Source organism: Micromonospora sp. NPDC049171, from assembly GCF_040648275.1.
Taxonomy (GTDB): Bacteria; Actinomycetota; Actinomycetes; order Mycobacteriales; family Micromonosporaceae; genus Micromonospora.
In genome coordinates, this window is the sequence record NZ_JBEZDJ010000025.1 from 1 (window position 1) to 115,343 (window position 115,343).

Consider the following 115,343-nt stretch of genomic DNA (forward strand, 5'->3'; position numbering starts at 1 on the left):
AACATCGTCGCGGCCTGGACCCGGACCTTCTCACGCCGGACCCGGGCTGCCGCGTTCATGCCACCACCAGCCGGATACCTCATCACCCCGACCTAGCCAAACCATCGACGCAGATCACGCACACACGTCGAGAGACGCCAGCCTTTCAATCTCTGTAAGACGGCAGTGAGAAGTCGCTGCGCCTTGGCCACGGCGTTGGATAACCACGGTGCCTTCATCGGTACGGGGTTGAATCAGATTCGTCCGCCGGTGCAGGTTCTCCTCGGAAAGCCTGCACCGGCGGAGAACACCTGGGTGTCACCGTCGGCGTCGCCAGTTCGCGCAGTAGCCGACGCCACTGTGGTCACTCAGGGCCCGGTGCGCCACGCGCGGGGACTGTAGGCCGGCGGTAGGGAGAGAATCCGTGGCCTACCCATCTCCCGCCAGCGTTACAGTTCGTCACGATCAGTTGGGCAGCGAGTTGACTCGCACCACGGGCGTCATGTGCGGTCCGGGCAGCGTCGTGTTGTCCCATCCGGCCAGGGCGCCCGCACTCACGTCGTTCGCAGTGCCGTGGACGGGGAGAGGCGGGCGGCCCGCAGAGCCGGATAGACCCCCGCCAGCCCTCCGATAAGAAGGGCAGCGGCCAGACCCGTGCCGATCGCGGCAGCCGGCACGAGCGTCTGCCAGCCGCGGACGATGGCCATCACGTACGTGATCGTGGCGCCCAGTATGACCCCCGCCGCGCCGCCGCCCGCGCCCAGCAGCAGCGACTCGACCAGGAATTGCGCCGCGATGTGCCGGCGGGTGGCACCCAGCGCCCGGCGCAGCCCGATCTCGCCGCGCCGTTCCAGGACCGAGATCACCAGCACGTTGGCGATGCCGATGCCGCCGACCAGCAGAGCCACCACGCCGAGGCCCAGCAGCAGTACGGTGGCTCCGCCGGTGACCGCGAGCCGGGCGGTGAGCGCTTCCGAGGGCCGGCTCACGGCGACCTCCTCGGGGTGGGCCGGGTTGGCCGCCCGTCCGAGCAGGCCGGCCACCTCGTCGGTGCGTTCGGTCTGTGCCCGCACGAAGATCCGGGTCGGTTTGCCGTCGTACCCGAATTGGTCGGCCGCCACCGGCGCGCCAATCAGCGCCGAAGCGTCCAGTTCTGGCGCCAGCTCGACCGGCGCCATGATGCCCACCACCGTGTACCAGCGGTGGCCGAGGTAGACCTGCGGGTTCCCGGTGACGCGGCGGATGCCCAGCGACGTGGCGGCGTAGTGGCCGAGCACCACCGCCGGATAACGGGCCGTCGCCACATCCAGGAAGCGTCCGTCTACCAGGGTGCCGTCCAGGGTGGCGAGCAGTGCCGGGTCGGCGGCCCGCACCGACAGTCCGCCGGTCCGCCCGGCGGGCATCCGGTCGTTGCGGTAGATCCGCACGTCGAGCATTGCGGTCGCCGCCGAGGTGAGCACCCCGTCGGTACGCGCCACCGCCGTGCCCGCGGTCACCGGCAACTGGGCCTCCTCCCCGCGGATGGTCTTGCCGCTGCCCACGGTGAGCAGGTTGGTGCCGACCCGATCGATGCGGGCGATCACGTCGGACTGGCTGGACCGGGTGACGCCGAGCACGGCGACCATGGCCGCGATCCCGATCGCCACCCCGAGGATGGACAGCGCCGCCCGGCCGGGCCGCGACCGCAGGCCCACGGTGCTCACCGGCAGCAGATCGGCGGCGCGCAGGCGGGACCTCACGACGCAGCCCCGGTGTCTGCGACCACCAGTCCGTCCCGCAACTGGATGCGGCGCCGCATCGCCGCGGCGACCCGCTCGTCGTGCGTGATCACCACGATGGTGACACCGTCGTCGTTGAGTTCGCGTAGCAGTTCGACGATCTCGTCGCCGGTGACGGAGTCGAGATTGCCGGTAGGTTCGTCGGCGAGCACCACGGCAGGGCGGCCGACCAGCGCGCGGGCGATCGCTACCCGCTGCCGCTCGCCGCCGGACAGATGTGCGGCAGGGAAATCGGCGCGGTGGGCCAGCCCGACCCGCTCGCAGGCGGTGCGGGCGGCCCGCCGGCGTTCGGCGGCCGGCACACCGCGGTAGAGCAGGCCCGTTGCCACGTTCTCTGCCGCAGTCAGCCGCTCCAACAGGAAGAACTGTTGAAAGACAATCCCGAGGAGGTGCGCACGCACGCCGGAGAGCTGCGCGTCGCGCAGCTTTTCGACCGGGTGGCCGGCGATGCGTACCGAGCCGCCGGACGGGCGGTCCAGGCCGGCGGCCAGGTTGAGCAGCGTGGTCTTGCCGGAGCCGGACGGGCCGGCAACGGCGACCAGCTCGCCGCTGTGCACGGTGAGGGTGGCGCCGCGCAGCGATTCGACCGGCGGTGTGCCGGGGTAGACCTTGCGCGCGTTGATCAACTCCAGGACGGCGGTCATGGCTGTGCCTCCTTCTGCCACGCCTGGTCCCCGCTGGTGAGGTGGTTGCGCACGGCGGATGGGTGCCGCTCGGTGTCGTCGGTCATGACGAGGGCACCTCCACGGTCTGGTCGGCGGTGAGGCCGTGGACGATTTCCACCTGGCCGGTGCTCTCGTCGAAGCTGCCCGGTTCCACCTGTGTTGCGGTGCCGCCGGCCAGATGCACTTGGTAGCCGCCGCCCGGTCGCGCGAGCAGTGCGGCGATCGGGACCAGCAGGACATTGGGGCGGGTGCCGGTGACGATGTCGACGGTCACCGGTGCCTGCTCCAGGTTGTTGCCGCGGGGCAGGCGGACCGCGATGGTGAGGGAGACCGTCGCCGTGTCCGGGTTCGCCGGCTGCTGTGGGCCGTTGCCGGAGTCTCCGGGGGGCGCCGTCGCGATCTCGCCGACGCCGGTGACCCGCCCGGGAATCGGTTCGGCGTCCGGTAGGCCGACCTCGACAGGGTCGCCGGTGTGTACTGTGCTGCGCTGCGCGGTGTCCAGCTGTGCCGTCACCGCCCGGTCCGTCGACGTCCCGGTGAGCACCGTCGTCCCGGGCCCGACGGTGCCGCCGACCCGGATCTGTAGCTGGGTGACGCGCAGCGGGGCGGGCAGGAAGACGATCTGGGCCTGGGTGAGCCGTCCGGTGCGCTGGTGGGCCGGCCGCCCCCAGGACGCCTCCCAGCGCCGGATAGCCGTGGCCGTGGCGGCGCTGAAGTGCCGGTCCACCGTGATCCGGTGGTCAGGGTCGAAGCCCATGTCGACGAGGTTGCGCTCCAGTTGGCGCACGTCGGGGCCGTCGCTCATCCCGTACCGGAAGTCGCGGTACGCAGGAACGCTGCCCAGCAGGAGGCGGACCGGTGTGTCGGCGACCCGATAGAGGACGGCGCCGCGGCCGAACGTGGCGCCCGATTCGGGCCCTGCGGTCAGCACACCTGGCATGCCCCGATGGTCGACGGTGTAGGAGCCCAGGTAACCGAGGACACCGCCGACCTGGATGCGTTCGGTGAGCGTGCCTTGGGTGACCTTGGCGGTTCCGATGGCCACCGTGGCGGCGGGTGGGTCGGGGGCGTCCCCACGGGGGCGGGCGGCGTAGGCCACGCCGGCGGCGAGCGGCGCGGCCACCGCGACCGCGAGCACCGTTGCGGTCCGGCGCCGGCGGCTCACTTCTTGCCTCCGGTCGCGCCGCCGCCGTTGTCGTGGATGCGGACCTCACCGTTCCAGATCTGCCTGCACGCCTGTGCTGCTGCGTTCATCTGTTGGGGCGGGAGTCCGTTGGCCAGCGGGGTCCCGGTGAGGTCGAATTCGCCGGCCGCGTTCGGGTCGGGGAACTCGGGGACGCCGTGTTCGCGGATGCACCTGGCGTACTCGCCGAGCTTGCGCACGTCCGCGGCGGAGAGTTGTGCCTTGGGGCGGAACGCCGTCGGGGGATACCGGTCCTCGATCGACTTGCACGCCTCGATGGCCGCTGGATGGTTGCGCAGGTCGCTCTTCCAGTCGTACCCGCCCTGGGGTGGGAACTCGAGGTATCCCTCCGAGCCGAGGTCGGCGTCCGGCATTCGGGGCAGACCGTGATCGCGCATGCACTTGACCCACTCCTGGCCGAGGGCGAGCAGTTGCTGGCGGCTCACCGAGGCAGACGCCGACGGAGTTGGCGCCCCGGAGGCAGAATCGCCGCGGTCGCATCCGACAACCCCGGCCCCGACGGCGAGCAGGGCGGCTAGAAAAACTCTGGACGTTGTTCTGGTCATGGCTTCACGGTGCCTGCCGTGGTGATTCACCTCGTCGGACCGGAGTCGGTCCTTTGGCCGCCGCCGGTACCGCGGACGTAGCACCTGAGTCGGACGCTGCCGCCGCCCTGCGTCCCTACCATGGGAGGGTGCTCCGGTTCGTGCCGCGCCACTTCCTGACCGACGCCGCGCTGGCGCTGGTGCTGATCGTGCTGACCTTGGGGCCCGGGCTCGTGTCCAGGACGATCGCGGATGCCGCCGGGGAGTACGTGAAGAAGAACGCTCTCCCCGCGGACCACCTGTGGTGGATGTTCGCCGGGCTGATCGTTCTCGGCCTGCTGATCAGGCAACAACATCCTCCGGTGGCACTGGTCCTCACCGGGGCCGGGGTGTTCGGCCATCTGTTCAGCGACGCCAAGTTCCAGCTGCTCGATCTGGCACTTCCGCTGGTCCTGTACACCGTGGCCGCGATGGGCCGAAACCGGCGGATCTCGCTCGCCGTGCTGGCCATCACCATGCTGCTGACCTACGCGGCGATGCTGAGCGGCCGCATCCATGCCGAACAGCAGGAGTTCGCGAGGGTCCAGCAGGTTACCCAGGAGCAGGTCGCGCAGAGGCAGGTCGAGGGGGCGTTGGCCAACGACGGGGTCAAGCGAGTGCTGGCACCGCCGTCGGTGTTCTCGGTCGACAGACTGGTCAATGTCGGCCAGTCGGTCACGGAGCTGTGGCTGCTGCTGGTCGCCGCGTTCGCCGTTGGTGACGCGATGCGCAGCCGGCGCGCGCACCTGGCCGCGGTCGAGCAGCGTACTGCCGACCTGGCCCGGGAGGAGCGGCAGCGGGCGGCGCTGGCGGTCGCGGCTGAGCGCGCCCGGATCACCCGGGAGCTGCACGACGTGGTGGCGCACGGGATTTCGGTGATGGTGGTGCAGGCGCAGGGTGCGTCCGCCGCGCTCAATCGGCATCCGGACCGCGCCGCCACCGCGCTGCAGCACGTGATCACAACAGGACGGGCCTCCCTGGCTGAGATGCGCCGACTGCTCGCCGCCGGGCGCACCGATTCGGCCGGCGACGCGCGGCTGACTCCGCTGCCGGGCCTCGGCGCGCTGCCCGAGCTGATCGATCAGCTGCGGTCCACCGGGATGCGGATCGACATGTACGTCGACGGAGTGCCCGCCGCGGTGCCCCCAGCGGTCGACCTGTCCGCCTACCGGATCACGCAGGAGGCCTTGACGAACACGCTGAAGCACGCGGGCCCGGGCGCCGGCGCGGTGCTGCGGCTGGCATTCGAGCCCGGTCACCTCCGGATGGAGGTGACCGACGACGGCACGGGCTTGACGGACGGGGCGGACGGACGCGGCAACGGGTTGCGCGGCATCGCCGAGCGCGTCGCCATGCTGGGGGGCGAACTGGAAACCGGCGCGGCCGGGGGCGGCGGATTCCGGCTCCGCGCGACGCTGCCGCTGCAAGCCCGCACGATCACATCGGTGCAGCGATGAGCATACGAGTCGTGCTGGTCGACGATCAGACACTGGTGCGCACCGGGTTCCGGCTGGTGCTTGAGGAGACCGGCGACATCGAGGTGGTCGGGGAGGCCGCCGATGGGTCGCAGGCGTTGACCGTGGTGGCCCGCAGCCGGCCCGACGTAGTCCTGATGGACGTACGGATGCCCGGCCTGAACGGCATCGAGGCGACCCGCCGCATCCGCCTCGGTGGGCACCCGGCCCGTGTGATCATCCTGACCACCTTCGACCTGGACGAGTACGTGCTCGCCGGGCTCCGCGCCGGAGCCAGCGGCTTCCTGCTCAAGGACGCGCTCGCCGCCGACCTGATCTCCGCCGTACGAGTGGTGGCCGCCGGCGAGGCGGTGGCCGCGCCCACCGTCACCCGCCGCCTCTTCGCGCACTACCTCGGCAGGACCCCGCCCCGGCCCGACACGAACGCGCGGCTGGCGGCGCTGACCGAGCGCGAGCGCGAGGTGCTGACCCTGGTCGCGCGAGGGCTTTCGAACGCGGAAATCGCGGCGGCGCTCTTCGTCTCCGAGAGCACGATCAAGACCCACCTCGGCCGGATCCTGGCGAAGCTGGGGCTGCGGGATCGGGTGCAGGCGGTCATTCTCGGCTACGAGTGCGGCCTGGTGGTAGTCGACAACGATCGGTAGGCGAAACGGTATTGGTGTCCAGTCCTTAGGAGAACCGGGTGGGCGCCTCAGGGGTGTCCAGCCGGGCGCGCGCCCGCGGCACGAGTGAACCGAGGGCGGTGCCGCTCAGCGCCGAGCCGCGGAACGCGGAGGCACTGAGCTAATTCGATACGTCGATAGTTCGTTATTCCGCGACTGCTCCGCGTGTCAGACTGGCGCCGCCCGATGCCGAGGTCGCAGCCGGCCTCCGGTCGTCCTCGGGGAGGCATACCTGGCGTTGGCGCTTCCCGGTCACGGATGGTCGTCGTACGCTCCGAAGGCGTGGGCGGTCGGCGTCGTTCGCGCGCTGCTGCGCGGTGCGGGCATGCCCACCGCGCAGGCGGCTCGGGTCCGGGCTGGCGCGCTCACGGTGCTCGCCGAGGTGGCGGACGGCTGGGCGCGTGTGGCCGCCGCGGTGCTCCTGCCGGCCCTATGTGACGACCCGGCGCTCGCCACCGCCGCCGGCGGGGCGGTGCTCGCGAAGATCATCGACCTTCCGGATGTGGACGTCGAGCTTCTGGCACGGATCGAACCCTTCCTGCCTCCCCGACGTCACGTCGACTTCGACAACGTGGCACGCGAGGTGGTGGCCCGCCTCGCGGCTGACCGCCTCGCGGCTGACCGCCTCGTCCGAAACCCCGACCCGGCTGAGCGGACCCGCCTGCACATCGCTTACGGGTGCCGGTTGGCCAATGCCGGGGACCGCGAAGCGGCATTGGAGCAGACCGACCTTGCCGTCGCGGCCGGCGAGGCCGCGGTGACTACCGCCGCCTCGCCGGAATCGTTCGCGCTGCTCGCCCTGGCCCCGCATCTGCGGGCTCACCGACTCGCCGCCGTGAACCGTTACCCTGCGGCGCTGGCCAGTGCGGAGCGGGCCGTGGAGCTGCTCACTCCGCTCGCACAGGCCTGGGGCGACGGTGCCGGGTCGTTCCGGTGGGCACTCGCGGAGGCGCTGGACAATCTCGCTCTCCGATTGTCGAACGTTGGGTCCCACGAGAAAGCCGAGGTGGCGGGTCGACGGGCGGTCGAGTTGTTCACCGGTGGTTCCCGGTCGGCCCGGGGTGAGCGGGGCCTGGCCGGGGCGCTCACCAACCTGGCGGTGATCGAGGCGCACCGGGGCCGCAGCGCGGAGGCGCTGGCGACGGTCCGTCACGCGGAGCGGATCTGGCGCCAGCTCAGCCACGACGAGCCGTCGGTGTACCGGCCCGAACTGGCGCTCACCCTGAACACGGTCAGCCTGCGCCACGCCGAGTTGGGGCAGCTGAGTGCCGCAGTGACGGCTGCCGAGGAGTCGGTAGGGATCTTCCGTAACCTCGTCCGGGCCAACATGGTCGCGTTCGAACTCGACCTGGCCGCCGTACTGGCGAATCTCAGCGGATACCTCTGGCAGTTGGACCGTCGCACTGAGGCGTTCCAGTACAACGCCGAGGCCGAGGAGGTCTTCGACCGTTGGGGCGGGGCGAACCCACAGGCATTCTCCCTGCATCTGCGTTACCTCCGGGAGAACATCGCGGCGATGCGGGCCAAGCAGTCTCCGGTCGACCTGCGCCGCTGGGAGCTGGGCGCCATGTCGTTCGAGAGCTGATGGCGTACCGCGCGTGCCCGGAAAAGGCCGTCGGCGAGGCTGCGTGGAGTCGACCCGGTTCGTGCCCGCATGCCAGCCGCCCGCAGTTCAAAGCTTCGTGGCTGCCTCCTCGCCCCTTCACAAATGCGCCCTTCGATGGCAACGATCGTCAGAGACGGCTGCCGTCCGCCCAGTGCCGAGGAGGCCCTTATGCGGGTAACCCGAATCTCCGCCCGTCTTCCACGCATCACGCGCCACGCTGCCGCAGTCGTCCTCGCCGCCGTCGCCGCGCTGGTCGGCGACCGAGCCGTTCGACTAGTGGCTCGACGGCGACCTGCACTAGAACGGTGCCCAGGTCTAGGGCAGGTGTTGTAGTCCGTCATAGCTATTCGTCGATGGCCGCGAGTTGGATGGTGGCTTGGTAGCGGGCGGCCAGCTTGTCGGCACGTCATGGAGGGAGGCCCCGTCACTGCATAGCGGTGGCCGGGGGATGATCGATTGATTCGGGGCAGCGGAAGGTGTACAGCGAGTAGCCGCGCCCGATCTGCACGCCGACGGTGTCTGGGGACGCGGTCGGGTTCTCCTCGGATGGGCGCCAGCTGCAATGCATGCCGTTCCAGTCGCTTGAGCCGACCGTGAGAATCAAGGTCATCGTGGTGCCGCAGGCAGCACAGTCCATCGGGTACGGATCGGTCAGTGACCAGTTCGCGTACCCGCCGACCTTCCATCCCGGCGCGAGCGACAAGTCGCTCTGATAGTGGGGACGGCTCTGGTCTTCGTCGTCATCCCACTCGTCGAGCCGCTCGCGTAGGTCGTCGGGGAGCAGGGCGGCGTATTGGTACTCGCGGACCTGCTCGGGGTGCACCACGCACGGAAGCGGCAGGTACGTGTCGCTGATCACCGGCGGTTCGGGAGGTGCTTCGAGTAGCGGGCCAATGGCGGAACTGTCGCGCCAGTAGAGGAAGACGCGAGGGCTGTAGTGCCGGTCCGAGTGGTCCACCGGGCACCACAGCACCTGGAGCAGGTCGGTGCCGTCAGGACCGGCGTAGTCCGGGATATCTCGTCGGTACAACTGCGCGACTGGAACCAACGGGATGGGATCCTCGATCAGGTCGTCCAGGTCCAGAGCGTCGGCCGCATCGAGCTCGGCCCGCTCCTCCGCAGTCAAGAAGTCTCCGCCCGGCAGCGGCTCCCGAGCTTCTGCGGTCGCGAGGATCTCCCGCCTGCGGTGCAGGGCGGCCGGGGTCGTCAGGTTCCATGGCTCGTGCGCCCCGGCGTCGTCGCAGACCGGCCATTCCTCGCCGGCCGGCCAGAGCAGCGGTCCGCCGACCGAACTGGCCGTAACCGTGGGAGCGCCGGGTCGGGGATGCAGGCGGGTAGCGGTGATGGAATGTTCCCGCAGTTCAGGGAAGAGTGCCGCGATGTCCAGAGGACGCGGAGGTGTGGTGCGGACCATAGACGTGGATCTTATGGCCCACGTACAGGTCCTAAGCTCCGGGATGGCTGGCACAGGCCGGCGTCTCGAGTTGCCTAACGCCACCCTGCCGAATTGCTGTCGATTGATGTAGGGCGTTGCAGGTGAGCGGGCGGAAGTGTGCTGCGGGTCCGCCGTCTGAGACGCCGATCCCACGAGCGATGTCATGAGGGCCTTTCAGGCTGGTCCACTCTTCGGCTCCGTCGAAGAGTGGACCAGCACAGCTAGACGTGCGCGAGCTTCAGAGTGGCGCTGAGTGTCATCGGCGGTGGGGCAATGGTCGATCCGGCTCGGACCGTGTCATGCTGCACAGACCCGAACGGAGGACGACGATGGCTGCTGGCGATGCGGTACAGGTGCGGCCGGCGCGAGGGTCGCTGCGACCGCTGGTGTCCGGGGCGACGCTGGTCGCGCTCCTGGCGTTGCTGTTCGGGCTGCCGTGGTGGACGTTGACGGTGGCGGCGCGGTGGCCGGCGCCGGTGGTGGCTGCCGGCACGAGCGTGTTCGTCGTCGCGCTGGTCGCGTTCCCCGTTCTGATGTATCTCGGGCACGGCCGCCGGCGGCTGGACGCGGCGGCCCGCGCGGGGGACACCCTGCTTGGCCTGGTCTGGATCCTGTTCGTCTGGGCGCTGCTCGGCAACGTGGCCCGGCTCCCGCTGGCCGCCGCGGGGGTCGCCGATCCGGTGCGGTCGCGGGCTGTGGCGGTCGGTGCGGCGGTCGTCTCGGTCGTCCTGGCCGTCTGGGGGTACGCCGAGGCGATGCGAGTGCCCCGGGTCCGGCGGGTGGACGTCACCGTGGATCGGCTGGGTGCGGGTCTCGACGGGGTCCGGGTGGTGCTGTTGACGGATACCCACTACGGACCGATCGACCGTGCCCGCTGGTCGGCGCGGAGCACCGAGGTGGTCAACGGGTTGGCTGCCGACATCGTCTGCCACACCGGCGACATCGCCGACGGTACGGTCGACCAGCGCCGGGCGCAGGCCGCGCCGCTGGGCGCCGTCCGGGCCGGGCTGGCCCGGGTGTACGTGACGGGCAACCACGAGTACTACGGGGAGGCGGAGGGCTGGGTCGAGCACATGCGGACCCTCGGCTGGGAGCCGCTGCACAACCGGCACCTTGTGGTGGAGCGGGGCGGCGCCCGGCTCGTCGTCGCCGGGGTGGACGACGTGACCGCCGCCTCGTCCGGCGTCGCCGGTCACCGCGCCGACCACGCCGCGGCGCTGGCCGGCACCGACCCGCGGCTGCCCGTGCTGCTGCTGGCGCACCAGCCCAAGCAGATCGACGACGCGGTCGCGGCCGGCGTGGATCTGCAACTGTCCGGGCACACCCACGGCGGCCAGATGTGGCCGTTCCACTACCTGGTCCGGCTCGACCAGCCGGTCGTGCAGGGCCTCAGCCGGCATGGCCAGACCCAGCTCTACACGAGCCGGGGGACCGGTTTCTGGGGTCCGCCATTCCGGATCTTCGCGCCGAGCGAGATCACCCTGCTCACCCTCCGAGCGAGGTAGCCCCGACCGGGCCAACACCTACCGCCTCATCTGAACGTGACCGGGATTCCCCGGTCAACTCCGCTGGCTACCCGGGCTTAGGGATCCACCCGCATGCACCCATGAGGTCGACGAACAGTTCTTGCCGGAGACGATGGGGTGGATCCATCGCGAGCGGCGCAGCGGCGGGATGGCACTCACCGACAGAGTCTCCGTCGTGAGGCGTTGGTCGCGAGGGCGATCCCGTCCTGTTCCGCCGGTTGGGTGCCGACCCGGGACGTGAACTGGGAAACGACGTCAATTGAAGGGTGTCAGGGCAGGTTGTCAGCGGCCGGCGTTGGTAGCCGACGCCGGATCGCGGCGTGGTGGACGGGAAGCGCGACGGCGGCCACGTCGTGGACGACGGAGTCCAGTAGGCGCTGGACGCGGGGCTGCTGGCGGGAGACGAGTCGACTGTCGTCGATGATCGTCGCCAGGATGGTGTCGTACGAGATGCTTCTCATCCGAGCGCGGACAGTGCCGTCGTCGTCGCGGACGATGTGGGTCGGGTCGGGCGGGTGGCGAGCCGGCGCAGGAGGTCGTGTGCCTCCTGCACGGCGCGTGCGGCGGTGGTGACGTCGTTGATGTCGGGGGACAGCGCGCGTTCGGCGATGTCGGCGAGCTGGCGGAAGCCGAAACCGAGGTCCTGGCCCGGGGTGCGTTCCACGCCGATGGTCACGCCCTGTTCGGCCGCCTCGACTGGCACCGGGCGAGGCGTGGCGTCGGCGGCCCGGGGGATGTGCAGCAGCGGTGCTCCCGCGACGACGAAGTCACCCGGTGTGGGCACGACGGTGATGGCGCAGTCGTGCTCGCGGGCCAGCCGCGCGAGCAGGGGGAGACCGACGTTGCTGACCATGCCGGGTTCTGAGGCCGGCACGGTCTGTATCACCGCACCGAGGACAACGACCTGGGGGTCGTCGGGCGAAGGAAGGCCGGCTATCGATCGTCGGGTCTGCGCGCCGATGGAGCCGATGATGTGCGACACCCGCATCGCCGTGGTGATGTGGTGCAGGTAGTAGATGAAGGTGGCGCTGCTGACCAGGACGAGCGCTATCGCCACCGCCAGGGACAGCTCGGGGCAGCCCCTGGTTCGCCTGGTCCGGTAGCGCGGCCAGCACCACCATGGCGAACATGAACGTCGCGAACCCTGTTGAGCTGCTGTGCGAGCAGATCGCGGGCGCGTCGCCTGATGTGTTGCAGGCGATGATCAAAACGTTCGCGCAGGAGGTAAGTCCGCCGAGGCCGACGCGATGTGCGGCGCGCACGCTGCGTCGTCGGACCGGCTTATTGTCGTACCTTCTCGACGAGGCGCTCCCGACGTCGCCGTGCCGCCTCCCAGTAGGCGGCCAGTTCGCCCGAGATCAGCACCTCATCGGCGGCGCTCCAGAAATAGTGCGGGTCATCGCCTAACAGTCCGAAGTCGAGATCGCCGTCAGCCAGGCGAGCCTCGGCCGCTTGAGTGTCTGCCCCGTACCTCAGCAGTTTGTCCGCAGCCCGCAGGTAGGTCGCCAGCGCTCCCGGAGGGTTGCAATGCAGCCCGTCCGGAAGCGACAGCTGGTCGAGACCACCAGACTCAGGCTGACGGTGAACCATCTCCCTGCCACGGACCTTGACGCGAGTGCACTCCGGGTCGGCGTGCCACACCTGCCCCGTCTTCGTCGTCCACATCTGAACGGACACGCCCGCCCAAGGACCCAACGGCAGATCGGCCAGGGTGACCTCACCACCATTCCGATGATCATCGCGTACCAGGTGCATAGCGACCACTCGCCTACCACATCGCGGCCACACCCGGCCGATCATGGGTGAAGGACCTGAGGTCGTCGATCCAGCTCGCGGGTGCCGAAGCCGTCGCGGAAGGCCCGGACGAAGGGCAGGTCTTGACCGGCGGGGTCCGAGATGTTCCCGTCGATGTAAGCGCTTGCCGGTGTGACCTGGGCAGGCGTCTCCTTGATCAGCGGCCGACGACTTCAGCGAGGGACCCTCCGGGCTGACTGGCACCTCCGTACAACCCGTCCGAATCGTCCTTGTCGCGGGGACGCGGAGTCGATCGGTGATGGGCCGGAGAGTCGTGGGGAATATGGGACGCCGCGGCGCGGGTGTGTCCGACGGTGCCGACACAAGTCGATTTGTGTCGCCACACTTGTTGGAACGTCGGTAGACGCCGGGGTGTCAGCCACCTCGCCGATCGGACCCACTGCGGACAAGGTCACATGCGTGGCGAGGTCGTGGGGACCTGTTGGTCGGTCACCATGCGCGGGTCGGCGCCGGTTTCGCCGATGGCGCCCGTCTTCTACGGTGCCGGTCAGCGGTCCCTCATCGTTGCCCCTTTACCGATCAGCTGACCACGCCAGATCTCGCCCGCGTCGGCCGGGCCGTCCAGGCGAAGGTCGGCGAGCTGCTCATCGAGGATCGCGCCGTGCACCTCGACCCCGCCGGAAATGTCATAGCCTGTAGTTGCCGGCCACCTAGCGAAGATCCGCGAGTAGATGGACATTTGTCCCTCGCCCTCACTCCCTCGCGGCATGTTCGTTGCCGCGTTGGTAGTCCCGCTTCGGGCCCGCTCGACAGGGCCGGAGGTCCCCGGTGAGCGGACTCTGACGGGAAGACCGTGGAGGCGTAGCCCATCGGGAAGAGGAGAGACGCCATGAAGGGACTTGTGTACGGCGGCCCCGGTTCGCGGTCGTGGACCGTGATCCCGGACCCGACGATCCAGGAACCCCGGGACGCGATCATCAGGGTCGACGCGGTCACCATCTGCGGCACCGACCTGCACATCCTCGGCGGCGACGTGCCGGAGGTCGCCGTCGGTCGAGTGCTCGGCCACGAGGCGGTCGGCACGGTTGTCGAGACCGGCAGCGGTATCAGCGGACTGGCCAAGGGCGACCGAGTGCTCGCGTCCTGCATTTCCGCGTGCGGGATCTGCCGTTACTGTCGGCAGGGCACCTACGGTCAGTGCCTGGGTGGTGGCGGCTGGATCCTTGGTCATCTGGTAGACGGGGTGCAAGCCGAGTATGCCCGGATCCCGTTCGCGGACCTGTCCACGTACAAGCTGCCGGAGCAGGTGACCGACGAAACGGCGGTGCTGCTCGCCGACATCCTGCCCACGTCGTACGAGGTCGGCGTGCTCAACGGCGACGTTCGTCCCGGCGACACCGTCGTGGTGGTGGGCGCGGGCCCGATCGGGCTCGCCGCCGTGCTGACGGCGAGGCTCTACTCGCCGGCGCGCATCGTGATGATCGACAAGGCCGAGAGCCGTTTGCAGGCGGCCAAGACAATCGGCGCGGACGACACCATCCTGGTCGGCACCGACGACCCGCTCGGCATCGTCCAGGCTCTGACCGGAGGCCTCGGCGCGGACGTCGTCATCGAGGCGGTCGGCACCCCGCAAACCTTCGAGCTTTGCACCACGCTCGTCCGGCCCGGCGGCCACATCGCCAACGTCGGTGTGCACGGCAAGCCAGCGACTCTGCACCTGGAAGACCTGTGGAGCCGCGACGTCACGATCACCACGGGCCTGGTGGACACGTACTCCACGCCGCAGCTGCTCGACATGCTCGTCGCCGGCCAACTCGATGTCGGCCACCTGGTCACCCACCGGTTCGAGCTGGGCGATGTCGCCGAGGCGTACGACGTCTTCGCCGACCCGGCGCGCACCGGCGCGCTCAAGGTGGTGCTCTCGCGATGAGGATGTCGCTGCCAGCCGGCGCTGACGGGCAACCTTCTTGCCTGCACACCGCCAGCCAGCCAGATCCCAGTGTCAGTGGTGATCACCACGCGCTGCACCGGTTGGCCCGTCGGGAGGGGTCGATCGGCCCTGACCAGGGCATCCCGGCACTCGTAGCGTCGGTGGTGAGGAGAGAGGGAGGGCTGTGATGAAGGCCTGGAAAGTGGACGATGTGATGACCGAGGCGGTCGTGTCAGTGCAACAGACCACCTCCTATCGAAGCCTGGTCGATCTGCTGGTCGGCTGCCGGTTCAGCGCGGTGCCCGTCGTGGACGACTTCCAGCGGGTAACCGGGGTCGTGTCCGAGGCGGACCTGCTGCGAAAGATCGAGTACGCGGGCGTGGAAACCCCCCGGCTGTTCGACGGCCGACGCCGGCGCGGGGCGCGAGCGAAGGCACGGGCCGGAACCGCCGCCGAGCTGATGAGCAGCCCGCCGGTCGTTGCCCTCGTCGGCACACCGCTCGCCGCCGCAGCGCGGCTGATGGACGCCGAGCAGGTCAAGCGCCTCCCGGTCGTCAACGACCTGGGCCGGCTTGTCGGCATCGTCTCCCGCGGTGACCTACTCAAGGTGTATCTGCGGCCGGACGACGAGATCCAACAGGACGTGCACACCGGTGTCCTCACCCCGTTGCTGGCCGAAGCGGCCAACAACGTAACGGTTGCGGTGGCCCAGGGTGCCGTGACGCTGACCGGACGTGTCGAGCGTTGGACGACGGCCGACACGGCTGTCCGGCTGACGCACCAGGTCGCTGGAGTCGTCGAGGTGTTCGACGAAGTCGAATTCGACGTCGACGACCGCTACACGGTTGCCCCCGGGCTCGTCTATGGCGTGGCCTGAGGCAACGAGGCAAGACCTTGCACGACGCTCGCTGACCTGCCCGTGGACTGGCCGCACCGACGGCCCGACGCGAGCCGGCCTGTTGACGCACCTGGCGGCTGATCATCGCGGTGCCTCCTGCGAGTCGCGGAGTTGGTCATCAGCCACGCCAGGACCTGGTGCGAGCTCTCTTTCGCGCCGTGGCTGGGGCCAGGCCGAATTGGCAGAGCCGAACGTCCCGAACGGCCGGGCCCGAGCTCCTGTCCGATCGCGGGTAACGGGACCTTCGACCCTGTCTCGGCCGGTGCCGCACCAGGTAGACAGGGGAGATGATCCGTGTTTTCCTCCTCGACGACCACGAGGTCGTCCGACGTGGCCTGGCCGACCTGCTACACGCCGCTGGTGACATCGAAGTGGTGGGCGAGTCAGGGTTGGCCCGGGAGGCCACGGCGCGCATACCAGCATTGCGGCCGGACGTGGCGATCCTCGACGCACGGCTGCCCGACGGCAGTGGAATCGACGTGTGTCGGGACGTCCGTGCCGTCGACTCGTCGATCCGGGGTTTGATTCTCACCTCCTACGAAGACGACGAGGCGCTGTTCGCGGCGATCATGGCGGGCGCAGACGGGTACGTGCTCAAGCAGATTCGCGGCACCGACCTCGTCGACGCGGTCCGCCGCGTGGCGGCGGGACAGTCGCTGCTCGACCCAGCGGTGACCCAGCGGGTGCTGGAACGCATCCGCAACGGCGTCGAGCAGCCGCGCGAGCTGGAGACGTTGACCGAGCAGGAGCGCCGGATCCTGGAGTACGTCGCGGAAGGGCTGACCAACCGTGAAATCGCCGGGAGGATGTCTCTCGCCGAGAAGACGGTCAAGAACTACATGTCGAGCCTGCTGGCGAAGCTTGGGCTGGAACGGCGTACCCAGGCCGCCGTACTGGCCACCCGGTTGCTCGGCCAGCGCTCCTGAACCTCAGTCACCCAGCGGATTGCTCCCAGCGCAGCCGCATGCCGCGCGGATCGGCTGGTTCCACAGCGCCTTCGCTACTCAGCCTCAAGGCGCGCTCACGCAGGTTCACCAGGCCGCCAATGGCCGCGTCGGGCCCGTGCCAATCCCAATGTCGTCAACGGTGGGCAACCTGGCAGCGGTGTCTACGGCGTCGCTGATCTCGGTCCACAGGTCCGCAGCCATCGGGGTCCGCAGTTCGAAGATGGCACGCCGGATGTCCCTGATCGTGGAATCGAGTTCGTCGACTGCGGCGATGATCCGAGAGCCGACCTCCGGGTCGGGCGATCAGCGGCGGGCTGCTCTGCACCTGCAGCCCGGTGGCGAACAGCCTCTGAATCACGACGAGGGCCACGATCTTTTGGCGATCGCGACACCAGCTTGCGCCGATAAGAGTGAAGCGATGCAGGGACTGCTGGTGCTTTGGGCACGACAATGCCCGACCGGTGCACCGGCCGGGCATTGTCGATCGCTTCGGTCAGATCAGCCAGCGGTTCTTCTGCACGAAGGGCAGCTTGGCCCACTGCCGGCCCAGGCCCCAGGTGTGCCCGGCGTAGGTCAGAGCGAGCACGATGGCGCCGATCGCGTAGACGACGTGGTAGTCGGTGACCGGGTTGGTGGAACCGCTCGGCTTGCCCGCGCTGGTGTGCTGGGCGAGCGGCCATTCGGCTGCCCACATCATGGCCATCATGACGCCGGCCGCCGCCGCGGCCAGGCGCATACCGATGCCGAGGATGAGCGCGAGGCCGATACCGAGCAGGCCGAGCATGAACGCCCAGTTGGCCCAGGCGTCGCCGGCGATGCTGTGGAAGAAGCCCTGCAACGGTCCCACCTCGACATTGGCCAGGAAACCCTTGGTCGGTGACCCGCCGTTGATCCACGACTTCGCCGCAGGCGTCGCGTAGCCGAAGCCGAAGGTCTTGTCCAAGAACGCCCACAGGAAGACGAACCCGGTGGAGACTCGCAGCACGGCGAGGGCCCGGGCGGCGGTCTTGGTGAGCATGGCCCCGGGCGCCTCGACGTGTTCGAGGTGCGCCGTACGGCTCCGGTCGATGGTGTTCATCGTTCCTCCTCAATCGTTTCTTCCGCCCCTGACTCTGCTCCGATCGACACTTCGCCGCCCGGGTCGAAGCACCCGACTCGTACGGGACCAAAGTCCTGACCGCTCGGCCGAGGTGCGATGGTGTGTCTCGGCAGCTGTGGCCCGCAGGCCGTGCTCGTCGAGCGGATCGTCCACGAGCATGCGGTTCACCAATGCCCTCGCTCGGATCGCTGGGTCATCGCACGTGAGGCCACTATTCGTAGGCCACTGCCCGCAGGAAGGCTCCCGGTCCTGTCGGGCTGGAAGGGACGCCCGCCGAGCCTTGGACGCGGGGCGCCCGAAGCGGCCGGAGGGGTCACGTGATGGCGTCCGGCACAATGCGCGCCGTGGGTGCGACGAGCTGATCGAGGGCGGCGATCGCGGGCATCGGCTCGGATCTTCCGCAGCACACCGACCAGCGTGTTGATCGTGACGAGGACGATGACGGCCGTGTCGGGCAGGTCGCCCAGGATGGGGTGACCGTTCTCAGCCGCCGGTCGGGACCCGCCAGGTCAATGTTGTCCCGGTACCTTCGCGTGCGGCGCCGATTTCGAAGCTGCCGCCCAGATCTTGTGCGCGTTCACCCATGTTGACGACACCGCCACGGGCGAGGGCCGGGTCGAAGCCTTTGCCGTCGTCCTCGACGCACATGACGACTTCGCCGTCGGCGGCCCGCAGCGAAACCCGGGCATTTGTGGCTTCGGCGTGCCGGGCGATGTTCGACAGGGCCTCCCGAAGTACGGCGATCAGTTCGGGCTTGATGTCGTCGGGAATGGCGCTGTCCACCGGTCCGGAGGTGTCCAGGACCGGTCGGAAACCAAGCGTCTCGGCTGCCGTGGCCACCGCCTCGTTCAATTCGGCGCGCAGGGACGGGCCGGTAGGGGTCCGTAGTTCGAAGATCGAGCGGCGGATGTCACGGATGGTGGCGTCGAGGTCGTCGACGGCGGCGTTGATGCGCTTGGCTACCTCCGGTCTTCCGGCCTGGTGCACAGCGCCCTGCAGCTGCATGCCGGTGGCGAACAGCCGCTGAATGACCACGTCATGCAGGTCCCGGGCAATGCGCTCCCGGTCCTCAAGTAACACGAGCTGCTGACGTTCCTCCTGAGCCCGGACCCGTTCGAGGGCCAGGGCCGCCTGCCCGGCAAAGGTCGACAGCTGTGCGGCGTCTTCGTCGCCGGATGATTGCCCGGGTGGCTGAGCCACGATGAGCACGCCGTGCAGGGTGTCCGGGCCGGCGAGCGGGACGGCCATTGCCGGACCGTCCGGCACCGGCCACGGCCACTCGATGGCGGCACGAAGGTTTTCGACGGCTCGGAACTTCTCCTTCCCGAACGCTGCTGCGGCAGCCGGCTCCACGGGAACGAGCTTGCCGGCGAGTTCGCCGTACGAAGGATCGGCGCCGTCGGCCACCTCGATCGAGTATCTGGCGTTGATCTCGTCGTACAGCATGACCAGGACGAGTTCGCTGCCGGACACCTCACGGGCCCGCCGGGCGATCAGCCGCAGCGCCTCGGTGCGCTGGACGGTGCCGAGGAGCACGCTGGTGATCTCAGCCGTGGCGGCGAGCCAGCGTTCGCGGCGCTGAGCCAGTTCGTAGAGCCGGGCGTTGTCGATGGCGACTCCGGCTGCCGCGGCCAGTGCGACGACGATCTCCTCGTCGTCCTGGCCGAACTCGTCGGCGCCCTGTTTCTCGGCGAGGTAGAGGTTGCCGAAGATCTGGTCGCGGGTACGAACCGGCACGCCGAGGAAGCTGTGCATCGGTGGGTGGTGCGGTGGGAAGCCGTACGAGTCGGGGTGTTTGATGATGTCGGGCAGCCGCACCGGGCGCGGGTCGGTGATCAGCAGGCCGAGGATCCCGCGGCCGTGTGGCAGGTCGCCGATATTGGCGTGCGCGGCCGGGTCGATGCCGTGGGTGATGAAATCGCTCAGGTCGGTGCGATCGGCGCCGAGTACGCCGAGCGCGCCGTAACGGGCGCCGGCGAGCGCGCACGCTGCCCCCACGATGCGTTGCAGGGTGCTGCGCAGGTCCAGATCTGTGCCGATGCCCACGACCGCGTCGAGTAGCGATCGCAGACGCTCCCGGCTCGCCATCACCTCGCCGACCCGGTCGAGCATCTCCTGCAGGAGTTCGTCAAGCCGGACACGGGAGAGCGGGCTGAGCCCGAGCGACGGCCGTTCGATCCGGTCGTCCGCCGATGGATGGTCCACCATGACGCTGAGACTAGCGCGGACCATGGGGTTACGGCTTGACGGCGGCAGATGCCTGGTCCAGACGCAAGGGGCGGGTAGTGGGTCAAGTCCTGGGCTGCTCTGCGGGACACCATCGCCGGGCCGTGGACCTGCGGCCGGACGATGGTGTCCCGTCGATGACTGTGCGTGGTGTCAGATGAGCCAGCGATTCTTCTGAACGATGGGCAGGGAGGCCCACCATCTGCCCAGGCCCCAGGTCTGGCCGGCGTAGGTCAGCGCCAGGACGATGCCGGCGAGGCCGTAGATGATGTGGTAGTCGACGATCGGGTTGGTCGACCCGCTGGGTTCGCCACCGCTGGTGGTCTTGTCGAGCGGCCACTCGGCGGCCCACATGAGCAGCATCATGAGCGCGCCGGCGCCGGCAGCGAGGCGCATGCCGATGCCCAACATGAAGGCGAGGCCGATGGCGAGTAGGCCGAGCATGAAGGCCCAGTTGGCCCACGGATCGCCAGCGATGCCGTGGAAGAAGCTCTGCAACCAGCCGGGGCCGACCTCGACGCCGGCCAGGAAGCCCTTGGTGGGCGAGCCGCCGTTGATCCAGGCCCGCTCCGAGGTGGTGGCGAAGCCCCACCCGAACGTCTTGTCGAGGAACGCCCACAGGAAGACGAAGCCCGTGGAGATGCGCAGCACGGCCAGCGCCCGGGCGGCGGTCGTGGTGAGCATGGCGCCGGGGGCTTCGAGGTGCTCCAGGCGGGTGGCGGTGCCCCGGCCGATGGTTGTCATGGTGCCCTCCTTCATTGATGTCCGCACCTTGAGACTGCGCCATCTCAGGGCGCGCATCCCGAGGCCATGTGCCTGACCTGAACGGGACGAAGGTCCCGTCCTGCTGTGCGACCGGGCGGCGTACTCATCGAGGGTGAAGCGCGACATAGCCGGCGGCCGACCGGGACCAACAGCCCGGCCGATGGTGTCCGGAGACCGTGCCCCCGGCGGCTGCCGGGGGCCTACCTTGCGGCTATGCGTAGCGACGTGTCGAATCCTCGGAACCCACCGGTCGTGGTCGCGGTGAACGGCTCGCGCATCGGACCGGTCTTGGTTGATCTCGCGGCCGCCGAAGCGGCCCTGTATCGAGCCCCGCTGCTCATCGTGCACGTCTGGCCCGGCCGGTACACCGGCGCCTATCGCGGACGTGGGGCTGTGGCGTCACGCGCTGACGCGCAACGGCTGCTCGACCTGTCGGCGCGCCGCGCACGGTTGCTGCGGGCAGACGTGCCGGTCACGAGCTACCTGTTCGACGGCGGTGCCGCCACCTTGCTGACCGAGGCATCCCGGTCCGCCCGCCTGCTCGTGCTCGGGCACCGAGATGAGTCGTGTGCGCGGCCGACGTGGGGCTCGACGACCGCGTACCTGGCACACCACAGCGCTTGTCCGCTGATGATCTACCGCGGACCCGCGCCGTCCCAGGGACCGGTCGTGGTGGCGGTCTCGGCCCGGCCGGAGGGCGACGCCACACTCGGATATGCCTTCGCGCGGGCCGCCCTGGTGGACGCACCACTGGTGGCGATGCACATGTGGACGAGGCCCGGCGCCGCAGAGGGGATTCCGCCCGCTGTTCGCCCCGGAGCGTACGTCGAGGAACGGGCGGCTGCGGAAAAGGCGCTGGCCGAGGCGTTGGTCAGCTGGACGGCACGCTTTCCCGATGTGGTTGTCGAACGCCTGGTCGTCAGTGACTCCGAGATGGAGTACACCGTCGGACGCGCCCTGCGGCGCGGTCGCCTCATGGTGGCGGGAATCGGGCTGAGCGGCAGCTTCGCCGAGCTCCTCTGCAGCGCGCGGGAGGACCGGGCGGGTGTGCGCAGGACGAGCCCGACTGTACTGATCCCACGCATGGTCCCTGCCGCGGACACGGTCGCCACGTCGTCGCGGGCGCATGTCCGCAGCGTGCTTCATGCCATCGACACGTAGGCCATGATCAGGTCCAACGGTCCTGGGAACGGTGTCGTTCGGGCGCCTCCGCCGGTCTATCAGCTTTCACTGACGACGACGTCGGCGACGTCCCGCCGCGGGGTGGGTCGTCCGGGCGTGCCGTAGCCGATGCGCAGGGCGAGCTGCGGGTATCCGGTCCGGCCGAGGGAGCGCCGCAGCTGGTCACGGGCAGCCGGTACCTCGATCGGTTGCGAGATCATCGAGGTGGCCAGGCCGGCGTCGGTTGCGGTCAGCAGAACCTTCTGCAGGGCTTGGCCGGCGTTGATCTGGTCCACCGGCCAGTCGCCGGCCACCCCGAGGACGCCGATCAGCGGTTCGGGATCGTGCGCACGGACGGGTGCGCGGCACCGGTTGCCGAAGGGCCGTTGTGGCAGCAGGTCCTGCGGTTCGGGCAGGGGTGCGCCGGCACCCACCGGAACGCCGTCGGGCGCGTCGTCGGCGTGGATCCAGCTGATCAGCTCGGCCTGGTAGCGGGCGTCGCGGCGCAGCACCCGGTCGGCGCTGCCGGCGATCTCCGCGAAGCCGGCCAGGGCGGTCATGCCGACCAGCAGGTCGAGCCACGCGGATTCGCTGCGCGCGGCGTCGATGAGGCGGATGCGAACGTCAGCCGGCACCGGTTCGGGCCAGAACGGCGTCCGATTGCTGTGCCGGCGGCCGATGGCGGCGTACAGGTCCTGCTCGGCGTAGGTCGGTGGCCTTGCCGGGCCGGGGATGAGCCGGGTGATCACGGCGGATTCGGCGGAGCGGGGGCGCGGGTGCACCTCGGCGGGCCGGCTGCGCATGGCGAGGGCGAGGCGGGCGTTGTAGGTGGCGGCGCCGCATGCCAGGCGGATCGCCCAGCCGGACCGGTCCGCGACGGCGAGCTGCCGTGCCGGGTCGGCGACGACCTCGATGGCGCCGTCACGCAGTCGGAACAGCCACGGCTGGCTGTTGTGCATCGACGGCGCGCGGATGCCGGCCTCCGCCGCCGCTTGCAGGTCCGCGTCGCGGTAACCGTTCACAGCGGGTCTCCTTCGCGCTGGTCGAGGGGGACGACGACAACCGGGCAAGCTGCTTCGGTTGCCACCGTCAGGGGTACGTCGTGGCCTACTCCACGGTGGTGATGACGTCGCGAGGATCGCGACGCGGTGCGGCGGGGACGGGTGCGCGGTCGGGCCGGTAGCCGAGCCGGACCGCCAGGTACGGCTCTCCGATGTGGGAGACCAGGCGGCGCAGCAGATGGCGGGGCCACTCAGGCTCGACGGCGTCGCTCAGCGGAGCGGTGGCCAGGCCGTCGGCGGTGGCCAGCAGCAGCAGCGCGGACAGCGCCTCACCGCCGCGGAGCAGGTTGACGCGCTCGTCGCCGTTGCCGAAGAGGACGACGTAGGCCGCACCCTGGTCGTGGACAGCGCCGGCGGTGAGCTTCGCCGCGGCGTCGGGGAAGAAATCGCGGACGGGTACGCGCCGCAGCTCCGGCTTGACCGCGGTGGTTGGTGGCACTCCGTCGCCGGCATTCTCCGGCCGGTTCGTCCAGCGGTGCAGGTCGGCGCGGTAGGCAGGGTCGGCCAGCTCGACGGCGGCGGCGATCTCGGCCGAGACGGCGAGCATGGCCACCTGGTCGGGCCGCACCGTGTGTAGGTAGGCGCCCTCCGCCTCGACGAAGCGGCGCAGCTTGGTCAACTCGATGTCGGCCACCGGTCGGTCGTCGAAGGCTCGCCGATCGGTGCGGCGGTGGGGGATGGCGGCGGCCATGCGTACCGCCTCGGGATCTGGTGGCACCGGCCGGCCGAGGTCGATCCGGGCTAGCAGATCGGGCCGTGCCGGGTCGGGCAGGCGTTCGACAGTCACGGACCAGCCGGCCGCGGCCAGGTAGATGCGGGCATGATGCAGGGCGGCGCCGCAGCTGAGCAGCAACAGCCGGCCGTCGGGGTCGATGCTGTCGACGCGGCGGTCCGCCTCGGCGAACAGCTCCATCGTCTCGCCGCTGATCCGCCAGTTCCAGGGCTGGGTGTTGAAGACCGACGGTGCGTGCTGTGCGGCGCGGGCGGCCTGCTCGAGCGGTGTCATGGGAAAACCTCCGTATCCGTCACCACCACCTTGCTGTTTGCCCGCCCCGGCCGTTCAGGGCCGAAGGTCCCGTTCCAGCGGCCGGCCGGTACCCGCCGGGCTCCACGCCAGTGGCGGTCAGTACACCGTCAGCCCGTGATCGTGGAACTGGGCACGGACCCGATGCAGCAGCGCCTCGTCCGGCGGCGGCGTGTCCGCCAGCGGAAACGGCAGGCCGAGGGCGGCGTACTTCTGAGCACCCAGCCGGTGGAAGGGCAGCACCTCGACGCGTTCGACGGTGGGCACGCTGGCCGCGATGGACGCGACGGCGTCGACGTTGCACGGGTCGTCGGTGAGACCGGGCACGAGGACGAAACGAACCCAGATCGGCATACCACGGTCGGCCAGGCGGTGCGCGAACCGCACGGTCGGCGTCAGCCGCCCGGTGCGGGTCACCCTCCGGTACGTGGCCGGGTCGCCGGACTTGATGTCGAGCAGGACCAGGTCGGTGGCGTCGAGCAGGGCGTCGTCGGCGCGGTCGCCCAGCAGCCCGCTGGTGTCCAGGGCGGTGTGCAGCCGCATCTCCTTGCAGTGGCGCAGCACCTCGCGGCTGAAGGCGGGCTGTTGCAGTGGTTCGCCGCCGCTGAGGGTGACGCCGCCGTGGGCGACCTTCAGGAAACGTTCGTAGCGGCGGATCTCGGTGAGCAGGTCGTCGACCGAGGTAGGTCGGCCGAAACGGCGGTACTGGGTGTCGGGGCTGTGGCAGTAGAGGCAGCGCAGCGGGCAACCGGCCAGGAACGCGACGAACCGGGTGCCCGGCCCGTCCACTCCGGTGGAGATGTCGAAGGAGTGGAGCGAGCCGGTCACCGGCGTGACGACGACGGCCATCACAGCGATCCGTGGAAGGTCCGGGAGATGACGTCGCGCTGCTGCTCGGCAGTGAGCTTGACGAAGTTCACCGCGTACCCGGATACCCGGATGGTCAGCTGCGGGTACCTCTCCGGGTGGGCCATGGCGTCCTCGAGCGTCGCCCGGTTCAGCACGTTGACGTTCATGTGGAAACCGCCGCCGTCGGTGTAGCCGTCGAGCACTCCGGCGAGGTTGGTGATCCGTTCGTCGCGGGCGTGGCCGAGGCCGTCCGGGGTAACGGTGATCGTCAGCGAGATCCCGTCGCGCGCGCAGCGGTACGGCAGCTTGGCGACTGACAACGCGGCGGCGACCATGCCGTGCGTGTCGCGGCCGTTCATCGGGTTCGCGCCCGGCGCGAACGGCTCACCGGCGCGCCGCCCGTCGGGCGTGTTGCCGGTGTGCGTGCCGTAGACCACGTTCGAGGTGATCGTGAGAACCGAGAGCGAAGGCTCGGCACCCCGGTAGGTGGGTTGCCGTCGGATCTTCGCCATGAATCGTTCGACCAGGTCGACGGCGATCGCGTCCGCGCGGTCGTCGTTGTTGCCGAAGGCGGGGAAGTCCCCGTCCACGGCATAGTCGACGGCCAGACCGGTGTCGTCGCGCAGCACCTTGACGTGGGCGTGCTTGATGGCGCTCAGGCTGTCCACGGCGACCGACAGGCCGGCGATGCCGGTGGCGAGGAAACGGTGCACGGGGTAGTCGTGCAGGGCCATCTCGATGCGCTCGTAGGCGTACTTGTCGTGCATGTAGTGGATGACGTTGAGCGCGTCGACGTAGGTCTCGGCCAGCCAGTCCAGCGTCCGGTCGTACGCGGCCAGGACCTCGTCGTAGTCGAGCACGTCGTCGACGATCGGTTCGGCGACGAAGACCCGCTCGCCGGTCATCTCGTCGCGGCCGCCGTTGATCGCGTACAACAGGGCCTTGGCGAGGTTGGCGCGGGCGCCGAAGAACTGCATGTCCTTACCCACCCGCATGGCCGACACGCAGCAGGCGATGGCGGTGTCGTCGCTGTACGCGGGCCGGATCAGGTCGTCGTTCTCGTACTGGATGGCGCTCGTGTCGATGGAGACCTGGGCGCAGAACCGCTTGAACCCCTCGGGCAGCGCCGGCGACCACAACACGGTCAGGTTCGGCTCCGGGGCCGGGCCCAGGTTGTACAGGGTCTGCAGGTAGCGGAAGCTCGTGCGGGTGACCAGTGGGCGGCCGTCGCAGTCGATCCCCCCGAGCGCCTCGGTCACCCAGGTCGGATCGCCGGAGAACAACTGGTCGTACTCGGGCGTGCGCAGGAACCGGATGATCCGCAGCTTGATGACGAAGTCGTCGACCAGCTCCTGCGCCTCCTGCTCGGTGAGCCGGCCCTCTTCGATGTCGCGCTGCAGGTAGACGTCGACGAACGTGGCGGTCCGGCCCAGCGACATCGCCGCGCCGTTCTGCTCCTTGGTGGCCGCCAGGTAGGCGAAGTACAACCACTGGATCGCCTCGCGGCCGGTGCTCGCCGGGCCGGAGATGTCGCAACCGTACCGACTGGCCATGAATCGCAGCTCCTCCAGCGCCCTAATCTGCTCGGCAAGCTCCTCACGGTCGCGGATCACGTCCTCCGACGACAGCTGACCGTCGAGCGATGCCTTGACCGCCTGGCGCTCGGCGATCAGGCGGTCCACCCCGTACAGCGCGACGCGCCGGTAGTCGCCGATGATCCGGCCCCGGCCGTACGCGTCCGGCAATCCGGTGATGATGTGCGAGCGGCGGGCGGCCAACACGCCGGCCGGGTAGGCGTCGAAGACGCCGTCGTTGTGCGTCTTGCGGTATCGGCTGAAGATCGTCCGCACGGCCGGGTCGAGGGTGAAGCCGTACGCCTGGAGACCGGCCTCCACCATCCGCAGCCCGCCGTTGGGCATGATCGCGCGGCGCAGCGGTGCGCTGGTCTGCAGGCCCACGATGAGCTCGTGGCCCTGGTCGAGGTAGCCCGGCTCGTGCGAGGTGATCGTGGACGGGGTGTGGGCGTCCACGTCGTAGACCCCGCGGCGGCTCTCCTCGACGAACATGCGCTGCAGCTGCTGCCAGATCCGCTCGGTGCGGCGCGTCGGCCCGGTCAGGAACTCCGACCCACCGGAGTACGGCTCGATGTTGTCGTGGATGAACCCGGCGACGTCGATCGTCTCGCGCCAGCCGGTGCCGCGGAACCCGCGCCAGGCTTCGTGGGATGTGGTGGCCATTGCCCCTCCTTCGTCTCCTCCCAGCCTTGCCGAGCGACCACTCGCGGTTCAGGGCCAGAGGTCCCGGACGGGTCGGGACCGTCCGGGACCTCTGGGTGCGGGCGCGATCTTGTCGGCCCTGGATGGGTTGGTCATGGTGGCCCGGCGGCGTACGGGCGGACCACCTCAGCGCTGCTCGACGAGCCGGTGCGCGCGCAACAGGTGCGCCCACCAGGGCCGGTTCGTCGAGGCGGCGCGCAGCGGCGGCCTGCCGGTGCGCTTGAGACTGATCCAGCCGCCGGGACCCATCGTCACCGTGCCGATCGCCGGTCGTCGACGCAGGGCCAGGCCCGCCGCCACCGCGGCGGTGGACACCGTCGCGGTGGCCAGCGCGGCCACCGCGATGGTGGTGGCATCCACGGCCGGCACGAAGCGTCCGTCGATGTAGGCGCCGATCTCCCGATCGCCGCGGCGGACCGGTGTCACCGTCGTCGTCATCGTGACCTCCTACCGGCTGTCCGAGCCGGCCGCCGCGCTCGCGGCGCGACCGGCCTCGAGCCGGGCGATCGGCACCCGGAACGGCGAGCAGGACACGTAGTCCAGGCCGGCGTCGTGGAAGAACCGCACCGAGGCCGGATCGCCGCCGTGCTCGCCGCAGACCCCGACGGTCAGGTCGGGCCGCGTGGCACGGCCGCGCTCGACGGCGGTGCGGACGAGCTCGCCCACACCGTCGCGGTCGATGCTCTCGAACGGTGATACCGCGAAGATGCCCAGCTCGAGGTACCGGCCGAAGAACGCGCCTTCCACGTCGTCGCGGGAGAAACCCCACGTCATCTGGGTCAGGTCGTTGGTGCCGAACGAGAAGAAATCGGCGACGCAGGCGATCTGCCCGGCGGTCAGGGCGGCCCGGGGCACCTCGATCATGGTGCCGATCCGGATCGGCGGCGCACCCGGCACGCTCGCCAGCACCGACTCCGCTTCCGCGCGTACCGTCTCGAGCTCCTGAACCGCTCCGACCAGTGGAACCATGATCTCCGGCTGCGGGTCGCCGCCTGCGGCGACCCGAGCGGCCGCGGCCTCCGCGATCGCGCGGACCTGCATGGCGATCAGCCCCGGGATCACCAGGCCCAGACGTACGCCGCGCAGCCCGAGCATCGGGTTCTGCTCGTGCATCCGCCGCACCGCCGTCAGCAGCGTGCCGTCGTGGCCCGGGTCCACGCCGAGCGCCTCCGCGTGGGCCACCCGGGCGGTCAGCTCCTCCAACGGGGGCAGGAACTCGTGCAGCGGGGGGTCGATGAGCCGCACGGTCACCGGCAGCCCGTCCATCGCGGCGAACAGCTCCTCGAAGTCGGCCCGCTGCAGGGGCAGCAGCGCCTGGAGGGCTCCGGCGCGCGCAACGTCGTCCTCGGCCAGGATCAGCCGCTCGACCAACCGGCGGCGGTCGCCGAGGAACATGTGCTCGGTTCGGCACAAGCCGACCCCGGTGGCGCCGAAGCGGCGGGCTCGGGCGGCGTCGGCGCTGGTGTCGGCGTTGGCGTGCACACCGAGCCGGGCCCGGTGATCGGCGTGGATCATCAGCCGCTGCACCGCGGAGAGCAACGGGTCACCGTCCGCCGCCAGCTCGCCCTCGAAGTACCGCACCACCGCGGAGGGCCGCACGGCGACCGATCCCGGGTAGACCTTTCCGGTGGTCCCGTCGATCGAGATGACGTCACCGGCGTGCAGGGTGCGACCCGCCACGGTGACCGCGTCGCCGTCGATGCGCAGTTCCTCGGCGCCGCAGACACACGTCTTGCCCATGCCTCGGGCGACCACCGCGGCGTGCGACGTCTTGCCGCCGCGCGAGGTCAGGATGCCTTGAGCAGCGATCATGCCCGGCAGGTCGTCGGGATTGGTCTCCCGGCGCACCAGGATGACCGGCTCGGTCGCCGCCACAGCGGCGGCGGAGTCGAAGACGATCGCGCCGACGGCCGCGCCCGGAGAGGCCGGCACGCCGGTGATCAGCGGCGGGGGAGCGGCGGTGCTGTCGAAACTGGGGAACATCAGCTGGGCCAGTTGCTCGCCGGTGACCCGCTGCAGCGCCTCATCCAGGGTGATGCTGCCCTCGTCGACCAACTGGGCGGCGATGACGAACGCGGCGGCTGGCGTGCGCTTGCCGACCCGGGTCTGCAGCATCCACAACGTGCCGTTCTCGATGGTGAACTCGACGTCGCACAGGTCGCGGTAACGCTGCTCGAGCCGCTGCATGATCGACAGCAACTTCCGATGGCTCGCTGGATCGATGGCGGCGAGCTCGGCCAGCGGCACGGTGTTGCGGATCCCGGCGACCACGTCCTCCCCTTGAGCGTTGCGCAGGTAGTCGCCGTAGACGCCGCGCCGGCCGGTGGCCGGGTCCCGGGTGAAGGCGACCCCGGTGCCGGAGTTCGCCCCCCGGTTGCCAAAGACCATCGCCATGACGTTGACCGCGGTGCCCAGGTCCTGCGGGATGCGCTCCTGCCGGCGGTACACGATGGCGCGTTCGGCGTTCCACGAGCGGAACACCGCTCCGATCGCCAGGAACAGCTGTTCGTGCGGCGCCTGCGGAAAGTCCCGGCCGGTGTGCTCGTGGAACACCTTCTTGTACGCGTGTACCAGGTCCTGCAGTTGATTCGTGTCGAGTTCCGGGTCCGTTGCGACGCCCGCGATCGACCTGGCGGCCGTCAGTTCCTCCTCGAAAGCTTCGCCTGGAACGTCGAAAACCGTCTTGCCGAACATCTGGATCAGGCGCCGGTACGAGTCCCAGGCGAACCGCTCATCCGCGCTCTGCCGGCCGAGGCCGACCACACTCGCGTCGTTCAGGCCGATGTCCAGGATTGTCTCCATCATCCCCGGCATCGAGAACTTGGCACCCGAGCGCACCGACAGCAACAGCGGATCCGCGGCGTCGCCGAAGGCCTCGCCCATCCGGTTTTGCATCAGCCGCAGGTGCTGCTCGACCTCGGTGAACAGGCCCGCCGGCATCGTGCCGGTACGCAGGTACGCGCGGCACGCCTCGGTGGTGACGGTGAACCCCGGCGGCACCGGCAGACCCATCAGGGTCATCTCGGCCAGGTTGGCGCCCTTGCCGCCGAGTAGGTCCTTGAGGTCCTTGTTGCCGTCGGTGAAGTCGTAGACGTATCGGGTCATGGCACTTGTCACCCCTTCCCTTTTCCTCCTTTGTAGACCCGTCGAGGTTCTTCGCCGTAGGGCCGGACGACCCCCATCGGCGGGCCGTGGCGAGACGCGCGTGGTGACGTGGTCTTGGGGCCCTGACCTGCGTCCTTCCGGGCATCTACGCCACAGGTGGGAAGCAGGGAGGCGGGTGGCTGACCGCCACCCGCCTCGAGGTATTGCCGCTGCAGCCGGGCCGCGTCGGGAGACGGTGGCGCCAGTCGGCGCCTCCGTCTCGGTGCGGCTCAGCCGCGTGCGGCCCAGTCGCCGAGCGCCCAGTCGTGCACCTCGGGCATGTCCTCCAGGTGCTCCACCACGTACGTCTCGTGGCGGTCGAGCTGACTCTGGCACCACGCCTTGAGGTCCGCGGCGCCGCGGGGGAGTCGCTTGGCGTTGTTGATGGCGTCCATCACGAGGTGGTACCGCGACGCCCTGTTGCGGACCGTCATATCGAACGGGGTGGTGGTCGTGCCCTGCTCAATGAAGCCGCGGACGCGGAACCGGTCCGCGTCCGGGCGGCCGTGCACGAGCTGGTGGATCGCGCCGGGGTAGCCGTGGAAGGAGAACACCACGTCGACGGTGTCGGTGAACAGTTCGGTGAACAGGGTCTCGCTCATGCCGTGTGGGTGGTCCTTGGGTCGGACCAGGGCCATCAGGTCGACGACGTTGACCACGCGGACCTTGAAGCCGGGCAGCCGGTCGCGCAGGATCTGTGCCGCCGCGACCGTCTCCATGGTGACCACGTCGCCGGCGCAGGCGAGGACGATGTCGGGGTCGCTGGTGCCGTCGTCGGTGCCGGCCCAGTCCCAGACGCCCGCGCCGCGGGCGCAGTGCTCGATCGCCTCGTCGATGGAGAGGTACTGCAGCTGCGGCTGCTTGTCGATCACGATCAGGTTGATGTACGACCGCGACCGGAAGCAGTGATCGGCCACCGACAGCAGGGTGTTGGCGTCCGGCGGCAGGTAGACCCGGGCGACGTCGCCGCGTTGGGTGAGCACCACCTGGATCAGGCCGGGCCCCTGGTGGGAGAAGCCGTTGTGGTCGTTGCGCCACGCCGTCGAGGTGAGCAGCACGTTGAGGCTGGGCACCTTCTCGCGCCACGGCAGGTTCTTGGCCTCCTGCAACCACTTGCCGTGCTGCACGGTCTGCGAGGCGCTGACCATGGCGAACGCCTCGTACGTGGCGAACATGCCGTGCCGGCCGGTCAGGTTGTAGCCCTCCAGCCAGCCATGGCAGTTGTGCTCGCTGAGCACCTCCATGACCCGGCCGTGGCGGCTGAGCGCCACATCCTCCGGCGTCACTCGCTCCATGAAGGCGCGGTCGGAGACCTCGAAGATGGCACCGAGTCGGTTGCTGTTGGTCTCGTCGGGGCAGAACAACCGGAACCGGTCGGCGTTGCGGGTGTAGATGTCGCGCATCATCTCGCCCAGCTTGCGCGTCGACTCGGCTCGCTGCTGCGCGGGCCGGGGCACGTCGACCGCGTAGGCACGGAAGTCCGGCAGGTCCAGATCCCGGGTCAGCACCCCGCCGTTGGCATGCGGGCTGGCACTCATCCGCAGGTCACCGTCGGGAGCCTGGTCCCGGATCAACGCCACCGGCGCGCCGGCGGAATCGAACAGCTCCTCCGGACGGTACGACTTGAGCCAGCGCTCCAGCAGTGCCAGGTGCTCCGGGTTGTCCTTGACACCGGACAACGGCACCTGGTGTGACCGCCAGGTCCCGGTGACGGTGATCCCGTCGACGGAGTCCGGTCCGGTCCAGCCCTTCGGTGACCGCAGGATGATCAGCGGCCAGGTCGGGCGGGTACCGTCCCAGGAACCGTCACGGGCGGCGGTCTGGATGTCGCGGATCCTCGTCCAGGCAGCTGCGAGGGCGGCGGCGAAGCGGTGGTGCATGCCGGGTAGGTCGGAGCCCTCGACCTCGATGACGTCGTAGCCGTGGCCACGCAGCAGGTTGCGGACCTCCTCGGGATCCTTTCGCCCCAGCACGGTGGGCCCGGAGATCTTGGCGTCGTTGAGGTGCAGGATCGGCAGGACCGCGCCGTCGCGCTCGGGGTTGAGGAAGGACACGCCCTTCCAGGAGCCCTCGAGGGGCCCGGTCTCGGCCTCACCGTCGCCCACCACCGCGATGGCCAGCAGATCCGGGTTGTCCATGACCGCGCCGAACGCGTGGACCAGGACGTAGCCCAGCTCGCCGCCCTCGTGGATGGAGCCGGGGGTGGTCACCGACACGTGCGACGGGATACCACCCGGGCTGGAGAACTGCCGGAACAGGCGCAGCATCCCGGCCTCGTCCTGGCTGACGTCCGGGTAGACCTCGCTGTAGGTGCCTTCCAGGTAGCCGGCGGCCACCAGCGCCGGGCCGCCGTGACCCGGACCGGCCAGGTAGATCGCCTGCTGACCGGTGTGCCGGATCAACCGGGAGACGTGCGCGTAGATCAGCGACAGACCCGGGCTGGTCCCCCAGTGGCCGAGCAGCCGCGGCTTGATGTGCTCAGCCGACAGGGGCTCGCGCAGCAGCGGGTTGCCCTGCAGGTAGATCTGTCCGATGGTCAGGTAGTTGGCGGCGCGCCACCACGCGTCCAGACGGGCGAGTTCGGTGTCGTCGAGCTCGGCGAGCGTACGAGGTTGGGATACGACCGCGGTCACGGTAATTCCTTCCACAGATCTCGGCTGGTCAGGAGTCACGCTAGACCCAGCCGGGGTCGGCCACCCAGGGCCGGAAGCCGTCCGCCTAAGGACCTTTGGCCCCCCGCGCCGGGACCTCAGGGCACCGCCGCTCTGATCAGGAATACCGGGTACTCCGGCGCTATCACGGTGAACTCAGCGAGTGAGGAATGCCTGTCGATCGGGAAGTGCGGGCGGGCACCCGGTGCCTTGGCGAGATATTCGCGCAGGATGGAGGCTCGTTCCGCCACGTCGACCTCGACCAGCCGGACCGGCTCCCGCCGGCCACGCCGCAGGGTGGCCGCGCCGTCGGCGGCCCGGACGTTGGCCACCCAGTTGGCCCGGCGCCCGAGCATCGAGACCACGTAGCGCTCCCCGTCATGAACGGTCATCACCAACGGGAAGGCCACCGTCCGCCCGCTCCTGCGGCCGACCACTTCCAGAGTCACCCAGGCCGGCGGCGCCAGGAATCCGCTGCTGTGCTGGGCGGCGGCGATCCGGTTGAGCACCCGCGCCAGGCGACCGGGGCGACCGCCCCGGTACATCCGGATGCGCCATGATCGTCGAATTGTCACTTGTCGCTCCTTCGCAGAACCTCCGACAGCGGCCGGCGCGGTGTCACCGCAGCCTGCGGTCCGTACCCGATCCGAATGATCATCTGCGCCCAACGGCCGGCCGCGGTGTCGGTGAGCAGTTCGCGGATCGCCGGAACCTCCACCGGTTGGCTGATGGGTGTGGTGGCCAGCCCCAGCCGGGTGGCCGCCAGCAGGACGTTCTGAAGCGCCTGACCGGCGCGGACCCAGTCGTGCCTGCCATCACCGACCGTCGCGAGCACGGCGATGGTCGGATGTGCCTCGAAGAACTCACTTGTCCGCCATGGTTGCGGGTGGACAAGGCCGAAGTCTCGGATCGGCATCCGTTCGAGGGCGTCCCACGGCCCGATGGCGGCGGCTGGGATGCCGTCGTGGCGGCCGGACGTGGGCCTCGTCCAGTGGCTCAGCTCGGCCCGGTAGCGACCGCTCGTGCGCAGCCGGCGCTCGGCCTGGTGCCCAAGCCCCAGGATGGCGTTGCGGGTGACCGGGCCGGCGATCGTGAGTGCCGCCCCCTGGTCCGCGGCGGCCGCGGTCAGCACCTCGATCGCGTCGGCAGACACCGCCGAGTCGGCGAACGGCCAGCGGTTGGTGTGCCGCCGGGCGATCGCTTTGGCCAACGTCGTCACGGCTTCCGTCGGTGGGGCTTCGCGATCGAGCAGCACCCGGGCCACCAGGTCGGGCGAGTCCGGTTCCGGGAAGAGGACGTGCGTCGTGCGCCAACCCTCTGCCCGCAGAGCCAGCCGCAGGGTGAACAGGGCCGCACCGACACTGATCAGGAGTTCGCGCCCGGACGCGTCCAGCGCGTCAAGTTGGCGGCTGCGGTCCGCGTACACCCGCACTTCCCGGCCGGTGACCCGGAAAAGCCATGGCTGGCTGTTGTGCAGCGAAGGGGCGAGCGTCGCCGCCGCCACGCACCGGGCGAGCACGTTCATGACGCGCCTTCCGCGCGCTGCTTGATACCCAGCAGCATCCGGCGCTCCATGACCAGACTCCCCGGCTCCATCACCAGGCGGTACGCGATCCGAGCCGGCCCGGGACTGCCCGCCAGGGCGATCCGGTTGCGGCTGATCAGCCGGGTGCCCGCCCCGTCAGGGCGCAGGTGGAAGGCCCAGACCCAGGTGCCATCGGCGGACCGGAACACCAGCGTCCGCTCCGGGTCGAGGACCTCGACCCGGATGGCGGGCCCGCTCTTGCCGAGCGGTAGTTCGTCGCCGGCGGCGAGGTGCTGGAACTGCGGCAGGATCTCGTCGGCGCTGTGCATGTCGAGCCCGAACAGGTTCTCGATCCAGTCGTAGGTGTAGGCGCCACCGCGACCGCTGCCCATCTGCACGAGCCAGGGCCAGACCGCCTCGGGTGGCGCGCCGATGGTGACCGCCCGGGTGGAGACGATGTCCGGGTCGGCGAGGAGTTCGTCGCCGGGCAGCGTGGCCGCCACCTCGCCCGTCGTGGCTCCCCACGTGAGCCACCGCCCGGGCCGTTGGAGCACTGTTCCCTTCATGACCTCTCCTTCCTGAGCGAAAGTGGCACTCCCGGCTTACTCAGCCGGCGGTCGCCGATCCGTAGTACGCGGCGCGCATCAGGTCCTGCATGTCGGCGAGCATCGGCATTCGGGGATTGGCCGGCGCGCACTGGTCCTCGTACGCGTTGAGCGCCTGCTGCGGCAGCGCCGCGAGGAAGGCCCGTTCGTCCGCGCCGACGGCCGCGAACGAGGGTTCGATGCCGACCTCGTCGCGCAGCCTCTCGATCGCTGTGGCCAGAGCTTCGACCGCTTCGGCGTCGGTCGCCGCGGGCAGCCCGAGGGTGCGGGCGATGTCCGCGAAGCGTTGCGGCGCCCGGTAGCTTTCGTACTTGGGCCAGCCGGTGAGCTTGCTCGGCACGGCCCCGTTGTAGCGGATGACGTGTGGGAGCAGGATCGCGTTGGTGCGTCCGTGTGCGACGTGGAAGGTCGCGCCCAGGGTGTGCGACATGGCGTGCACGATGCCGAGGAAGGCGCTGCCGAACGCCATGCCGGCGATCGTCCCGGCGTTGTGCATCTTCTCGCGGGCCTGCGGGTCGGCGGCGCCGTGGTGTACGGCCCGGGCGAGGTTGCCGAAGATGAGCCGGATGGCGTGCAGGGCCAGACCGTCGGTGAAGTCGCTGGCGTAGACCGACACGTACGACTCGATCGCATGGGTGAGCGCGTCGAAGCCGCTGTCCGCGGTGACCACCGCCGGCAGGTCGGCGGCCAGCACCGGGTCGACGATCGCCACACTCGGCGTGAGGGCGTAGTCGGCGAGCGGGTACTTCTTGCCGGACGCGGTGTCGGTGATGACGGCGAACGGGGTGACCTCGGCCCCGGTGCCGGAGGTGGTCGGGACGCAGACGAGTTGGGCCAGGGTGCCGAGGGTGGGGAACTTGAAGGCGCGTTTGCGGATGTCGAAGAACTTCTCCCGCAGATCGGCGAAGACCACCTCGGGGTGCTCGTAGCGCAGCCACATCACCTTGGCGGCGTCCATCGCCGAACCGCCGCCGAGCGCGATGATGGTGTCCGGCCGAAACGAGCGCATCAACTCGGCGCCGCGGTCGACGGTGCGCACGCTGGGCTCCGGTTCGACGTCGTCGATGATCTGCAAGGCCACCTGCTCGCGGCGGCGGTGCAGCACGGACAGCACGCGGTCCACGTACCCCAGCTTGGTCATGGTGTGGTCGGTGACCACCGTGACCCGGTGCACGTCGGGCATGTCGGCGAGGTAACGGATCGCGTTCGGCTCGAAGTAGATCTTCGGCGGAACCTTGAACCACTGCAGATTGTTCGTACGCCGGGCAACCCGCTTGATGTTGATCAGATCGACCGCGGTGACGTTGTGCGACACCGAGTTGTGGCCGTAGCTGCCGCAGCCCAGCGTCAGTGACGGCAGGAAGGCGTTGTACATGTCGCCGATGCCGCCCTGCGAGGCCGGTGCGTTCCAGATGATCCGGACGGCCTTGACCCGACGGCCGTACGCCTCGGCCAGATCCGCGTCCTGCGTGTGGATGACGGCGCTGTGGCCCAGACCGTCGAACTCGACCATCTGCTCGGCGTACGCGAAGGCCTGGTCGTGACCGGTGGCCGACAGCAGGGCGAGCACCGGGCAGAGCTTCTCCCGGGTCAGCGGCTCACCCGGGCCGACCCGATCGACCGGGGCCAGGATGATCGAGGTGTCCGGGGCGACCGGGAAACCGGCGTGTTCGGCGATCCAGGTCGCCGACTGCCCGACCACGTCCGGGTTGAGTTTTCCGCTGCCGAAGAGCAGCGTCTCCAGCAGCGACTTCTCCTCCGGCGTCGCGACGTGGGCGTGCAGTCGCCGGAACTCGGCAAGGGCGGCGGGCCGGATCGCGTCGTCGATGATGACGGCCTGCTCGGAGGCGCAGATCATGCCGTTGTCGAACGACTTGGACAGCACCACGTCGTTGACCGCGCGGGCCACGTCGGCCGAAGCCTCAAGGTACGCCGGGACGTTGCCGGCGCCGACGCCGAGCGCCGGCTTGCCCGTGGAGTAGGCGGCTCGAACCATGGCGTTACCGCCGGTCGCCAGGACCACCGAGACACCGGGATGCTGCATCAACTCGTTCGTCGCGGCCACCGACGGCTCCTCGATCCACTGGACGCAGTGCTCCGGCGCACCGGCGGCGACGGCCGCGTCGCGGACCGTGCGGGCGGCCTCCCGGCTACAGCGGTGCGCCGCCGGATGGAAGGCGAAGATCACCGGGTTGCGGGTCTTGAGGGCCAGCAGAGCCTTGAAGATGGTGGTCGAGGTCGGGTTGGTCACCGGCGTCACCGCGGCCACCACCCCGACCGGCTCGGCGATCTGGGTGATCCCCGCGATGTCGTCCTGGGCGATCACCCCGACGGTACGGATGTCGGCCATGTGGTTGGTGACGTGCTCGCAGGCGAAGATGTTCTTCACCGCCTTGTCCTCGAACACACCGCGGCCAGTCTCCTCGACCGCCAGCATCGCGAGTGCGGCGTGCCGGCTGAGCGCGGCCACCGACGCCTTCTTCACGATCTCGTCGACCTGTGTCTGGTCGTAGGAGTCGTAGTCGGCCAACGCCTTGAGACCGTTCTCAACCAAGGTCTCGATCATGCTTCTGCCCTCCGTCGGTCCGTCCTCTCGAACGTAGGTCTCCGTCGATCGGTAGCGGCACGGCCGATGGGCCCGCGAGGACAGGACCACCGGCCCGCGCCCGTACCGGGCGGCCGTCCGTTGGGTTTACAGCAGCACCAGCTTCGCCAAGCCGGCGGTGACCACCGGGCGGGCCTCGACGGACACCTTCGCCGGATTCGCGCCGCTGTTCGTACCTGGTTCGTCGGCGCTCAGCTCGTCGGCCTGTCGGCGGTCACGGTCATCGGTGTCGGTGACGCTGCGCGCTGGTGGCCATCGCTGCAGGCGGCTGGACCGCTGGAGACGGCTGGACCGCCCCGGCCGGCCGGGGCGGTCCAGCGTTCACGGCCAGGGTTCAGGCCTGCGGGATTTCCCGGACCACCGCCACCGTGCACGGCGACCGGTGCAGCAGGTGCTGGCTGACCGAGCCGAGCAGCATCCCGCGGAGAGCGCCGCGCCCACGGCTGCCGACCACCACCAGTTGCGCTCCGGCGGCCGCCTCGGTGAGCGCGTCGGCCGGATGCTCGGCCAGATATGTCGCGGTCGCCTGCACGTCCGGGTGCTTCTGGTGCCATTCGGCCAGTAGCTCGCCGACGGCGTCGCTCTGCTGCCGGATGATCTGCTCCACCACGCTCGGGCGTTCCTCGACCAGGCCGGCGGCGAAGGTGCCGCCTCGGATGACCCGCAGCGGGACACCGCGGGCGGCGGCCTGCTCGATGGCGAACTCGAGCGCGAGCCGGGCGCAGTCGGAGTCGTCCACACCGACTACCACGGGGGCATCCGGCGCAGGCGCGCCGCGTACCACCACGACCGGGCAGTGGGCGTGGGCGCTGACCGCCACGGTCAGCGACCCCAGCGCGGCGATCGCGTGGTGGCCACGGCTGCCGAGCACGACGACGCTCGCCTCGGCGGACCGGTCGATCAGCGTCAGCGCGGCGGGTGCGTGCACGATGGAGATCGTGGTGCGCACGTCGGGGTGGCTCAGCTTCGCGTCGCCCACCGCCTCCTCAAGGCCGGCGCGCAGGGAGCGCTCCGCTTCGCCGTCCGGCCAGACCTCCGCCGCTGGGATCATCGACGCCGCGGGCACCCAGGTGGGCCACTCCCAGGCGTAGAAGAACTCCACCGGGGCGCCGGTGCGGGCGGCTTCGTCCAGCGCCCAGGACGCGGCGGCCCTTGCCTCGGTCGACCGGTCGTAACCGACGATGATCTTCTTGGTGGTCATGACGTGACTCCTTTCTCGGTACGGCCGGCCGCGCTCGATCCGCGCGGCACGGGCGCGGTGCGTGGGTGGCGACCCGCTGGCTCACCGAGCCCGGCCACAGGCTGGCGAACCCGCCGTGCCTCCGGTTGCCGAGCACCACCAGTGCCGCGTTTCGCGGCAACATCGAGCGTCCAGCCGCATGCCGTGCCGCCGGTTGCGGCGATGATCTCCGTAGCCCTCATGGCGGGCTCCTCCCACGTTCTGCTTCGATCCTCGGAGTGCCCCCACCCAAGGGGCAGAGCGTGAGGTCCCGTCACCGCAGGTCTTCCGGCCCTCGCCGGCCTGGCTGGTGTGGGACGATCCGGCCTCGCGGGAGCTGGCCACATCGGAACCGGGCAGCCCGTCGCGGACGCACTCCTCGCTCACCAACCTGAGCGGCGTGTGTCGCTTCCGGCTGTGCCGAACGGCGGTTCTCCGTGGGCCGACAGGCCCCGGCCGGTGCCAGCACGTGGCCTCTCACCCTCCGCCTGGACGACAGGGGGGCCGCCGCTGGTGTCAAGCCGCACGGCAGGGTAGGAAGGACGCATGATCCGTGTCTTTCTGCTCGACGACCACGAGGTCGTCCGTCGCGGCCTGATTGACCTGCTGCAGGCCGCCGGTGACATCCAGGTGGTCGGCGAGTCCGGTCTGGCGCAGGAGGCGACCCGGCGGATCCCAGCGCTGCGCCCCGACGTCGCGGTGCTCGACGCCCGACTGCCGGATGGCAACGGCATCGACGTGTGCCGCGACGTGCGGGCTGTCGATTCGACGATCAAAGGGCTGATCCTGACCTCGTACGAGGACGACGAGGCATTGTTCGCGGCGATCATGGCCGGCGCCGCAGGATACGTGCTCAAGCAGATCAAGGGCACCGACCTGGTCGACGCGGTACGCCGGGTGGCGGCCGGCCAGTCACTGCTCGACCCCGCAGTCACCCAGCGAGTCCTGGAGCGCATTCGCAACGGCGTCGAGCAGCCGCGCGAACTCGCCGGTCTGACCGACCAGGAACGCCGGATCCTGGAATATGTGGCCGAGGGCCTGACCAACCGGGAGATCGCTGGCCGGATGTTCCTCGCCGAGAAGACCGTCAAGAACTACGTGTCCAGCCTGCTCGCCAAACTCGGTCTGGAACGCCGCACCCAGGCTGCGGTGCTGGCCACCAAGCTGCTCGGCGAGCGCCCACACTGACCCGGAGGGCAGCCGAAGACAGTGGTGGTGTCAGTCGCCGACCGCTGCGGTGTCGCAGACAGCGTGCAGCCGCCGGCGTAGCATTTCGCGGTGCGGCAATCGACCCAACGGCTCCTGGTCGCGGCACCGGTCGGTCGCGAATTGCCTGCCGGGGCTGGCGAAATCCGACTTCGGTTGCTAGCGCCCTCGCAGGCCTTGGCGACCGGCTGCACCCCCTTCGATTAATCCCGAAAACGTCGGCATTCGAAGCTGGCAGGGCCGCCAGCGCCTCGGCCCGCTGCAACACGTCGATTTATTGGGGCGATATTGACACGCACGGCTTCGAGATCCTCAACCGGATCCGGGAGATTTCCCCACGAAGCGTGATTTCTCTTCGCGTTTCGAGCGATCCCCGTCCCGTCGGGCGGGGATTTTCGCTTCCAGGAGATGGTCCTCTCGGACGTAGAGGGTCTTCTGTCGTCTCGATGAGGTGGGCCGGGTGCTGGTGTTGCCGTGGCGGCATCGGATTGAAGCCTACCTCTTTAGGGAGGGCATCACGGACGGTTCCAGACCTGCCGGACCCACCGTCATGCCGCGCTCGGAGGTGGATGGTTGCTCCGGCGACGAGGGTGACGAGAACGTTCTGGTCGCGTTCTCGCTGAAGAGGGCGACGAACTTGTCAGACCTGGGTTGGCCGTACGCGGCGCGGAGAGACCACCCGCTTCGTGACCGACTTCCTCTTACCCGACGCATAGGCCCCGCGGGACCCCCGTCGTCATCAGCGTAGATCGTCGTCATCTGACAGATGTCTCGACGCGGCGCGGCACCAAGACTGCAGGTAGTTCCATCGATGCGTGTTCGCACGCGCGATTACGCCTGCCGGAGGTCTGCCATGCCGACGACACACTCAGCATCCGCCCCACCGGGTCCGGCGAAGAAGCCGATTCTCCGGTGGCCACGGCGCCCCCGACAGCCGAGGCCAGCGATCGCCCTGCTCGTCCTGACCCTGGTCGCGACGACCGCGACAGCTGTCGCCGGTCCGGCCACGCCGGCCTTCGCCAACGACCACTACAGCAGCATCGGGTCCGCCGCCGAGGCGAACCGGGACTGGATGTCACGGGTGTCGGACGACGCCAGCCTGGCCGATCTGTCGATTCCCGGCACCCACGACACTCTCGCCCTCTGCGGGCACTCGGCGAGCCAGAACGGCAGCGACTGCGAGTACATCTCGACCAGCCTCACCCAGACGCAGGAACGCCTCGGGTACAGCGCCGAGACCCTGGCCACCCAGCTGAGTGCTGGTATCCGGTCGATCGACATCCGGGTCCGGGTGGACCAAGGGGACGCGGGGCTGACGTTCACCGTCCACCACGGGGTCTACTACCAGTGGGCCAACTTCACCGACGTCCTCACGAAGATCGAGACCTTCCTGCGGGCGAACCCGACCGAGACGGTGCTCCTGAATCTCAAGGCCGAGTGCCTGGCCGACGGAACGAGTTGTGCCGACGCCGAGGGCTACGGCAACACCGAATGGCGGCGGAAGGTGTTCGACTCGTACCTGACCGGGCGCTACCACACCGGCAACGGCGACGAGACGAGACAGGGTAAGGCCTGGGACAGCCTGTTCTGGAGCGACTCGGTCGACGGTGTCGAGCAGACGACCACGCCGACCCTCGGCGCCGTCCGCGGAAAGATCGTCCTGCTCGGCTTTCGTGGACCGGCCGGAGGTATCTACGGGGGTTACGGGATCGGGCAGCTCTACCCCGCTGGCGGCTCCTACGACGCCTACGTGCAGGACGACTACGACGTCCCCCAGATCAGCGACATCGACGACAAGTGGGAGAGGGTCCGAACGCAGTTGCGCAAGACCAACGGGGTGTGGGACGCCAACCGTGGCGAGCAGACTCGGCACGATCACGAGCCGGGCGCGTTGTACATGAACTTCACCAGCGGTACGGGTGGCCTGGCCCATCCGTACACGGTCGCCGGCGGTACCCCGGGGGCGACCGGGGTCAACGAGTTCCTCATCCAGTGCCTGCGGGGCGGCAACGACCGGTGCCCGGAGTTCTATCCGAACCGGGCGGGCAACTTCGGCGGACGAGAAACCATGGACCGCCTCGGCATCATGATGATGGACTTCCCGGGCGGGAAGTTGATCGACGAGATCGTCGCTCGCAACCCCGCCGGCCGGGCCGGTGGCAGCCGCAACGGCGGCGCCGGCGACCCGATGGAGGAGCATGCCGGCGGTGACAACGGCGGCACCCGCCCGGTGGTGCCGACCGACCACGCGCAGTGCCGCCCGGACGGCATGATCCCGACCGCCGGTACCGCCACCCCCTACTGCCGCGTGTACCAGGGCGACGGCCGGGAGTGGCTCGGCCAGGGCCGGAGCCGTCGGGTGATCGGCTACTTCAACGGCAGCCGTACCGGAGCCGACGGCAAGCCCTCCTACCTGGTCAAGAACATGCCGTGGTCCAAGCTCACCCACATCAACTACGCCTTCGCCCGAGTCGAGAACAACCGGATCTCGGTCGGCGCGGATGGCCCGAACAACCCGGCAACCGGCATGACCTGGAACGTTCCCGGCACCGAGATGGATCAGAGCCTGCCGTACCGGGGGCATTTCAACCTGCTGACCACCTACAAGCGTCAGCACCCCCGGGTGAAGACGCTGATCTCGGTGGGCGGCTGGGCGGAGAGCCGTGGCTTCTACGGCATGACCACCAACGCCGACGGTACGACCAACCAGGCCGGAATCAACACCTTCTCCGACTCGGTCGTCGACTTCCTCGGCCGGTACGGCTTCGACGGAGTCGACATCGACTTCGAGTACCCGACCGTGCTGGACGACACCGGCAACCCGAACGACTGGAACGATGCCCGGTCCCGCCGCAAGGGACTGCCGACCTCGTACACGGCCCTGATGAAGACGCTGCGGGAGAAGCTGGACCGGGCATCCGCCACCAATGGTCGCTACTACCTGCTCACCTCTGCCACGTCGGCCTCCGGCTATCTCGTGCGGGGGATGGAGAACCAGAAGGCGCTGCGCTACCAGGACTACACCAACCTGATGGCGTACGACTACCACGGCTCCTGGAACGAGGTGGTCGGTCCGAACGCCGCCCTACACGACGACGGCAAGGACCCGGAGCTGAGCGACCTGTACTCCACGCCGGAATATCAGAAGATCGGCTATTTCAACACCGACTGGGCCTTCCACCACCTGCGCGGCGCGATGCAGGCCGGGCGGATCAACATCGGCATCCCGTACTACACCCGGGGTTGGCGCAACGTCACAGGTGGCAGCAACGGTATGTGGGGCAGGTCCGTCGGCAGCAACTGTCAGCCGGGTACCGGCCTGGTCCGTCCGTGCGGCGGCGGCGCGCTCGGCATCGACAACATCTGGCACGACCTCGACGCCAACGGTCAGGAGGTCGGCGCCGGGGTCAACCCGATGTGGCACGCCAAGAACCTGGAACGCGACCTCACCCCCCGCTACGCGAAGTCGGTCGGCCTCACGCCGGACAGCGACCCGAACGACCGGCGCACCGGCACGTACGACCGGTACTGGGACGCGACGACCCGGACCGCGTGGCTGTGGAACCCGGAGAAGAAGACCTACCTCTCCATCCAGGACACCGAGGGTCTGGACCAGGTCGTCGACTACGTCAACCGCAAGGGCGCGGGTGGTGTGATGATGTGGGAACTCTCCGGTGACTACGAGTGCCCGGCCGAGGCGACCCCGGACAACCCCTGCGTGATGGGCTACACCCTGACCAACCGGCTGCACGAGCGGCTCCAGGGCGCCGCCGCGTACGGCGACAGCCGCGGCGCCGGCAGTTCGGTGCAGCGTCCGGCACTGGCCCTCGACGTGGCAGTCGACCTGATCCGCTACCCGACCGACACGGCGAGTCTGTGGCCGCTGACCCCGACCGTCCGGATCAGCAACAACACCGGGGTGACCATCGGTGGCGGCAGGGACAACGTCATCTCCTTCGACCTGCCGACCTCGACACCCCCGCTGGTCAAGGACGGCAACTGGCAGACCGGCGCCCAGGGCGGCCGGTGGAAGGTGCAGGCCGGGCACACCGGCCCGAATGTCGGCACCGGGCTCTCCGGCGCCTTCCACCGGGTCGGCCTCACCCTGGACTACTGCCAGATCATCCCGGCCGGGCAGAGCCTGGACGTGCCGATCATCTACTACATCCCGGCGACCGGGCCGGTGAACACCACCGTCAAGCTGGGCGGCACCACGTTCGCCTCGGTGCCGGAGCAGAACCGGGGTGCCGCGAAGGTGATCCCGGCGACCGGCGGATGCTCGGCACCGGCCTGGGACGCCGGCAAAATCTACAACCCGGCGACCCAGTCGGTGGAGAACATCAGCGTCAAGTACGCCGGCAAGGTCTGGCAGGCCAAGTGGTGGACCCAGGGCAACGTGCCCGGCACCGGGGCCAACTCGGACCTGGAGCCCTGGCGGCTCATCGGTCCGGCCAGCTAGCGGCAGTGTGAGGAACACCCGTCCGGGCCCGGCGAGGCCCGGACGGGTGGCACCGTCCGGTAACGCCCGTCAGCGGTCGACGAGGCCGTCCGGGGCCTCGCGCAGCGCCGCGCCCGCGATCTCCACCCGGCTGCGCAGGCCGAGTTTCGCCAGGATCCGCGAGATGTGCGTCTGGGTCGTCCGGCGGGTGAGAAACAGGCTCTGCGCGATGTCCGACGTCGAACGGCCCGCCGCGACCAGCATCGCGACCTTCCGTTCGGTTGGCGTCAGCGCGGCCCAGCCATGCCTGGCCCGGTTGGCCCGGGTACCCCGTACGCCCCGCCGTACCCCGCGACTGCGCAGCCTGGCCTCGGCCCGGCGGATGTCCCAGGTAGCGCCGAACCCGCCGTACAGGTCGCTCGCCTCGTGCAGGGAGACCCGCGCCTGCGCGGTGTCGCCCCGCTCGGCCAGGACCACAGCGAGATCCTCCAGCGTCCCGGCGAGCTCCACCGGCACCCCGCTCGCCCGGTAGTGCGCCACGGCGGAACGAATAGTCGCCGGGTCGCCGCTGCGCAGGCCGCGACACCGATCAGCGGACGCGGCGGCTCGCGCCGGCACCTGCTCTGCCGCCGCCTCCGCCAGGCAGGCGCGTACCCCGGCCTCCGCCGCTGACCGGTCGTCGACCGCGAGAGCGAGTCGGACGAACCGCGGCAGCCACTGGTGGGTCAGGGTCATCTCCCCGGGCCGCCGGTCGAGAAGAGTGCCCAGATGATCCAACGCCATCCGCAGATCGCCGTCCTGCTCGGCGGCGAGGGACCGCGCCACGAGCAGGAAGTCGAGGTTTTCCCGATCGGCGACGGTCACGACTGGGCGGTCGAATCCCGCGCGAAGATGGGCGGCGGCCCTGGCCCGCTCGCCCCGGTGACCGGCGATGAGCGCGGACACACCGTGCCGGAGCCGCCCCGGGCCGCCTTCGCGCAGCCCACGGTACGTCGACGTCGAGGTGTCCTGCGCGACCGCGTCGAGTTCGGCCAGGGCGTCGTCCCACCGCCCCAGCCAGAACAGCAACACGGCGGCGGTCACTCCGGCGGTCGTGTCGTCCATGCGGTTGGCCGTGCGCAGAAAGTCCCGGGCTTCACGCAGCGCCGCCTCCGCGTCCGTCCACCGGCTCAGGTTCTGCAGCGAGAAGATCCGTCCGTGCAGGGCGAACGCCCTCAGGTCGACGTGGTCGGGGAGGAAGCTCAGTGCCTCGATCGCCCCCTCCGCGCTGTGCAGGGCGAGCCGGTGCTGCCGTCGCACGGAGTGGCTGGCCCAGAGACCGGTCAGCGCGTACGCCGTCGCGAAAGCGTCGCCGGCCACGGCTGCCGTGCGCAGCGCGTCCCGAGCGGTGGCGTCCGCCGCCGCCAGGTCTCCGGAGCCCGCCCGCTGGAACATCGCCAGCGAGGCGAGCAGCCGGGCCCGCCAGGCGTCGGGTAGGTCAGCTCCGGCGAGGACCCGGTGCAGGTGGGCCACCGCCGCGGTGTTGTGCCCGCCACTGAACAGCGCGCGGGCGAGCATCCAGTGCAGCTGCCCGCGGTCGTCCGGGTCGACGACCAACCCCAGGGTCTGCCGCACCCGTTGCGCGGCTTCCTCGTGCTCGCCGCCAGCGATGAGGACCCGCGCCAGGTTCGTGCAGAGTCCCACCCGTACGTCCTCGGCACCCGGGTCGTGGTCCACTTCGCGACGGAGCAGCTCGGCCGCGAGGTGCGGCGCCCAACCGGCCAGCACCGGTCCGGCCTCGGCCAGCCACCGCCGCGCCCAGCGGTCCCCGACAACGCCGGAGGCGAGGAGATGCTGAGCGACACGCTGCGGTTCGACGCTGGCGGACTCCAAGGCCCGTGCCACGTCCAGGTGCAGTGCGGCGCGCAACGCGGCCGGCACCCCGTCGTACAGGGCCTGCCGGAGCAACGGATGCCGGAACCGCATCCGAGGGCCGGCCTCGACCAGGATGCCTGCCGTCACCGCCTCCTGGAGGTCGGCGGAGAAGTCGATCGCCGGACGGCCGAGCAGCGCGGCGAGTTCGGTGACCGCGAATTCGCCGCCGAGCAGCGCGGCCGTCCGCATCAGCTCGACGGTGCCGGCCGGGACGGAACTCAGCCTGCCTTCGAGGGCCGCGGCCAGCGACCTCGGGACCACGCCGACATCTGAGTCGCGCACCTCGGCCTGCGCGCCGATGTCCAGCAGGTCTTCGCGAACCAGTGACTCGACCAGTTCCCGCAGGAAGAGTGGATTGCCGACCGCCTGGGCGGCGAGCCGGACGAGGCCGCCCCCCGGTGGCACGCCCACAAGTGTGGCGAGCAGATCACGGACCGACTCCGGGGCCAGGGGACCGAGCGGGACGCGGACCACGTCCCGCCGGAGTGCGACGGCGCGCAACCGTCGCACGGTCGACCGGTGAGTGCCGGGACGGTAGCAGAGGACCAGCAGTAACGGCAGGTACGCGGCGACCGAGGCCAGCCGGCGGCACACATCGATGGACGCGTCATCGGCCCACTGCACGTCGTCGACGAGGAGCATCATCGGGCCGGCGGTGCACAATTCGTCGACCAGGGCGACGACCATCTCCACGGCCGCCGCGGCGTGACCGGCGTCGGCCAGATCGAGGACGGATCGCCTGTCGGTCAGGAACTCCGCGATCCGCGCCCGGTGGGGATCCGTCGAGCGCGGCCTGATCTCCAGGCAGTCGAGTAGCACGCCCAGCAGTGGCGGATGAGCCAGTTGGTCGGCGACACCCTCGGACACCTGGCAGCCCAGCTCTCTGCCAACGTGGGCAGCGGCGGCCACGAGGGACGACTTGCCGATTCCCGGCTCGCCCTCGATCCAGACCACGCCGCCGGTGCCGAGACGCAGCCGGTGCACGGCGTCCCACAGCTCCGCGAGTTCGGGCCCACGCCCGATCAGAAACCCTGGAGAGTCAGCGGAGGTCAGCATCGTCCTCAGATCCATCGGCTGCCCCGCGCGGTCAGCCCGGTCATCGACGGCCAGCCACGTCGGCGGCGAATGCGGCAACCCAGGTCAGTGCGGAGTTCCAGTTGATGGTGATCTCGTTGACCGACCAGGCTTCGAGATTGTCGACGTAGCAGAGCTGTGGGGCGCACCCGTGTAACCAACTCGCCGAGAGCGGGTCCTGGAGGCTGGAGTTGGGCCCACCGGCAACCGATCCCACCGGCGGGCTCGGCAACCGGGCGTCGAAGGATTTCGCGTACCACCGGCTGTGCTGGTTCTTCGCGTCGTTGCTGCCGTAGCCGGTGATGTAGGACTGCCCGAGGGCGTTTCGGCCCAACAGGTAGTCGAGCCCCTCGAAGACGGCGTCGGCGTACCTGTCGTTGCCGGTGAGGTCGTAGGCGGTGGCCAGGACGACCTGGTTGTTCAGCATGGACGCGTTCGAGCCCCAGTCGTAGCGTCCCGTGGTGGGGGTGTAGGTCTGCCCGAAGCGCTCGGCCTTCTGGAACGAGATCAACCGGTCCCCGGCGGCGACCACCCATCCCTTGATCTGCTCACGGTCGCTCAGCTCGGCGCCGAACCGCGCCAGGTCGAGTTGGGCCAGCGCGGCCACCGAACCCCAGTAGAAGCCGTTCTGGCTGAAGGCCGCACCGGCGGTGTGGAACCGGCTGACCCGGACGGCGGTGAGGTAGGTGGCGTCCTTGGTGGTCAGGTACAGCTCGGCCGCGGCCCAGTAGAACTCGTCGGAGACGTCCCCGTCGTTGTAGGGGCCCCCGCCGCTGCGGTCCTCGTATGGTGCGAAGAGTGCCGGGTTGGCCCGGGCCGCGGCGTACGCCCGTTCGGCCGCCGCCCGCAGCCGGGCGGCGAAGCCGGCGTCGTATGCCTGGTAGATCCTCGCTGCCTGGGCCGCGACGGCGGCCAGGTTGAGGGTGGCCGCGGTCGACGGGCGGTGCAGTTCCCGGGGTTTCCGGTCCTGGTGCGGCAGCATCGGCGGCCCGGTCCAGGTCTCGTCGTGCACCTTGTGGTGGACCATGCCGGCCAGGGGGAGGCCGTCGGGCACCTGCATCTTCAGCATGAAGTCGAGGTTCCAGCGGGCCTCGTCGAGGATGTCCGGGACACCGTTTCCGCGTTCCGGCACGGCGAGGGTGCCGTCGCCGAGCGCCGCCGGCCGGTTGCGCTCCCAGGCCGACAGGAGTTGGTACGTCGCGATGCCACCGTTGACGACGTACTTGCCGTGGTCGCCGGCGTCGTACCAGCCGCCGGTGACGTCCAGCCGGTAGGCGCAGGTCCAGTTGTTCAGGAACGTTTTCGGCTGCTGGCAGGGCACCTGGGTGTCGCCACCGCCGGGTGACTCCGCGACGTGCCCGGCCGGGCGGGCGTACGCCGCCCCGGCGATACCCCCGTCGATCGCGATGCCGCTGCGGTTGGTGTAGAAGAAGCGTGTCGCGTCGGTGCGCAGCCGGTCGTACAGATCGGCGCGGATGTCGAACGGGTGACTGGGCTTGTCGACCCAGCCGTCGTACACCAACTCGAATCTGCCGGTGGCCGTGACGTGGCTGAAGTCGATGACGTGGGTGATGGCGCTGGCCGACGCGTCGAAGCCGGTCGGGGTGCTCCGGCCCGTCGCCACCGTCGCGCCGCCGCCGGCGCGGCGCAACGTCCACGGCACCGCGTGGGACGCGCCGTACCGCAACGTCGCCCGTTTGGGCCCGTTGGGCAGATAGCCGTGTTGGTTCACCGTCAGGTCCGGTCCGGTGGCGGCCTGGTACGCGTACTCGGCGCCGGTGAGCGTCACGTCGTCCATGCAGAACTCGTACGGCGTGCTGGACTTGCCGAGGCGGAACTGGAGCTGGGCCAACCGGTACGGCTCCGGGTAGGTCGTGGTGATGGTGTACTCGTACTCCTTCCAGGCGGTGCCGGTGGTGAAGCCCTTGTTCAGGTACGTGACGTTGCTGGGGTTGTCGAAGGGCGCGAGGTAGACCAGCGGGTTCGCCGCCGTGTTCGTGCGGGCGCGGAACCGCAGCGTGTACGTGGCGCCGCCGGGCAGGTATATGCTGTTGTGCCCGACCAGGACGTCCCACGGGTTGGTGGACGCGGGCGCGGTCACGCAGAAGGTCCCGCCGTCCAGTTTCGGCGTCATCCCGGCGTTCACCCACCACGGTTTGTCCGTGCCGGTGAACGTGCTGTTCTGCAACAGCCGGCCGTCGAGCTGCGGTCGCGGTGGCCCACCCCCGTACGCCGGCAGCGTTCCCGCCGGCAGTTCCTGCCCGCCGCCCTGGCCGGGCTGTCCCGGGCCGGGATCCGCGCTGCCGTACCGGGGCAGCAGCCAACCGTCGAGACCACCGGAGGCGGCGCTGACCAGGACGAAGTCGCTGATCAGGTCGGCGTCGAGGTCGGCGAACAGGCCGGTGGTGCCGGCGAACGGGCCATCGTCACGGATCGGGCCCAGTGACCGCCAGCCGGTCGTCGCGCTCCACGGCGCGCCGGTGTTCTCCCAGGCCAGCACTTTGCCGCTGGGGTAGTCGACGCGCAGCACGTCGGCCCGGCGGTCACCTGTGACATCCGTGAACGACGTCTGGTAATAGCCGTCGGCGGGGGTCGCGAAGCCGCTGACCGAGTGCCAGTCGCCCGGCACCGGCGTCCGGCCCGGGGACCGGTTCTCCCAGAGGCTGGCGTGGCTCAGCCGATCCGAGTTGATCAGGTCGTCGTCTCCGTCGCCGTCGATGTCGACGAAGCGCGGGTTCTCGTAGAGCAGGTTGTTGGCCACGGTGGTGGGTGATCCCCATCGTTTCTGCGCGCCGTCGGACTCGTTGCGGGACATCCAGATGACCCGGGTCCCGGTGGGCGACTCGTCAGCGGTCAGCAACCGGAGGTAGTCGTCCCGGTCGTCGCCGTCGAGGTCGCCGAAGTGCACCGTCCCGGGCAGACCCCGGTCCGGCGGGCTGATGTCACCGAGGGCGGTCCAGGGGGATCGGGCGCCGTCGTTGCGCCACGCCGGTAGCCGACCGTCGGGCTGAACGATGACGTGATCGGCGTCGCCGTCGCCGTCGAGGTCGGGGAAATGGGTCTCCGAGCCGGCCGGGGTGGCGTCCCGGAACTCACCGATCGGGTCCCAGCGCGGGCCGATGCCGTTGCGGGGCTCCGGGCGCCACTGGTAGAAGTCCTGCGCGACCACCAGCCGCGCTCCGAGAGTGTTGGCGGAGGGTTGCAGGGAGCCGCCGAGCCCGGGCGTGAAGATCTGCCCGTCCTTGAACTGCCACCGGGACACCTCTGCCTGCTCCGAGCAGAGGGTGCTGCCGGTGCTCCGGGAGTTCGCGTCCCAGGACAGGCACCGCTCGGTCGCCGGGTCGGCCTGTGGCCAGGCGAGCTGGTACTGGCCTCCCGCCGTGCTGAAGCGTACCTGGAGGGCCTCGTCGAGGCTGCCGCGCGGCGTCCTGACGTGTGGTCCGATGTCGTCGCCGTCGTTCGTCTTCAACGCGATCACCGCGTGCTCCAGGTGGCGGGCGAAGAAGCGGTACGTGTCGCCGGGGACCGGGGCGTAACAGTCCCGCTCGGCGGTCGTCCGGGGCGCGAGGCCACCGCCGGAACCACAGCCGGCGTTCACGACGTAACGGACGTACCTGTGGTCGGAGTTCCCGCCGCGAACCTCGGCGTTGATGGTGTTGTTGTTCCCGTTGCTGGCATAGGCGAAGTCCAGCTCTTCGCCGCCCTCGTGGGTGGGCTGGCCCGCCGCGACGATGTGGCTCTGCAACGCGGCCGGCATCCGTGCCGGGTCCTGGTTGAAGTCGGCGAGCACCATCCATTCGCCGGTGGGGCGGCCGGCCATGAACTGCCGCGCCGTCTCGATGACGTCGGCGGCGTCGTTGGCGCGGTCCGCACCGTTGGACAGCGCGTGGGCGGTGAAGTACCAGTCGGTGCCGATCTGGACGCCCATCATCGGCCGCGAGTTGAACCGCGAATGCACCGGCAGGATCACGGCGTCGGTCACCGTCTCCCGGGTGACGATGGCCAGGCCGTTGCGTTGCTGACCGGTGGCGGCCCAGTAGATCTGCACGAGGTCCGGGCGGTCGTTCGTGCCGATGTTGTACAGATGCTCGGTGACGCCGGCCTGGGTGAACCTCCGATCGGTCCACACGGCCCGGGGGGGAGGTTCGCTGCCCGCCTCCTGGAGTGCGGCGACCTGCACCCCTTCCTGGTTGAGCATCTGCTGCACACCGGTCAGCCATCGCGACTCCGGAGGCTCTTCGCCCCCTTGATGCTGGCCCTGCATGTTCCAGGACCCGAGGTTCAGGTCCCGTGCTACCGCTGCCGCCGGTGTCGGCGGTTCCAGGGCGTACAGAACCGTCGACACCGTCGTCATTGCGATGATCGCGGCCAGTCGCCTGCGCACCATGCCCACGTCAGATCCTCCAGACCGACCTCGCCGCCCGCCACCGAGATCACGGAGACGATGCGGCAGCGGAGCCCCGCACCGCATCGGTAGAAATTGCCTATCCGGGCCTGAGCGGCCTCGACGTGCCCTGGTCCAGAGCGGATCCGGTGTGGTCAGCCCAGTCGATCCAGTTTCTCGCGAGCGGCGGTGTCGGGCCGAGGCGTGAGTACCACGAGGCGCAGGTCGGTGTTCTGGGTGGTCAAAACGTTGGCGTCCAGCGGGATGGCGCCCACGTCCGGGTGTACGGCGGTCTTGTGCGCGCTCTCGTGAGGGGCCACCGCGCCGAGGGCCCAGAGGTGGCAGAACCTGTCGTTTCCGGCCATCCGCGAGATCAGTGCCGCCACGTCCGGATCGTTGGGATAGCGGGCGCTGGTGGCGCGCAGGTCGGCCACCAACGACTGCTCGAAGTAGGCGCGCTCGGTGTCGGTCTGGCGGACTCGGGGGTTTCGGGATTCGAACTGGACGATCAGGGCGTTGCGATCGTCGCCGATGGCGCCGGTGGGGTCGCCGAAGACGGCCGCGAACAGCCGGTTCCAGTGCAGCAGCCGCCACACGGCGTCGTAGACGGCCACCGGGGTGTCGTCGAGGTGGTCGATGACGCGGTGCAGGCTGCCGGGGATCAGGTGGGGTATCCGGTCCGGGGCCGCGGCGAAGCCGGCGAGGCGCATCAGGTGCGCCTCCTCGTCGTCGGAGAGTCGTAGCGCGCGGGCCAGGGAGGTGCACACCTGCGCCGATGGTGTGGCGGCCCGGCCCTGTTCGAGGCGGGCCACGTATTCGGGGGAGATGCCGGCCAGTGCTGCCAGCTCGCCGCGCCGTAGCCCGACGACGCGGCGAGGTGATGCGTTCGGGAGACCGACCGCGGCCGGGTCCGTGCGATCCCGCCAGGCCCGCAGCGCGGCTCCGAGGTCACTCATGAACCCATGATCCGCCATCGGTTCTGGGGCGTTGGGTGGTACCGGCGGTACGCGGAAGACCTGTGCCTTCCACAGTGGTGGCCCGGCCCTTCAGGATGGGGATCATGAGCAAAGTGACCAGGATGCATCACATCGGAGTGCCGGTCAGCGATTTGACGCGGTCGGTGAGGTGGTACGAGGACGTCCTCGGCATCGCGCCGAACGGCGTGACGATCTCGGCGACGAACCCGGCGATCGGTGCGGTTGTCGAGGTCGAGAACGCGTCGATGCGGGCATCCTTCGCGTTGGCCGGTGAGAACGTCCTGCTGGAACTCATCCAGTACGACAGCCCGCAGCCGAGGCCCTTCACCGGGCGCAACTCTGACGTCGGGGTGATGCACCTGTGTTTTGAGGTCGACGACCTCGACTCGGCGCACCGCGACCTGGTGCGGCGGGGCGTGCACGTCAACGCCGATCCGGTCGTGCTCCAGGACGGCGATGGCGTCGAAGCGGGGGCGCTGGCCGGGACGAAGATCCTCTATCTCCGTGACCCCGACGGCATCCAGCTGGAACTGTTCGAGTTGCCCTCGTAGGAGCGCCGACTCCGAACCCGGCGCCCGTCCCGGTCGGTGCGCTGCTCTGGATACCATCGGTGGGCCGAACAACCGGAGGGCACCATTCGTCTGGCGACACGCAGAAGCTGATGACAGATATCAGGTCGGGAATGTTCGTCGCTCGCGAGGCGGAGTTGGGCGAGATCGCCTCGGTGACGGCAGCCGCGGCGCGGGGCCGTGGCGGGGCGATGCTCGTTCTCGGTGACGCGGGGATCGGCAAGTCGACGCTCATCGGTGCGGCCGTTTCGCGGCTCGACGGATGGCGGGTGCTGCGGGCCGGTGGTGTCGAGTTCGAGAGCGAACTGCCCTACGCGGCCCTGCACCAGTTGTGCGCGCCCGTGCTCGACCACCGTGCCGGGCTCCCGGTACCGCAGCAAAGCGCGCTCGACGCGGTGTTCGGGCTGCACGCCGGGGTCACGCCGACCCCGATGCTTGTCGGGCTGGCCGTCCTGGGCCTGCTGAGTGCCGTAGGCCGGCGCAGGCCGGTGTTCTGCGCGGTCGACGACGTGCAGTGGATCGACGCCGGCTCGCGGCAGGTACTGGCCTTCGTCGCGGCACGCGTGGCGGCGGAGCGGGTCACCATGCTGTTCGCTGCCCGCGACGCCGCCTCGGTGTCGGAGCTCGGTCGCCTGCCCGCCCTCACTCTCACCGGGCTCTCCGATTCGGAATCCCTCACCCTGCTGCGGTATCGGGCACCCTTCGGCCACGAGGCAGCGATCGTGCAACGGATCCTCGCCGAAGCGGCCGGCAACCCGCTCGCCCTGGTGGAGTTCGCCCGCGACGCCGGACCGTTCGGGCTACCCGGGGACGCCGGGCACCGCGCCGTGGAGCACCGGTTCGTGCGTCGGTTCCTGCGGCTGCCGGCACCCACGCGCTCGGTCCTGGCGCTGGCCGCGGCGGAGCCGACCGGCGACCTCGTTCTGCTGCGCCGCGCGATGGCGATCCAGGGGCTGGACGCCGTGGACCTGGCCGCGGCCGAGGACAGCGGCCTGTTGGTGACCGGGCCCCGGGTGCACTTCCGGCATCCGTTGGCGCGTTCCGCGGTGTACCTGTCGACTGGCGCCGGGGCGCGCCGGCAGGCACACGCGGCGCTCGCCGCCGGTACGGACGCCGACGTCGATCCCGACCGTCGCGCCTGGCACCAGGCGAACGCGATCACCGGCCCGGACGAGGAGACCGCGGCCGAGTTGGAGCGTTCGGCCGGGCGGGCACAGCGCCGCGGCGGATTCGCGGCCGTGGCCGCGTTCCTCGAGCGTGCGGCCCGACTGACACCCGGCCGGTCGCGGCAGGCCCGGCGGTTGTTGGCCGCGGCGAGGGCACGGTTGGGTGCGGGGGAACCCTCTGCCGCCCGGGAGTTGGTGGACGAGGCCGAGCGTCTCCAGCCGGACCAAGCCGGCCGCTGCGCCGCGCGACTGCTGCGCGCGATGATCGACTATCACGTGACGCGCAGTATCCCGGCGACGATCGCGCTCATCGACGCGGCCGACGGCGTGGGGCCCGACGAGGTCCGCGAGACCTACCTGGAGGCGTTCGCATCGCTCATGTTCAGCGTCGACGAGCCGGGGAGGTTACGGCATCTCGCCCGGCACATCCGGGAACGGGTGCCCCAGCGTCAGCCGCCACGTCCGGTCGACCTGCTGCTGCAGGCGTTGGTCGAGCAGAACCTCCGCCCGGTGGACGAGGCGATGCCCATGATGCGCCGTACGGTCGACGCCTTCCGGGACCACGCCCGCACGTCCGACGCGGATCCGTGGTGGATGGAACGTGCCTGCGTGTTGAGCGTCGACCTCGGTGACAGCGACGCCATGGAGGAGATCGCCGACCGTCAGGTGGAGCTCGCCCGGGCACAGGGCGCCTACGCGATCCTGCCCCATGCGCTGCGCTTCCAGGCGGTCGCCCGGACAATAGTGGGCCGCTTCGCCGACGCGCAGGTCAGCATCATCGAGGCGCGTGCGGTCGACGAGGCCGCCGGGACGTCAAACCTCGTCGGGTCCGACCTGATGCTTGCCGCCTGGAGCGGGGACGTCGAGCGGTTCCGCGAGATCCGGGAGAAGCTGCGCGACTGGGTGGGGGTGAAACCCACCGCGCTGCACTACGCGATCGGGGTTCTGGGCAACGGCAGCGGCGACCATGAGGCCGCGATCGACGCGTTGCTGCTCGTACGGGATCAGCACCGGCGCGGGGCGTACGCCGCCTCCGTCTTCCACCACGAGCTGGTCGAAGCCGCCGCGTTCGTCGGACGTCCCGAGGAAGCCAAGGAATCGGCTGAATGGATCGGGGATGTCGCACGGGTCAATCCGAACGCGTGGACGACCGGTGCGCAGCTACTGGCGAGTGCGCTGCTCGATCCGGGGCTCGGCGCGCAGGACCACTACCGTGCCGCGATCAGCCGGTTCGCCGGGAGCAGGATGCGAGTCCACCACGCGCGTGCCCGACTGCTCTACGGGCAGTGGCTGCGACGGGTCGGCCGTCGCGCCGAGGCGCGGGTGGAGCTGCGCGCCGCGCACGAACTGCTCTCCACCATCGGCGCGCGCGGGTTCGCCGGCCGCGCCGCCCGCGAACTGGATGCCATCGGCGAGCCGACCCTGGCCGACGACGCCGATCCGCTCGCGGGGCTGACCGCCCGCGAACTACTCGTCGCCCGCAAGGTCGCCTCCGGCGCGGGCACCAAGGAGGTCGCCGCGCTGCTGTTCGTCAGCCCGCGAACGATCGACGCCCACCTGCGCAACCTCTACCGCAAGCTGGGCATCACCTCACGCCGGCAGCTACGAGAACTACTCCGCTGACGGAGCCGGGCCGACCGGGCGACGAAAGGGCCCCGCCGGTCCGAGACCGGCGGGGCCCGCCGGGTCACGTCAGCGCTGGGCGCCGGGCCCGGTCACACTCCCGTTCGGCACGCGTCTTCAGCTCCGTCAGCCACGTCTCCAGGCCCGCCCCGAGAGCCATGGTGGAGAAGGCGACGTCCTGCTCCACCTGGTCCCCGCGCCACGTCTCCTCGGTACGCACGAGAACGCGACCGTCGATCTCGGTGAACGTCCACACGTGGACCCCCTCGTCGATGCGCAGCCCCGCACCGATCGCCGGGCCGTCCCACCGAAGGCACCTCTGGTGTTGAAGCTGCCGGACGGTGGACGTGACGACGAGGGTCGTGGCGGGATTCAGCGCGGTCTCGAGGACCGGTGTCGTCCATCGGAAGGATGAACCGGGACGCAGTGGGCCACGATCGAGCCGCTTGCTGGAGGAAACCGGCTTCTGCCACGACGGCCAGCGTTCCACGTCGGTCTGCAACTTCCAGACGGTTCGCAGCGGAGCGTCGATCGTCGTCTCCGTCCGATAGCGAATCTTCGCCGCGGTGTCGACAGTCCGTCCCGCACATCGCACCGTCGCGTGGTCGGCACTGACATCGCCCCTGACCTCGGCCCGAGCCGGCGCACCCGCGGTGCCCACGAGGCCGGCCACGACCACCGCCGTCGCGACGGCAAACACACGATTCTTCACGGGGCGGTCACCGCCTCGGCGGTGCCCTTGAGTCGTTCCAGCCACCTGGCGAGGGTCGTGTCGAGGCCCTCCTGGAAAGGCCCAGGGTCGGCATCGACAGGCGGGCCGGCGAAGGACTCTTCGGTCGACACCTGCACGCCGTCGCCGGCCGGAGTGAGCGCCCAGACGTGGACACCGAGGACCCCGTCCGGTCCGTCACCGTATCCCCGCCACACGAGGCGTTCCCGCGGCCGTACCTGAACGATCGTCGACTCGATCTCCATGCCCGCGGCCGACCAGCGGAACACGGAGCCCGGGGCGAGCGGACCGGGTGTTTCCACGCGTGCGTACGGGATTTCTGGCAGCCAGGTCGTCCATGCGTCGATGTCGGTGAGGATCCGCCACACGGCTTCCGCCGACGCGGTCACCGTGACGCTGTGGCGGCTGACCACCGGTGCCGACACGTCAATGCCGGCCTCGTCGGTGTCCGTAATGTTCTCCATCGTGAAGCCCCTCTGCGGTCACTGACCATCGGATCGCCGGGCATGAGCGAGCCGCTAGATCCACACCCGGCAGAAGCGATCGTGCCAAGACGGCAACCGCTACACATCGGCAAGAACTACCTAGTTCGCGGTACGTGGGCCGCCCACGGTGAAGATCCTTACCTCCGTGCCTGCTACCGGCCCCAGCCCGACAGGTTTTCGTCGAGTCGCAGCGGCGCTGCTGGGATTATCCCGGGACTCCTTGCCGTGCTGATGCTCGGCTTCGGCGTGAGTGGCAGGTGGGTTGTCTCCGCGGTGCCTCTCGATGTCGGCGTGAGCGGCGAGGTCGGCAGGGCTGTCGGCGACGGTGTGCGGGCTGCCGTCCAGGGCGCGGTAGGAATCGGGTCGGCGGGCCCACACGTACAGATCGAAGCCCTTGTCGGCGATCGCCCGCGCCATCGGTGCGCCTTGGTCGCCGAGGCCGATGAAACCGACGGTCATCGCTTCAGCAGACCCCTGGCAACGTCCCACAGGTGAGCGGCGTTGTCGGCGTCGACGGCCCACGCGGCGACACCCTTGCCGAACATCTCTGGCGGGGCGGTCAGGGTCGGGGACTCGTTGCAGTCCTCGAAGTAGCGGCCGCCGACGCCGTCGAGCAGCGGGGAAGCGGCGAGCAGGACCGAGGTGGCGGCGCCCTGTGGCGGGGTCTTGCGCAGGTGTTCGGGCGTACGCAGGCCGCCGGTGTGCTTTTGCAGGCCGGTGGCGATCGCTCCGGGGTTGAGCGAGTTGGCGACGATGCCCTCGGCGTTCCACCGGCGAGTGGCCTCGACGGCGAGCAGGACGTCGCCGGTCTTCGACTGGCCGTAGGCGGTCCAGGGGTTGTAGTCGCGGTGGACGTAGTCGATGTCGTCGTAGGTGATGTCGGACATGAAGTGGGCGTTGGAGGAGACCGACACGATCCGTGCTTCGCCGGCGGCCGCCAGGACGTCGTGTAGGCCGACGGTCAGCGCGAAGTGGCCGAGGTAGTTGGTGCCGAACTGCAGTTCGTGGCCCTGGGCGGTGAGCCGCCGGTCGGGTACGGCCATGACGCCGGCGTTGTTGACGAGGATGTGCAGCGGGCCCTGCCAGGCGCGGGTGAAGGCGTCGACCGAGTCGAGGTCGGCCAGGTCGAGGGGGACAACCCGAATGTCGCCCGGCGTGCTCTCGGCGACCTGTCGGCCCGCGTTCACGTCGCGGGCCGCGATGGTGACCTCGGCGCCGGCCGTGGCCAGGGCGCGGGTCGTCTCGCGCCCGATGCCGGTGGCGCCGCCGGTCACGATGGCGCGTTTGCCGGTGAGGTCGACCCCGGCGAGAACCTCGTCCGCGGTGCTCTCGAACCCGAATGGAGTGGTAATCAGATTGGACATGTCAACGACGGTACGGCCGTGCGGGCGGACGTACCTGGGGTTGTCGTTCATAGGAACGTCGCGCGCAGTTTCGCCAGTTTCGACTCCGACTCGCTGCCGGGGCGGGCGTGATGGATGACGAGGAACTGTGCGTCGGTGCCGGTGATGTGCAGCCGCTCGTACATCAGCTCAAGGTCACCCAAGGCCGGGTGGTGCAGGGTCCGAACGCCGGCGGCGGTCTCCCTCACGTCCTGCCGGTCCCAGATGGCACGGAAGTCGTCGTCGGTGGTGCGCAGCTCCTCCACCAGATCCTTGAGCTGCTCGGAGCCGGCGTCCGCGCCGAGGACGAGTCGGGCGTTGGCGACGACCTCGGCGACCACCGTGGACCACTGGTCGTACATTGCACGGACCGTGGGGTCGGTGAATGCCACCCGCAGCAGGTTGGCCCCTTCCGGTTGGCCCGGGAACAGCGCCCCGGCGAGCGGGTTGGCGGCCAGGACGTCCAGGTATTTGCCGTGGGCGAAGACGGGCACCTCGTGCAGCCCCTGGATCAACAGGCGGATGCCCTCCGGCAGCTGCTCGCGATCGTCGGAGGCGGGGGTGGTCCGGGGCTGGTCGGCGAGCTTGCGCAGGTAGCTCGCGCCGTCCTCGTCCAGTTGCAGGGCACGGGCGAGCGCATCGACCACCTGCGGGGACGGGCTGTCGTTGCGGCCCTGCTCCAGACGTACGTAGTAATCGGGGCTGATCGAGGCCAGCTTCGCCACCTCCTCGCGGCGCAACCCGCGGACGCGCCGCAGCTTGCCGTCGCGTTCGACGGGACGTAGGACAGCGCGCCGCGCGCGGAGGAAGTCACCCAGGGGCGTCGGCTCTGGCACGGGACCAAATCTACCGATGACCGAGCCGTTTCGTACGGACACGCCGACCCAGCCCAGGCGGGTCGATCGTCGTGGCGAGGCTCATCTGCGAGGTTTCGGCCGGCACGCTGGGTTGCGGTGCCGCCGGGGCGTTCGCGTTGATGGCGATGCCGCAACCCCGCTTCCGCGGACCTACTCTGCGTCGTGCCTCCGATCCCCGTCCCGTTGGGCGGGGATTTTTGCTGTCGTGGCGAGGAAGCTCAACGCCGGGGTGAGCGGGTAGATCGCGGTCTCGGCTTCGATGGTCCACGCGTGGTGGTCACAGACAATGATCTCTCGCGGCGTGCAGCCTAATGCTCCAGGGCATCCCCGTGCACCTGTTCACCGCCAACAGTGGCTGCTCGCTGCGCCGTGAGAGCGAACTGCTGCTCTACCTGGGTCGCCGCACCGAGCCGGCGGCCTGGAAGTATCGCGCCGTTGACGAACTCGACCTCTTCCTGCTCTTTCTGCACGGAGGACTCTATGTAGAACCGGACCCGCAGAGGAGATCGGAGGCGCTGCCGTGGGCGGCGCCCGCGTCTCCCGCAGACCTTCGTCGTTTCGAGGAACAGCAGCCCGAACTCGCCGCCAGCTATACAGGACCACTTGATGCTTGGTATGACGCGCAACTCGATCCGAACGAGGCTCCGGCAGACAAGCCACGTCTCACCGCAGACCAACGGCTCCTGGAACTTGTCGATCAGGTCACCGCGACCGGAGCATCGGGCTGGCTATCGACATCGACAGCACTGCCGGAAGGCAACTGGAAAGTCCAGCAGTCATTCGGCCGATACGCCGCCGATCTCACCAAACTCGTGCGCCGCGACCAACAACATCACTCCATCACACATCTAATGGGCGAGACTTCCGGCAAGCCTGTCCTACTTGTATGGGCATGCCACGCTCCAGAGGAAGACGCCGGCACCACCGCCTCCTACCTGATGCCATACCTGCAAGCAAAGAAGCACCAGACAAGCGGATGCAGAGCCACATGTCTGCTTTTCGACCCCACCGGCCGACATCTCACGCGTCTTCTATTCGACAACCGGCTACCTGGACCGGACTCCCTGCTCGACCAGGCTGCGGCTCGTCTCGTCTCGTCCCGCTCGAACGAACGAAGCAGGCCACGCCCCGGCCCATCCGGCTACCGAAACCCCGTCGATGAACCCCGCCCAGCCTTGTGGTGGGGCCGGGATTGACCACCCGATGCCGAGGTGGGACCGGATTCGACGGCTATGCCGAGGGTCCAAGATCTACGAATATCGCCGTTTCGGAGTCCGTCCCGCGTGGGGCTAGGTATCGATCCCCCCTCGGACACAAACCATTACCCCACGGTGCGCGCCGAGATCGACCGCAGCGCGCACCGTTTGCGTTTCAGGCTGGTCGTTCAGCCGGCGGCCGAGTTGCCGGCCGTGTCGCACCTGCCGGGCGACGAAGGGTGAGCGACGGAATAGCCGATCGGGAAGCCGGGCGGTTGCAGGTTTCCTACGGCGGGCGGGGCCCGTGCGGCTAATTGCACCACGCCCCGCGGGTGACTGTCGTATCCGTTCCGATCGGCGCCAGCGTCTCCCCGGCGACCCACCGGAGGGTCACCCGGTCGGGTCCCGCGTGGGCCGCAGACGAGCCCGGGCCCTTCGCGGCACGACGCCGTGCTGGTCTGCCGACCCGTCGGCCTGCGGGCTCACCGACGCGAGGCCGCGCGAATGTCGACCCAACGGCCGACGATCCGCCGAATTGCCGGGAACGCGCCGACGGGCTGGCAGCCGAACATTCTTTGAGCACCGGCGAACACCGCTCGAATATTGGTGAACAATGGCGAGAGATTGTTCTCTCAGGTTTCTCGTGACCCGTCACAGGAAAGGTTGCTGCGATCTGGGCCGCCAGTGACGCGAAATGAGATGGTGAATCTCTTGCCAGTCGTTTGCGGGCGGTCTGGTCATGGCACGGCGACCGGTGCGGGTGTGTCAATTCCGGCGCCGGTGCGTCCGGTCGCCTCCCGGGATTCTGGGGACAGACACCCCTCGGCCGCACCGGCCCGGTGATCTGCTGCGGGCCGTCGTGGTGGTCGTCGCCGCTCGGCGGGCGTCCGCGCCGGTGAGCCGGTGCTGGTGCGCCGCCGTGCAGCGGGGCGGTGCTGACCTGCGGCGTAAGCGCTGTTCAGGAGGGCTCGCGGTGCTGGCTCGACCCGGTTCGTCCGGATGGGAGGGGCCGGGCCGGGTGCGCGGGGAGCGCCTGCGGGGCGCCCGTCGGCGGCGCCGGGCACCCGGCCCGGCCCACGCCTGGCGCCGAATGGGGGAGCCGGGATTATGTCGGTGGTGGTTGCCCCGGGCAAAGGATCAAATCAGTCTCGCCATCGTCTCGAAACTGTGCTATCGCGCCTCGGGCGCCGTCGGATAATGGCCGCGGGTCGATTCCGCAGGATGCCGCTTTTGGCTTGGGGCTTTCTGCGCTACCGTTCGTACAGGCACCGCTGCGGCCGTGCGGCTGGTTTGATAACCATCAGTGCTAGTCGATACGAAACGGGGGCGATTCTAATCCTTGCACATGGACCTGAGTCAGTAAGTATTCGACCAGGCGTGACGAGAAGTTGCGCGTGCGGCAGCAGACGGGGAGGAAATCGTGTCGGTCGGTGAGGTGGAGGTGGGCGAGCGGTCCGGCTGGCTGAGCTGCGCCGGGTGTCGCCAACTGGTCTACGGCAAGCGGTGGACGCGGAACCTCGGCGTCTGCCCGTTCTGTCAACATCACGGGCGGCTCACCGCCCGGGCCCGGATCGCCGGTCTGGTCGACCCCGGGTCCTTCGCGGAGATCACCGCCCCCGAGGGGGCCGTCGACCCGCTGGGCTTCGTGGACTCGATGCCGTACCCGCAGCGACTCGCGCGTGCCCGGGGTGCCACCGGCGAGCGGGAAGCCGTGGTGGGTGGAACGGCCATGGTGGACGGCCACCCCGTGGCCCTCGCGGTGATGGACTTCCGTTTCCTGGGCGGCAGTCTCGGCACCGGCACCGGTGAACTGATCACCCGGGTCGCCGAGGAGGCCCTGGCGCGCGCGGTGCCAGTGCTGCTGGTCCCGGCCTCCGGCGGGGCGCGGATGCAGGAGGGCATCCTGTCGCTGTTGCAGATGGCCAAGGTCAGTCAGGCGCTGGACCGCCTGCACGAGGCCGGTCTCCTCGTGGTCTCGATCGTTACCGACCCCACGTACGGCGGGGTGGCGGCCTCGTTCGCCACCCAGGCCGACGTGATCCTTGCCGAGCCCGGTGCCCGGCTGGGGTTCGCCGGCCCCCGCGTCATCCGCGACACCATCGGCCAGGAGTTGCCGCTGGGCTTCCAGACCGCCGAGTTCCTCCGCGAGCACGGGCTGGTCGACCTGGTCGTCGACCGTTCCCGGCTGCCGGAGGTCGTCGGTCGACTCCTGGCGGCGGCAGGGCGCACCCCTCGTGCGGCGCGCGGACACGGTCCGGTCGGGGCTGCCGCGCCCGCGCCCCGGCCGCTCGAGCGGCCGGGGCGGCCCGGCACGGACGCCTGGGCGGTGGTGCAGCGCGCCCGCGCCCTGGATCGGCCCACGGTACGGGACTACGCGGGGCGGATCTGCGACTGGTTCCTGGAACTGCACGGCGATCGGCTGGGCGCGGACTCCGCCACCGTGGTGGGCGGCCTGGCCCGCATCGGTGACCGGCACGTCGTGCTCGTCGGCACGCAGAAGGGGCACAGCACCCGGGAGGTGCTGGCGACCAACTTCGGGATGGCGGGTCCCGAGGGCTACCGCAAGGCGATCCGCCTGTTCTCGCTCGCCGAGAAGCTGCGGCTGCCGGTGGTGACGCTGGTCGACACCCCCGGAGCGTACCCGGGGCTGGACGCCGAGCGGCACGGGCAGGCGCACACCATCGCGGCGAGCATCCTGCGGTTGGTGGGTCTGCGGACGCCGGTGGTCTCGGTGATCACAGGGGAGGGGGGCAGCGGTGGCGCGTTGGCACTCGCCGTCGCGGACCGCACGTTCATGCTGAGCAACGCGGTGTACTCGGTCATCTCCCCGGAGGGCTGTGCGGCCATCCTGTGGAGTGCGCAGGACGCACCCCGGGCGGCCGCCGCCCTGCGGCTGACCGCGCCGGACCTGCTGGACCTCGGTGTCATCGACGGTGTCGTGCCCGAGCCGGACGGCGGTGCGCAGCGTGACCCGGACGGGACGGCGGTCCGGCTGCGCCGGACGATCGAGGACGCCCTCGCCGCGCTCGACGGCGTCGACGTCCAGGAGGTCGTGGCGCGGCGCCGCGCCCGGCTGCGAGCGATCGGAGCCCCCGGGGAGGCTGCGGTACGCCCGCCGGACGGGACGGTCCCCGACGGTGAGCGGCCGAGCGTCGGCCACCTCGTCGGGCAGGTGGCCCGATGAGCCGCGACGAGGCGGCCCCGCTGGCGGCGTTGCGCTCCGCCGCGCAGCGGATCGCCGGGGACGTGCGGGGTCCGCTGCGTCGGATCCGACTGACCGACGGGGCGGCGACCCTGGAGATGGTGTGGGCCGACGGCGACCACGTCGGCGGGGTCACCGGAGCGGCCGCCGGGCGCCCCGTCGCCGCCCGGGAGGTGTCGGAGCCGGCCGAGCCGCCGGCCGGCACCGTGCTCGTCCCGGCGCCCCTGACCGGGACGTTCTACCGGGCGCCGGAGCCCAGTGCCGCGCCGTTCGTGCTGGCCGGCGACGTGGTGGGCCGGCGGACGCAGGTCGGGATCATCGAGGCGATGAAGCTGATGATCGAGGTTCTCGCCGACGCGGAGGGCAGCGTCGTCGACGTGCTCGTGGGCGACGGTGAGCTCGTTCAGCACGGGCAGCCGCTGATGGTCCTGCGGGCGGCGCCGGTCGGGGCGGAGAGGGGTTGAGGGTGATGGGGGAGCACGTGCGCGTTTCCACCGGTGCCCGGCCGGCACGGGGACCAAGGAGGGCCGGCGGTGACGAGTGATGTCGCGTACTGGCGGGTCGCGAAGCCGTCGCGCGCACGCGGACGCCCCCGCAAGTCCGAGGTGGATCGGGCGCTCCTCGCCGCCACCGTCCAGTTGCTCGCCGAGGGCCTCACTCTGGACGCGCTCTCCTTCGGCAAGATCGCGGATCGGGCCGGTGTGAGCAAGGCGACCATCTATCGCCGGTGGCGGGACAAACGGGGGCTGTTGGAGGCCGCGCTCAAGGATCTCGAACGGCGCCCGGTGCGCCCCCTGCCTCGGGCCGGTTGCGCACACGACGATCTCGTGATGACGCTGCGGCAGATCCGCCAGTGGCTGCACGAGAGCCCAGAAGCGCAGATAATGCCGCAGTTGGTGGGCGAAATCCGACGTAATCCGCGACTGGTGGAGAACTATTTCGTCCGGATTCTCCAGACCGAGCGGCATCGGCTGCGGCAGATACTCGACCACGGCGTGGCGACCGGTGACTTTCGTCGGGATCTCGACACCGAGCTGGTCAGTCGGATGCTCTACGGCATGCTGATGGTCGACATGTGGCGGCTGTTCCAACCGGGGCCGCCCGAGGCGGTGCCCGCCGTGGACGAGACCGAGCGGGCGGTCCGTGAGCTCACCCGGGGGTTGCTGTCGACGCAAGTCGGCCCTGCTCGGCGCCCGGTATTTAGCCGGCAAAAGGCATAGTGGCGCGGGGTGGCGATGCAACCCTGATCGATGTCCGATTCGAGTAGTTAGCGCGCTATCTTTCGCCAGTCATTTCCTGTTGATCACTTTACACGTTCGAAGTATGCTGCCCTCGATTCTTGTCCGGTAGCAAGCTAACTATGGGGGATTTATGGGGTACGGAATTTTCAGTATGCGACGACGAGGGAGATCCGCCGTCGCCCTCGCGGTCCTGGCGCTGATGGGGACGACGCTCACCGCGGCGCCGGCGCCGGCGGCCGCCCCCGGGGCAGACAGCCGTCCGGCGATCATGCTGAACGGCAACTGGCCGGGCTGGCAGAAGGACGTCCTCGGAACGCGCTTCAACCCGGCCGAGAAGAAGATCACCCAGTCCACCGTCGGCAACCTCAAGCTCAAGTGGGCGTTCGTCTTCCCGGACATCGACGGCGCCAACGGATCGCAGCCGGCGGTGGTGGACGGCGTCCTCTACGTGGGCTCCCGCGACTCGAAGTTCTACGCGCTCGACGCGGTGACCGGCGCCACCAAGTGGGTCTTCGACCGCACGCCGATCGCCGGTCCGTCCGATGTAAACAACCCCAACCCGTCACGCAGCGGCCCCGCCGTCTCCGGCAACCTGGTGGTCTTCGGTGACAACCGCGGCTACCTCTACGCGCTCAACAAGGAGACCGGGGCCCTGGTCTGGCAACGGCGCCTCTCCGACCACCCCGCGACGGTGGTGACCAGTTCGTCGCTCATCTTCAACGGCAAGGTGTACGTCGGGGTCTCCAGCAGCGAGGAGCAGTACGCCGCCAACGACCAATACCCGTGCTGCACGTTCCGGGGTCAGCTCGTCTCGCTCGACCTGAACACCGGTGCCGTCGTCTGGCGGCACTACACGATGCCGCCGGCCGTGCAGGTCGGCACGACCCCGGACGGCGTCGCCCGGTACGAGTCCTCCGGCGCGGCGGTGTGGGGCAGCCCCGTCATCGAGCCCATCTCCCGGACGGTCTACTTCGCCACCGGCAACAACTACACCGGCGCGGGCGGTGACGGGGACACCGTGGTCGCGGTGAACGCCGACACCGGAGCACTGCGCTGGAAGCAGCAGATGACCGAGTCCGACTCCTGGACCGTCGGATGCCTCCTGCCAACGCCCAAGCCCAACTGCGAGGGACTCGAGGACGGCACCAACCTCGACTACGACTTCGGCGCCACGCCCAACATCTTCTACGCCAACAACCGCCTGCTGGTGGGTATCGGCCAGAAGAGCGGCATCTACCACACCTTCGACGCCCGGACCGGCCAGGTCGTCTGGCAGCAGCAGCTCTCGATCCCACAGCCCAACGGTGGCAAGTCGGGTATCCAGTGGGGTTCCAGCTACGACGGTCGACGGCTGTACGTGGCCACCTGGGAGGCCAACCCGGGCACGCTGTTCGCGCTCAATCCGGCCACCGGCGCGATCCAGTGGACTACGCCGAACCCGTCGAACGGGTGCAGCACCGGCGGGGCGGTCGCGTTCCCGGACAACTGCCACCTGGCTCACATCTCGGCGGTGACCACCACGCCGGGCCTGGTCTACGAGGGCAGCACCGACGGGAAGTTCCGCGTCTACAACTCGAACACCGGCGCGGTGCTGTGGTCCTACGATACCGTCCGCACGTTCACCGGGGTCAACGGCGAGACCGGGTCGGGCGGCTCGGTCTCCGGCAACGGCGGGGCCGTCGTCGCCAACGGCATGGTCTACGTGCAGTCCGGCTACTACAACTTCTACGGGATCCCCGGGCGGGTGCTGCTCGCCTTCGGGCTCTGACGATTCGGACAACGGTGCCGGTACCATCTGTGACCGGATGGTACCGGCACCGGTCCGGCCACCGACTCATTGGCTCGACCTTCCGTTACTTGGCTACGCTGCCGGGATGGCCGGCAATCCTGTTGATCGAAACTTCCTCACCACGCTGAGTCTGGTCTCGCGGCGGCTGAAGAGCGAGGCCGAACGCCGCCTCGTCCAGCACGGCGTGCACGCCGGCCAGCAGTTCATCCTGGAGTGCCTCTGGGACCGCGACGGCCTCACCCCCGGTGAGATCGCCCAGCGGATCAAGGTCGAGGCGCCCACCGTCACCCGGGCGATCCAACGCATGGAGGCCTCCGGCCTGGTGGTCGTCGGCGCCGACGAGTCCGACGGGCGGCGGATCCGGATCTGGCTCACGAACAAGGGAACCTCGCTGCGCAAGGTCGTTCCGCAGGTGGTGGCGAGCCTCGCGGCCGACGCCCTGGCGCAGCTCACCGCAGACGAACGCGACGAATTCGTACGGCTGCTCGGCCTGGTCTCCGACGCTCTCGCATCGACGGCGTCGGGCCGGCCGGCAGACGAGGCCCCGGCCGGGGTCCGCTGACCCAGGGGACGTCGGCCGGCTCCTCGGCCGTCCTGCCGAGAGGAGCGAACGACGTGCCCACCGAACCGATGTACCAGGGCGACCTGATGCCCTTCCTGCGTGCCCACGACTGCTTCCGGCGAGACCTCGCCCGGGTGGAGGCGCTGCTGACCGCCGACGAGCCCCTGACCGGGGCGCGCGCCGAGGCCCTGGCCGCCTACTGGGACGGTGTCGTCGAGCTGCTGGAGCACCACCACCGCACCGAGGACGACAACATGCTCCCCGCGCTCGTGGAACGGATGCCCTCGGCCGCCCGGATCGTCGACGACCTGGAACGGGAACACGTCGAGCTGCAACACCTGCTCGACGAAACCACTCCGCTGGTCACCACCCTGGCCGGGCCGCAGGCCGACCGCCCGGCCGCCGCCGAACGGGTGACCCGGCTGCGCCGGCTCGTCGAGACGCACCTCGATCGGGAGGAGGAGACCTTCGTACCCCTGTTCAGCCAGGCCTTCACCCGCGCCGAGTGGTTCGACATCGAGGCCCGCACCACGGCGGCGCTCACCCGCGACGGGCTGCTGCACTTCGCGCTTCCCTGGGCCGCGGAAGGGCTCGACCCGGCGGTCATGGACCTGGCCCTCCAGACGCTGCCCGGCGAGACCCGGGAGGCCTACCACCGCGACTGGCTCGCACGGCACCTCGCCCGCGTCCGGCTGATCTGGGGCGCCGCCGACCCCGCGCCGGCGGCGGAGACCCCGGCGTGAGCCGGACGACGCCCGGCACCGTGCTGGTCACCGGTGCGACAAGTGGCATCGGCCAGGCCACGACCGTCCACCTCGCCGAGGCCGGGTGGACCGTGCTGGCGCACGGCCGCGAGCCGGCGGGCGCCGAACGTGCGTGCCGGGACCTGGCGCAGGCCGTTCCCGGCGCGCGGGTCGAACCGCTCGCGGCGGACCTCGGGTCGCTCGCGGAGGTGACGTCCCTGGCCCGGCAGGTGGCCGACCGCCCCGACGGCCTGGACGCCCTGGTGAACAACGCGGGTCTCTTTCTCGCCAGCGACGACCCAACCCGGCGGCGCACCTCCGCCGACGGCTTCGAACTCACCTGGGCGGTCAACCACCTCGCCGCCCTCGCGCTGGCACTGGACCTGGTCTCGGCGTTCGGCGACGACCGGCTGCGGCACGTCGTCAACCTGAGCTCCGGCATGCACCTGCGGGCCGACATCGCCTGGGAGGACCCGGACCTGCGGCGCGGCTGGGACGGGCGCGTCGCGTACGCCCAGTCGAAGCTCGCGCTCACCGCGTGCGCGGTCGAGCTGGCCCACCGCCGCCCGGCGGGTCCGGCGGTGACCGCCGTCAGCCCCGGCTACGTGGACACCCGGCTGGTGCGGGCCGCGTTCGGCGGGCCCGCCCTGCCCCCGGCGGTGGGCGGCTGGCACGTCGCCCGGCTGCTGATCGAGGATCCGTTCCCCGGGGTGCAGGGCGCCTACGTCGACCGTGTGGCGCTCGCCGAGCCGCACCCGCTGGTCGGTGACGCCGCCGCCCGCGACCGGCTCTGGGAGCTGAGCACCGGTCAGCTCGCCGCCGCGCGGGACCGCGCCCGCCAGTGACACCCGCCCGCGCCGGGTGCGCGGACGGCGGACGCTTCGGTGACACGGGCATCCGTGTCACCGAGGCGTCGCGTGCGCTCAGCGGAGCGCGTGGGCGAGCAGGTCGACCTGCTGCGGATCGGTGGTGCAGGGGAACAGGATCAACTCCGCGCAGCCGGCCTTGGCGAAGCCGGCCACCGCCGCGCGGAGCGAGTCCTCGTCGGTGAGGGCTCCGGCGGCGATGAACTGCGCCGCCGGGCCGAGGAACGAGTAGTAGTCGGTGAGGTACCGCTGCGCCGCGCCGCGGGCACCGGCGCCCAGAGCGAAGTGGCCGATGCTCACCAACCGGGGATCCCCGTCGCGCCCGTGCCTCTGCCAGGCCTGCCGGACCTTCTCGGCGAACTGCTGGAAGATGGCCGCGTCGCCGCCGGCCGCAATCCATCCGTCGGCCTGCCGGGCCACCCGCTCGATGGCGGCGTCGGCCCGCCCGCCGAGCAGGATCGGGCAGCTGGCGGCCGGACCGGCCGGTGCGTCGTGGCCCGATCCGTCGGTCCAGGCCCGGCGCAGGTCGTCGATCACCCGCGTCAGGCGGGCGCCGCGCTGCTCGTAGCGCGCCCCGGCGACGTCGAAGTCGTCGCGCCGCCCGCCCGCGCCGAGACCGAGAACGACCCGCCCGCCACTGAGTTCCGTGAGTGCCGCGACCTGCTTGGCGAGCAGCGCGGAGCTACCCCGGTACGGGGCCACCAGTACCGACGTGGCGAGCCGGATGCGGGAGGTGACCGCCGCGGCGGCCGCCAGGACGGTGAGCGGTTCCAGGTTGGGGTAGACGAGTCGGTCCAGGACCCCGAGCGAGCTGAAGCCGAGCGCTTCCGCGCGCCGGGCCCATTCCGTCACGTCCGCGCCGCGTACGCCGGGTACCGCCGCGGGCAGGCCGATGCCGATGTCCATGTCGCTCCTCACTGTGCCGGCCGGTGGCCGTTCGGGCCGGCGTTCGCGCCGACCTCCAGCCCGGTCAGGAATAGGTCGACGATCCGGGCCGCCGTCGCCTCGGGGTCCGGGATGATCCCGGAGGTGCCGTCGGGCTGCCCGTCGGGAAGCATCAGCCGGGACATGACGGCGCCGGCGAGCACCGTCACCGTCAGCTCCACGTCCAGGTCGCCCCGCAACTCGCCGCGGTGCACGCCGCGGCGCAGGGCCGCCCGCAGCGCCGCCATCCGGGGTTCGAGGACGACCCGGTGGTACTCCTCGCCGATGATCGGTGCGGCCCGCATGCCGCTGAGCAGGTGCGGCAGCGCCCGCGCCGACGGGCTGTGGGCGGCCCAGGTGAGGAGTTCTCGCAGGACGCCGACCAGTACCTCGCGGACCGGGCCGCCGGTCACCTGCGTCGGAGCCTCGCGCAGTTCGGAGAGGGCAGCGGCCACCATGACGTACTTGTTCGGCCAGCGCCGGTAGACCGTGGCCTTGCCCACGCTGGCCCGGGCGGCGACCGCCTCGACCGACAGGACGTCGACGGACACCCCCTCACCGAGCATCTCCAGCGTCGCCAGCATGATCGCCTGGTTGGCCGTCTCACTGCGGGGTCGCCCCGGCGCTCGGCGGCCGTTCTGGCCGACGGCCTCGCGCCGCGGATGCTCCGGCCCGTAGTGCTGCTGCGCCGGCCAGCGGGCGACCCGACGCCGAAGCGCCTCCTCGGTCTCCGCCCCGGCGCTCATCGGGCACCCGCCCCGGCGTCCCCGGCGGGCCGCGCCGCGGTGCCGAGCAGTTGGGTCAGCAGGTCGGTCGAGTGCCGGCCGGCCGCGAAGTCGGCGCTGCGCAGCACCTGCCGCAACAGGTCCCGGGTGTGCCGGATGCCGGAGCCCTCGATGACCACCTCGGCCAACGCACGGTCCATCCGGGCCAGCGCCGCCGTCCGGTCCGGCCCCCACACCACGATCTTGCCGAGCAGCGAGTCGTAGTCGGCGGTCACCACGGTCCCGGGTGCGACATGGGTGTCAACCCGGGTGAACGGCCCGGCGGGCAGGCGTACGGCGTCCAGCCGGCCCGGAGTGGGCAGGAAGTCGCGGTCCGGGTCCTCGGCGTTGAGCCGGCACTCGACGGCGGCACCGCGCGCCACGGCGGACGACTGTTCCAGGGCCAGTGGCTCCCCGGCGGCCAGCCGGATCTGCTGGGCCACGATGTCCACGCCGGTGACCATCTCGGTCACCGGATGCTCCACCTGGAGCCGCGGGTTGACCTCCATGAAGTAGAAGTTCTCGTGCTCGTCGACGAGGAACTCGACGGTGGCCGCGCCCACCAGCCCGGCGGCCTTCACCCCGGTCAGCGCGGCCTCGGCCATGGCCTGCCGGGTCTCGGGGGACAGCCCGGGAGCCGGGGTCTCCTCGACGAGTTTCTGGTGCCGGCGCTGTACCGAGCAGTCGCGGTCCCCCAGGTGCACAGCCGCCCCGTACCGGTCGCCGAGCACCTGGAGCTCGACGTGGCGGGCGTGGCGCAGGTAGCGCTCCAGGTAGACGCGGTTGTCCGAGTAGAGGGCCTGCGCGGCGGCGCGGGTGTCCCGGACGGCGCCGACCAGCTCCCCGGGGTCCCAAGCCACCCCCATGCCCTTGCCGCCGCCGCCGGCGACCGCCTTGACGATGACCGGGTAGCCGATCCGCTCGGCCGTACGCAGGCCGTCGGCCTCGTCGAGCAGGATCGAGTCACCGCCGGGTAGCAGCGGCACGCCCACGCCGCGCATCAGGTCGCGCGCCGACGCCTTGTTGCCGAGGCATTCGAGGACGGCGGCGGCCGGCCCGATGAAGGTGAGCCCCTCCGCCGCGCACACCTCGGCGAAGTCGGGGTCCTCGGCGAGGAATCCGTAGCCGGGGTGGACGGCGTCGGCCCCGGTCATCCGGGCGGCTTCGACGAGGGCCGGAACGTTGAGGTAGCTGCGCGCGGCGGGGGCCGGTCCGATGTGGACGGCCTCGTCGGCGAGGTGGGTCACCGGTGAGCCGGCGTCGGCGCTGGAGTAGACGGCGACGCAGGGGATGCCGAGTTCGCGACAGGTACGCGCGATTCGGAGGGCCACCTCGCCGCGGTTGGCGATCAGGATCTTCCGGAACATGTGGCGACTCCTCGCGGGTCAGATGGCGTGGCCCGGCTGCGCGGCCGCGACCTCGACAAGTGGTTGGCCGTACTCGACCGCGCGACCGTCGTCGACGAGCACCCGGCACACGGTGCCGTGCACCCCGGCGGGGACCGGGCTGCCGACCTGCATCGACTCCAGCAGCCCGACCGGTGTGTCCGGATCGACCGGCTGGCCCGGTGTGACCAGCGGTGGGGCGCCCGGTTCGGGGGCGAGGCGGAAAACGCCGACGGTCGGCGCGGTGACGACCACCGGCACCTGCGCCGGGGGGTCCGGCTCGGGTGTCTCCGGTTCCGGTGTGCCGGGGAAGTCGGCCGGGGCCCACTCGATCTCCACCTGGGCGTCGCCGACCGACAGGACGACCGAGCGTAGTCGCCCGGTGGCGTCCACGGCGAGCTGTCGCGCCTCGTCGGCCAGGGCCGCGACCAGCGGGGACGGCAGGTCGGGCAGGGGCGTCGTGGCGATGGGATGCTCTACGTTGATCATTGCTTCCTTCCGGGTCGGATCGAGGCGCGGCCAGCACGGGTCGGCTCGATGAGGGAGGAGGGGCGGTGCCGTGCGCGGCTCGGGTGACGGGGCGACCGGTGTGGTCTCATGCACCTGGTCTCTCAGGTGACCGGATGTCATCGCCGAGCTATCGAGCAATCGCGGACCGTCATCAGAAAACCCCAGAAGGTGCGCCGCCTGCAAGTTCCAACATCGATTTACGAACCGCCGCGATCTCGTTTTCCCGACACCTACCGGACACATCGGCATGTCGTCGGGGTGGGCGCCCGCGGCGGGCGTGGCACACGCGACGCGGAGGTGACACCGGTGGTCTCAAAAATGGGGTTGCCACTGCCGGTCGGACGCCCGGCGGAGGCTCCCCGGGGGGCGATGCGCCGGCGGCGCCCCGGCCCCGCCGCTGGGGGGCGGGCGCGCGGGATCACCCTGCCGTGGTGACCTGGACCGCGACGCGCCGACGACCCGGCACCCTGGGCGGGGGGCCGGGTCGTGGGACGGCTGCGGGTGCCCGCGCCGACGGGCGTGGGACGGGTGCCGCTCAGTCGGCGGGCAGCGCCTCGATCAGCGACTCGGTGCGCGGGCTCACGCGTGCCTGGCTGGTCCGGACGCCGTTGACCCGGAACCCGCTCTGCTCCAGCAGCGCGCGCATCTCCGCCTCGGTCCGGTCCTGACCGCCGAGGACCACGAGCATGTGCAGGTCGGCGAGGACGCCGGGATGGAACCCGTCGGTCGTGGGAAGCAGGTGGTCGATGACGATCAGCCGCCCGTCCGGGCGGATCGCGTCGCGCACCGAGCGCAGCAGCCGCAGCGCCTCGTCCTCGGCCCAGTTATGCAGGACACGGGACAGGAGGTAGGTGTCGGCGCCCTGCGGGACGGAGTCGAAGAAGCTCGCCGCGACGATCTCGCACCGATCGCGTACGCCCTGCTCGGCGAGGTGCGCCGGTGCGTCGGTGACGCAGGAGGGCAGGTCCTGGAGGACGCCACGGGCGGTCGGCTGCCGCCGCAGGACGGCGGCCAGCAGCGTCCCGATTCCCCCGCCGAGATCGACCACCTGCTCGCAGCCGGAAAAGTCGTACTCGTCGAGGACGCTCGGCGTCGAGTCGGTCACCCCCATCGTCTTGTTGAAGATCTCGTTGAGCTCGGGATGGGTCTCCAGGTAGGCGAAGAAGGGTTCGCCGAAGACGTGCTCGAAGGCCGGCCGGCCCGTCCGTACGGTGTGCATCACGTCGGCCCACGCCCGGAACGTCTCGCTGCCGTGCAGCATTGTGCCCCAGCGCAGGCTGCGCGGTGCGTCCGAGCGCAGGGTCGCGCCCATCGGCGTGATGCTGAACGCCCGGTCGGGGTGCTCCCGCAACACGCCGAGCGCGGCGAGCGTGCGGCAGAATCGGTAGAGCGCGCCCTCGTGGGCCTCGCACACCTTGGCCAGGTCTGTCACCGGCGTCGGCTTGTCGCCGAGGTGGTCGGCGACGCCGAGGGTGGAGGCGACATAGATGGACTGTGCGATCCACGGCCCACCCATCAGGTGCAGCCGCAGCATCTCCTCGGTCGGGTCCTTCGGGGTGGGGTCGGTGCGGTCGGTTCCGGTCATGAACGCCACCTCTCTCGACATACTTTCCAGGCTAACGGAACACGATTCGCGCCCGGGTGGTCAAGAGCGCGACCGGTGCGAGATGTGAAGCCTCCGCGCCGGACAGTTCAGAATGGACCGCGCGCAACTTCTTGAGAACCGTTACGGAAGCGCTCCGTATTGCAATTTGTCAATTAATTCTCTGCCTTGACCGGCGGCCTACTGCGCCGGCATGATGAGGCAATCAGCGAATTCGAAACTGCGGCCACCGCCTGAACAAACGGTGTGCCCGGGCCCGTGTGCACTCCGGCCGCCGCAGGATCGTCCATCAACTTTTTCCAGCATGCGGCACCCGTCCGACGTCGACGGCGGCGCCGCACGGCTGGCCGTCCGACCACCATTACCGTGACCTCGAAAGGTGTACCGGATGTCGCAGCAGTTACGTATCGGAGTGCTCGGCGCGGGCTGGGGCGCCGGCCTGCACCTGGAAGGCTTCCGGCGGGTACCGGGCGTCACGCTCGCCGCCCTCAGCAGCCGGACCCGTTCCCGTGCCGAGCGGCGGGCCGCGGAGTTCGGCGTCCCGCTGGTAACCGACGACATCGACGAGCTGATCGAGGCCGTCGACGTGGTCTCGGTCGCGACCCCGCCGGCCGCCCACCTCGACGCCGTGCTCGCCGCCGTACGCGCCGGCCGGCACGTCCTGTGCGACAAGCCGGTCGCGCTGACCGCACCCGACGCCCGCGCCATGCTCGACGCGGCCGAGCGTGCCGGGGTACGACACGCGAGCGGCTTCATCTGGCGCAACGATCCCGCCCTCGTTGAGCTGCGACGGCTCCTGCGCGAGGGCGCGATCGGGCCGGTACTGGAGGTCCACTCGACCGGCGCGCTCGGCGTCCCGGTCCTGCCCATGACCTGGATGTACGAGGCGGGTGACGGCGGCGGGGCGCTGGCACAGCACGGCAGCCACGTCATCGACCGGGCGCGCTGGCTCGTCGGCGCGGAGGTGACCGCGGTCTGCGGCCGGCTGCACCACGACGTCAAGGAGGCCGTGGTGGCGGCCGACTTCCACGACATCACCGACGCCTTCGCCTGGGCCCGCCAACACCACGGCACCACGGTGGACGCGCCCCGCGCCCCGGTGCGGGCCGACACGGGGTACGACTTCGTGGCGACCTTCGACAGCGGCGTGCGGGCGCGGTTCTGGGAGGCCTGGCACCTGGCCGGACCGGCCGAGGACGAGGTCGTGGTCTTCGGGGAGACCGGCACGCTGCGCTGGCGGGGTGCCAGCGGTCTGACCCTGCACCGCATCGGCGCCGCCCCGGAGGTACGCGACGTGGACCGGGCCGCCGGCTCGGGCGCCAACACGCCCCGCGAGATCGGGCTGGCCCGCTGGGGCGAGCTGGCCGCCGCCTTCGTGGCGGCGATCAACGGCGCGGCGGACACCGGGCACCCCACCCTCACCGACGGCTGGCGGGTGGCGGCGATCTCCGACGCCGTACGCCGCAGCCACCACAGCGGACGGTGGGAGGAGGTCCGATGACGACCGACGACCAGCGCGTGCGCATCGTGTTCCTGCTCCGGCTGCGACCGGACTCGGCCGAGCGCTTCCGGGCCGCCTACGAGGCGGTCCGCTGGAACGTGGCCCGGACCGACGGGCACCTGGGCGACCAGCTCTGCCAGTCGGTGGGCGACCCCGACCAGTGGATGATCACCAGTGAGTGGGAGAGCCTGGAGCACTTCCTGGCCTGGGAACGGACGGACGCCCACCGGGAACTCGCGGCGCCGATGATGGCCTGCGTCGTGGAGCGATCCTCGCTGCGCTTCGTGGTGCGGGCGGCCACCTCCGGCGCCGCGTCGGGAGCGCGGTCGTGACCGCCCCGGGCCCGGTCGTCGTCGCCGGCGGCGGCGTGGCCGGGCTGGCCACGGCGCTCGGGCTGGTCCGCCTCGGGCTGCCCGTGACCGTGGTGGAGCGCGACCCCGAACCCGCGAGCGGCGGTGCCCTCGGCGTGCAGAGCAACGCCGTCCTGGCGCTGCGCTGGCTCGGCATGGCCGACCGGGTCGTCGCGGCCGGAGTGCCGGTCGAGGACTACGTTCTCACCTCGTGGCGCGGACGGCCGCTGGCCCGGTGGTCGCCGGGCGTGATCGGGCGGGAACTGGGCGCGCCGAGCGTCACCGTACCCCGCGCGGTGCTGTCCCAGGTCCTGCGTGCGGCCCTGCCGGCCGGTTGCCTGCACGCCGGCACGGTCACCGGGTTCGAGTCGCGACCCGACGGGGTGCGGGTGCGGTTGGCCGACGGCACCACGCTGGCCGGTGCGCTGCTGGTCGGCGCCGACGGCGTGCACTCCCGCATCCGCGAGCAGGTCGTCGGTACCGCCGCACCGCTGCGGCACGCCGGCTACACCTCCTGGCGGGGCACCGCGGAGACCACCACCGACACGATCCGGCGCGGCACGGCGCGGCACGTCTTCGGCGTCGGTCGGACCGTCGGCATGTGGCCGCTGCCCGGCGCGCGCACCTACTGGGTGGCCACGGTGGCCGCGCCGCCGGACCCGGACGGCACGCGCCTGCTCGACGGGAGCGGTTACGCCGAGCTGCGCCGAGCCCTGTCCGGTGCCCCCGAGCCGGTGGCCGCGCTGCTCGACCACACCGCGGCCGAGGGGGTGCTGCGTACCCCCATCTACGACCGGGACCCGGTCACCCGCTGGCACGTGCCGGGCGCCGTGCTGGTCGGCGACGCCGCCCACCCCATGCAACCGACCACCGGCCAAGGCGCCGCGCAGGCTCTGCTGGACGCGGTCGCGCTCGTCACCGAGCTGGCCGCGGCGGACTGGTCGGCGCCCGGCTCCCTCGACGCGGCGCTCGCCCGGTACGCCGCGGTACGCCAGCCGGCCACCGCCGAGGCCGTCCGGGACGCCCGCGAGATCGGACGGCTCCAGCACGCGGACAGCCCGGTCGCCGGATTCGTCCGCGACACGGTCCTACGGCTGACCCCGGGACGGGTCTGGCAACGCCGGGCCGCTGCCCGCCTCGACGAACTGGACCTGCTGCGCCGGGCCGGAGAGCGCACCGTGCTCCCCGTCCGCCCGGGCAGCGCCCCCACGACCGACGATGGAGGAGTGTGATGGAACGCTACGGCCTGACCTTTCCGGTCCGACCCGAGGCCGTCGACGAGGTGCGGCGCGTCCTGGCCGACTACCCCCGGCCGCAGACCCGGATCGCCGACGGGGTCGCCCTGCTCGCGACGACGGTCTTCCTCTGGCGTGACCGGGTGGTCCGGATCATCGACGTGACGGGTCCGTTCGAGCGCATCATGGCCCACCTCTCGGCCGACCCGGCGATCCGCGCGACCGAGGCGGCGCTCAATCCGTACCTGGTGGAGCAGCGGGACCTCGACCGTCCCGAGGCGGCGCGCGGCTTCTTCCGGCGGGCCATGATGCGCCGGGTCGTGCACCGCGAGACCGCGCCGGAGCTGCTGCCCAGCGACCCGACCGGACCACGGACGAGGCTCGCCCTGGCCTATCCGACGAGCCCCGGTCGGGGTGACGACCTGGCCGCCGTCCTCGCCGAGGCGGGCGAACTGCCGGTAAGGGCCGCCCCGCGAACGGCACTGGCCAACACCACCGTCTTCCAGCACGGCGACCTCGTCATCCGGTTCGCCGAGGTGGCGGGTGACCTCGACACGGCCCAACGGCATCTCAGCCAGGCGGTGAGCCGGGCCGCCACCACCGGCCGCCTCACCGGCCTGCTGCGACCGGGCACCGACCTGGGCACGCAGGCGGGCTTCGCGGAGTTCTTCCGCGACCACCGGTTGACCCTCGTCGCCGACCGCCGGGCCGAGGAGGTGGTCCGGTGACCCGCCCCGGCGGGGAGGGGCAACGCGGCCCCGGTGGGCGCGGCGGTCCCGGTGGGCGCGGCGGTCCCGGCGCGACGAGCACGCCACCGGACCTGTCCGGCCGGACCGTGGCGGTGATCGGGCTGGGCACCATGGGCAGCGGCATGGCGAGCCGACTCGCCGCGACCGGTGCCACCCTGCGCGTGTTCAACCGGTCCCGGGCCGCGGCGGAGGCGTTCGCGGCGAGCCACGCCGCCACCGCCGCCGCCACACCCGCCGAGGCGGTCGACGGAGCGGACCTGGTCCTCGTCTCGGTCGCCGACGACCAGGCGGTTCGTGACGTGCTCCTCGGCCCCGCCGGGGTCCATGCCGCCCGTCGTCCGGCCGGGGTGGTGCTGAACACGAGCACCGTGTCCCCGGCGACCCTGGACGCCGTGGCCGCGCACCTGCCGCTGCTGGCAGCCGGCATCCTCGGCAACGGCGAGCACGCCCGGGAGGGCCTGCTCCGCTGGTACGTCGGCGGGCCGGAGCCGCTGCTGCGGCGGGCGGAGCCGGTGCTGGCGGCGCTCGGCCAGCAGGTGCGCCACCTGGACGGACTGGCCGCCGGGATGCGCCTCAAGATCGCCATGAACCTCCTGATGGGCCTGGAGATGCAGGCCATGGCGGAGGTGGTCGCCCTGGCCGAGTCGGCCGGCCTGTCCCGCCGCTTGGTACTCGACGCGATCGGCGAGAGCGGGTTCGCGGCGCCGGTGATGCGCTTCAAGGCCCGCCGGATGGCCACCGACTCCTACGCCGAGCCGGACTTCCGCCTGCGGCTGATGGCCAAGGACCTCGCGTTGGCCATGGCGCAGGCGGCGGAGAGCGGCACGTCACTTCCGATGACCGCCGCCGCCACCCGTACCCACGCCACGGCCGTCACCGTCGGGCTGGGCGACGCTGACTGCGCCGCCGTGCTGCGGGTGCTCGCCCCTGCGGTGGAGGCGGCGCGGTGACCATCGACGTGCACGGCCACATCAGCCCGCCGGAGTCGCTCCGGCGGTTCCCGATGCCGCCGAGCCTCGGCGACGTGACCGGCATGATCGAGCGCAAGCTGGCCCTCGGCGTGCGGATGACCATCGTCGGCAGCCCGGTCGGCGCTGGCGCGATGGTGCCTCTGCCGGGGGTGGACAACTACGCGCAGAGCGACGACGAGCTGCGCCGGTTCCACGACTGGATCGCCGCGACCGTCGCCGCGCATCCGGCCCACCTGCGAGGCCTGGTGTACGCCAACCCGTTCGGCGACGACCGGCACCTGGCCGGTGTCGCCGATACCTACCGGGGCGGGGAATTCGTCGGGCTGATCGTCAACACCAGCGTCAACGGGCGCTACCTCAACGACGGCCGGGCGGACGCGTTCTTCGCGCTGGCGGCGGAGGTGGGCGCCCCGGTCGTGCTGCACGCTCCGGCGGCCCCGGTGGCCGGGACGGGCCTGTCGGATCTGCGGTTGCTCGAACAGCTCGGCCGGTTCGGTGACGTCACCATCGGCGTGGCCTGCTGCCTGCTCGGCGGCTGGTTGGACCGCTACCCCGGGCTGCGACTGGTGGCCACCGGTGGTGGGGGAGGACTGGCGCTGTTGACGGAGAGACTCGACCTGATCGCGTCCATGCCGCACTGGCGGGGTGCCCCCCGCGGCGGCCCGCCGCCGACCGCCGGGCCGCCCTCCCCGGCCGCCGCTCCGGACGCGGTCGCCGGGTTGCGTCGGCGACCCAGCGCCTACCTGGAGCACGTCTGGTTCGACACCGCCACCCCGAGCCGGGCCGGCCTGGCGGCGAACCTCGCCGCGTTCGGCGGGCGGCGGCTCATGTTCGGCACCGACTCGCCGCCGTTGCTGGACGTGGTGGAACCCGGGCTGGCCGCCATCGACGCGTTGCCGGTCGACGAGGCCACCCGGGACGACATCCGCTGGGGCAACGCCGCGCGACTGTTCGGTCTCGCCGCCCCCGATGCCAGAGTCGACGCCGGCCGTCCGGCGTCCGCCGCCCCGACACCCGTCGGGGCTCCCGACCACCGGCGCGCCAACGGCGCGGCTGCGACGCGCGAGGAGTACCCGTGACCCCTGCCACCGAAAGCACCGCCGTCCCCCCGCCCAGCGACCGCGCGGTGGTCATGCGGCTGATGTTCGGCGCGTGGCTGCAACAGGCCCTGTACGTGGTCGCCAAGCTGGGCGTCGCGGACGCGCTCACGGCCGGCACCGCGACGGCCGACGAGTTGGCCGCCCGCGTCGGCGCCCACCCCGGCGCGCTGGCCCGGTTCCTACGCGCGCTCTGCTCGGTCGGGCTGTTCGCGGAGCCGGAGCGGGGCCGGTTCGCCCTCAACGGTCCCGCCGAACTGCTCCGCTCCGACGTCCCGGACAGTCATCGCTACATCGCCATTCTGCACGGTGAGGAGGCGTACGCGGCGTGTGCCGAGGCGCTGCACACCGCGCGCACCGGTCAGCCCGCCTTCGACCGGGTGTACGGCAAGCCGTACTTCGACTACCTGGCGGAGAAGCCGGAGGCCCGGGCCACCTTCGACGCGGCGATGGGGCAGCAGACCCTCGTTCCGTTGGTGGCCGAGACCTGCGACTTCTCCGGTGCCCAGCGGATCGTCGACATCGGCGGTGGGATCGGGGTGTTCCTCAGCTCCGTGCTGGAGCGCACGCCGGGTGCCAGCGGGGTGCTGTTCGACCTGCCGCCGGCCGTCGAGCGGGCCGAGCGGAACATCGCGCGGCTCGGCCTGACCGACCGGGTGAGCGTGGTCGGGGGGAGCTGCTTCGACGCCGTACCGGCCGGTGGGGACGTCTACAGCATCGTGCGGGTGCTGCACGACTTCGACGACGGGCAGGTGCTGACGGTGCTGCGCAACGTGCGGGCGGCCGTCCGGCCCGACGGCCGGCTGTTCGTGTTCGACGCGCTCCTGCCGGAGAGCAGCGGTGTTAACCCGGGGCGCCTCGCCGACCTGGGCATGCTCATGGTGCTCGGCGGCCGTTACCGCACCGGAGCGGACCTGGCCGAGCTGGTCGCGCGGGCCGGCTTCGAGGTCGTCGGGATCCGGCACGCCCCGCCCGGGTCCGACCCGCGCGCCGAGAGCGTGCTGGAGGCCCGGCCGGTCTGAGCCGACCTCCGCCCGGCCGTGGGCCCGGTGACCGCCGGTCACCGGGCCCACGGTTGCTCAGGAGGTGCCGCCGGTGACCCGGATGATCTCACCGGTGATGCTCTTGTTGACCGGCGCGGACAGGAAGACGATCGCGTCGGCCACGTGCTTGCAGGACGGCAGGGCGCCGGTGGGCAGCCGGTCCGTCTGCTCCTTCATCAGCGGCTCGGGGATGTCGAAGGCGAGCTCCTTGCCGTCGATCACCCAGCCCGGCATGACGACGTTGGCCACGACCCCGTCCCGGCCGGCCTCCCAGGCGATCGTGCGGGTGGCCCCGTAGAGCGCGGACTTCGCCGCGACGTAGGGCACCGAACCGACCATGCCCCGCTCCACCAGGGAGGTGGAGAGGTTGACGATGCGACCGACGCCGCTGGCGCGCAGGGCCGGCATCGCCGCCCGGAGCACGCGCAGCGTGCCGGCCAGGTTCGCCTCGATCAGGTGTTCCCAGTCGGAGTTGTCCTTCTCGAAGGCGGAGACACGCTCGGTGGGGTTGTGGTCGGCCCAGCGCACCGCGTTGTTGACCAGCACGTCCAGGCCGCCCCAGTGGCCGACGACCTCCTCGACCAGACGGGCGCCAGCGTTCGGCTCCTCCAGGTCGAACTGCGTGATGTACGCCTGACCGCCTGCCTGGCGTACATCCTCGGCGACCTTCTCGGCCGCGTCCTTGCGACTCTGGTAGGTCAACGCCACCCGGGCGCCCTCGCGCCCGAAGGCGACCGCGGTGGCCGCCCCGATGTTGGACGATCCGCCGGTGACCAGCACCGCGCGATCGCGCAGCCCAAGATCCATGTGTTCCTCCTCGACGAAGATACTTTCCCGGCTAATGTATCGGATCGGATGCGCGTCGCGCGCCCCTCGTCGTCGGGTGTCCCCGCCGGCGCGCCGCGCGGGCCGCCGGCCACCGGTCGGCCGTGCCGGCGGTCGGCCGGTGGTGCCCGTCCGGGTTGGACAGAAATTGTGGAATCAATTTCCCGCGTGCTTCGAAATATGATTCGAGTGGGTAGCGAATCGATTTGTCGAAGCATCTAAATCGTTGACAATGGTGAATGCGGAAAGCTAATCTTGGGCTGCGATTGCCGGCACCGGACCACCCATTGGACCGCCATCGGAAACCGGTGGGCGGCGGTGTCGACCAGCGGAGTCGGCCGGCATCAGCACGGCCGGTTCCCCGGCGCGTCGTCTGCGCCGGCGCCGTCTTTTCGTCCACTAGCCGCCCCGCCGATCGTGCTGACAACACACGACGGCCGGCGGTGCCTGCACGCCCGGGAAGGACCGACATGACCAGCATCGAATCCGTGGCCGACGGCGCGAGCACGGCAGTGCCGCTGCACCGTCGTCCCACCGATCGGCCCATCGGGTTCGCCCGGCTCGCCGACGCCCCGGTCGACCGCCGGCGCGGCGGTGTGCTCCGGCTGTTGCTCAGCCCCCGGACCGTGGGCAGCACCTCCGGTTTCCTGGGGGTCGCCACATTGGAGCCGGGTGAATGGATCGCCGAGCACTACCACCCCTATTCCGAGGAGTTCCTCTACGTCGTCAGCGGTGACCTCCAGGTCGACCTCGACGGCGAGCCGCACCCGATGCGCGCCGAGGAGGCACTGCTGGTGCCGCCGGGCACCCGCCACCGCCTGCGCAACCCGGGCACGACGACCACCACCGTCGTGTACCACCTCGGCCCGCTGGCGCCCCGCCCCGAGCTGGGCCACGTGGACACCGAGGCGGGCCCCACGGGTGGTCGGGCGTGACCCGCCGCGTCGCGGTCACCGGGCTCGGCGTGGTCGCGCCCGGGGGGATCGGCAAGAAGGCGTTCTGGTCCCTGCTCACCTCCGGCCGCACCGCCACCCGCCCCATCAGCCTCTTCAACGCCACGAACTTCCGGTCCCGCATCGCCGCCGAGTGCGACTTCGAGCCGGCGGCCGAGGGGCTCACCCCCACCGAGATCCGTCGGCTCGACCGGCACATCCAGTTCGCCCTCGTCGCCGCCCGCGAGGCCGCGGCGGACGCCGGCCTGGCGGTGACCGAGGAGTCGGCCGGGCGGGTCGGGGTCACCATGGGCTCCGCCGTGGGTTCGACCATGCGGCTGGAGGACGAGTACGTGGTGGCCTCCGACGGCGGTCGCAACTGGCTGGTGGACGCCGGGCACGTCCAGCCCTTCCTCTACCACGCGCTGATCCCCAGCAGCCTGTCTGCGGAGGTCGCCGCGGACGTGGGTGCGGCCGGGCCGGTGCTGACTGTGTCGACCGGCTGCACGTCCGGGCTCGACTCCGTCGGGTACGCCTTCCAACTCATCGAGGACGGCAACGCCGACGTCGTCGTCGCGGGCGCGTCGGACGCCCCGATCTCACCGATCTCGGTGGCCTGCTTCGACGCGATCCGGGCGACCAGCTCGCGCAACGACGACCCGGAGCACGCCTCCCGGCCGTTCGACGCTGACCGGGACGGCTTCGTCCTCGCCGAGGGCGCGGCGGTGCTGGTGCTGGAGGAGCTCGGGCGGGCCCGGGCGCGGGGCGCTCACATCTACTGCGAGGTGGGCGGCTTCGCCACGCGTGGCAACGCGTACCACATGACGGGACTCACCCGGGAGGGGATCGAGATGTCGGTCGCCATCGACGAGGCGCTGCGCCAGGCGCGCGTCGACCCGACCGGCATCGGCTACGCCAACGCCCACGGTTCGGGCACCAGGCAGAACGACCGTCACGAGACCGCGGCGCTCAAGCGCAGCCTGGGCGCCCACGCCTACCGGACCCCGACGAGCTCCATCAAGTCCATGGTGGGACACAGCCTCGGGGCGATCGGCGCGATCGAGCTGGTGGCCTGCGTCCTCGGCATGGAACACGGGGTGCTGCCGCCGACGGCGAACTACGCGACCCCGGACCCGGAGTGCGACCTCGACTATATCCCCAACGTGGCGCGCGAGCGCGCGGTCGACGCTGTGCTCAGTGTGGGCAGCGGCTTCGGTGGGTTCCAGTCGGCGGTCGTGCTCGACCGGCTGGGAAGGCGTAGCCGATGAGCGCCACGACGGTCGTCACCGGGATCGGCGCGCTCGCCGCCACCGGTACCGGCACGGAGGAACTGTGGCGCGCGGTACGCGAGGGGCGCCAGGGCATCGGACCCATCACCCGGTTCGACCCCAGCGGGTACCCGGTGCGCCTGGCCGGCGAGATCGCCGACTTCGACCCGGCCCGCTGGGTGGACAGCCGGGTCGTGGTCCAGACGGACCTGTGGACGCACTTCGCACTCGCGGCCACGTCGATGGCGCTGGAGGACGCCGGGCTCGACCCGGCCGCGCTCGACGACCCGTACTCGGTCGGCGTCACGACGGCGTCGTCGTCCGGCGGCAACCTTTTCGGCCAACGGGAGATCCACGCCCTGTGGTCGAAGGGGCCCCGGCACGTCGGGCCGTACCAGTCGATCGCCTGGTTCTACGCCGCCTGCACCGGGCAGATGTCCATCGCCCACGGCATCAAGGGGCCGTGCGGCGTCGTGTCCACCGAGTCCGCCGGCGGGCTGGACGCGCTCGCGCACAGCCGGCGGGCCGTGCGCCGGGGGACCGCGGCGATGGTGACCGGCGGCACCGAGGCGCCGGTCGGCCCGTACGTGCTGGTCTGTCAGCTCACCGGGGGCCTGCTCAGCCGGGTTGCCGACCCGGCGGTGGCCTACCTGCCGTTCACCCCCGCCGCGGCGGGTTATCTGCCCGGCGAGGGGGGAGCGGTGGTCGTGCTCGAGGACGCGCGGCACGCGCGCGACCGCGGCGCGGAGCCGGTGGCCGTGGTGTCCGGATGGGGCTCGACCTTCGCCGGCCGGGTGCCTGCGGGCGCCGACGACCGGCAGGGCTGGGCCCGCACCGCCGCGCCGCTGGCCCGGGCCGTCACCGTCGCCCTCGACGACGCCCGGCTGGACCCCACGGACGTGGATCTGGTCTTCGCCGACGCGATCGGTCTGCCGGAGGCCGACGCCGCCGAGGCCGAGGCGCTGTACCGCGCGCTCGGCCCGCGGGCGGCGACCGTGCCGGTGGTCGCTCCGAAGACCGGCTTCGGCCGGCTGTACGCGGGCAGCGCCGCCCTCGACTCCGCCCTGGCCGCGCTGGCCCTGCGCGACGGTGTCGCGCCGACCGCGCCCGGCCTGCCCCGGCCCGACCCGGCGCTGGGCTTGGACGTGGTGACCGGTGACTCACGGTCCGTCGCCGCCCGCCACGCGCTGGTGCTGGCCCGGGGAGTGGGCGGCTTCGCCTCAGCCCTGGTGCTCAGCCGCCCCTGAGACGCAACCCAACTTCACCGACGTCAAGGAGACGACATGTCCGACAAGCAACTGCACCTCGACGACCTGGCCGAGATGGTCACGCGGTGCGCCGGTGTCCCCGTCACCCCGGCCGTGCTCGCCGCCGACCCGGCCTTCGCCGAGCTGGGCGTCGACTCGCTCGGCGTGCTGGGGGTCGTGGCCGAGGTCGAGAACCGGCTGGCGGTCTCCCTGCCCGACGGGGCCGATGGCCTGGACCGGCCGTCGGACCTGATCAGCCTGGTCAACGACCGACTCGCGCGGAGCGCCTGAGATGGCGGCGCACACCGAAAACGAGATCGTCATCGACGCCCCGTACGAGCTGGTCTGGTCGATGACCAACGACGTCGCGCGCTGGCCGGACCTGTTCAACGAGTACGCCGCAGCCGACATCCTGCACCACGACGGGGAGTACGTGCGGTTCCGGTTGACCATGAACCCGGACGAGCAGGGGCGGGTCTGGTCGTGGGTGTCCGAGCGGCTCACCGATCCGGCCCGGGGCGTGGCGCTCGCGCACCGGGTCGAGAAGGGACCCTTCGAGTACATGTTCATCCGGTGGTCGTACGAACGGACGCCGGCCGGGGTACGGATGCACTGGACGCAGGATTTCGCGATGGCGCCGGGCGCACCGGTCGACGACGCGACGATGGCCGCGAACATCAACACCAACTCGATGCGTCAGCTGGCGCTCATCCGGGACCGCGTCGAGGCGGCGGCCCGGCCGCACCCGGCGGAGGTCACCCGGTGACCGCCGTCGAGTCGGGGCCCGTCCGCACGGCGGACCCGGTGGACGCGCGGGTGCTGCTGGAGCGGGCCCGCGACATCGGCGCCGAGACGGCCGGCCGGGGCGCGGAGATCGAGGCCGCCGGCACGCTCCCCACCGACCTGGTGGAGCGGCTGCGGGCCGCCCGCCTGTTCGCCATGGGACTGCCGCGCGACCTCGGTGGTGTGCAGGCGCCGCTGACCACCATCGTGGAGGTGATCGCCGAACTCGCCCGGGCCGATGCCTCCACCGCCTGGGCGACGCTCGTCGGCAACACCTCCGTGTTCCTGTCCTGGCTAGAACCGGACGCCGCCCGTGCCGCCACCGCCGGCGGCCGGGACCCGATCGTCGCCGGCTCGATGGCACCCACCGGCCGCGGGGAGCCGGTCGGGGACGGGTTCCGGGTCAACGGGCGCTGGGCGTTCGTCAGCGGGTCCCGGCACGCCGACTGGTACATGGGTGGGATGACGGTCGTCGACCAGCGGCGCTCGGGCCCGCCCGAGCTGCGTACCGCCTTTTTCCGGCCGGCGGACGTCACCGTCGATCCCACCTGGGACGTCATCGGCCTGTGCGGCACGGGCAGCAACGACGTGGTGGTCTCGGACACGGTGGTGCCGGCCCGGCACACGGCCGCTCCGCACACGGGGCCCGCCTCGTTCGACACCCCCCTGACCCGGCTCACGCCGTACAACATCCTGATGGTGTTGTTCGCCGGTGTGCCGCTGGGTGTCGCCCGCCGCGCCCTGGACGAGCTGACCGGGCTCGCCGCCACCAAGCGGCGGGCCGGCTCGACGGAGCGGCTCCTCGACGATCCGGCGGTCGGGGACTTCGTCATCGGCGCGGAGCCGGCCCTGCGGGCGGCCCGGCTGGTGGTGTTGGACGTCCTGCACCGGACGGAGGCGCGGCTGGGCGCCGGCGCCGAGCTCGACCCGACCGAGCGGGCGCAGGTGGCGGCGGCCGGCATGCACGCGATGCGGGTCGGCTGGGAGGTGACGCTTGGGGCGTCCCGGTTGGCCGGCACCGGCGCGACCGCCCGTGACAGTGCGCTGCAACGCTTCCTCCGCGACCTGGCGGCGGCCCGGCAGCACATCGCCTTCGGGCCCGACCTGCGGGTCCGTACCGCCCGTTCGCTGCTCGGCGCGCCCAGCGCGCCGGCCCTGTTCGGCGTGTGACCGGCCGGCACCGCCCGGCCCACCCGGCCGGCCCAGACAAGGAGACGAGCATCATGAGCACATCCATCGCGTACCCGCCCGGCCGGGGCGGGGCCACCGCGCCGCGCGCCGGCGACCCGGTCGCCGCCGCGGCGGCACTGCACGACGAGCTGAACCGGCGTGCGGCCGAGGCGGAGGCGTCGCGCCAGTTACCCGACGACGTCGTGCGGAGTCTGCGCGAGGCCGGCCTGTTCTCCCTCGCGCTGCCCCGGCGCCTCGGTGGACGCGAGGCCGACCCGCGCACCATCGTCGAGGTGGTCGAGCTGCTCAGTCACGCCGATCCGGCGGCCGGCTGGAGCGTCCTGATCGGTCAGGGCGCCGGGTTCCTGGCCTGGTTGGCTCCGGAGGTGGCGGACGAGATCGTGGCCGCCACGCCGGCGCCGATCGTGGCCAGCAGCTTCGCGCCACTGCCGCCGGCCGTTCCGGCGCCCGGCGGCCACCGTCTCGCCGGCCGGTGGCCCTACTGCTCGGTCAGTCGGCACGCCGACTGGCTGATGGGTGCCTTCCTGGCCCCGGCGCCCGGCGGGCCGCCGATGCTGCGGTTCGGGTTCCTGCCGGCCAGCGACTGGACCGTGGCCGACACCTGGGACCCGGCCGGTTTGGTCGCCACCGCCAGCAACGACGTCGCGGTCGACGGCGCGTTGCTGCCCGAGCGGCGCACCGCCGATCCACGGACCGAGGCGGCGCGCGAGCCGGGCCCGCTCTACCGGCTGTCCCTGTTCACCCTGCTGCGGGTCTGCCTCGCCGGGTTCCCGCTCGGTGTCGCCCGCCGCGCGTTGGACGAGATCACCACCATCGTCACCCGCAAGTCACGCTCGGCGAGCCGGCAGCCGCTGGCCGCCGATCCGCTGGTGCAGGCGGAGCTGGCCCACGCCGAAGCGGCGTACCAGGCCGCGCGGGCCGGTGTGCTCGCTGTTCTCGACGAGCTGTGGGCGCAGGCCCAGCGCGGCGAGGCCGTCGACCCGGTCCTGCGGGCGCGGTTCGCCGCCTCCGTGCAGTTCGCCATGCGGACCGCGCTGGACGTGGTGGAGTCCAGCTTCCGCATCGCCGGCGGCGGGGTGCTCTACCGCACGGGCACCCTGCAACGCCTCTGGCGTGACCTCCAGGTGGCGGCCAGCCACGTGGTGTTCGGGCCGGACAGCGTACGCCGCACCGGCCAGGCGTTGCTCGGCCAGGACGTGCCGGTCGCGCTGCTCTAGCGCGGACGCCGGGATCCGCCGGCCGGTGCGGCGGTGGCTTCCCGGTGTGAGCGATCGGCCCCGGGACGGTCCCGGGGCCGGACGGTGCGTGCGCCGTCGGCAGGAGGAGGGACGGAAATGGACACCGGACTGGCTGAGCGGGTCGTGCTCGTGACGGGCGGGTCGTCGGGGATCGGCGCCGCCGTCGCCGAGGCCTACGGCCGGGAGGGGGCGCGGGTCGCGCTCACCTATCGCAAGGAGGAACAGGCCGCCGCGGCCGTGGCCGACCGGATCCGGTTGGCCGGGGCGGCGGCACTGACCGTGCCCATGGAGCTGGAGGACCTCGACTCGGTGACCGCGGCGGTCGCGACCGTCGAGGCGACCTGGGGGCGGGTGGACGTGCTGGTGGCGAACGCGGTCCGCTGGGGCGGCACGGCACCAGACCCCACGGTGCGGTTCGAGGACGTGCCGGTCGAGGAGTGGCGGGCGATGCTCGGTGCCAACGTTGTGGGCGCCGTCGCGGCCGTACGCGCGGTGCTGCCCGGCATGCGCACCCGGGGCTGGGGACGGATCGTGCTGATCTCCTCGGGGGTGGCCGAGGAGGGCCGGCCCGGGCCGGGCCCGTACGGGACGGCGAAGTCGGCGCTGCACGGCCTCGCCCGCGCGCTGGCCTGGGAGGGGGGCCGAGACGGGGTGCTGACCAACGTGGTGGCCCCCGGGCTGACCCCCACCGCCGACCGCCGGCCTCCGGCGGCCCTGACCGACCGGCTCGCCGCCAGCGTGCCGTCGCGGCGGCTGTCGGGCCCCGACGAGGTGGCCCGGCTCGTGGTCTTCCTCGGCTCCGGCGCCAACGGCAACGTCACCGGGGAACTGGTCCGGGACGGCTCCTCGACCGCCCGCGCGCCGTACGTCGGCGGCTGACCGCCCCCCGCACCGATGCGAGAGCCCCCGACCCGTGGTACGGGCCGGGGGCTCCGACGTGTGCGCTCAGTACCGGTAGTGCTCGGCCTTGTACGGGCCCGCCACCGGCACCCCCAGGTACGCGGCCTGCGCCGGGGTCAACTCGGTGAGCCGGATGCCCAGCGCGGACACGTGCAACCGGGCCACCTTCTCGTCGAGGTGCTTGGGCAGCATGTGCACCCCGAGCGGATACCGGTCGGCGTGGCGGAACAGCTCCAGCTGGGCGATGACCTGGTTGGTGAACGACGTGGACATGACGAACGACGGGTGGCCGGTGGCGTTGCCCAGGTTGAGTAGGCGCCCCTCGGACAGCACGAGCACCGCGTGCCCGTCGGGGAAGACCCACTCGTCCACCTGCGGCTTGACCGGTACCCGGGTGACACCGGGCTGGCGGGCGAGCCCGGCCATGTCGATCTCGTTGTCGAAGTGGCCGATGTTGCCCACCACGGCGTTGTGCTTCATCCGGGCCATGTGCGCCGCGGTGACCACCCCGACGCAGCCGGTCGCGGTGATCACGAAGTCGGCGCGGTCGAGGACCTCGTCCAGGGTGTTCACCTCGTAGCCGTCCATGGCGGCCTGCAGGGCGCAGATCGGGTCGACCTCGGTCACGACGACCCGGGCGCCCTGGCCCCGCAGGGAATCGGCGCAGCCCTTGCCTACGTCGCCGTAGCCGCACACGACGGCGAGCTTGCCGCCGATCAGGACGTCGGTGGCCCGGTTGATGCCGTCCACCAGGGAGTGCCGGCAGCCGTACCGGTTGTCGAACTTGGACTTCGTGACCGAGTCGTTGACGTTGATCGCGGGAAACCGCAGCGTGCCCTGCCGGGCCATCTCGTAGAGGCGGTGCACGCCGGTCGTCGTCTCCTCGCTGACGCCCCGGATACCGTCGGCCACCCGCTGCCACCGGTCGCCGTCGGTGGCCAGCGACCGCCGCAGCAGCGCCAGCAGGGCCACCTGTTCCTCCGGGTCGTCGTCGGCCGAATAGGGTACCGCGCCGGCGGACCCGTACCGGGCACCCAGGTGCACCAGCAGCGTGGCGTCCCCGCCGTCGTCGAGGAGCAGGTTCGGACCGGTCGCCGGTCCGCCGGCCGGGTCGGGCCAGCTCAGTGCCCGCTCGGTGCACCACCAGTACTCGTCGAGCGTCTCGCCCTTCCAGGCGTACACCGGCACGCCGGCGGGGGTGTCGACGGTGCCGTCCGGGCCGACGACCACCGCGGCGGCGGCGTGGTCCTGGGTGGAGAAGATGTTGCAGGACGCCCACCGCACCTCGGCGCCGAGCGCGACCAGGGTCTCGATCAGGACGGCGGTCTGGATCGTCATGTGCAGCGACCCGGTGATCCGCGCACCGCGCAGTGGTCGCGCCGGGCCGTACTCGTCGCGCAACGCCATCAGACCGGGCATCTCGTGTTGGGCCAGCCGGATCTCGCGGCGGCCGGCGGCGGCCAGCGACAGGTCCGCGACCCGGAAGTCGCCCTGGGCGACGGTACGGGGCGGGACGGCCAAGTCGACAGTCATGGCGTGGTCTCCTTCGTGGTCGGTGCCCGTTCGGCGCGGGCGGTACGGATGTCGGCGGCGGCGGCCCCGCCGTACGCCCCGGCGAGCCGGTCGAGGAACCCGTCCGGGTCCCAGCGGTACTCCTGGGCGCCCGGGTGTTCGAGCACCACGGCGGCGAGGCCGCAGCCGACCTGCGCGGCACGCTCGTCGCCCAGACCCCAGGACAGTCCGGCCAGGAAGCCGGCCCGGAAGGCGTCCCCGCCACCGGTGGGGTCGACCACCACCGTGCCGGCGACGCTGGGTACGTGCAGGGTGGGGCGCCCGGGGCGCTCGACGCGTACCCCGTCGGGGCCGTCGGTGGTCACCCAGCCGGCGACCCGGCGGGACACCTCGTGCGCCGCCCAGCCGCTCTTCTCCAGGAGCAGGCTGCGTTCGTACTCGTTGGAGAACAGCAGGTGCGCGCCCTCGACGAGTTCCCGGATGTCGTCGCGGCCGAGGGTGGCGAGCTGCTGGGACGGGTCCGCCGCGAAGCGGTACCCGTGGCGGCGGCACTCGCGGGTGTGCCGCAGCATGGCGTCCGGGTCGTCGGGGCTGATCAGCACGAGGTCGACCGGCCCATACGCGTCGACCAGCGCGGGCAACGCGATCTGAGCCGCCTCGGTCATCGCGCCGGGGTAGAAGGTGGCCAGCTGGTTGCCGGCGAGGTCGCTGGTGCACAGGAATCGGGCGGTGTGTCGGCTGGTCGAGGTGTGCAGGGCCCGCAGGTCGACGTCGTTGTCGGCGAGCCAGGAGCGGTAGTCGCCGAAGTCGAGGCCGACGGCGCCGACGGGGATCGCGTGGACACCGAGCCGGCGCAGGCCCAGCGCGATGTTGGCGGCCACGCCGCCCCGGCGGATCGTCATGCTGTCGGCGAGGAGCGAGAGGGAGATCCGTTCGGCCTGGTCGCGAATGATCTGGTCGGCGATCAGCCCGGGAAAGGTCAACAGGTGGTCGAAGGCCAGCGAGCCGGTGACCATGATGCGCATGAGGGCACTCCTGGGGAGGATGCGGGTTCAGGACCGCGGCGAGGGTGTCCGGTCGGAGCGCGGCTGCTTGATCGCCGGCGGGTAGACGCTGGGCACCTCGGGGGCACCGGCGGACCGCCCGACCTCGATCAGGCCGAGCCAGAGGTGACGGCCGACGAGGCGAGCCACGCGACGCAGCCGTGCGCCCAGTGACGGGGTCGCCGCCATCTCAGACGCCCACCATCTGTCGCAGCTTGGCCGCCCGGTCGGTGGCCTCCCAGGTGCGCTCCGGCGTCTCCCAGCCGAAGTGTCCGTACGCGGCGGTGTCGGCGTAGATCGGCCGCAGCAGGTCCAGGTCCCGGATGATCGCGGCCGGGCGCAGGTCGAAGACCTCGTCGACGGCGGCGGTGATCCGGTCCACCGGCACGGTGTTGGTGCCGTGGCACTCGACGGCGAGGCTGACCGGCCGTGCCTTGCCGATCGCGTACGCCACCTGCAACTCGCACCGGCTGGCCAGGCCCGCGGCGACGACGTTCTTGGCCACCCAGCGCAGCGCGTACGCCGCCGAGCGGTCGACCTTCGACGGGTCCTTGCCAGAGAAGGCGCCGCCGCCGTGGCGGGCCATCCCGCCGTAGGTGTCGACGATGATCTTTCGGCCGGTCAGCCCGGCGTCGCCCATCGGCCCGCCGATCTCGAAGCGGCCGGTCGGGTTGACAAGCAACCGGTAGTCCCGGGTGTCCAGGTCCAGGGTCGCCAGGACGGGGTCGACCACGTGCTCCCGGATGTCGGGTGCCAGCATGCCGTCCAGGTCGATGCCGGCCGCGTGTTGGGTGGAGATGACGATGGTGTCCAGCCGGACCGGGCGGTTGCCGTCGTACTCCACGGTCACCTGGGTCTTGCCGTCCGGTCGCAGGTACGGCACGGCGCCGTCGCGGCGGACGTCGGTCAGCCGGCGGGCGAGCCGGTGTGCGGCGGCGATCGGCAGCGGCATCAGCTCCGGCGTTTCGGCGCAGGCGTAACCGAACATCAGCCCCTGGTCACCGGCACCCTGCCGGTCGGCGTCGTCCAGCAGGTCACCCTCGCGGGCCTCCAGGGCTAGGTCGACACCCTGGGCGATGTGCGGTGACTGCACGTCGAGCGAGACCGAGACGCCACAGGAGGCGCCGTCGAAGCCCTTGGCGGACGAGTCGTACCCGATGGCGAGAATGCGTTCCCGGACGAGCGCGGCCACGTCGACGCGGGCGCGGCTGCTCACCTCGCCGGCCACGTGGACCTGTCCAGTCGTGACGAGTGTCTCCACGGCGACCCGGCTGGCCGGGTCTGCGGCCAGCATGGCGTCGAGCAGGACGTCGCTGATCTGGTCGGCGATCTTGTCGGGATGCCCTTCCGTCACCGACTCGGATGTGAACAGGTGTTGACCCACTGGTCCCCCTCGGAGCGTGATGGCACGGGTCGGCGGGTGGTCGGGCGGCGGTGCCGTCGGAACCGGCGGGGTGCCTCGTTGCGCCCCGGGGTCGGCCGGTCTGGTCCGCGCCGGGCGGGTGCCGCCGGCACCCGCCCGCCCTGCGCCGGTACACAATTGGACGGTCGTGCGCGGTTCTTTGATCGCCGCAGCATATTCGCGAACGACGATTAAGTAAAGGCGCTCGACGGTACGATCGGTCGAATCGCTGCTCTGCGGTATTACGAGCCGCATCGTTCTGGATAACGTCGTGCCAAAGCCCGGATGAGGCACTTACGCGGGCCCGCTCCGGTGCGTTATCTTCGACCTCGGAAGCGACCCGTCTGCCCTATGAGCTGCGCGGGATGGGGCGCCGTTCCGACCGTTGCGTCCCGCAGGTGCCCTGCGAGACGCTGTCGGCGCCGGGGGAGGAAACGTGTGCCACTATTTTTCCCGAACGTCGTCCGACCTTTTTGATAATTGTTCTACGGTCCCGTCTCGTATCTGTTCGGCGCCTCGCCGGTGACGTCGGATCGTCGATGGGAATGGTCGCAGTCGGCCGACGCCGACGTCGAGGAGAGGAACCAGGCCGTGACCGAACGCCCTGTCCGCATCGCTGTCATCTACTACAGTTCCTCGGGCACCGTGCGACACCTGGCAGAGGGGGTGGCCGACGGTGCCCGGCAGGCCGGTGCCGAGGTGCGGGTGCGCCAGGTGCCCGGCTTCGACCCGGACACCGAGCCGCTGGACGCGTCGCCGCCCAGCAACGGCGACCTCGCGTGGGCCGACGGCATCGCCCTGGGCACCCCGGCCCGGTTCGGCAACGTCGCGGCCGAACTCAAGCGCTTCATCGACGGCACGCACCCGCTGTGGGCCGAGGGCGGTCTGACCGACAAGGCTGTCACCGGTTTCACCGCCGCCGCCTCCACGCACGGTGGCCAGGAGGCCACTCTGCTGGCCCTCTACCAGTCGGTCTACCACTGGGGTGGGCTCATCGTCTCGGCCGGCTACGTCGACCCCGTGCAGCGGGCGGCGGGCGGCAACCCGTACGGCGCTTCGGCGCGCAGCAACCGCCTGGGGGAGGTGGACACGGACACGGTTGGTGCCGCCCGGGTCCTCGGCGGCCGGCTCGCCTCGGTGGCGGGTCGACTCCGTCTCGTGCCCGTGCCGATCGGCTGACCCGGCCGGGCTGGTCGCCCGGCCGGCCCGGCAGCACCCGCGTCCTACGTGAGGAGTCCGATGCCCAGAATCGCGTTCGTCCTTCGCCGCCGTGCCACCGACCCGTCGGTCGCGATCCCGCCGCCCGCCGCCCCGCTGCCGCCGCGCGCCGGAATCGACCAGGGCGTCTGGTACGCCTTCCACGACCTGCTCATCGACATGGTGGACCGCGACGGCCCGCCCGCCGCCGACGCCCCGCCGGACCTCGACGGCGAGGTGGACGCCCTGCGGACCGCGCTCGCCGGCCTGGCCGTCCCCTACGGCGAGGGCGCGGCGGGGACCGTGGCCCACGAGTTCTACCGCTACCAGTCCGCCGAGCGCTCCGCAGGCCGGCACCGCAGTCTCATCGTTGCCCGGGTGGCCGAGGGCGCGGAGGAGAAGGTCGCGGACTTGTTCGCCGAGTCCGACGCCGGCGAGCTACCCGCTCTCGTCACCGTGACCAGTCGCAGCCTGCTGCGGGTGGGATCGCTGTACCTGCACTACATCGAGGCCGAGCAGCCGGTGGGACCACTGGTCGCGCGGCACCGGGACCACCCGGAGTTCCGCTCGGTCAACGAGGGGCTGGCCGAGTACGTCGCCCCGTACGATCCGTCGACCTGGCGCGGGCCGGCCGACGCGATGGCGCGGGAGCTGCGCCACTGACGCCGTACCGGCGCTGTCACGTCATGCCCGTGCCCCGACCGACGTCGGTCGGGGCGCGGGCGGGTGCAGCGGCGGGCCTCAGGCGCCGGCTGCCTCCGGGGCCGACGGGCCCGCGCCCGGCCCGGGCGCCGACGCGGAGCGCCGGGGTGCGGCGAGCAGGGCGAGGACGGTCAGCGCGGCGGCGACCGCCCCGACCGCGTAGGCGGGCGTGGTGCGGGCGATATCGGTGTCGACCAGTTGCCAGGCCAGCGCGCTGGCCGCCGGACCGACCGCGAAGCCCAGGTTGAGCACGAGGGCGGAGAGCGCACCGGCGGTGGCACCGAGCTGCGGCGGTGTGGAGGTCATCACCGCGGTCTGGGTCGAGCTGGCGATCAGGCCGGTGCCCGCCCCGACCAGGGCGAGCCGCCAGGCCACGTCCCCCACGCCCCACGTCGGACCGGCGGGCAGCATCAGCACGGCGCCGGCCAGCAGGAGGAGCGCGCCGAGCACCGCCATCGGATGGGCGCCCCAGCGGTCGGTAAGTGTCCCGCCCAGCGGCGCGAACACCACCATGCCGGCGGACAACGCCAGGATGGTGAACCCGGTGACGCTGGTGGAGGCGCCGATGCCCCTGGTCAGCAGGAACGGGGTGAGGAACGTGAGCACGCCGTTCAGCGTCGCCGCGAAGAACAGGCCGAGCATCCACCGGTTGACCATCCGGTTGCGCAGCAGTTGCACCACCGGCCGGGCGTCGCGGCGGCGCAGCCAGAGCGCCCCGGCCACGACGGAGGCCACCAGCAGCACCGCGCCCACCGCGAGACCGGCGCCGAGCCGACCGAACTCCTGCAAGCCCAGCACGAGCGCGGCACCGGCGATGCCGAGCAGCGCGGCGTCGACCAGCCAGCGAGCCCGCGGCGGCCGTAGCCGGGCGTCGGAGGCGGGCACCGCGGTCCACGCGAGCCAGCCGGCGACCAGGCAGACCGGCACGTTGATCAGGAAGACCCACTGCCAACCGGCCCAGTCGATCAGCAGACCGCCGCCGGCCGGGCCGATGGCGCCACCCAACGGGCCGAGGGACGCGGCCACGCCCATCGCGCGGCCCATCGTCGCCGGGCGCACCGAGATCGCGATCGTCGCGAGCACCAGCGCGGAGATGAGCGCGCCGAAGAGCGCCTGCACGACCCGCGCGGCAACCATCATCTCCAGGGACCGGGAGGTGGCCACCAGGATGCTCGCGAGGCCGAAGCCGGCCACCGCGAGCACGAACGCCTTCCGCTTGTCGACACCGTCGCCCCACCGCCCGGCGGGGAGGATGAAGGCCACCATGGGCAGCGCGTAGGCCAGGATCACCCACTGCATCGCCGACGGGGACGCGTCGAACTGCCGGCCCAGCGTCGGCAGGGCGACGCCCACCACGTTGAGGTCGACGGCCGTGATGAACACGGCGAGCCCGCACGCGACCACGGCGCCCCACCGGTCGCGGGGCTCCGGAGCGGCGGCGGTGGGCCCGTTGACCGCCGCGGAGGCCGTCATGCCGCGGCCTGCCGTCCGGCCACGAAGTGCCCGGCGGCGGTGGCCAGGCGGGCGCCGTACGCGCGCGCGGCGTCCAGCTCGTCGTCGCGCGGCGCCACCTGCCCGTAGCGGGCGTAGGCGGAGACGCCGTACGGGTTGCCGGCGCCCCGCAGGGTCTCTCCGGCGTACCCGGGCGGCACGATGATGGCCGCCCAGTGGTGGAAGGTGTGGGTGAGCGCCAACAGGGTGCTCTCGTGCCCACCGTGCACGGTGCTGGCGCTGGTGAAGCCACCGACGCACTTGTCGACCAGCTCGTCGCCGAACCAGAGGCCGCCGGCCTTCTCCAGGAAGGCCGAGATCGGGGTGGCGAGGTTGCCGAAGCGAGTCGGGCAGCCGATGGCGATGGCGTCGGCCCACCGCAGGTCGTCCGGCGTGGGCGGGGGCAGGTGGTCGGTCTCGGCGAGGTTGGCCTGCCAGTCGGGGCGGGTGGCGATCGCCTCGGGCGGCGCGGTCTCGGGAGCGCGCAGCAACCGCACCTCCGCCCCCACCTTCTCGGCCCCGTCCACCATGGCCTCGGCGAGCCGGCGCACCGTGCCCGAGGCGCTGTAGTAGACGACGGCGACCTTGACCTGGGTTGCGAGCGGCACAGTAGCTCCTTACTGATCGCTTTGTTTAGCCGGCTTAGCTTATCGGCCGTATCGGGCATCATCAACGCGGCCGACCCGGTTGGTTCGCGCGGTGTCGGACACGTGCCGGGCCGTGGGCTGGGCGGTCGCCGAGCACCTGCGCACCGATCTGACCGACGCCGCCCGCACCGATGCCCTCGTGCGGCGCCGCCCGCCGGCCGGGCTGGTGTTCCACTGCGACCGCGGCTGTCAACTTAGGTTCAAGGAGTCGTCGCAACACCGGCTCGTTGCAGCGACCTTAGGTGGGAACTCCTCGAAGATCTGTCCAGCAAGCAGCCGTTGGCGACGAACGTACGGAAGTATCTGCTCTCGGGTGGCTTCAGGCCGGAAACACCGTTAGCGAGACAGCCCTGCCGACTCGGCGAGCTGGGGGCCTGGGCGGTGGTGTTGTCCGGCATCGGGCTCTCGACGATGACGGCAGAGGCGCCAGGGTGGGGCTCGCCGATGACCTCGGGCTTCTTCGCGGCGAGTTGGTCGCGGCGTTCGCCGACGGGGTCTCGGGCGATGGTGACCACCAGGCTGGTGCGGTGTCCAGGGGGTCGGCTACTCAGTGAACGAGCTGCCCCAGTCGGAGCCGGCCTGGCTGGACAACATCGGCATAGGTCCCGAAGCAGGCCGCACGCCCTAGCCCGGCCACCGGGATGCGGTAGTGCCGGGCCAGGGCGCTCAGCACCGAGAGGTCGGCCGGCAGTTCGGCCTGGGAGAGCCCGGGAATGACGCACCTCGGAGTGGGCAGGACCACCCGGAGCACGACATCGCCCAGGCGTAGTTCCTGCCCCGGTTCGGGGTCACGCGGTGCGTCGATGACCAGGTTCGGGCGAAACCGCTCTGCGTCCACACTGATACCTCCCATGCGCTCACCCAGCAAAGACAGCGCACCAGTGGTCACAATATGAACGGCGCCGAAGTCGACGAACCGGCCGACCCGCTCCGCGCCCGCGATCGCCGTGATCGTTTCCTGACCGGGCCGGGCACCGCCCATCCAATCCGGCACCATGCCGACCTCATCAGGCAACGTCCGGTGCAGCCTGGCGTTGGGCGGCAGCTCCCGGCTGAGCCGCACCGGCCGGCCCAGGTGCTTGCTGAGTGTCGAATCTGCCGCGGCGCTTCCGGCTCGCAGCGACGTGCCGTCGACATGCAGCGTCAACGTCGTCTCCGGGCCGTCATCCCGCATTGTCGTACCGACAGCGAACAGGCGACCCCATCGTCGGGGGTGTTTGGCACTGCCGACTGTCCCATCCAGGCAGTCGATGCAGGCCCACGTCCGATCGCCGCGCAGACCGGTCGACTCGACATCAGCCGCCTTGAGAGCCTCACCCCGGGCGCTCTTGAGCGGGTAACGCCGGAGGGCGACAACCGTCTGCATGACGATTATGCTGCCTTACCGCCGTGAGCACCGAGGTGCTCACCAGTGCCGGACAGAGACGAGGAGCTCTGACCTGCGGTGATGGAGATCGAGCGGTGCAGCGTGACCTCCCAGTGACATCCGAAGTGGTCACCTCTCGCTGCTCCAAACACGCCTGGCGCAGCGCGGATCTCGGGCCGCCGAGTCTCGTCGCCGCACGGGCGGCGACTATCGACGACCGATCCCGTCCTCGGGCGCGCGGTCGAAGCAATCGACGCCTGGCGCATTCGCTGGTTCCTCGACGACGCCGCCGATGACGACTACAACCATGAGGACATCGTCGAGGCGGGTATCCGCCTTGCCCGCGAGGGTTGCCTACGCGAGGTGGTCGAGGGCCTTTGGTTTTCGTTGCCTGATGCTCCAGGTGGCTCAGCCTGAGATACTCACACAAAGCAACCAACCGCCGTACGTCTTGAAACTCGCACCTCGCAGATAGCCGGATCTGCTGCGGGGCCGACGCCTGGGCGGTCGGGTGCCGACCATCATTCGTCGCGGTTCTGCCAGCGGAAGCGGACTAGCTGCCGACCTCGAGGGCTTCAACTGGCGAGGATCTACCAACGAGCGCCGCGGCGTGAAGTCCAAGCCGTGGATCAACGGCTTGCGGTGCTCGGCGACCTTCTCGTGATTCCGCGTCGACTCTGCTGTTCCCGGGCACGGCCGACATTCGGCACCTAGACGAGAACCTGTCCGCGAGCGCGATCACCCTGGACCGGCGAGACCATGGCCGCGCTCGACGTGATCCCGACGCCCGGACACACCGCACCGGAGCAGTGACCTCCGGGAGCCCTCGGTCGCACCTTGGCGGCGCCAGCCTCAAGACCACGAAGTCGATCACGATCTTCAGGGTTTCGCTCGACGTCCGCATCTCTGCGGCGGTCAGGCGGAGGCCCGGCTTCATGAGAATCCGGGTCCGCCCGCCGGGCGTGCGCCCGTTGACCAAGCCGCTTACTCCGGCAGGCGGATTACCGGTGAAGTCAGGCGAAGAGGTTGCCGGTGATGTCGGCGTAGAAGTCGGCGGGATCGCGGGAGAGGGAGGCCTTGACGTTGGCGGTGGGCTTGTCAGCGATGACTTCGATCTTGCCTGCTTCCAGTCCGTCGAGGGCCTGGGCGACCACCTCGTGGGGCGGGAGCTTGGGGATGTCGATGCCAGCCATCATGTCCGTGTCGGCGATCGCCAGCGCCAGGGCGGTGACCAGAGTCTTCTGGTCGGCCAACTCGAGTCGGATGCCGTTCGTCAGGGACCACTCCGCGGCCTTGGAGGCGGCGTAGCCGTTGCTGCCGGGGCTGAAGGTGTACCAGCTCAGCGCCGAGATGACGTTGAGGATGGCGCCACCGGCCAGCTTGGGCGCGAAGGCGCGGGTGACGTGGAGAGTGCCCCAGAAGTTGGTGTCGAGGTCGCGGCGGATGTTCTCCGTGGAGGGGCCGAGCAGCGGGGCTTCAGTGGAGGTGCCGGCGTTGTTGATGAGGATGTCGAGGTCGCCCACCTTGCCTGCGGCGGCCTCGATGGACGCGGGATCCGTGATGTCCAGCTGGAGCGCGATGGCACCGGGGATGTCGATGCTTTCCAGGCGACGGGCGGTGGCATAGACGGTGGCGCCCCGGGCGAGGAGGGCCTCGGCGAAGGCCTTGCCGAGGCCGCGGTTAGCTCCGGTCACGAGAGCTGTTGAGCCGTTGATGTGCATATCGCCAGGCTAAAACCTCACGTTGACGTCATGGGCAAACTTGTGCGAGGTGAATCACGCTCGCCCGTGTCGGCGGCGCTCGGCTCACGGCGACCCGGGTGCGGCCGGTAACGCCCAGTCGGGCGGACCGCCGGCGGGTACAAAGGGGGAAGCGCGACCCCAGCCGAGCTTCCGAGGCACGAAGGGATCGCGCTGCCGGTGACCGAGCCGTTCGACAACTGGCTCGACGGCGACCTGCACTGGAACGGTGCCCAGGTCTAGACATTCAGCCGCGCCACGGCATGCTCGTCATCCGCTCGGCCGGCGACGGCCGCCACCAGGTGGGCAGCCGTGGTGACCTACCCTTGCCGGCGAATGCCCGGCACATGTGCCGCATCGCGCCTGGCCAACCCGAGCTGCTCGCCGCCATCGTCCCGCACGACCTGCTCGTCGTGCATCCCGTCAACACCGTCGTACGCCTGCTCGCCGACCCGCACACGCACCTGGCGGGAGTCGGCAATGAACGCCGCCGCCGTCGCTGCCGCTCGCCGCCCGGGTCAACCAGTCGCCGCCCTCGGTGCCGGCGGCTGACCACCTCCGCACAGCCAGGGATTCGTCGACGCTTGGTTGGCAACCACAGCCGACGAAGATGCCACCGCCAGGATGCTGGCGGGACACGTCTGGGCGGCGCACATGGTGGCGAGTCGCAAGTTCGCCTATGTCACGTGGGCGATCCGACTTCTGGTGCTCGGAGTGTTGGCGTGGCTCGTGGCCGGGCTGGTCTGACGACGCCGTTGTCGTTGAGGGCGCGGGCGATGCTGGCCACGCTCCGGCCGGCAAGCCGCTACTCGAAGATCCATCAAGCGGGGGAGACTCCCGGCGGGCTGCCCCGATAGCTCACCGGCTCACCGGGCGAGTCGGTGACGCGAACGCCAGGACCGGGAGCCGTGACGTTCGCGCCGCCGCTCGTCAGTAGCTGCAGCCCGAAGTCGGCAGGCTGGTCACCGGCGGGGGCGTGGCCCCGTCGTACACGGCCAGAAGCCACGGCTGGGGGCAGCGGGGGCCGCCGCCCACCTGGATCGCCAGATGCAGGTGTGGCCCGGTGGAGTTGCCGGTGTTGCCCGTGTCGCCAATCTGCTGACCTGCGGACACCTGCACACCAGACCCGACACGGTGGGCGGAGAAGTGGCAGTACGTGAAGACCGCGCCGAGCGCGGTGAGCGTGGCGCCATTGCCGCAGCTGGCGTTGTAGAACGTCTGGACGGTGCCACTCGCCACGGCCAGGGCCGGCGTTCCCGTCGGGACCCCGATGTCGACGGCCGGGTAGTCATGATGCGGGTCGTCGTACTTGCTGCGAGGCGCGGCGCTGGGCGGCAGCGGAAGCGAGTGCTGCCCCACGACGGTGTTGGTGTACCAGATCGCCGTGGTGCCCTGGTACAGCACGAGGTTTCCGTCGTTCTGCAGTACGAGGTGGGCTCCGGCCCGGCCGCGTGTGCTCGTCTGCCAGAGGGACGTGTTGTTGGCTCGGTACAGCACCAGGTTGCCGTCGGTCTGCATATCCAGGTAGGCGCCCGGGTGGCCATCAGTGTCGGTCTGCCACGAGTACGTGCCGCCCGGCCGGTACAGGACCAGGTTGCCGTCGGTCTGCATGGCCAGCTTGTGGCGCCTGTCCGCCGAATACATGTCCTGACCGGGCGTCAACCGCTCACCCGGCTCCAGGACACTCCTGGGGATCCAGGTGTCGGTCTGCCACAGCACCCGGCCGGACTGCAGCAGCACGAGGTTGCCGTCGTCCTGCAGTTCGAGGCGGGCGCCGGCCCGGCCGGGCGTGTTGGTCTGCCAGATGAACGTGTTGTTGGCCCGGTACAGCACCAGGTTGCCGTCGGTCTGCATATCCAGGTAGGCGCCCGGGTGGCCATCAGTGTCGGTCTGCCACGAGTACGAGCCGTCCGGCCGGTAGAGGACCAGGTTGCCGTCGGTCTGCATGGCCAACCTGTGCTGCCGGTTGCTGGAGAGCAGATGCTGCCCGCCGGTGAGTCGTTCGCCAGGGCCCAACAGGCGGGTGCCGTGAGCCGCCTGGACGGGCGAGGCGACGGCGGCGATCACGCCGACCGTCATGATTGCCGCGGACACGGCTGCGGCGACCGCGCGCCGCCATCGTGTTGTTGTCACTGTTCGTCTCCTCAGGGTTCCGGGCCGCTGCCCCGGAACGTGGTCTCACCGGTTCTGCGGCGAGGGTCTGGCGGTTGGTCCGGTCCGCGTCCGCAGCCGGCAGCCGAGACGGTATCGGCGCGGTCGCCGCTTCTGTTGGAGCGCGTCGAGCCCGGGTTCGAGCTGATCGATACGGTCGCCGAACGTCGGTCAACCGGGGTCGCTGCCCGGTGCGGTTGCCCTACCGGCCTTGCGGCGGCGGGCTCGCGTCGAGCAGCGCCACAGCCACCGGCCGTTCGGGCTCCGCCCGGCTACCGGCTGAGCGTGTCAAAGGATTGATCATTCGGTCCCCTGCCGGGTCGGACGGTGCCACCCTTGTGCGACGAGTCCAACGACGCAGGAGCGTCCAACGCCGGGCACACAATACATGTGCATTTGTCGCTCGGGTACGGCGCCGCCAATCCATAGCTGGGGGTGCGTCGGGGGGACCGGCGCGCCGGGCAACGGAGTGCTGAGGACGGGGGTATCGAGAGAGGTGCGCGTCCGTGCGGGTGCTACCGCCGTTCGTCAGCGGCGGCCGACGCGGGCCTCGGGTGACGTGCCGCCGTAGGTGGACGGATCGACGCTGATCAGGGCTGGGTGGATGGGGCTTCGCTGCCGGCGGGCTGACCGTGCGGGTCACCGTGGGCAGGGGGGATCGCTCGGCGGCCACGTCCCGGGATCGGCCGGGGCGGAGGTGGCGCCGTCGAGGCGCGGACGACGAGCTCGACCGGTTGGTCGGCCGCCGGTGGAAGCTCGACGTCCGGCTTCTCGATGACCTGTACCAGCAGCGCGAGGCCCTGCCGCGCGGCCGCGTCGAACGGCTGTCGCACGGTGGTGAGCGGGGGAGTGACGTAGGCGGCGACCGGGATGTCGTCGAACCCGACGACGCTGATGTCCTCGGGCACGCGGCGCCCGGCCTCAAGCTGCGCGCGGATGAGACCGATCGCCATGTCGTCGTTCGCGGCGAACACCGCGGTCACGGTGCCGTCGCCGGCCAGTTCCCGGCCCGCCGCGTAGCCGGACGCGGCCGACCAGTCGCCCTCGACGACCGGCGGCTCGTCCGCGCCGTGTGCTCGCAGCGCCTCGCGCCAGCCGGCGAGACGGTCCCGTGCCGAATACCACCGCTGCGGGCCGGCCAGGTGATGGACTGTCGCGTGCCCCAACTCCAGCAGGTGCTCGGTCGCGGCCCGCGCGAGCCGGCCCGCGCCGACCCTGGCGGTCACCACCTGCGGCGCGGCGAAGGTGGGCGGCGCGCCGAGGACCAGGACCGGCACGTCGACGCTGATGAGGCCGACGCCCTCGTCGATCGGCTCGGAGATGACGACGCCGTCCACGCCCTGGTCCAGCAGCGACGCCAGGGCGCTCGCGATGCCGCCCGGGTCGCCCTCGATCGTGGTGGCCACCCGCAGCGTGTAGCCCACCTTCCGGACCGCCCGCTCGATGCCCATGAGCCACGACGCCGGCCCGTACAAGGCGCTGCCGAGCGTCACCACGCCGATCGACCGGGTCCGCCCGGAGGCCAGCGCCCGGGCCGCCTGGTTGCGCCGGTAGCCGAGCTCCGCGGCGGCGTCCAGGACCCGCCGGCGCACGTCGGCCGAGACGTACGGCTCGTCGTTGAGGACCCTGGACACCGTCTTCTGGGAGACGCCGGCCAGCCGCGCGACGTCCACGCTGCGCGGCGTCGGAGGGCTTCCGCCCGGCCTCGCCAGTCGCGTCACGGCACCTCCCATCGCCGGGCATAGTCCTGTATGATTGCGCAGTCATGTCTACGCGACTCTCACCGTAAAGAGCCCGAAACCCGCCCGTCACGCTGGCGAAGCACGTTCCCTGCCAACACCCTAACTCCAGTTTTGCACCGAACAGGTCAGGCCGCGCCGCCCGCCGACTTCGCCGAGGACCGCGTTTGCTGTCCACGCATTCGACGTGTCACGCGGCCGGGCGCCGCAGAGGCGAACCGGTTCGCTATTCGATCGGCGCCGCGTCGGTGGGTCGGCGACACGGAATGCCTGAGGGCGATGCCCTGGCACTCCGGAATGGTCGTACTTATCGGCGGCAGCTCGAAGCTTGCGAGGGGTCAGGAGCAGGAAGTAACCGTCTTGAAGCCTTGACTTCACGCTCGCTGCACCCATTAATGCATATCTATGTATCTGGGCCGCAGCCACCCTTCTCGGGTGGTCGGCGACGCCGGCAGGTTTGTCGAATCGATTCGAGTCTCGGCCTTGTGGCTGTGCCCCGAACCGATGTTGCGGAGCCGGCGGATGAGTCACAGGAGGGTTACCGTGCATCGTACGAACGTCCACTGGGGTGGCCGATTGTCGGCGTTGGCCAGAGGGCTGGCCGCGACCGTGGCGCTCGCGCTGCCCATGACGCTGGGTGGTCTGACCCTGGCGACCCCCGGATCGGCCCTGGCCGCGCCGGTCGCGACGCAGAGTGTCGCGGCCGCCGGACTTGACGGTGTGGCGGCCGGCAACGCCGCGGTCGCCTCGGTCGACCTGGCCGGGACGTGGAACTTCACGCCCGCGGGTCGGGGGGCGACCACGATCGCGGTGCCCGGTGGCGGCTGGTACAAGCAGGGCTTCACCACCGTGAACGAGGCGGTGTACTCGCGCAGCATCACCGTGCCGGACTCGGGGCAGCCGCAGTCGGCCTGGATCGAGTTCGGCGCCGTCAACCACCAGGCGACACTGTCGGTCGACGGCCGCGTGGTCGCCACCCAGACGACGGGGTTCACCCCGTCGAACTTCGACATCAGCGCATACGCGGCGCCCGGCACCACCCACACGATCACGGTGAACGTGAAGGGCCGCGGCGCGTTGAAGGCATCCAACGGCCGGTATCTGGTGCCCGACGCCGCCACGTGGTCCGAGGCGGTCCCGCAGGGGATCTTCGGGTCCGCGTTCCTGCGGGTGTACCCGGCGGTGTACGTCAGCGACACATTCGTGCGTACGTCGGTGGCGAACAAGACGCTGACCTACGACGTGACGGTGCGGAACACGTCGGGCAGTGCCCGGTCGGTGACGTTGACCGGGTCGCTGTCGTCCAGCAACGGAACGGCTTTCAGCTACCCGGATCTGCCCAGCCGTACGGTCACCGTGGCGGCCCGCTCGACCGCGACCGTGACCGTCGGGCCGGTCGCGTGGAACCTCGACAGCACCTCGTACTGGTGGCCCAACGTGCCGTACCGGTCGGGGTACCGGGCGCAGCTGCACGGGTTGGCGGTGCATGCCGTCACCGACGACGGCCGGACGAGCGACGCCGATTACCGGTTCGGGTTCCGGGAGGCCACCCAGAACGGGGACTACTACTACCTCAACGGCGTGCGCGTGAACTTCCGCGGCGACAACCTCCAGGGTGCCGACTATGACCGGATCAACAACGGCGGCAAGGGCGACGCGTACCACACGCTGCCCGGCTTCCTGCCCCCGTCGTCCGGCAACGGCGGCTGGCCGCAGGCGGTGGACAACTACCAGCGGCTGAACTACAACGTGGTGCGCATCCACCAGGAGCCCGGAAGCCCGTACATGTTGGATGTCGCCGACGAGATGGGCCTGATGATCATCGACGAGGTCGCGATTCGCGGCTCCCAGTCCTCGCAGGAGTGGCAGAACTCCGTCGGGCGCGAAAACATGATCAACCACGCCCGGGCGCTGGTCCTGCGCGACCGCAACCACCCCGCGATCATCCGCTGGAGTCAGAACAACGAGCCGAACCAGAGCGGCCAGGATTCCGAACAGTTCGAGAAGGACCTCTACACGGCGATGAACGGCGCCGACGGCACCCGGCCGATCATTGTCGAGGTGGGCGTCGGCAACAATGTCAGCCTGTATCCCGGGATGACGTACGCCAACTTCGCGGTGATCCCGCACTACGTCGACGGCTTCGGCAGGTACGGGGAGGGCCTGGTCACCGTGAACGGGCGGCCCGACGGCGAGGGCGAGTTCATCTGGCCGGCGTGCAACAACAAGCAGGGCTTCGAGTGGTTCGCCACCGCGACTGCTGCCAAGCGCGGCAAGGGCGCCACCGACCTGCGTCCGTACACGCTGCTGTCCGCCTGGGCCAGCGTCGTGCCCGGCGTGCGGTCCACCGACTTCACTCCGGAGGAGGGCGGTCACCCGATTTACGGAGTGGACAACCTGCCCGATCCGTGGAGCAACCCGCAGATCCAGCGCGTGCAGGCGGCGTTCAACCCGGTGGCCGCGATCGACCTCCCCTACTGGTCCGCCTCCGGCAATTCGGACTCGAACGGCACCTTCCCGCTGGCGCAGGCGGTGCCCACCTACGCCCGCAACGCCACGGTGACCCGCAACATCACCGTGTTCAACGACGACCTCACCAACACCTCGGTGGGCTTCACCTGGACCGCCCGGCTCGACAGCCCCACCGGTACGGTCGTCGCGTCCGGCAACACCACCCTGACCGTTCCGCTCGGCTCGCGGGTCACCCAACCGGTGTCCTTCACCGCCCCCGCCACCGGCAGCCGCGTGTACCTGCAGCTGTCGACCGCCAAGTCCGGCAGCACCGTCTTCACCGACGCGGTCGAGTACTTCAACCTCGGTGGAAGCGGCGGAACCGGGCCCGCGGCCGGCACCTACCGCATCGTCAACCGCAACAGCGGCAAGCCCCTCGCCATCGCCGGTAACTCCACCGCCGACGGCGCCAAGGCGGTCCAGCAGAGCGGCACCCCCACCTGGACGATCAGCACCACCCAGGACACCTACACCCTGCGCTACACCGCCTCCGGAAAGATGCTCGACGTCAACGCCGGCAGCACCACGACGGGCCTGCAACTACAGCAGTGGTCGGCCAATGGCGGCGCCAACCAGTCGTGGTACCTGCGGCCCACCGGTGACGGCTACTACACCATCGTCAGCCGCAGCAGCGGATTGACAGCCGACGTCTCCGGTGCCTCGACCAGCGACGGAGCGCAGGTCGTGCAGTGGACCGCCAACAACGGGACCAACCAACAGTGGCAGTTCGTACCCGCCTGACCAGTGACAGAGGTGGTTGGCACGTCCGACCGCCGGTGACCGCCTGACGATCGTCGTGAGGTCTACTCGGGCGCGGGGATTCCCGCGCCCGAGTAGACCACGACCCGGTCTCGACCAAACTGGCGTGCACCAATGCAGTCGATACTCTTGGGGTCTGTGGATCTGACGGTGTTTCCGGCCTGGCCTGCCGGGCGTTGTGCTGGCCGAACTTCGGCACTGACAGCGGTGGCGCCGCCGACCATCAGACGACGCCGGGTAACCCCCGCGGCCGGGGAGTCCGGAAACCGTCGGTTTCATCCATGAAGGACACCGTCGGACATGCGGGTCGAGGGTCGTCGTGTCGCGGGGCCAACAGCCCGGCAGCACGACGTTCCATCGACTGCCGTTGACGATCGACTCGTCGCGCGGTCGTCTCGCGGCAGCCCTGGCAGTTCTCCCGTTCGGACCAGCTCCGTCGCCGCAGGTCGGCCGGGTGCATGCGGGCCTGGTCGAGATCCACCCGCGCCGCCATCCTGAGCTGCCAGATCGCCTCGGCGTACGCGTGGTACGCCCGGTGGTAGTCCCGGGAGGAGAGAGCCGCGCCGGACCGGATGGCGTTGCGTATGGCAATCAGTCTCTGGTAGGCCAGTTCTCCCGCCTGGACGAGTTCCACAGTGCCGGCGACCAGCAGCCGTTCTCGTGCGGCGAACACGTCAGCGCTCTGGACAGCGCGGTTGGCGCGACGGAGACGATCCGGTGCGGCATTGTCATCCTGGGCGATCTCGCGTAGCGCACTGTGGGCCGAGTCAAGCGCCACCGCGAAGTCGAGACAGTAGCCGAGCCGTGCGGCCGCACGGTTGCGCCGCCGTTCATCGCGGTTGCGCTGCGCCTCCACCGTGACCGCGCCAGCGAGGGCGATGACGGCTCCGCAGACCGCGCCGATGACCGAGATCCATGCCACACCTCCAGTTTCTACCCACGGTGACGAACCAGCTACCCAGCCCTGTCGCCAGTTCGCGTCGGTGAGGAAACGCCGTCCGGAAACAGCGCCAGGAAACAGCGGCATCCGGCTGGGGCGCCCGACAGTCATCGCCGGGTGCCGACGACGCAGAGACCGGCCCAATCGAACGGGCCGAGGTCGGGATTCTCCGCGCGGATCTCCCGCTGCGCCGCGCGGAGCGCCGACACCACCGACGCCCCCCGGCCGACCCGTTGAATGAGGCGCGCGGCGACATGCGCCGACGCCACCCCGCCGATCTGGCCGGTGCCCGCCACCACCGTGTCGGCACCTCCGATCAGCGCGCCGACGGCCAGGCTCAGCGGGTCGTGCCCGTACCGGCTCGACGCGGTGCCGCTCCAGCAGCCGTTCAACACCACCAGCCGGGGTAGTCGGCGCTGGGCCAGCGCGTCCATCGTGACGCCGCCGGGTCCGAGCAGCGCCGTGGCACCCGGCTGGTCACCATGCCCGGAGAGGTAGAGCAGAGCGGGGCGGACCCCCTCGTCGACGGCCGGCAGCGCGGGAAGCTCCCGGTGGCCGCCCGGCCAGTCGGCCAGGGCCGGCATTTCCACCCGGTAGCCCGGCAGGCCGGAGTCGAGCAGGCTCACCGCCGGCCCGCTGGCGACCGCCATACCCGGTCCACCAGCAACCGGCGACCGGGCCAGGAGAAGTTCCGTGGTACGCAGGCTCGGCGCCAGGGAGACCTCGGCCACGTCACAGAGGTACGCGCCGTCGCGAGTCAGGGCCGCGTGCGGCAGGTGCCACAGCCGTGGATCCGAAATGATCATCACTGACCGGGGATGGTCCGGCGAACCCGCCCAGACGGCCGGATCGGGCAGCAGGAACGCCCCCAATTCTTCCCAGCTGGCCCGACTCATCCCTCGTTCGGGAGGAACCCCGGTGGTCAGGCTGTCGAGCAGCGCGGCCAGGTGATCGGAGGCGGTACACAGCGTGGCCCGCCATTCCCCGTACCGCGGTCGGGTCAGCACCGACGACCACCAGCCGGCCGACCTCGGCCCGAGCGTGATCACCACCACGACGTCGGCCATCGCGTCGAGGATGTCCGGGGCCGGCAGGTGGCCGGGCAACGGCGGCAGCGGCACCCGATCGGCCGGTCGTCCCGATCTGATCGACGCGGCGGCGAGCCGGGCCACCCCGAACACCTCCTCGGCCAACGCCGGATCGGCGCGCGGTGCGGCAATCCGGGACCGCGCGACGGCACCCGCCAAGCCACCCGAGCCAGCCGGGTCAGCCGAGCTGGTTGATCCGGTCGGGTCCGCGGAACCGCCGGAGCCGGCCGCCAGGTTGGCCGAGCTGCCCGCCAGCAACTGGTTCAACAGGTCCGCGCGCCCGGTCTCGGCGACCCGGACGGCGGCCTCGGGCTCGTCGAGTTCGGTGTGCGCCAGCAGCGCCGCCGCGTACACCTCCTCCCGCGCGGCGTGCGTCGACCACCTGTCGTCCGGGTCGGACAGCTCCCCGCGTTGCAGGTCGGCGGCGAGCAGCGCGGCCCGGCCGGCGGCGTGCCGCAGCCCACGCGGCAGTGCGTCCGTGGGTGGCGCCCGGTGCAGGTCGTACAGCGCGAGCATGGTTCGGTTGAGGTCCTGCCGCTCCGGCCGGGTGGCCAGGTCGAGCACCGTGGCGAGGTGGCCGACGATGGTTGCCGGATCGCCGTTCGAGCCGATGAGGTTGCGGGCGACGTGCCGGTGCCAGCGCAGCGCCTCCAGCGTCTCGGCCCCCTCGTAGTACGGCTGAGCCTCGCGCAGGGTGGCCGCGACGGCGGTTGTGTCGCCGCGGCTCTGTAGCACCTCGGCCCGTTCCAACAGCACCTGACCGAGCCGGTAGGTGTCGCGCCGGGCGCGGAATCGAGTCGCCAGATCGTCGGTGATCCGCAGCGCCTCGCCGAGGCGGTCGAGTGCGCGCAGCGCCGCGACCTCGCGCAGGCGGGCGTAGAAAAGATTGCCCTCGCTCACCCCGTCGAACGCGGCGGCGGCCCGCCGGTATGCCTCGAGCGCCGCCTCGGGTCGGCCGAGCACGATCTCCACCCCGCCCTCCCGGTGCGAGATCAACCCCCGGGTGAACGGATCGACATCCCGTTCGTCGGCGAACTCGCGGGCCCCGTGCAGGACATCCCGGGCGACCGCCAGCTCGCCCCGGTGCCGGTGGAGCGTCGCCTTCTGGATCAACACCCGAACGTACTGTCGCGCCACGCGAGGCTCATCGGCGTACTGCCGGCACACCTCGATGCCCCGATCGCAGCAGGACAGGCCGGTGTCGTACCGGCTCGCCACCTCCCGCAGGGCTGCCAGCTCCCGCCAGGCGTACGCGTGCAGCCACGCCGTCGCGGCCTGCAACGGTTCCCGCAGCAGTGCGTGATTCCACCGCTCGGCGGCCGTGAAGCCGCCGCTGAGTCGGTGCCACTGGGCGACGAACGCGACGGCCTCCTGACAGCGTTTCCGGTCGTCCGCGCGCAGCGCGGTCCGGCTCTCCGCGAGCAGGAGGCGCAGCGCCAGCCCGGGATGCCGCTCCCGCCACGCGGCCGTCGCCTGTTGCTGGTAGAGATCCGCCAGAGGTCGCCACTGCCGCTCGGCGTGCAGGTGCTCGGCGGCGGGCCGGTTGGGGTGTTCGGCTGGCAGCGCGACCGCAGGATCGATCAGCCGGTCGAGAAGCGCCGCCGGTGCGCCAGAGTCGATCACCGTGGCACCGTCCGATTCAAGGTCGACTGTGGAATGAGACCATGGTGACCGTGACAGACTCAGCTGCCGGGCGGGTGGTCGTCAAGTTCGTCGAGGATATTGATGCGGCCGATCGGGACGAGCTAACTCGCCGGCTCGAGGGTGTCGGGCTCGCGCCGCGGGTCGGGTTCGACCTGGGTGATCGCGGTGCGATTCCCCAACGGTTGCTGCCAGCCGCGGTGATCACACTCTTCCACGAGGTCGCCGAGGCCGGTGCCGAGCGGCTTGCTCAGGCCACACAGGCGGCGCGGGACTGGCTGGTGGTCACCCCCGTACCGGGTTTCGTCGAGCTGGAGGTCGACGTCACCCGTCAGGTGATAGTGATCCGGGCCAGCGATCCGGACCGGGCAGCCGAGGCGTTGAAGCGCGTCCTGCCCAGCGGCCTCACCGGCGACCCGGCCGGCAGCCCCACCGGCGGCCCGCTCGCCTGGGACGGCGACCGGTGGGCCGTTGAGCCGGCGCAGCCGACCGCCCGGATCACCGGCCCCCCGCCCCGGGTGTTGGCGCTGGACACCGACTGGTTTTCCGCCAAGGGCGGGGTGAGCACGTTCAACCGGTCGCTCTGCGCGGCGCTGGCCCGGGCGGGCGCAGACGTCGTCTGCGTCGTCCTCAAGCCGTCCCCGGACGAGATCACACACGCCCGCAAAGCTGGTGTGACGCTGCTGGCCGCACCCGCGCCGGCGACCGGCGGACCGCGGGACGCGCTGGCCCGGCGTCCGCGGCTGGCAGACGGCTGGGTGCCCGACCTGGTTGTCGGACACGGCCGGATCACCGGCGGGCACGCCCGGATCCAGGTCGAGGACCATTTCCCCGCGGCGGCTCGGGCGCACATCGTGCACACCTGGTCGGACCACATCGAATGGCAGCGGGGTGACCGGCCGGACGCCGGGGCCATCGCGGAGGATCGTTGGAAGGAGGACATCGAGCTGGCCCGTACCGCGACCCGGGCGTTCGGGGTGGGCCCCTTGCTGCACGGTCTCCTCGGCCGCGACCTCTCCGCCTATCCGGACACCCCGGCTCCGGGCCGGATCGATCCGGGCTTCGAGCTCGACGACGATACGCTCCGCGTCCCGCCCGGGTGGCACCAACGCCAGGTGGTGCTCACGGGCCGGCTCGACGACTGGCCGGTCAAGGGGCTGGATCTGGCCGCCCGGGCGGTGGGAGCGGCCGTAGAGTTGCTCAGTCTGGGCGGCACCGAGCCGGAACTGGTGCTGCGGGGCGTACCGCCGACCGAACATGGTCGGCTGCGGGAGCTGGTGCTCGGGTGGGCGGGCCGGCGCACCCTACAGGTCACCCCCCGGGCCTACTCCACCCGCGAGGACGACCTGCGGGCCGACCTGCGCCGGGCGTGCCTCGCGCTGATGCCCTCCCGGGCCGAGGCGTTCGGCCTCGTCGGGTGCGAGGCCATTGTCGCCGGCACCCCGCTGCTGGTCAGCGCGAGGAGCGGGCTGGGCGGGCTGCTCCGCGAGGTGCTGCCGGCGGAGGACGCGGCGTTGGTCGTACTGCCGGTCGAGGACGACGAACCCACCGACACCCAACGCTGGGCCTTCGAAACGGCGCGAATCCTGCGGGACCCGCCGGGGTCCTTCGCCATCGCCGAACGGATCCGGCGGACCATGGCCGAGCGGGTCACCAGCGCGAAGGCCGCGGCGGCCGTACTGAGCACGCTCGGCTGAGACCAACCGGTCCTGGTCACTCGGAGGGTTGGTAGGGCTCGCCGCAGTCGCGGCAGCGTTCGCGATCGGACCAGTCCGCCCGGCCGAGCGCGTCCGGAGTCAGCGGTGGCTGTCCCAGTTCGACTCGCACGGCCATCCGGAAGAGCCAGAGCGCCTCGGCGAAGGGGTGGTAGACCCGGTGGTAGTCGGCCTCAGCCAGGCCCGCCCCGGCCCGGATCGCGTCGCGGATCGCGACGAGGCGGAGGAAGGCGACTTCTGCCGCGGTCACCAGCGGCACCGTGCCCAGCGCCAGAAGACGTTCGCGGATCGCGTACACCCCGGCGTGGTCGAGCGTCCCGTTGGCCGGGTCACGGCGTGCCGCAGGTGACCGGTTGGTGCGGGCCACCGCGCGCAGCGCGTTGTGGGCCTCGTCGAGCGCGAGCATGAAGGCGACCGCAGTAGCCGAGCCGATCGGCAGCTCACCCTGGTGCAACGGATCGTCGGGTCTGCGCTGTGGCATCGCCTCGTCAGGGCCGGGCTGTCGCGGCCAGCCGGTCGCCGGGTCCCGCGTCCGGTCGCTCGGCTGGGCCGCCCGGGGAGGTCGGGAATCGCCTAACTGCGCCTGCGCGAGCCTGGCCAGGATGCCGTCGGTCGCCAGTGCGTCGTCGCAGCGCCGCGCCAGCTGGACGTTGCCCGGCGCGCGGCCGGTCTCCACCTTGCTGAGATAACCCCGGCTGTAGTTGACCCTTCGGGCAAGCCCCGACAGGGACAGGCCGGCGGCCTCCCGGCACCGGCGAAGGCACTCTCCCAGCCGCTCCGCACTGTCGGTCGGCGACTCGCGCCTGTCGTCCCGCACACTCGTCACGGCGCAGAGTCGTCTTCGCAGGACACTCCGTAACTGTATCAATCTCAGGCTTCGCACGGCGGTGCTCCGGCTGGGGCGCCCGGTGGCGGTGGCCCGGCGACCGGGACCCCGGCCGCCGGACCACCGCCCCGATCAGCACGCCGGCGTCGATACCTGGTTCGCGACAAGCGATGAGTGGATGTAGCCGCTCGTCGGGCTGTTGACCCTGAACCAGCGGTTGGACGCGTAGTTGGAGCTGGGCGGGTAGACCCACTGGGCGTCGACCCAGCAGAGCATCGTGACGCCCGTACCGTTGCCGTAGTAGCCGTTGGACGAGCAGCCCGTGCTGGCGCAGCTGCGGATGTTGGCGCCGCCGGAGTTGGAGCTGATGTACGGTCCCGCCGCCGCCGCGGGCATCGCCGTCGCGCCAAGGAGAGCGCCGGTGGCACCGACGATCGCGGCGATCCCTGCGAGACGGCGGCGAACCGCCGTATTGCTCTTCGACATCGTGCTTCTCCTCGATGATCGGGGCTGGCCGGTGAACCAGCTCGCTGTCATCAGGATGCGTCGATCAGTTTCGGATCCGGAACGTGTTTCCTGTTGCCTCGAGTGGACAGGAGACAGGGCCGAACCGGTCCTTGGTAGCCGGTAGCGGGCTCGTGCCAGTATTCGGGGCACGCGGCTGTTCCACGCCCTGATCATCGAACCCGCACGACGCGTTGCCGACATCATCGGCTGTTCGGGCTGCCGACGTCGGCACCACAACAAGCCAAGATCAGCCACTACGCCCGGCAAGCCCTCACCGAACCATGAAACGGATCTCCTGCCGGGGTAATTAGACACATCGATTACACCGCCCGGGTTCATCCACAGTCCCGGATGCAGTGGCGTCATCGGAGCATCTGCGACGATGAACAAATCGCCCGTCGGTCTGACTTGCCCGTGGTATGACTCTTCCGGGAGCCGGTAGACCGGACGGGTGAAGAAGCGGGTTGGAGTGAAAACGAAGCGCCCCGGGCTGGTCCGCGATCTTGGCCAGCCGAAGCAGGCCACCTACGTCGAATTGTTCTTCGATGTGATTTACATCTTTATCCTTTTCCGGCTCTCTCAGGCCCTGCTGCGTTGGGTTCCGACGAGCTGCAACGCATCGACGCGTACTGGCGGGCGGCAAACTACCTGTCGGTTGGGCAGATCTACCTGATGGGTGACCCGCTGCTGCGCGAACCGCTGCAACCCGCGCAGGTCAAGCCGCGACTGCTCGGGCACTGGGGCACCACTCCCGGTCTGAACCTGCTCTACGCCCACCTGTCACGGATCATCGCCGCTCGCGGCCGGGAGGTCA

Annotated in this window: 93 protein-coding genes and 4 pseudogenes (1 of these 97 running past the window's edge); 43 read left to right on the forward strand and 54 right to left on the reverse strand. The window is 70.8% G+C overall.

Annotation, left to right across the window (positions count from 1 at the left end; translation table 11 throughout):
- Positions 1–533: 533 nt before the first annotated feature.
- The 4 genes from AB0B14_RS27520 to AB0B14_RS27535 all read right to left on the reverse strand — a co-directional run bounded on the left by AB0B14_RS27520 (position 534) and on the right by AB0B14_RS27535 (position 4,051).
- Positions 534–1,718 carry an ABC transporter permease gene (locus AB0B14_RS27520; protein WP_357074673.1) on the reverse strand — a complete coding sequence of 395 codons (1,185 nt, stop codon included), beginning with the start codon at positions 1,716–1,718 and terminating at the stop codon, positions 534–536.
- Entirely contained in the window at positions 1,715–2,401 is a 687-nt protein-coding gene (locus tag AB0B14_RS27525) for an ABC transporter ATP-binding protein (protein WP_357524928.1), read from the reverse strand. The genes AB0B14_RS27520 and AB0B14_RS27525 overlap by 4 nt, the downstream gene beginning before the upstream one ends.
- An 82-nt stretch (positions 2,402–2,483) precedes the next feature.
- Positions 2,484–3,587, reverse strand: coding sequence for an HlyD family efflux transporter periplasmic adaptor subunit (locus AB0B14_RS27530; protein WP_357074679.1), 1,104 nt, complete (start codon positions 3,585–3,587; stop codon positions 2,484–2,486).
- Positions 3,584–4,051 (reverse strand): hypothetical protein, encoded by a 468-nt coding sequence (locus AB0B14_RS27535; protein WP_357524929.1) that lies wholly within the window; start codon positions 4,049–4,051, stop codon positions 3,584–3,586. The genes AB0B14_RS27530 and AB0B14_RS27535 overlap by 4 nt, the downstream gene beginning before the upstream one ends.
- 248 nt (positions 4,052–4,299) lie before the next feature.
- Between AB0B14_RS27535 and AB0B14_RS27540 the strand changes: the two genes are divergently transcribed.
- The 3 genes from AB0B14_RS27540 (at position 4,300) to AB0B14_RS27550 (ending at position 7,911) form a co-directional block, all read left to right on the forward strand.
- Positions 4,300–5,646: a histidine kinase gene (locus tag AB0B14_RS27540; RefSeq protein ID WP_357074684.1), complete on the forward strand. Its 1,347-nt coding sequence runs from the start codon at positions 4,300–4,302 to the stop codon at positions 5,644–5,646.
- A complete protein-coding gene (locus AB0B14_RS27545; RefSeq protein ID WP_357074687.1) occupies positions 5,643–6,308 on the forward strand; it encodes a response regulator transcription factor in 666 nt (221 codons plus the stop codon). The genes AB0B14_RS27540 and AB0B14_RS27545 overlap by 4 nt, the downstream gene beginning before the upstream one ends.
- A 343-nt stretch (positions 6,309–6,651) precedes the next feature.
- Positions 6,652–7,911 carry a tetratricopeptide repeat protein gene (locus tag AB0B14_RS27550; RefSeq protein WP_357524930.1) on the forward strand — a complete coding sequence of 420 codons (1,260 nt, stop codon included), beginning with the start codon at positions 6,652–6,654 and terminating at the stop codon, positions 7,909–7,911.
- Positions 7,912–8,356: 445 nt separating this feature from the next.
- Here the strand turns inward: AB0B14_RS27550 and AB0B14_RS27555 are convergent, their stop codons facing one another.
- Entirely contained in the window at positions 8,357–9,346 is a 990-nt protein-coding gene (locus tag AB0B14_RS27555) for a hypothetical protein (RefSeq protein WP_357524931.1), read from the reverse strand.
- Positions 9,347–9,696: 350 nt separating this feature from the next.
- On the opposite strand from AB0B14_RS27555, the gene AB0B14_RS27560 reads away from it, so the two are divergent.
- Entirely contained in the window at positions 9,697–10,872 is a 1,176-nt protein-coding gene (locus AB0B14_RS27560; protein WP_357524932.1) for a metallophosphoesterase, read from the forward strand.
- Positions 10,873–11,162: 290 nt separating this feature from the next.
- On the opposite strand, the gene AB0B14_RS27565 is transcribed toward AB0B14_RS27560, so the two are convergent.
- The 4 genes and pseudogenes from AB0B14_RS27565 to AB0B14_RS27580 form a co-directional block, all read right to left on the reverse strand.
- Positions 11,163–11,354: a hypothetical protein gene (locus AB0B14_RS27565; RefSeq protein ID WP_357524934.1), complete on the reverse strand. Its 192-nt coding sequence runs from the start codon at positions 11,352–11,354 to the stop codon at positions 11,163–11,165.
- A pseudogene (locus tag AB0B14_RS27570) lies at positions 11,351–11,965 on the reverse strand (DUF2254 family protein); the annotation flags it as partial. The gene AB0B14_RS27565 and the pseudogene AB0B14_RS27570, both read right to left, overlap by 4 nt.
- A 209-nt stretch (positions 11,966–12,174) precedes the next feature.
- On the reverse strand, positions 12,175–12,648 hold the full coding sequence (locus AB0B14_RS27575; RefSeq protein WP_357524936.1) for a hypothetical protein: 474 nt from the start codon (positions 12,646–12,648) through the stop codon (positions 12,175–12,177).
- Between the two features lie 547 nt (positions 12,649–13,195).
- On the reverse strand, positions 13,196–13,387 hold the full coding sequence (locus AB0B14_RS27580; RefSeq protein WP_357077461.1) for a hypothetical protein: 192 nt from the start codon (positions 13,385–13,387) through the stop codon (positions 13,196–13,198).
- Between the two features lie 150 nt (positions 13,388–13,537).
- Here AB0B14_RS27580 and AB0B14_RS27585 point away from each other — a divergent pair, with 150 nt between their 5' ends.
- The 3 genes from AB0B14_RS27585 (at position 13,538) to AB0B14_RS27595 (ending at position 16,402) form a co-directional block, all read left to right on the forward strand.
- The gene (locus AB0B14_RS27585) at positions 13,538–14,578 is read left to right on the forward strand and encodes a zinc-dependent alcohol dehydrogenase family protein (protein WP_357524938.1); all 1,041 of its coding nucleotides are present in this window, start codon (positions 13,538–13,540) and stop codon (positions 14,576–14,578) included.
- A gap of 187 nt (positions 14,579–14,765) precedes the next feature.
- Positions 14,766–15,455 (forward strand): CBS domain-containing protein, encoded by a 690-nt coding sequence (locus AB0B14_RS27590; RefSeq protein WP_357524940.1) that lies wholly within the window; start codon positions 14,766–14,768, stop codon positions 15,453–15,455.
- A gap of 308 nt (positions 15,456–15,763) precedes the next feature.
- Positions 15,764–16,402, forward strand: a complete 639-nt coding sequence (locus tag AB0B14_RS27595) for a response regulator transcription factor (RefSeq protein ID WP_357077452.1) — start codon at positions 15,764–15,766, stop codon at positions 16,400–16,402.
- 7 nt (positions 16,403–16,409) lie between these two features.
- Here the strand turns inward: AB0B14_RS27595 and AB0B14_RS27600 are convergent.
- The 4 genes and pseudogenes from AB0B14_RS27600 to AB0B14_RS27615 form a co-directional block, all read right to left on the reverse strand.
- Positions 16,410–16,808 (reverse strand): annotated as a pseudogene (locus AB0B14_RS27600) (ATPase); the annotation flags it as partial.
- 108 nt (positions 16,809–16,916) lie between these two features.
- Positions 16,917–17,501 (reverse strand): DoxX family membrane protein, encoded by a 585-nt coding sequence (locus tag AB0B14_RS27605; protein ID WP_357077449.1) that lies wholly within the window; start codon positions 17,499–17,501, stop codon positions 16,917–16,919.
- 504 nt (positions 17,502–18,005) lie between these two features.
- Positions 18,006–19,730: a GAF domain-containing sensor histidine kinase gene (locus tag AB0B14_RS27610; protein WP_357077446.1), complete on the reverse strand. Its 1,725-nt coding sequence runs from the start codon at positions 19,728–19,730 to the stop codon at positions 18,006–18,008.
- 171 nt (positions 19,731–19,901) lie between these two features.
- A complete protein-coding gene (locus AB0B14_RS27615; RefSeq protein WP_357077443.1) occupies positions 19,902–20,492 on the reverse strand; it encodes a hypothetical protein in 591 nt (196 codons plus the stop codon).
- A 234-nt stretch (positions 20,493–20,726) separates the two neighbouring features.
- Between AB0B14_RS27615 and AB0B14_RS27620 the strand changes: the two genes are divergently transcribed.
- Entirely contained in the window at positions 20,727–21,674 is a 948-nt protein-coding gene (locus tag AB0B14_RS27620; protein WP_357524942.1) for a universal stress protein, read from the forward strand.
- Between the two features lie 59 nt (positions 21,675–21,733).
- On the opposite strand, the gene AB0B14_RS27625 is transcribed toward AB0B14_RS27620, so the two are convergent.
- From AB0B14_RS27625 to adhE, 11 genes are all read right to left on the reverse strand, one after another.
- Complete coding sequence (locus AB0B14_RS27625; RefSeq protein WP_357524944.1) at positions 21,734–22,696, reverse strand: nitroreductase; 963 nt, start codon at positions 22,694–22,696, stop codon at positions 21,734–21,736.
- Positions 22,697–22,781: 85 nt separating this feature from the next.
- The gene (locus tag AB0B14_RS27630; RefSeq protein WP_357524946.1) at positions 22,782–23,741 is read right to left on the reverse strand and encodes a nitroreductase; all 960 of its coding nucleotides are present in this window, start codon (positions 23,739–23,741) and stop codon (positions 22,782–22,784) included.
- A 117-nt stretch (positions 23,742–23,858) separates the two neighbouring features.
- Positions 23,859–24,608: a pyruvate formate-lyase-activating protein gene (pflA, locus tag AB0B14_RS27635; RefSeq protein ID WP_357524948.1), complete on the reverse strand. Its 750-nt coding sequence runs from the start codon at positions 24,606–24,608 to the stop codon at positions 23,859–23,861.
- Positions 24,608–26,845 (reverse strand): formate C-acetyltransferase, encoded by a 2,238-nt coding sequence (pflB, locus tag AB0B14_RS27640; RefSeq protein WP_357524950.1) that lies wholly within the window; start codon positions 26,843–26,845, stop codon positions 24,608–24,610. Before pflB ends, pflA begins: the two co-directional genes overlap by 1 nt.
- A gap of 165 nt (positions 26,846–27,010) precedes the next feature.
- The gene (locus AB0B14_RS27645) at positions 27,011–27,322 is read right to left on the reverse strand and encodes a hypothetical protein (RefSeq protein WP_357524952.1); all 312 of its coding nucleotides are present in this window, start codon (positions 27,320–27,322) and stop codon (positions 27,011–27,013) included.
- Between the two features lie 9 nt (positions 27,323–27,331).
- Positions 27,332–29,989: a pyruvate, phosphate dikinase gene (gene ppdK / locus AB0B14_RS27650; RefSeq protein WP_357524954.1), complete on the reverse strand. Its 2,658-nt coding sequence runs from the start codon at positions 29,987–29,989 to the stop codon at positions 27,332–27,334.
- A gap of 269 nt (positions 29,990–30,258) precedes the next feature.
- On the reverse strand, positions 30,259–32,661 hold the full coding sequence (locus AB0B14_RS27655; RefSeq protein ID WP_357524956.1) for a phosphoketolase family protein: 2,403 nt from the start codon (positions 32,659–32,661) through the stop codon (positions 30,259–30,261).
- Between the two features lie 116 nt (positions 32,662–32,777).
- Complete coding sequence (locus AB0B14_RS27660) at positions 32,778–33,254, reverse strand: nitroreductase/quinone reductase family protein (protein ID WP_357524958.1); 477 nt, start codon at positions 33,252–33,254, stop codon at positions 32,778–32,780.
- A complete protein-coding gene (locus AB0B14_RS27665) occupies positions 33,251–34,204 on the reverse strand; it encodes a nitroreductase family protein (protein WP_357077413.1) in 954 nt (317 codons plus the stop codon). The genes AB0B14_RS27660 and AB0B14_RS27665 overlap by 4 nt, the downstream gene beginning before the upstream one ends.
- Positions 34,201–34,770: an SRPBCC family protein gene (locus AB0B14_RS27670; protein ID WP_357077411.1), complete on the reverse strand. Its 570-nt coding sequence runs from the start codon at positions 34,768–34,770 to the stop codon at positions 34,201–34,203. The genes AB0B14_RS27665 and AB0B14_RS27670 overlap by 4 nt, the downstream gene beginning before the upstream one ends.
- Before the next feature lie 40 nt (positions 34,771–34,810).
- The gene (gene adhE, locus AB0B14_RS27675; RefSeq protein WP_357524960.1) at positions 34,811–37,375 is read right to left on the reverse strand and encodes a bifunctional acetaldehyde-CoA/alcohol dehydrogenase; all 2,565 of its coding nucleotides are present in this window, start codon (positions 37,373–37,375) and stop codon (positions 34,811–34,813) included.
- Positions 37,376–37,505: 130 nt separating this feature from the next.
- Here adhE and AB0B14_RS27680 point away from each other — a divergent pair.
- Positions 37,506–37,648, forward strand: a pseudogene (locus AB0B14_RS27680) (aquaporin family protein); the annotation flags it as partial.
- A 100-nt stretch (positions 37,649–37,748) separates the two neighbouring features.
- On the opposite strand, the gene AB0B14_RS27685 reads toward AB0B14_RS27680, so the two are convergent.
- Both AB0B14_RS27685 and AB0B14_RS27690 read right to left on the reverse strand, forming a co-directional pair.
- Entirely contained in the window at positions 37,749–38,615 is an 867-nt protein-coding gene (locus AB0B14_RS27685) for a universal stress protein (protein WP_357524962.1), read from the reverse strand.
- A 61-nt stretch (positions 38,616–38,676) separates the two neighbouring features.
- A pseudogene (locus AB0B14_RS27690) lies at positions 38,677–38,778 on the reverse strand (universal stress protein); the annotation flags it as partial.
- 401 nt (positions 38,779–39,179) lie between these two features.
- Here AB0B14_RS27690 and AB0B14_RS27695 point away from each other — a divergent pair.
- The 3 genes from AB0B14_RS27695 (at position 39,180) to AB0B14_RS27705 (ending at position 44,298) form a co-directional block, all read left to right on the forward strand.
- Complete coding sequence (locus AB0B14_RS27695) at positions 39,180–39,821, forward strand: response regulator transcription factor (RefSeq protein ID WP_357077401.1); 642 nt, start codon at positions 39,180–39,182, stop codon at positions 39,819–39,821.
- A 224-nt stretch (positions 39,822–40,045) separates the two neighbouring features.
- A complete protein-coding gene (locus AB0B14_RS27700) occupies positions 40,046–40,462 on the forward strand; it encodes a Wadjet anti-phage system protein JetD domain-containing protein (RefSeq protein WP_357525067.1) in 417 nt (138 codons plus the stop codon).
- A gap of 230 nt (positions 40,463–40,692) precedes the next feature.
- Positions 40,693–44,298 (forward strand): phosphatidylinositol-specific phospholipase C domain-containing protein, encoded by a 3,606-nt coding sequence (locus tag AB0B14_RS27705; RefSeq protein WP_357524964.1) that lies wholly within the window; start codon positions 40,693–40,695, stop codon positions 44,296–44,298.
- A 69-nt stretch (positions 44,299–44,367) separates the two neighbouring features.
- Here AB0B14_RS27705 and AB0B14_RS27710 read toward each other — a convergent pair whose 3' ends face one another.
- The 3 genes from AB0B14_RS27710 to AB0B14_RS27720 form a co-directional block, all read right to left on the reverse strand.
- On the reverse strand, positions 44,368–47,262 hold the full coding sequence (locus AB0B14_RS27710) for an AAA family ATPase (RefSeq protein WP_357524966.1): 2,895 nt from the start codon (positions 47,260–47,262) through the stop codon (positions 44,368–44,370).
- A gap of 25 nt (positions 47,263–47,287) precedes the next feature.
- Positions 47,288–51,652 carry a glycoside hydrolase family 9 protein gene (locus tag AB0B14_RS27715; protein ID WP_357525069.1) on the reverse strand — a complete coding sequence of 1,455 codons (4,365 nt, stop codon included), beginning with the start codon at positions 51,650–51,652 and terminating at the stop codon, positions 47,288–47,290.
- A gap of 152 nt (positions 51,653–51,804) precedes the next feature.
- On the reverse strand, positions 51,805–52,605 hold the full coding sequence (locus AB0B14_RS27720; protein ID WP_357524968.1) for a helix-turn-helix transcriptional regulator: 801 nt from the start codon (positions 52,603–52,605) through the stop codon (positions 51,805–51,807).
- A gap of 104 nt (positions 52,606–52,709) precedes the next feature.
- Between AB0B14_RS27720 and AB0B14_RS27725 the strand changes: the two genes are divergently transcribed.
- Complete coding sequence (locus AB0B14_RS27725; RefSeq protein ID WP_357524970.1) at positions 52,710–53,177, forward strand: VOC family protein; 468 nt, start codon at positions 52,710–52,712, stop codon at positions 53,175–53,177.
- Positions 53,178–53,287: 110 nt separating this feature from the next.
- Positions 53,288–55,984, forward strand: coding sequence for an AAA family ATPase (locus AB0B14_RS27730; protein ID WP_357524972.1), 2,697 nt, complete (start codon positions 53,288–53,290; stop codon positions 55,982–55,984).
- A gap of 64 nt (positions 55,985–56,048) precedes the next feature.
- On the opposite strand, the gene AB0B14_RS27735 is transcribed toward AB0B14_RS27730, so the two are convergent.
- The 5 genes from AB0B14_RS27735 to AB0B14_RS27755 form a co-directional block, all read right to left on the reverse strand.
- Positions 56,049–56,696, reverse strand: a complete 648-nt coding sequence (locus tag AB0B14_RS27735; protein ID WP_357524974.1) for an SRPBCC family protein — start codon at positions 56,694–56,696, stop codon at positions 56,049–56,051.
- A complete protein-coding gene (locus tag AB0B14_RS27740) occupies positions 56,693–57,178 on the reverse strand; it encodes an SRPBCC family protein (protein WP_357524976.1) in 486 nt (161 codons plus the stop codon). Before AB0B14_RS27740 ends, AB0B14_RS27735 begins: the two co-directional genes overlap by 4 nt.
- 120 nt (positions 57,179–57,298) lie before the next feature.
- The gene (locus tag AB0B14_RS27745; RefSeq protein ID WP_357524978.1) at positions 57,299–57,658 is read right to left on the reverse strand and encodes an NAD(P)-binding domain-containing protein; all 360 of its coding nucleotides are present in this window, start codon (positions 57,656–57,658) and stop codon (positions 57,299–57,301) included.
- A complete protein-coding gene (locus AB0B14_RS27750; protein ID WP_357524980.1) occupies positions 57,655–58,563 on the reverse strand; it encodes an SDR family NAD(P)-dependent oxidoreductase in 909 nt (302 codons plus the stop codon). The genes AB0B14_RS27745 and AB0B14_RS27750 overlap by 4 nt, the downstream gene beginning before the upstream one ends.
- A gap of 47 nt (positions 58,564–58,610) precedes the next feature.
- Positions 58,611–59,417, reverse strand: a complete 807-nt coding sequence (locus tag AB0B14_RS27755; RefSeq protein WP_357524982.1) for a helix-turn-helix transcriptional regulator — start codon at positions 59,415–59,417, stop codon at positions 58,611–58,613.
- Between the two features lie 350 nt (positions 59,418–59,767).
- On the opposite strand from AB0B14_RS27755, the gene AB0B14_RS27760 reads away from it, so the two are divergent.
- The 8 genes from AB0B14_RS27760 (at position 59,768) to AB0B14_RS27795 (ending at position 69,016) form a co-directional block, all read left to right on the forward strand.
- Complete coding sequence (locus AB0B14_RS27760; protein WP_357524984.1) at positions 59,768–60,634, forward strand: hypothetical protein; 867 nt, start codon at positions 59,768–59,770, stop codon at positions 60,632–60,634.
- 1,420 nt (positions 60,635–62,054) lie between these two features.
- Positions 62,055–63,818, forward strand: coding sequence for an acetyl-CoA carboxylase carboxyltransferase subunit alpha/beta (locus AB0B14_RS27765; protein ID WP_357524986.1), 1,764 nt, complete (start codon positions 62,055–62,057; stop codon positions 63,816–63,818).
- Positions 63,815–64,300 (forward strand): biotin/lipoyl-containing protein, encoded by a 486-nt coding sequence (locus tag AB0B14_RS27770; protein ID WP_357524988.1) that lies wholly within the window; start codon positions 63,815–63,817, stop codon positions 64,298–64,300. Before AB0B14_RS27765 ends, AB0B14_RS27770 begins: the two co-directional genes overlap by 4 nt.
- Positions 64,301–64,369: 69 nt before the next feature.
- Positions 64,370–65,056 (forward strand): TetR/AcrR family transcriptional regulator, encoded by a 687-nt coding sequence (locus AB0B14_RS27775; RefSeq protein ID WP_357524990.1) that lies wholly within the window; start codon positions 64,370–64,372, stop codon positions 65,054–65,056.
- 172 nt (positions 65,057–65,228) lie between these two features.
- A complete protein-coding gene (locus AB0B14_RS27780; protein ID WP_357524992.1) occupies positions 65,229–66,845 on the forward strand; it encodes a PQQ-binding-like beta-propeller repeat protein in 1,617 nt (538 codons plus the stop codon).
- 106 nt (positions 66,846–66,951) lie between these two features.
- On the forward strand, positions 66,952–67,428 hold the full coding sequence (locus AB0B14_RS27785) for a MarR family transcriptional regulator (RefSeq protein ID WP_357077353.1): 477 nt from the start codon (positions 66,952–66,954) through the stop codon (positions 67,426–67,428).
- Between the two features lie 53 nt (positions 67,429–67,481).
- A complete protein-coding gene (locus AB0B14_RS27790) occupies positions 67,482–68,171 on the forward strand; it encodes a hemerythrin domain-containing protein (RefSeq protein WP_357524994.1) in 690 nt (229 codons plus the stop codon).
- Complete coding sequence (locus AB0B14_RS27795; RefSeq protein WP_357524996.1) at positions 68,168–69,016, forward strand: SDR family NAD(P)-dependent oxidoreductase; 849 nt, start codon at positions 68,168–68,170, stop codon at positions 69,014–69,016. Before AB0B14_RS27790 ends, AB0B14_RS27795 begins: the two co-directional genes overlap by 4 nt.
- A gap of 78 nt (positions 69,017–69,094) precedes the next feature.
- Here AB0B14_RS27795 and AB0B14_RS27800 read toward each other — a convergent pair whose 3' ends face one another.
- The 5 genes from AB0B14_RS27800 to AB0B14_RS27820 all read right to left on the reverse strand — a co-directional run bounded on the left by AB0B14_RS27800 (position 69,095) and on the right by AB0B14_RS27820 (position 74,205).
- Positions 69,095–69,943, reverse strand: coding sequence for an LLM class flavin-dependent oxidoreductase (locus tag AB0B14_RS27800; protein ID WP_357524998.1), 849 nt, complete (start codon positions 69,941–69,943; stop codon positions 69,095–69,097).
- 8 nt (positions 69,944–69,951) lie between these two features.
- Positions 69,952–70,707 (reverse strand): TetR/AcrR family transcriptional regulator, encoded by a 756-nt coding sequence (locus tag AB0B14_RS27805; RefSeq protein ID WP_357525000.1) that lies wholly within the window; start codon positions 70,705–70,707, stop codon positions 69,952–69,954.
- Positions 70,704–72,092: a biotin carboxylase N-terminal domain-containing protein gene (locus AB0B14_RS27810; protein WP_357077338.1), complete on the reverse strand. Its 1,389-nt coding sequence runs from the start codon at positions 72,090–72,092 to the stop codon at positions 70,704–70,706. Before AB0B14_RS27810 ends, AB0B14_RS27805 begins: the two co-directional genes overlap by 4 nt.
- An 18-nt stretch (positions 72,093–72,110) precedes the next feature.
- Complete coding sequence (locus tag AB0B14_RS27815) at positions 72,111–72,599, reverse strand: biotin/lipoyl-containing protein (RefSeq protein ID WP_357077336.1); 489 nt, start codon at positions 72,597–72,599, stop codon at positions 72,111–72,113.
- A 556-nt stretch (positions 72,600–73,155) separates the two neighbouring features.
- The gene (locus AB0B14_RS27820) at positions 73,156–74,205 is read right to left on the reverse strand and encodes a methyltransferase (RefSeq protein ID WP_357077333.1); all 1,050 of its coding nucleotides are present in this window, start codon (positions 74,203–74,205) and stop codon (positions 73,156–73,158) included.
- 406 nt (positions 74,206–74,611) lie between these two features.
- Here AB0B14_RS27820 and AB0B14_RS27825 point away from each other — a divergent pair, with 406 nt between their 5' ends.
- From AB0B14_RS27825 to AB0B14_RS27855, 7 genes are read left to right on the forward strand one after another with little or no spacing between them, the layout of a single operon-like run.
- The gene (locus tag AB0B14_RS27825) at positions 74,612–75,724 is read left to right on the forward strand and encodes a Gfo/Idh/MocA family oxidoreductase (protein ID WP_357525002.1); all 1,113 of its coding nucleotides are present in this window, start codon (positions 74,612–74,614) and stop codon (positions 75,722–75,724) included.
- Positions 75,721–76,056, forward strand: a complete 336-nt coding sequence (locus AB0B14_RS27830) for an antibiotic biosynthesis monooxygenase family protein (protein WP_357077327.1) — start codon at positions 75,721–75,723, stop codon at positions 76,054–76,056. Before AB0B14_RS27825 ends, AB0B14_RS27830 begins: the two co-directional genes overlap by 4 nt.
- Positions 76,053–77,306, forward strand: coding sequence for an FAD-dependent oxidoreductase (locus tag AB0B14_RS27835; protein ID WP_357077324.1), 1,254 nt, complete (start codon positions 76,053–76,055; stop codon positions 77,304–77,306). The genes AB0B14_RS27830 and AB0B14_RS27835 overlap by 4 nt, the downstream gene beginning before the upstream one ends.
- On the forward strand, positions 77,306–78,037 hold the full coding sequence (locus tag AB0B14_RS27840) for a SchA/CurD-like domain-containing protein (protein ID WP_357077321.1): 732 nt from the start codon (positions 77,306–77,308) through the stop codon (positions 78,035–78,037). Before AB0B14_RS27835 ends, AB0B14_RS27840 begins: the two co-directional genes overlap by 1 nt.
- Positions 78,034–79,008 carry an NAD(P)-dependent oxidoreductase gene (locus tag AB0B14_RS27845; RefSeq protein WP_357525004.1) on the forward strand — a complete coding sequence of 325 codons (975 nt, stop codon included), beginning with the start codon at positions 78,034–78,036 and terminating at the stop codon, positions 79,006–79,008. Before AB0B14_RS27840 ends, AB0B14_RS27845 begins: the two co-directional genes overlap by 4 nt.
- Positions 79,005–80,108 carry an amidohydrolase family protein gene (locus AB0B14_RS27850; RefSeq protein WP_357525006.1) on the forward strand — a complete coding sequence of 368 codons (1,104 nt, stop codon included), beginning with the start codon at positions 79,005–79,007 and terminating at the stop codon, positions 80,106–80,108. The genes AB0B14_RS27845 and AB0B14_RS27850 overlap by 4 nt, the downstream gene beginning before the upstream one ends.
- Positions 80,105–81,148: a methyltransferase gene (locus AB0B14_RS27855; RefSeq protein WP_357077310.1), complete on the forward strand. Its 1,044-nt coding sequence runs from the start codon at positions 80,105–80,107 to the stop codon at positions 81,146–81,148. The genes AB0B14_RS27850 and AB0B14_RS27855 overlap by 4 nt, the downstream gene beginning before the upstream one ends.
- Positions 81,149–81,205: 57 nt before the next feature.
- Here AB0B14_RS27855 and AB0B14_RS27860 read toward each other — a convergent pair whose 3' ends face one another.
- Complete coding sequence (locus AB0B14_RS27860) at positions 81,206–81,976, reverse strand: SDR family oxidoreductase (protein WP_357077307.1); 771 nt, start codon at positions 81,974–81,976, stop codon at positions 81,206–81,208.
- A gap of 488 nt (positions 81,977–82,464) precedes the next feature.
- On the opposite strand from AB0B14_RS27860, the gene AB0B14_RS27865 reads away from it, so the two are divergent.
- From AB0B14_RS27865 to AB0B14_RS27900, 8 genes are all read left to right on the forward strand, one after another.
- On the forward strand, positions 82,465–82,929 hold the full coding sequence (locus AB0B14_RS27865; RefSeq protein ID WP_357525008.1) for a cupin domain-containing protein: 465 nt from the start codon (positions 82,465–82,467) through the stop codon (positions 82,927–82,929).
- Positions 82,926–84,194: a beta-ketoacyl-[acyl-carrier-protein] synthase family protein gene (locus AB0B14_RS27870; protein ID WP_357525010.1), complete on the forward strand. Its 1,269-nt coding sequence runs from the start codon at positions 82,926–82,928 to the stop codon at positions 84,192–84,194. Before AB0B14_RS27865 ends, AB0B14_RS27870 begins: the two co-directional genes overlap by 4 nt.
- The gene (locus tag AB0B14_RS27875) at positions 84,191–85,441 is read left to right on the forward strand and encodes a beta-ketoacyl synthase N-terminal-like domain-containing protein (protein ID WP_357525012.1); all 1,251 of its coding nucleotides are present in this window, start codon (positions 84,191–84,193) and stop codon (positions 85,439–85,441) included. The genes AB0B14_RS27870 and AB0B14_RS27875 overlap by 4 nt, the downstream gene beginning before the upstream one ends.
- Positions 85,442–85,477: 36 nt before the next feature.
- Positions 85,478–85,732: a phosphopantetheine-binding protein gene (locus AB0B14_RS27880; protein WP_357077294.1), complete on the forward strand. Its 255-nt coding sequence runs from the start codon at positions 85,478–85,480 to the stop codon at positions 85,730–85,732.
- A gap of 1 nt (position 85,733) precedes the next feature.
- Positions 85,734–86,207 (forward strand): SRPBCC family protein, encoded by a 474-nt coding sequence (locus AB0B14_RS27885; RefSeq protein WP_357525014.1) that lies wholly within the window; start codon positions 85,734–85,736, stop codon positions 86,205–86,207.
- Positions 86,204–87,394, forward strand: coding sequence for an acyl-CoA dehydrogenase family protein (locus tag AB0B14_RS27890; protein WP_357525016.1), 1,191 nt, complete (start codon positions 86,204–86,206; stop codon positions 87,392–87,394). Before AB0B14_RS27885 ends, AB0B14_RS27890 begins: the two co-directional genes overlap by 4 nt.
- A gap of 53 nt (positions 87,395–87,447) precedes the next feature.
- Positions 87,448–88,632, forward strand: a complete 1,185-nt coding sequence (locus AB0B14_RS27895; RefSeq protein WP_357525018.1) for an acyl-CoA dehydrogenase family protein — start codon at positions 87,448–87,450, stop codon at positions 88,630–88,632.
- Positions 88,633–88,749: 117 nt separating this feature from the next.
- Positions 88,750–89,532 carry an SDR family oxidoreductase gene (locus tag AB0B14_RS27900; protein WP_357077281.1) on the forward strand — a complete coding sequence of 261 codons (783 nt, stop codon included), beginning with the start codon at positions 88,750–88,752 and terminating at the stop codon, positions 89,530–89,532.
- A gap of 66 nt (positions 89,533–89,598) precedes the next feature.
- On the opposite strand, the gene ahcY is transcribed toward AB0B14_RS27900, so the two are convergent.
- From ahcY to metK, 4 genes are read right to left on the reverse strand one after another with little or no spacing between them, the layout of a single operon-like run.
- Positions 89,599–91,086, reverse strand: a complete 1,488-nt coding sequence (ahcY, locus tag AB0B14_RS27905; RefSeq protein WP_357077278.1) for an adenosylhomocysteinase — start codon at positions 91,084–91,086, stop codon at positions 89,599–89,601.
- Positions 91,083–92,090 (reverse strand): carbohydrate kinase family protein, encoded by a 1,008-nt coding sequence (locus tag AB0B14_RS27910; protein WP_357077275.1) that lies wholly within the window; start codon positions 92,088–92,090, stop codon positions 91,083–91,085. The genes ahcY and AB0B14_RS27910 overlap by 4 nt, the downstream gene beginning before the upstream one ends.
- Before the next feature lie 27 nt (positions 92,091–92,117).
- Complete coding sequence (locus tag AB0B14_RS27915; protein WP_357077272.1) at positions 92,118–92,297, reverse strand: hypothetical protein; 180 nt, start codon at positions 92,295–92,297, stop codon at positions 92,118–92,120.
- 1 nt (position 92,298) lies between these two features.
- Positions 92,299–93,492: a methionine adenosyltransferase gene (gene metK / locus AB0B14_RS27920; RefSeq protein ID WP_357077269.1), complete on the reverse strand. Its 1,194-nt coding sequence runs from the start codon at positions 93,490–93,492 to the stop codon at positions 92,299–92,301.
- Positions 93,493–94,101: 609 nt separating this feature from the next.
- Between metK and AB0B14_RS27925 the strand changes: the two genes are divergently transcribed.
- Positions 94,102–94,689: an NAD(P)H-dependent oxidoreductase gene (locus AB0B14_RS27925; protein ID WP_357077266.1), complete on the forward strand. Its 588-nt coding sequence runs from the start codon at positions 94,102–94,104 to the stop codon at positions 94,687–94,689.
- Between the two features lie 321 nt (positions 94,690–95,010).
- Positions 95,011–95,370, forward strand: a complete 360-nt coding sequence (locus AB0B14_RS27930; RefSeq protein WP_357525071.1) for a TcmI family type II polyketide cyclase — start codon at positions 95,011–95,013, stop codon at positions 95,368–95,370.
- Positions 95,371–95,448: 78 nt separating this feature from the next.
- On the opposite strand, the gene AB0B14_RS27935 is transcribed toward AB0B14_RS27930, so the two are convergent.
- From AB0B14_RS27935 to AB0B14_RS27950, 4 genes are all read right to left on the reverse strand, one after another.
- Positions 95,449–96,882, reverse strand: a complete 1,434-nt coding sequence (locus tag AB0B14_RS27935; protein WP_357525021.1) for an MFS transporter — start codon at positions 96,880–96,882, stop codon at positions 95,449–95,451.
- On the reverse strand, positions 96,879–97,508 hold the full coding sequence (gene wrbA / locus AB0B14_RS27940; protein WP_357077259.1) for an NAD(P)H:quinone oxidoreductase type IV: 630 nt from the start codon (positions 97,506–97,508) through the stop codon (positions 96,879–96,881). Before wrbA ends, AB0B14_RS27935 begins: the two co-directional genes overlap by 4 nt.
- A 586-nt stretch (positions 97,509–98,094) precedes the next feature.
- Positions 98,095–98,913, reverse strand: coding sequence for an MOSC N-terminal beta barrel domain-containing protein (locus tag AB0B14_RS27945; protein ID WP_357525023.1), 819 nt, complete (start codon positions 98,911–98,913; stop codon positions 98,095–98,097).
- 1,013 nt (positions 98,914–99,926) lie between these two features.
- The gene (locus AB0B14_RS27950; RefSeq protein ID WP_357525025.1) at positions 99,927–100,634 is read right to left on the reverse strand and encodes an SDR family oxidoreductase; all 708 of its coding nucleotides are present in this window, start codon (positions 100,632–100,634) and stop codon (positions 99,927–99,929) included.
- A gap of 642 nt (positions 100,635–101,276) precedes the next feature.
- On the opposite strand from AB0B14_RS27950, the gene AB0B14_RS27955 reads away from it, so the two are divergent.
- Positions 101,277–101,399, forward strand: coding sequence for a hypothetical protein (locus AB0B14_RS27955; RefSeq protein ID WP_357525027.1), 123 nt, complete (start codon positions 101,277–101,279; stop codon positions 101,397–101,399).
- A gap of 183 nt (positions 101,400–101,582) precedes the next feature.
- Here the strand turns inward: AB0B14_RS27955 and AB0B14_RS27960 are convergent, their stop codons facing one another.
- Both AB0B14_RS27960 and AB0B14_RS27965 read right to left on the reverse strand, forming a co-directional pair.
- The gene (locus tag AB0B14_RS27960; RefSeq protein ID WP_357525029.1) at positions 101,583–102,785 is read right to left on the reverse strand and encodes a bulb-type lectin domain-containing protein; all 1,203 of its coding nucleotides are present in this window, start codon (positions 102,783–102,785) and stop codon (positions 101,583–101,585) included.
- 608 nt (positions 102,786–103,393) lie between these two features.
- Positions 103,394–104,524 (reverse strand): LacI family DNA-binding transcriptional regulator, encoded by a 1,131-nt coding sequence (locus tag AB0B14_RS27965; RefSeq protein WP_357525030.1) that lies wholly within the window; start codon positions 104,522–104,524, stop codon positions 103,394–103,396.
- 561 nt (positions 104,525–105,085) lie between these two features.
- Between AB0B14_RS27965 and AB0B14_RS27970 the strand changes: the two genes are divergently transcribed.
- On the forward strand, positions 105,086–107,794 hold the full coding sequence (locus tag AB0B14_RS27970) for an RICIN domain-containing protein (protein WP_357525032.1): 2,709 nt from the start codon (positions 105,086–105,088) through the stop codon (positions 107,792–107,794).
- Between the two features lie 241 nt (positions 107,795–108,035).
- Here AB0B14_RS27970 and AB0B14_RS27975 read toward each other — a convergent pair whose 3' ends face one another.
- Together AB0B14_RS27975 and AB0B14_RS27980 are read right to left on the reverse strand one after the other, a co-directional pair.
- Complete coding sequence (locus tag AB0B14_RS27975; RefSeq protein WP_357525034.1) at positions 108,036–108,734, reverse strand: hypothetical protein; 699 nt, start codon at positions 108,732–108,734, stop codon at positions 108,036–108,038.
- 125 nt (positions 108,735–108,859) lie between these two features.
- On the reverse strand, positions 108,860–111,463 hold the full coding sequence (locus AB0B14_RS27980; RefSeq protein WP_357525036.1) for a CHAT domain-containing protein: 2,604 nt from the start codon (positions 111,461–111,463) through the stop codon (positions 108,860–108,862).
- Between the two features lie 50 nt (positions 111,464–111,513).
- On the opposite strand from AB0B14_RS27980, the gene AB0B14_RS27985 reads away from it, so the two are divergent.
- Entirely contained in the window at positions 111,514–113,178 is a 1,665-nt protein-coding gene (locus AB0B14_RS27985; RefSeq protein WP_357525038.1) for a glycosyltransferase family 4 protein, read from the forward strand.
- Between the two features lie 16 nt (positions 113,179–113,194).
- On the opposite strand, the gene AB0B14_RS27990 is transcribed toward AB0B14_RS27985, so the two are convergent.
- Positions 113,195–114,022, reverse strand: a complete 828-nt coding sequence (locus tag AB0B14_RS27990) for a helix-turn-helix transcriptional regulator (protein WP_357525039.1) — start codon at positions 114,020–114,022, stop codon at positions 113,195–113,197.
- 132 nt (positions 114,023–114,154) lie between these two features.
- Positions 114,155–114,508 carry a hypothetical protein gene (locus tag AB0B14_RS27995; RefSeq protein ID WP_357073604.1) on the reverse strand — a complete coding sequence of 118 codons (354 nt, stop codon included), beginning with the start codon at positions 114,506–114,508 and terminating at the stop codon, positions 114,155–114,157.
- Between the two features lie 615 nt (positions 114,509–115,123).
- Between AB0B14_RS27995 and AB0B14_RS28000 the strand changes: the two genes are divergently transcribed.
- A protein-coding gene (locus tag AB0B14_RS28000; protein ID WP_357525041.1) for a phosphoketolase family protein crosses the window boundary here: on the forward strand, positions 115,124–115,343 show its 5' portion. The gene runs 1,382 nt beyond the window's last position; only the first 220 of its 1,602 coding nucleotides appear in the window; its start codon is at positions 115,124–115,126; its stop codon lies beyond the right edge, outside the window.

Bases quoted from the DNA above. Each gene is read 5' to 3' on its own strand.
- AB0B14_RS27525 (WP_357524928.1), bottom strand. From the start codon at position 2,401: ATGACCGCCGTCCTGGAGTTGATCAACGCGCGCAAGGTCTACCCCGGC.
- AB0B14_RS27545 (WP_357074687.1), top strand. From the start codon at position 5,643: ATGAGCATACGAGTCGTGCTGGTCGACGATCAGACACTGGTGCGCACC.
- AB0B14_RS27550 (WP_357524930.1), top strand. From the start codon at position 6,652: ATGCCCACCGCGCAGGCGGCTCGGGTCCGGGCTGGCGCGCTCACGGTG.
- AB0B14_RS27555 (WP_357524931.1), bottom strand. From the start codon at position 9,346: ATGGTCCGCACCACACCTCCGCGTCCTCTGGACATCGCGGCACTCTTC.
- AB0B14_RS27560 (WP_357524932.1), top strand. From the start codon at position 9,697: ATGGCTGCTGGCGATGCGGTACAGGTGCGGCCGGCGCGAGGGTCGCTG.
- AB0B14_RS27565 (WP_357524934.1), bottom strand. From the start codon at position 11,354: ATGAGAAGCATCTCGTACGACACCATCCTGGCGACGATCATCGACGAC.
- AB0B14_RS27575 (WP_357524936.1), bottom strand. From the start codon at position 12,648: ATGCACCTGGTACGCGATGATCATCGGAATGGTGGTGAGGTCACCCTG.
- AB0B14_RS27580 (WP_357077461.1), bottom strand. From the start codon at position 13,387: ATGTCCATCTACTCGCGGATCTTCGCTAGGTGGCCGGCAACTACAGGC.
- AB0B14_RS27585 (WP_357524938.1), top strand. From the start codon at position 13,538: ATGAAGGGACTTGTGTACGGCGGCCCCGGTTCGCGGTCGTGGACCGTG.
- AB0B14_RS27590 (WP_357524940.1), top strand. From the start codon at position 14,766: ATGAAGGCCTGGAAAGTGGACGATGTGATGACCGAGGCGGTCGTGTCA.
- AB0B14_RS27595 (WP_357077452.1), top strand. From the start codon at position 15,764: ATGATCCGTGTTTTCCTCCTCGACGACCACGAGGTCGTCCGACGTGGC.
- AB0B14_RS27605 (WP_357077449.1), bottom strand. From the start codon at position 17,501: ATGAACACCATCGACCGGAGCCGTACGGCGCACCTCGAACACGTCGAG.
- AB0B14_RS27610 (WP_357077446.1), bottom strand. From the start codon at position 19,730: ATGGTGGACCATCCATCGGCGGACGACCGGATCGAACGGCCGTCGCTC.
- AB0B14_RS27615 (WP_357077443.1), bottom strand. From the start codon at position 20,492: ATGACAACCATCGGCCGGGGCACCGCCACCCGCCTGGAGCACCTCGAA.
- AB0B14_RS27620 (WP_357524942.1), top strand. From the start codon at position 20,727: ATGCGTAGCGACGTGTCGAATCCTCGGAACCCACCGGTCGTGGTCGCG.
- AB0B14_RS27630 (WP_357524946.1), bottom strand. From the start codon at position 23,741: ATGACACCGCTCGAGCAGGCCGCCCGCGCCGCACAGCACGCACCGTCG.
- pflA (WP_357524948.1), bottom strand. From the start codon at position 24,608: ATGGCCGTCGTCGTCACGCCGGTGACCGGCTCGCTCCACTCCTTCGAC.
- pflB (WP_357524950.1), bottom strand. From the start codon at position 26,845: ATGGCCACCACATCCCACGAAGCCTGGCGCGGGTTCCGCGGCACCGGC.
- AB0B14_RS27645 (WP_357524952.1), bottom strand. From the start codon at position 27,322: ATGACGACGACGGTGACACCGGTCCGCCGCGGCGATCGGGAGATCGGC.
- ppdK (WP_357524954.1), bottom strand. From the start codon at position 29,989: ATGACCCGATACGTCTACGACTTCACCGACGGCAACAAGGACCTCAAG.
- AB0B14_RS27665 (WP_357077413.1), bottom strand. From the start codon at position 34,204: ATGAACGTGCTCGCCCGGTGCGTGGCGGCGGCGACGCTCGCCCCTTCG.
- AB0B14_RS27670 (WP_357077411.1), bottom strand. From the start codon at position 34,770: ATGAAGGGAACAGTGCTCCAACGGCCCGGGCGGTGGCTCACGTGGGGA.
- adhE (WP_357524960.1), bottom strand. From the start codon at position 37,375: ATGATCGAGACCTTGGTTGAGAACGGTCTCAAGGCGTTGGCCGACTAC.
- AB0B14_RS27685 (WP_357524962.1), bottom strand. From the start codon at position 38,615: ATGACCACCAAGAAGATCATCGTCGGTTACGACCGGTCGACCGAGGCA.
- AB0B14_RS27695 (WP_357077401.1), top strand. From the start codon at position 39,180: ATGATCCGTGTCTTTCTGCTCGACGACCACGAGGTCGTCCGTCGCGGC.
- AB0B14_RS27705 (WP_357524964.1), top strand. From the start codon at position 40,693: ATGCCGACGACACACTCAGCATCCGCCCCACCGGGTCCGGCGAAGAAG.
- AB0B14_RS27710 (WP_357524966.1), bottom strand. From the start codon at position 47,262: ATGGATCTGAGGACGATGCTGACCTCCGCTGACTCTCCAGGGTTTCTG.
- AB0B14_RS27715 (WP_357525069.1), bottom strand. From the start codon at position 51,652: ATGGTGCGCAGGCGACTGGCCGCGATCATCGCAATGACGACGGTGTCG.
- AB0B14_RS27720 (WP_357524968.1), bottom strand. From the start codon at position 52,605: ATGAGTGACCTCGGAGCCGCGCTGCGGGCCTGGCGGGATCGCACGGAC.
- AB0B14_RS27725 (WP_357524970.1), top strand. From the start codon at position 52,710: ATGAGCAAAGTGACCAGGATGCATCACATCGGAGTGCCGGTCAGCGAT.
- AB0B14_RS27730 (WP_357524972.1), top strand. From the start codon at position 53,288: ATGACAGATATCAGGTCGGGAATGTTCGTCGCTCGCGAGGCGGAGTTG.
- AB0B14_RS27740 (WP_357524976.1), bottom strand. From the start codon at position 57,178: ATGGAGAACATTACGGACACCGACGAGGCCGGCATTGACGTGTCGGCA.
- AB0B14_RS27745 (WP_357524978.1), bottom strand. From the start codon at position 57,658: ATGACCGTCGGTTTCATCGGCCTCGGCGACCAAGGCGCACCGATGGCG.
- AB0B14_RS27750 (WP_357524980.1), bottom strand. From the start codon at position 58,563: ATGTCCAATCTGATTACCACTCCATTCGGGTTCGAGAGCACCGCGGAC.
- AB0B14_RS27770 (WP_357524988.1), top strand. From the start codon at position 63,815: ATGAGCCGCGACGAGGCGGCCCCGCTGGCGGCGTTGCGCTCCGCCGCG.
- AB0B14_RS27780 (WP_357524992.1), top strand. From the start codon at position 65,229: ATGCGACGACGAGGGAGATCCGCCGTCGCCCTCGCGGTCCTGGCGCTG.
- AB0B14_RS27785 (WP_357077353.1), top strand. From the start codon at position 66,952: ATGGCCGGCAATCCTGTTGATCGAAACTTCCTCACCACGCTGAGTCTG.
- AB0B14_RS27800 (WP_357524998.1), bottom strand. From the start codon at position 69,943: ATGGACATCGGCATCGGCCTGCCCGCGGCGGTACCCGGCGTACGCGGC.
- AB0B14_RS27805 (WP_357525000.1), bottom strand. From the start codon at position 70,707: ATGAGCGCCGGGGCGGAGACCGAGGAGGCGCTTCGGCGTCGGGTCGCC.
- AB0B14_RS27810 (WP_357077338.1), bottom strand. From the start codon at position 72,092: ATGTTCCGGAAGATCCTGATCGCCAACCGCGGCGAGGTGGCCCTCCGA.
- AB0B14_RS27815 (WP_357077336.1), bottom strand. From the start codon at position 72,599: ATGATCAACGTAGAGCATCCCATCGCCACGACGCCCCTGCCCGACCTG.
- AB0B14_RS27820 (WP_357077333.1), bottom strand. From the start codon at position 74,205: ATGACCGGAACCGACCGCACCGACCCCACCCCGAAGGACCCGACCGAG.
- AB0B14_RS27825 (WP_357525002.1), top strand. From the start codon at position 74,612: ATGTCGCAGCAGTTACGTATCGGAGTGCTCGGCGCGGGCTGGGGCGCC.
- AB0B14_RS27830 (WP_357077327.1), top strand. From the start codon at position 75,721: ATGACGACCGACGACCAGCGCGTGCGCATCGTGTTCCTGCTCCGGCTG.
- AB0B14_RS27840 (WP_357077321.1), top strand. From the start codon at position 77,306: ATGGAACGCTACGGCCTGACCTTTCCGGTCCGACCCGAGGCCGTCGAC.
- AB0B14_RS27860 (WP_357077307.1), bottom strand. From the start codon at position 81,976: ATGGATCTTGGGCTGCGCGATCGCGCGGTGCTGGTCACCGGCGGATCG.
- AB0B14_RS27865 (WP_357525008.1), top strand. From the start codon at position 82,465: ATGACCAGCATCGAATCCGTGGCCGACGGCGCGAGCACGGCAGTGCCG.
- AB0B14_RS27875 (WP_357525012.1), top strand. From the start codon at position 84,191: ATGAGCGCCACGACGGTCGTCACCGGGATCGGCGCGCTCGCCGCCACC.
- AB0B14_RS27880 (WP_357077294.1), top strand. From the start codon at position 85,478: ATGTCCGACAAGCAACTGCACCTCGACGACCTGGCCGAGATGGTCACG.
- AB0B14_RS27885 (WP_357525014.1), top strand. From the start codon at position 85,734: ATGGCGGCGCACACCGAAAACGAGATCGTCATCGACGCCCCGTACGAG.
- AB0B14_RS27895 (WP_357525018.1), top strand. From the start codon at position 87,448: ATGAGCACATCCATCGCGTACCCGCCCGGCCGGGGCGGGGCCACCGCG.
- AB0B14_RS27900 (WP_357077281.1), top strand. From the start codon at position 88,750: ATGGACACCGGACTGGCTGAGCGGGTCGTGCTCGTGACGGGCGGGTCG.
- ahcY (WP_357077278.1), bottom strand. From the start codon at position 91,086: ATGACTGTCGACTTGGCCGTCCCGCCCCGTACCGTCGCCCAGGGCGAC.
- AB0B14_RS27910 (WP_357077275.1), bottom strand. From the start codon at position 92,090: ATGCGCATCATGGTCACCGGCTCGCTGGCCTTCGACCACCTGTTGACC.
- AB0B14_RS27915 (WP_357077272.1), bottom strand. From the start codon at position 92,297: ATGGCGGCGACCCCGTCACTGGGCGCACGGCTGCGTCGCGTGGCTCGC.
- AB0B14_RS27935 (WP_357525021.1), bottom strand. From the start codon at position 96,882: ATGACGGCCTCCGCGGCGGTCAACGGGCCCACCGCCGCCGCTCCGGAG.
- AB0B14_RS27945 (WP_357525023.1), bottom strand. From the start codon at position 98,913: ATGCAGACGGTTGTCGCCCTCCGGCGTTACCCGCTCAAGAGCGCCCGG.
- AB0B14_RS27950 (WP_357525025.1), bottom strand. From the start codon at position 100,634: ATGCACATCAACGGCTCAACAGCTCTCGTGACCGGAGCTAACCGCGGC.
- AB0B14_RS27955 (WP_357525027.1), top strand. From the start codon at position 101,277: ATGCTGGCGGGACACGTCTGGGCGGCGCACATGGTGGCGAGTCGCAAG.
- AB0B14_RS27995 (WP_357073604.1), bottom strand. From the start codon at position 114,508: ATGTCGAAGAGCAATACGGCGGTTCGCCGCCGTCTCGCAGGGATCGCC.